We start from the raw sequence: 95,596 nt of genomic DNA on the forward strand, positions 1-95,596 counted from the left end.
GCATCACTTTGAGCCAAAAGTTGATGATAATTTCAAAACCGAAGATTAAACGGGTCTATTTGACCCGTATCCGGACTTTCAGTCCTTAATACTAACCCACCAGCTTTAGCTGGTGGTTGTTAAGTTTCGCTCTATTCATTCTCGCCACTCCCTGTAGTGCGGAGATATACAAATCAGTCGATGATGAGGGTAATGTCACTTACGGTGACCGGCCCACAGCCAACCAGGAGAGCCAGATTGTAAAGCCGCTACCCATTAGTACCTACTCCAGCACTTATCGTCCGCCAAATAAACAAACAGTTTCTAATCAAGAAAATAACAACAAAAAAACAAAAACCATAAACTACACTCAGCTGCTGATTACACAACCGCAAGATGACACCGCCCTCCGCAGCAACAGTGGCCAGGTAACGATTATAACCAAAACAACCCCGCCACTTGATACCAAGGCAGGGCATAAAATAGAGATCACTCTCGACGGAGAGCGCACGGCAACCAGCGATAATGGCATGGTAATACTTGAGGGCCTCAGTCGGGGCACCCACTCCTTAAGCGCAACCATCATTGATGAAAATGGCAAAGTGCTCGCCACCAGTGCCAACCAGACCTTCCACCTACTGCGCAGCTCAGCCCAGTAAGGCTCTGCACCACAAAGGTGCGTTAAACAGCTTGATGCGCTATCCTTAGCTGGCGTTACGGTATCACTGCAATAGAAATTTTCGTTGTCGTAACAAGTTAACCCATTGATTTGAAATAATATGCCACCACTTGAGAGGTCATGACCAGCATTTGGTTTGGATATTGCTGTAAGTAATATTATGAATGCCCTGCCCACACTCAATACCGAGCAACCACAGTTGATTTTAGAGAATCTCTCGGCGGCGGTGCTGCTGCTCAATCAAAAATATGAGCTGCTCTATATGAACCCAGCTTGTGAGGAGCTGCTTGCCCTGAGTGCCAGTAGACACTATGGGGAGTGCCTGAATCAATTTTTGCCCAATGCAAAGCATCTGATTGAGCTGACCCAAAACACGCGACTTAGTGGTCGCTCCTGCACAGAGCGGGAGATGCCACTCATTACCTCTGACTTGAATAATATTACCGTCGATTGCACGCTGACGCTTTTTAGTGACCCCGCAGCAAGCTCGTTAATCATCATTGAAATGCTCCCCATGGATCGTCACTTGCGTATTGCGCGGGATGAGCAGCTCAGCACTCAGTTCCAAGCCACTCGTGAGCTTTTGCGCGGCCTTGCACACGAGATAAAGAACCCACTGGGCGGTTTAAGGGGCGCAGCACAACTGCTTGAGCGCGAGCTGCCAAGCGATGAGCTAAAAGAGTATACCCAGGTTATTATTGATGAGGCGGATCGTTTGCGGAGCTTGGTTGATCGAATGCTTATCTCTAACCACCCCCCCCGAATGGAGATGGTCAATATTCATCAATTGGTTGAGCGTGTTTGCAGCTTGGTCACTATTGAAGCGAGTGGTATTAATATTATCCGCGACTATGACCCGAGCCTGCCTGAATTCCCAGCCGATGGTGATCTGCTGATTCAAGCCATACTGAATATTACGCGCAATGCAGCGCAAGCGCTGAGTGGCAAAGGCAATATCACCTTGCGTACCCGCCCTCTTCGACAGTTCACCATAAATCAGCAGCGCCACAAGCTGGTCATCTGCCTACAAATTATTGATGATGGTCCCGGCATCCCCCCCGAGATGCAAGAGGCGATTTTCTACCCTATGGTCAGTGGTCGCCCAGAGGGAACCGGGCTTGGCCTGACCATAGCGCAAACGATGGCAAGCCAGCACCACGGCCTGATCGAGTGCAGCAGCACACCAGGCAATACCGTATTCACGCTATTACTGCCGCTTAAAAGGCACAATAAGGAGCACTCATGACAGAGGGGCATATTTGGATTGTCGATGATGACCGGTCAATACGCTGGGTGCTTGAAAAAGCCCTCAAGCAGGCGGGCCACCAAACCACCAGCTTTGAAAAGGCCACCGGTGTCATGGCGAGCCTCGAACAGAGCCAGCCTGACGTGCTGATTACTGATATCCGTATGCCTGGCATGGATGGTTTGAGCCTGCTGGACAAGATTAATAGCCACTACCCCGAGCTACCGGTGATTGTCATCACAGCCCATTCCGATCTCGACAGTGCGGTATCTGCTTATAAGGGGGGGGCTTTCGAATATTTACCCAAACCCTTTGACATAGACGAAGCGACGGAGCTGGTTGAACGTGCCCTGCGCCACCGCCAGCCCCGTGTATCGGCAAGCACTGAAATAGTGGGTAATAGCCCCGAAATTATCGGTGAAGCCCCCTCTATGCAGGAGGTTTTCCGTGCTATTGGCCGCCTCTCTAACTCTAAAATGACGGTAATGATTAACGGTGAGTCGGGTACTGGAAAGGAGCTGGTTGCCCAGGCACTGCACCGGCACAGCCCGCGTACAAAGATGCCATTTATTGCGCTCAATACCGCCGCAATACCCAAAGATTTACTGGAGTCAGAGTTGTTTGGCCACGAGCGCGGGGCATTCACCGGCGCACAAAGCCAACGTAAAGGCCGCTTCGAACAAGCCGATGGCGGCACACTTTTTCTCGATGAGATTGGTGACATGCCGGCAGAGTTACAGACACGCCTACTCAGGGTGCTTGCAGATGGTGAGTTTTATCGCGTAGGTGGCCATACCCCCATCAAGGTCGATGTGCGAATTATTGCTGCAACCCATCAGCACCTTGAAAACCATGTGGCAAAAGGGCTGTTTCGTGAAGATCTTTTTCACCGCCTGAATGTCATCCGCATTCATATTCCATCGTTACGCGACCGCCGCGAAGATATTCCACTGCTGGCACAGCACTTTCTGCAAAGTGCTGCCAACGAGCTGGAAGTTGAACCTAAAATACTCGACAAAGCGGCCGCTAGCTTTATTACCCGGCTCGATTGGCCGGGCAATGTGCGGCAGATAGAGAACGCCTGTCGCTGGTTAACTGTGATGTCTCCCGGGCAGGTAATCACTGTTGAAGACCTACCGCCCGAACTGCGCGAAGAGAGCCTCTCAAAAAACAGCCATAATGAAGATTGGGAAAACGTACTGCGCCGTTGGGCTACTCATCAACTACAAGAAGGAAACAGTGCATTGCTGGACGAGGCAACACCCCGTTTTGAAAAGATAATGATTGAAACAGCGCTGACACACAGCGGTGGGCACCGACAAGATGCCGCCAAGTTACTCGGCTGGGGCCGCAATACGCTTACTCGAAAGATCAAAGAGTTGGGGCTGGAGTCATCCTAATTGGGTGGTTTTATATGGCCTCACGTCTCACGTCTCACGCCTCAGCTCAGCCCGCTAATTGAGACTCCCTAATCCCCCGATAGAAACCGTATGCTGCACAAGCTCTTGATTCCACAGCAAAACAAAAAATAGCCGCTGAACCTGCAGGTGCGACTAATATTTTTAGTTTCACTGTGAAGCCAATATCTTACACATCATCTCGCGTTTCTATCGGGGGGTTAGGGAGGTTACAATGCTATTGCCAAGCTGAAAAAACCTGCTATATTAGAATATTATTATATTGTAATATTCGGGAGTAAACTCATGATTACACATATCACACGCACCATGGCAGGTACATTTATTCTACTATCCCTGCTGTTAGGGGTAGAGAGTAGCCCAGTTTTTCAGCACCAGAACTGGTTGTGGCTGACGCTGTTTGTCGGTATAAACCTGTTTCAAAGTGGCCTCACTCACTGGTGTCTGATGGACAAAATTTTAGCAAAGATGGGTTTTTCTAAGTAATAAATGAAGATACTGAGAGCCATCCCAGCATCTCTTCTACTCATTCGAGCACTGCACCATTAGTCACTTCGAGGGTGCTGCCACCATTCGCAATGAAGCTGCCGATCTGGCCCTGCATTTCGCTAAAGACTTGTGCGGAGAGCGGGTCTTCGCTGCCAAGAGCATCATTGGGGGTGAGTAAGGAACTATGGTGGCCTGCATTGAAGCGGGTTATGGTTTGCAGGCTGACCGCACTGGATGTGGACGTGGTGACGGTAAGTCCCATGGCGCGCCATAGTGGGTCGGTGCCAGCGGTCGGTGAGGGTACGGTACCCGCTACATTCAGAACATCATTGGGAATTACCTGATCTGGTGGTGAGCTGTTCCCCCCGACCACCTCAATCATATGAATTCCATACCCTGTCAGCTGTGTATAATTTAGCGGGTCAGCTGAGTCGAGAACCATCTGGGTTGCCGCCATAAAACCTTCGTACTCACTACTGCCTTTGATTAAACCATTGGCGGCCAACCCGGCCGCGATGGTCGGCCCAAAGGTTGCGGAGCCATCAAGCAGCTTGGCGGTGCCGCCACCGGGCATGCCCAGCACTGCGGAGGTGATGCCTTCACCGACCATCAGGAAGGGGATGCCCACCATAGCCCCCAGTGAGTGGCCAATAAAAGCGACCTGTGAGGTGTCGATATCGCTTACTCCATCCTCATCATAATCCAGTTCAGCGAGTGAGCGCTGTAGGCTAAGAAGATCAGCCACCGCCTGGCGCATATTATCTCGGCTGGTAAGTGGGCTGCTCAGGTTTATAAAGTGGCTTCCAGAGCGGTCGATAAGGCCATCCGGCCCTGGTGCACGGGTTGTATTATTAACCAGGTCGAGGTTGAAGGTGCGCTCCAAGTTCTCATTATAAAATGCCGCTGTACCGTCCGTTTCACTATGGATTAAACCGTGCAGTGGCAGATCAATCGCTACTGCTGCATAACCTATTGAGGCTAGCGTATCAGCCACGCCAAGCAGCGAGGTTCGATTGGCAGTAATACCGTGTTGGAAAATGACCACCGGCCAACCAGCAGCCGGTTTATCACCATTGGGAATAGTCACCAGCAGCGGTACCGTTTGATCGCCCGTTGCAACTGGGGTTGGGTTGTATTGCGTTAGATGGCTGCCACCAACCCCTTGCCAATAACGTGTATTAGAGGCCAGCGGGTCGCCGGTTGACGGTGCTGTCAGATAATAAGGTAGGATCATGGTGCCCGCATAAATTGAGGCCGCGGCTAAGGGTGTATCTTGAGTGGTATCCGCGAGAAGTGTTGTGGGTATTTCTGCGAGATCAACGAGCTCTTTAACGCGCATGAGCACGTCAGATATTGACTGGGTGGTAAAGCACCAGCTAAGGATGATCTCATTTCGCAGTAGGTCACCTTCAAACTCCACGGCGGCCACCTCTGCCGCAGCTGTCAGCTGGCGCAGTGGCTCCAACGCCTGCGCTTTTTCGTCGTCCAGCGCACTAAACAGGCTGGTGCCGCTACTGTCTATCAGGGGCGTTGTGGCTTTGGCAAAACTGTAGACCATATCCGCTTTTAGCGGCTGGCCATTTTCATCCGAAATTTGGTTGGTTAGCACCACCAGATAACTTGTTTTTTCAGAGAGTGCCGCTAACGGGGTAATCATCAGCTGGGTTTTGTTGCTATCAACACTCACCATAAATTCGCTGTTAGATAATTTACGAGTGATTGAGGTGACCGCCCCCGCAGTACCTGAAAGTGTCACCTCAAACAGTCTCACGGTATTGGCAGCAATCAGTGTTGTCTCATCAACGGCATGACTAAAGCGAGTGGTAAGGGGGCTCATTGTAGAGAAACCGTCTAAGGTATTCAGTGCCTCTTTGACCACAGCATCACTGTTGCTGCTGTCAAAAGGGATATTCAAAGTGCCATCCAGCGTACCTTTGAAGAGCAGATTATTGGGATAGGGGATGATGCTTTCAGCGGGATTGAAGAGTGCATAACTCGATAGCGAAGCGGAAGAGGTATCAATGTTATCTTGCAGGGTGGTATCACCCTCGTTACAACCACTGAGTAGTAGGCTACCAAAAATTAGTGTCGCCAGATTTAGTTTTTTCATCTTGATGCCTCCGCCTAAAATGACCAGTTGAGTTGCGCACTTAAGATATTTACCGTGGCCTCATACTCACCGCTCAGGGTGTGGTTGATGGTTGATACACTGCTTTCGAAGCTGTGGTCTGAGCCACTATCGTCTACAAACAGGTGGGCGTAACCCACATCAACACTCAAATGGTTATCAATCTGGTAACCGAAACCAAAAGCCAGCCAGAGGCGGTCACTGCCCGGTATGCGAGGGGTGCGGTGTATATCGTCGGGTATCGGGGTTTCATCGTATGCGATGCCACTGCGCAACAGCAACCCACTGTTAAGCTGGTAGTTAAGCCCTACGGCATAGCGGCTGCTGTCTTGCCAGTTTTCGGTGGTGACTGAGTCAGCTTGAGCGGAATCGTATTTAATACGCAGCTCTTGAAAGCGGCTCCAGCGAGTATAGCTCCAGTCAAAAAGAAGGGTGAATCGGTCTATTTGATGGGTAAAACTAAGTGAGGTACTTTCGGGTAGTGTGACGGTACTGCTTAAACCTGTATCGACAAAGCTCCCCCCTGCGGTAAGAAATGCCATATTACTGGGCACAGTAAAATCGGCATCACCCCTAACATTATGTGTGATTTTGGAGCGGTAGGAGAAGCCCACACGTGTTTTAGGCTGGAGTTTGTAGAGCAGGCCAAAGTTATAACCCCAGTTAAAACCATCCGCTTCCAGCTCAGCAAAGCCATCTCGCTGCTGGGGGTGGTCGGCATCTTGCGCGGCACACGTAGCTGCCGGCAGGGTGCCTGAGCAAATTGAGCCAAAATCAATCGCATTGCTCAGTTCGATATGAATATATTGACCATTGATGCCAGCGCCAAGAGAGAGTCTATCATCTATTTTCCACGCTAGGCTTGGGTTGAAATTAACACTCATTACCTTTGATTTCACTGCGTGGTAACGGCCTACCCAGTCATCATTGTAGGAGGTCTCCATGCCGTATGGCACGTTAATGCCAAAGCCAAACATCACCTTGTCATCCAACCTTTTGCTGTAGTAAAGGTTGGGGATGATGCCGTCGACTCCCTGCCCACGGCTGTCACTCCCCAGCAGAGGGTCGCCACTCGCGGTGGTGGAGCCACTGTTGGTGAAATCGCCCCGGGGGCGCACCCAATGAATAGCGCCACTTATCTGCTCATCCCCCAGCTCTGTCATGCCCGCAGGGTTAAAGTAGATGGTGGAACCATCTTCAGCAATCGCCGCTGCACCCGCGTAGGCGTTGCCCATACCGCTGGCAGAGTGCTCTATTAGGGCAAAGCCAGCACTGTGGGCGGCCATACTGGAAAGCAGCAACCCGCTGTAGAGTGGCAGTGTAAGTAGTAACGATCGGCTCATATTTTCTCCTTGCGATAGCCGGGGTGGCTTCTGGTGGTCTGGGGTATCAACGGCAACATAAGTCAGCTTAATGCCCTTGATAGAGCTGTTCAATCTGCTCAGTAAATTTCGTTATCACTTTTTCTCGCTTTATCTTAAGTGTGGGTGTGAGTAGATCATTTTCGATACTCCACGGCTCCAGGCTTATATGTATCCGCCGAATTTGTGCGTAACCCGGGAAGTTAGATAATCTCTGGTTGAGGCGGGCTAAACAGTGGCGGTGTAACTGCTTATCCATCAGCACCTCTGGGGCTTTGGGGTCAAGACCCAGCTGCCCCGCGAGGTATTGCCAGGCATCATGTTCTAATACCAATAGCGCGCTGAGGTAGGGCTTTCCTTCGCCAATCACAACCGTTTGAGAGAAGAGTGGTTCAAGCGTTATTGCACCTTCCATATTGCCCGGTGGCACCTTTTCACCATTTGCCAATACCAGAATCTCTTTAATACGCCCGGTAAGGTAGAGGTGGCCATTATCATCAATAGTGGCTTTGTCGCCGGTGCGTAACCAGCCATCTTCGGTAAAGGTCTCTTTATTGGCTTGCTCATCTCTCCAGTAGCCCGCCATAACGCTGGGGCTGCGGGTTTGCAGCTCATCATTTTCACCGATGCGCACCTCCACGCCCGCAAGGGCCAGGCCAATGCTGTCGGGAATGTTGTCGTCAGGCCGGTTAACCGAAATGACCGGACTTGACTCTGTTAAACCATAACCTTGGTAGAGCGGTGTGCCTAGGCTGATAAAAAGCTGCGCAACATCCCTGTTTAAAGGTGCGCCACCACAAATGGCATAACGAAGTCGACCGCCCAGCTTGGCAAGAATCTTACTGGCTACCAGCGACTGCAATAGTGGCCAAAGCAGTAGTTTGGGTGACCACTTTTTTCGCCCCTGGCGATGCTCAAAATAGTCCCAGCCAACCTGTTTAGTGAGTTTGAAGAGAGTGCGCATCAAACGGCTTTTCTTCTCAACGCCACTGTTTATTTTTTGGTAAACGCGCTCATAAATGCGCGGCACAGATATGATGACCGTTGGCTTAATCATCAAAAAATCATCTGCTAGTTGCTGATTAGAACGGGAATAGACCACTTCAGCACCGGCCATCATCGGCATTAGATAGCCATCTGTGCGCTCAAGCATATGTGAAAGTGGCAAAAAGGAGAGAAACCGGTCGCTGGAGCTAATATCACCGCACGAGAGTGCAGCCCATGCATTGTGAATAATATTTTGATGGCTGAGCATCACCCCTTTAGGCCGCCCCGTGGTACCGGAAGTGTAGACAATGGTGGCCAGTGTATCGGCGGCGACAGGTGTGGTAATCAGCTCGCCGCTACGGCCAAACAACCAACTGACCAGTGACTTCAGGCGCGTATCATCGGGGTTATCCTCCTCATTGATTCGTTGCACACTGATAATGCGTTGCAGCGAGGGGAGTGGTTGCTTGATGATCTGAAAGGGTGCCCAGTGGCGGCGGTCTTGTACCAGTAGCAGCTTCGCCTCTGTCTGCTCCAGTATGTAGGCAACATTGTCGGGGCGATCATCTGCAAAAATAGGTACGGTGATGAGTCCAAGCCCCAGTGCGGCCTGGTCAAATACGATCCAGTTACGGCAATTTTTCAACATAATGGCCACCCGGTCGCCCGGTTGCAACCCTTCTGATTGAAGCGCCTCCTGCCAGTGACCCACCTCAATGGCCATCTGCTGCCAGCTGCTTTTTTGCCACGATTGGCTCGCTACATCGTATTGCTGATAGGCTATTTTTTCCGGATTCATCTCCACCCGCAGACGAAAAAGCTCTGAGATGGTGGGTGCGTGGTCGGGAGGGATAGTCACCGTTTCCATAAGAAAACTCCAACAGTTAAGCGGGGGTGTTATCAATACACCGAGGGTTAATTTTCATTACCTGACAGGTTTAACCATGTTGCTGAACACGAGCCACATAGCTCATGATGAACTCCATAATCTCCAGGCGATTGTAAGCTTGTTGCAGTGAATCCCCCCACACGGTCAAGCCATGCTGGCGAATCATCAACGCAGAAATATCAGGTGATTGTTGCATAAAACTCTGCTCGATTTCAGTAGCAATCCGGGTAACCTCTAACCGGTTATCAAACAGCGGCAATCTTACCTCAGGTGATTGCAACCAGACCCCCATGCCTTTAATCATCTCCAGTGGGGGTAGTTGCAGTGATGGCTCATGACACCCCTGTGTTGCAATGCAAGCATCTACGGTATGTACATGCAGGCAGCAGCACGCCTCTGGAAACAGCCGGTAAATTACCTGGTGAATAGCCACTTCGGCGGAAGGCTTGTCGTCGCTCGATGTAGATTCGATCACTTGGCCATTGGTCATCGCAAGCCGCAAAAAATCATCTTCCGCCAGCGCACCTTTGGGTTTTCCACTTGCCGTTATCCAAAAACTATCGGCTTGCTTATTGTCACGGGCGCTCAAGTTGCCCGCTGTGCCCGCCATCCAGCCACGGCTGTGAAATATTTTACCCATTTTCGCCAACGCATCACGCGTTTCAAATTGATCAAATAGGGTCGCCATGCGCCGGTTATGACCTTGAGCTGTTTCTGTGGCGAGAGTGTTCTGGCTTACCACCCACCGGTTTACGTGGCGGCCTGCGCTCTATTTTTATCGCCGGTTTTGGTGTGATCAAAAGTTCTGAATCGATCGCAGTGTAGGGGATCTTGTGGCCAATAAAGGCTTCAATGTCTGGCTGATAAAAAGAGTAATTTTCGCACGCCATACTGATGGCAACACCCGAAGCACCCGCACGGGCGGTTCGGCCAATACGGTGTACATAGTCTTCGCAATCTTGTGGCAGATCAAAATTTATAACATGGGTTATATTGGGAATGTGCAGCCCCCGTGCAGCCACATCCGTTGCCACTAGAAAAGGCAACTCTCCAGTGGTGAATTGCGCGAGTAGCTGTTGGCGTTTTTTCTGTGGAACATCCCCCGAAAGGATCGCCGCCTTATACCCATTGCCCAGCAAATAGGCATAAATTTTCTCTGTGACACGCTTGGTATTGCTGAAAATAATGCACTGCGTAGGTTGGTAGCGTTTTAAAACCCCTAGCAACAGAGGTATTTTTTCATCATTGGCAGGGAAAAATATCATCTCCTCGACCTGCTTTGCGGTTACCTGCTCTGCCTCGATGGCAACATGCTGTGGGTTATTCATATGCTCGTAAGCAAGCTCAGTAACACGCAGTGGCATCGTCGCTGAAAAGAGCATGCTGAGTCGCTTTTCGGGTCGTGGGCAGCGGCGCAATAGAAAGCGTATATCTTTAATAAAGCCGAGATCAAACATTCGGTCAGCCTCATCCAACACTACCGCCTGTATCATGCGCAGATCAAATACATGCTGTTTGAAGTAATCAATGGTGCGCCCGGGTGTACCAATGAGAATATCGACTCCACTCTGTACCTGTTCCCGCTGGCTCTGATAGCCAGTGCCGCCGTAAATGGCGTGACAAGTTATGTCGGCATGTCTGGCTAACGCAACAGCATCTTTATGAATCTGGATGACCAGCTCACGGGTGGGTGCAAGAATCAAAACCCCGGGTTGATTCTTGCGGCGCTCGCCACACACCGGCGCTGTTAACAGTCGGTTCATCACCGACAGCAGAAAGGCTGCCGTTTTCCCGGTGCCTGTTTGCGCCTGCCCCATTACATCTTGGCCAGCCAAGGTGAGCGGCAAGGTGGTCGCCTGGATTGGTGTACAATAATCAAAGCCCTCTTCTGCGGCTGCTTGCATTAACGGCACAGCTAAAGGCAATGAATTCAACGGGGTATCGCTTAAGTGATTCTCGCTCATCAGATAAGAATAACAGAGTTCGATGAAATTGGGCTTGAAATAATGGCGATAATGGGCTTAGATGTTTACCTAAGTGGCGCGATTTAAAATGCGCCATACAAGACCAAATTAAAAATAACGGGAGATCGCTAAGTGAGTGAACATATCGTTCATGTGACTGATGATAATTTTGACGCTGAAGTAATTAACAGTGAAGGCCCTGTGCTGGTTGACTACTGGGCTGAGTGGTGCGGTCCCTGCAAAATGATTGCGCCGATTCTCGATGAAATTGCAGGCAGTTACACGGGTAAAATCAAAATTACCAAACTCAATATTGATGACAACCCAAATACTCCACCTAAATATGGTATCCGTGGCATTCCCACCTTAATGATATTCAAAGGTGGCAATGTTGAGGCAACAAAGGTTGGCGCACTTTCCAAGTCACAACTGACCGCCTTTATCGACAGCAATATTTGAATGTAACTCTATTACCTGCGCGTCCTGTATTAGTTTTTCTGGACGTGCGGGTTTTATCGTGCTAGCTTAACCAAAGTTTATCAATCTAGAAAGTTACCTCCCGCTTCTCCCATTTGGTCATGCCGACCATCCCACATACAAGCATACTCCGCAGACATATATGAATCTAACTGAACTCAAAAACACACCGGTCACAGAGCTGGTTAAACTGGCCCAATCCATGGGTATCGATGGCACAGGACGTGCTCGAAAACAGGAGCTGGTCTTTTCAATCCTCAAAGCTCACGCTAAAAGCGGTGAAGATATCCACGGCGATGGGGCGCTAGAAATTTTACAGGATGGTTTTGGCTTCCTGCGTTCTGCCAATGGTTCTTACTTAGCAGGCCCGGATGATATATACGTTTCACCCAGTCAGATTCGGCGCTTCAATTTGCGTACAGGGGATACGGTTTCGGGCAAGATTCGCCCACCGAAAGATGGGGAGCGTTACTTCGCACTACTCAAGGTCAACCAAATCAACTTTGAGTCGCCCGATGTCGCTAAAAATAAAGTAGTCTTTGAGAACTTGACTCCACTGCATGCAGAAGAGCGCCTCAAGTTGGAAGCGGGTAACGGCAGCACAGAAGACATTACTGCCCGGGTAATTGACCTTGCATCACCGATCGGCAAAGGACAGCGTGGACTCATTGTCTCACCACCTAAGTCGGGTAAAACCATGATGTTGCAAAACATCGCCCAATCCATTGCCCACAACCACCCAGAGTGTTACCTGATCGTCCTACTGATCGATGAGCGCCCTGAGGAGGTGACCGAGATGGAACGCTCTGTTCGTGGAGAGGTTATCTCATCCACTTTTGATGAGCCTGCCACACGTCATGTGCAAGTCGCTGAAATGGTCATCGAAAAAGCCAAGCGCTTGGTTGAACATAAAAAAGATGTTGTGATTCTTCTCGACTCAATTACGCGTCTGGCTCGCGCTTATAATACCGTGATCCCTTCATCAGGCAAGGTGCTCACCGGGGGTGTCGATGCCAATGCCCTGCACCGTCCCAAGCGCTTCTTTGGTGCTGCACGTAATATTGAAGAGGGTGGCTCACTCACCATCATCGCTACCGCACTGGTTGAGACCGGCTCCCGCATGGATGATGTGATCTACGAAGAGTTTAAAGGCACCGGTAACATGGAAGTGCACTTGAGCCGCAACATTGCTGAAAAACGCATCTATCCAGCGATTAATATTAATCGCTCAGGCACGCGCCGTGAAGAGAAGCTTACCGATCCTGAAGAGTTACAGAAGATGTGGATACTGCGTAAATTGCTCCACTCGATGGATGAAATTGTAGCCATGGAATTTCTTATCGACAAGATGAAAGAGACCAAAAACAACGATGCTTTTTTCGACTCCATGAAGCGCCCATAACGGCCACTCTTTTAAGCTTGCAACGCCTGGCCCGGTGAGATGAAGTGGTAAAAGCCTTCAGCTTTTAATCACTAGTTTACTGGGCAGTGTTGTGGCACTTTTCACACACAAACAGAGAAAAAGCGACTCTGTCGTGACAGCGTCCGCAATACTCACCTCTTAGTATCTTCCCCATTGTAATAGGGTTACCATTTTTAACCGGTTCAAAAATTTTGCTATGACAGTTATCACACGATAGCCACTTGGTGTGCGTCAGGTGAGGAAATGTCACAAAGGGCATACCTGCCGTTTGCTCCATCAACACATCCAGGTCCAGCAGCTCCATCACTTCACTGCCATCAACATTTGCTCGCGGGGCAATCAGCCCGGCTTCCAGAGTCTTTACCCAGTCGATCTCGTGGCGGCGGTTGGTTGGAAAGTTGGACAGCGCCTCGGTTGGGTTTTGTAATATTCCAATGGCGTCATTCTCTGCCGCGTAGATGCCACTATCTACCAGTGCTTTTATCTTTTCGGGGGTAACAATCCGCAGCGATTTGTTGAGCTGATTGATGCTGCTCGGTTTATCGAGTGCTTTTTTTTCGGGCGCAGCATCGACAGTCACCTCAATCACAGTGCCCGCTGTTGAATTGGCCAACACGAGCCCCCCACTGCTGGTATAACCCAACAGACAGAGCAGGGCGCTCATTGTCATAGCCCGAGTTAAAACGTTGCTTCTAATCATACCGCCTCCCTATTTCTGTCAATTATCGGCAATGCCCCTTGATTATCAAGTATTTGCACTATTATCCCAACGAATGGCCGCTTCTGGGTGATATAATCGCGGTAAAATACAGATGATAGTGAAGCTATGGCCCATATTCTAGGGGTAGGTATTGCCACCCTCGATATTATTAACTATGTTGACGGATATCCAGCAGAAGATAGCGAAGTTAGAGCGAGCGCGCAAAAAATATCCCGAGGCGGCAATGTTAGCAATAGTCTTGCGATACTCCGCCAGCTAGGGGCGCAGTGTGACTGGTGCGGCGTCTTGGCTGATGACTCCGGCAGCCAGATTATTCGCCAAGCGCTGGCGCGTGATGACATAGCGCTCTGCCACTGTCAGGTAGAGAGGGGTGGCACCACACCAACCTCATACATTATACTGAATAGGCTAAATGGCAGCCGCACTATTGTTCACTACCGTGACTTACCAGAACTCAGCTTTAACCACTTCGTTCGATGCGATTTAAGCCGCTACCAGTGGGTACACTTTGAAGGGCGCGCAATTGATCAAACCAATCAGATGCTTCGACATCTAAAACAGCAGCAACCGCAACTCCCCTGTTCACTGGAGATAGAAAAGCCGAGAGAGGGTATCGAAGCACTCTTTCCTTACGCTGACCTACTGCTCTTTTCACGTCATTATGCTGAAGAGAGTGGCCACAAAAGTGCTGAGTCTTTATTGAAAGCAGTGCAGCCGCTGGCACCTTGCGCGCAGCTGGTTTGTGCTTGGGGTGATGATGGCGCTTATGCCGTTGAGCCAAAGGGAGAGGTGCTTCATGCCCCCGCCTTTGTGCAGAGCCGCATTGTCGATAGCCTGGGGGCGGGCGATACCTTTAATGCCGGCATGATTCACAACGGCTTGGCAGGCCATTCGCTCGCCGTGGCTCTGCACCACAGCAACCGCTTAGCCGGGCTAAAATGCAGTCAACAGGGTTACGCTGGTCTGGCAGCGCGGTACCAAAAATTGGATGGGCAACCTTAGATGAATATGAACGCTTCAAATAATAAATTTGACTGCATTGTCATTGGTGGTGGCCTTATTGGGTTACTAAGTGCTTACTTTATTGCCAGGCAAGGCCGCCGGGTTGCACTACTTGAGCAAGCATCACTGGGTCGTGAATCCTCTTGGGCTGGTGGTGGCATACTTTCACCACTCTACCCTTGGCGTTACCCCGATGCGGTCACTGAGCTGGTTAACTGGAGCCGCCAACATTGGGGCGAGCTCATTACTCAATTACAACGCGAAAGTGACACAGACCCTCAATTAATCAACAGTGGCTTGTTGATTCTTGATCAAGAGGAGCAGATAGAGGCGGTCGAGTGGGCTAAGCGCTTTAATGTTGCACTGCAACCGGTCAGTGCAGAGCAACTTAAAGTACTGGAGCCAAACCTTGGCCCATCACCCAGTCAGTCACTGTGGATGCCCGATGTTGGGCAGGTTCGCAACCCTCGATTAATCAGTAGCCTCTACCAGGCGGCACTGAAAGTGGGTGTTACGGTACTCGAAAACCATCCAGTCAAGCAGTTTTTAATCGAGCAAGGCCAGGTAATGGGTGTCTCCAGCCAGCAAAACTTTTACGCTCCCCAAGTAGTTGTTGCAGCGGGCGCATGGTCTAGTGAGCTGCTTAAAACTATTGATTACCACCTTGAAGTAGCGCCGGTACGGGGGCAGATGATTCAATTTCAAACACCCCCAGGCCTTATTAAACGTATCACCCTCTATCGTGGAAGGTATATTATTCCACGCCGTGATGGGCGAGTGCTGGCGGGCAGTACCCTGGAGCATGCCGGTTTTGACAAAAGCACCAACCAACAGACGAAAGATGAGCTAGCAGCCGCTGCAATTGAGATCTCCCCCGCACTCGCCGAGCATGAGGTGGTTCACCATTGGGCCGGGCTACGCCCAGGAAGCCCGGAGGGGATTCCCACCATTGGCGAATTAAAAACCATTAAGGGCCTCTACATCAATAGTGGCCACTTTCGTAATGGTGTGGCCATTAGTCTTGCATCCTGCCGACTATTATCTGATTTGATTACGGGGGTCCCCCCGATCATTAACCCGCGCTGTTACGCGCCCTAATCGTTTTCGGACAGAGCTTGCCACAGCACAACACCCTGTCTATGATGGTTACTCTTGTTTTATTGTGTTTTTAAATAAGGTTATTGCCATGGAAATGCTGAAATCTATTAATGAAATCTGCGAATTACTGGTGAAATATAACATTGGCCCCACTCAGCAGCGTATTTGCATCGCACAGGTGCTCTGTAGCCAGCCGCGCCATCTATCAGCCGAACAGGTATTGGAAGAGGTGAACCGCAAGAGGATCCAGGTTTCCAAGGCAACTATCTACAACACACTTAACCTGTTTGTGAGTACGGGCTTGATACGCGAAGTGATCGTTGATCCCAGCAAGGTTTTCTACGACTCTACCACCACGCCCCATTTCCATTTTTATAATGAAGAGAGTGGTGAAATATCGGATATTAAGAGAGGTGATCTGGTACTAAAAGCTAGCCCAATAATGCCCGAGGGCATGGAGTTGGCCGGTATCGATATCGTGGTTCGCATTCGTGACGCTACTTAAGGAGCTGCTGAATAAGTCATGACCCTCATGCAGAGTGATATGCTTATCGCTTGATCAGCCAGCTTTTCGGCGTTCATCAGAGCGACGCTCAGCCCCGCTCCAACTCTGCTCTCTCCAGTCAATGGCACGACGTTCATTCATGTAGCTACGACTGCGATACTCCCTTACATCCAGTGGATTCCCTCCGAAAAACTGCTGATCGAGCAGTTCAATGCTCTCACTTGCAATCGCTGACGGCTCTATATGTGCAATAGCATAACGATAAATATCACCATCAACGGTCTTGTCGATAACGTTGAAACTCAGGTAATCCGGTGATCTCATCCAGAACTTAAAAGCTGATCTACGTTTTTTGAATATCTCTTTTATAAATTGATGCAATTCATAACTGCTCCGTGTTTTAGGAATGTTACCAATAAAAATTTGCATAATATAATCCCAATCCCTCGCCGTGGTTTAGCTGCCGTTTCTGTAACTACTCAGCGTATTCTTCTGTTACCCCAACGCTTGGTTATTTTCGCACTCAACCGGTCACATACGCCCTATATGCTCTCTCTTTGTGTGCGAAAGTACGCTGAATAGTCACCTGCTTCCTTTGTATTGAGCTGACAATAGAGCATATTTTTTGCTTGATTGACAAAAAAACTGCATCTCCTTCTCTGACAAAGGGCGTACTTTTTTAGCCGGACTTCCCATCCACAAGTAGCCCCCTTCCAGCTCTTTTCCGGGGGGTACTAAACTCCCTGCTGCCAGCAGGGTATTTTTTCTGAGTATAGCACCATCCAGAATGGTTGCCCCCATACCGACCAAACAAGCATCCTCAATGGTGCAAGCGTGCAAAATCGCCCCGTGTCCCACGGTAACATCATTACCAATGATCAGTGGAAAACCCTTGGGATGATCGTCACTGGTTGCGGTGACATGCAGTACCGAACCATCCTGAATATTTGTACAACTACCGATGCGGATGTAGTTGACATCCCCTCGAATCACCGTACCTGGCCAGACAGAACTCTGTTCGCCGATATGCAGATCACCAATCACCACCGCAGCTTCATCCACATAGGCGCTGTCAGCAACGGTCGGGGTAATATTTTTAAAGGAGCGAATTGTCATTACAGTGTTACCTCATGGTTACCAACTCTTCTGCACTACTGGGGTGAATCGCTACGGTATTGTCAAAATCAGCTTTTGTGGCACCCATTTTTAGTGCTACTGCAAAGCCTTGCAACATCTCATCACAGCCCGGCCCAATCATATGAATGCCCACTATTTTCTCTTGTGGACCAACGCAGATTAACTTCATTGCGGTCGCGACCTTATGCTGGGTAAATGCGTGGGACATTGGGGTAAAACGCGTTTGATAAACTTTCATCGCCTCGCCATGCTCCAGACGCGCCTGCTCTTCGGTTAAACCAACGGTACCAATGGGCGGGTGGCTGAACATCACGGTGGGGATATTTTCATAATCAAGGCGGCACTCTGTTTGATTGTCAAACAATCGATTCGCCAGACGACGACCCGCCGCTACTGCCACTGGCGTTAACTGCGCACGACCCGTAATATCACCAATAGCGTAGAGTCCCTCCACATTGGTATTTTGATAAGCGTCGGTGTTGATTACGCCGCTGCTCTGCTGTTCAATGCCGGTTACCTCAAGGTTAATGTGGTCAGTGTTGGGTGTCCGGCCAACAGCCCAGATCAGGCAATCAATACCCGCCAGGCTGATGCCATCCGTGCTGTGTAGTGTCAGCGTGCCATCCGCCTGCTGACAGACCTCTTCAGTTGAAAAGCGAGGGATGATATTTACACCATCATTCACCATCTGCTCCATCAGGGTTTCACGCAACATCGCATCAAAGTTACCGAGGAAATGTTCGCGACGTAAAATTAGTGATACTTCACTCCCCAGGGCATTAATCAACCCCGCCAGCTCGACAGCAATATAACCGGCCCCCACTATGGCGACCCGCTTAGGCTGTTCGGTCAGGGCAAAAAAGCCATCTGAGGTAATGCCATGCTCCGCACCTGGAACGGTGGGCACAGTAGGTCGTCCACCGGTTGAAATCACGATATGATCAGCCGTATAGTGCTCGCCAGCAATTTCCAGCGTACTCTTATCCACAAAGCGGGCATGGCCAGAGATATGCTGCACATTAGAGTCTTTTAAATAGCCATCATACCAATCGGTAATGCCCTTGACATAGCCTTCACGCGCTTTGATCAGCGCTCCCCAGTTGAAACCTTTTTGTTCAATAGAGAAGCCATAATCAGCCGCATTGCTCAAGCTGTGTGCCATATCAGCCGCATACCACATCACTTTTTTGGGTACGCATCCGACATTGACGCAAGTGCCCCCCAGCATGTCCGACTCTACAATGGCGCACTGAGCTCCATAGCTGGCCGCACGTTCAGCAACGGAGAGCCCTCCACTACCCCCGCCAATAGCGATCAAATCAAAATGCTTGCTCATGGTGACTCCTTATCGAGATACATCCTCCCACCCTTTTTGTTATGATTAGCAAAAAACCGAGATGTAGAATGACTATGGAAAACCCGATTTTAGCACTAAAAGGGCTGCCACCCTTCTCGCAAATTAAACCACAGCACATTAAACCCGCGATTGAGCAGTTGCTGAGTGAGGCGCGTCAACAAATTCAGCAGCTCCTTGATAAGAATAGCCGCTATACCTGGGAAAACTTGGCACAACCCTTGGAGGATCTGGATGACCAAATTAGCCGCGCCTGGTCACCGATTGCCCATATGCACTCGGTGGTTAACAGCGAAGCGTTACATGAGGTCTACAGCGACTGCCTGCCGCTATTCAGTGAATACAATACCGAAGTAGCACAAAATCCACGTCTCTGCGAAGCCTTCAAACAGCTGCAAGCGATGGGCGACCAACATAATGAAGCGCAGCGTAAAATTATCAGCAATACGCTGCGTGACTTTCGCCTCTCAGGCATCGACCTGGCGCCTGAAAAGCGTGAGCGCTACAAGCTAATTGTTCAAGCGCTGTCACAGCTCAGCAACGAATTCAGTCAGAATCTACTGGATGCTACCGATGGCTGGAGTCTGAAAATCAGTGATGAGAGCAGGCTTGCCGGTCTACCCGAAAGTGCCCGCAACCTCGCCAAACAGGCGGCAGAGCAAGCCGGTTTTGATGGCTGGTTAATCAAATTGGAGTTCCCCTACTACTTTCCGGTGATAACCTATGCCGACGACCGGGCACTGCGTCGGGAAGTATACAGCGCTTATGTCACACGTGCTTCCGACCAGGGCCCTCATGCCGGGGAGTGGGATAATGGCCCGATTATGGAGCAGATTCTCTCACTGCGTCATGAAATGGCACAGCTGTTGGGCTTCGACAACTACGCTGAATACTCACTGGCCACCAAAATGGCTGCAGATACCGACCAGGTGATCGGCTTTCTGCACGACCTTGCCGAGCGCTCACTACCGATGGCCCAAAAAGAGCTGAAAACAGTGCGTGATTTTGCCATTCAGCTCGATGGCAGCGATCATTTAGAGGCGTGGGATATCAGCTACTACAGTGAAAAACTGCGCCAGCACCAGTACGCTATTTCGCAGGAAGATCTAAAACCCTATTTTCCGGCAAATCGTGTTACTTCAGGAATGTTTGAGACCGTTAATCGCTTGTTTGGCATCAAAGTCCGCCAAATAGAAGGTGTCGATTGCTGGCACCCCGATGTACTGTTTTTTGAAATCCGTGATGCCAGTGACAAGCTGCGTGGCCAGTTCTATCTGGACCTTTATGCCCGTCCGCATAAGCGGGGAGGTGCATGGATGGATGACTGTATCTGCCGCCGTAGCGATCGCCATGGTATACAGCACCCCGTCGCCTATCTGGTGTGTAACTTTACGCCCCCCATTGGTGACAACCCGGCGTTGCTTGCTCATGATGAAGTGCTGACGCTGTTTCATGAGTTCGGGCATGGCTTACACCACATGTTAACCCAGGTCGACTACCCTTCGATCTCTGGTATCTCGGGGGTTGCCTGGGATGCGGTAGAGCTGCCCAGCCAGTTCCTGGAAAATTGGTGTTGGCAGCGTGAAGCGCTTGATCTGTTTGCGGCTCACTACCAGACCGGTGAAAAAATTCCCGATGAACTGTATAACAAGATGGTTGCGGCCAGAAACTTTCAATCCGGCATGCAGATGGTCAGGCAACTGGAGTTTTCGCTATTTGATTTTCGCATGTATCGCGAATATGACCCACAAGGTGAAGCCAATATTTATGAGCTGTTGGATGAGGTGCGCCAACAGGTCGCTGTTATCAAGCCACCCAGCTTTAACCGCTTTCCCCACAGTTTTGGGCATATCTTTGCAGGTGGCTACGCCGCAGGTTATTACAGCTATAAATGGGCAGAAGTGCTCTCTTCCGATGCTTTTTCACTGTTTGAAGAGAATGGCATTTTTGATCCGGAAACAGGCCAGCGCTTTCTCTGTGCCATTCTCGAGCAAGGCGGCTCTAAAGAGCCCATGGCGCTGTTTATAGAGTTTCGAGGCCGAGAGCCAAGCATTGATGCACTCTTAAGGCACAGTGGCATCAGCGCTTAAGTCTAATGGCCACGCTGTTAAAATCAATACGAGACCTTTGCACGAAAGGTCTCAATACCAAGGCACTACTCATGAAACCGTTACACGCCCGTACTTATCAAATTCTCACGCTTATTTTATCGTTCATCCTGTTGGCACTGATCGGTAAATTCCTCATCGGCAGCAGCACCACTACCGCAGCAGATGGCCGCCAAGCGATCAGCTTAACCGCAGGCGAAGTCTCGCTCATTCGTAGTGATATGCGGCTCTTTTTAACCACCATTCAACGTATTACTCAGGGTGTTGCTGAAGATGATATGGCAAGGGTAGCGGAGACGGCCAAAGCGATGGGTAGTGACCAAAACCGTGCAGTCCCGATCACCTTAATGGCTAAGCTACCTTCTGATTTTCGCAAACTGGATTTTGCTTTACACGGTGAGCTTGAAGCGATAGCTGCTCTGGCTGAGGCGGGTGAAAAAGCCGCGCTGCTAGGCCGGCTAAGTAGCCTGTTGCAGCGCTGCAACACATGCCATGAAGGCTTTACCCTTAAGGTGCTGTGAGCGCCTGAACTCGGCAGCTCTACTGCTGTTGCTTGGGTGGCTGGATTTTCACCTCAGTAGCAAACAGCTCTTCCGCATCGACTTTATCGAAGCTGTACTTTTGGTGACAAAACTCACAATCGACTTCAATGTGTGGCTCCTCTTCGAGAATGGAGCGAACTTGGTCGATGCCGAGTCTTTTGAGCATTTCGGCCACCCGTTCGTGTGAGCAGCTGCAACGGAAACAGAGTGGCTCCACATCAAACAGCCGCAACTCCTCTTCATGAAAAAGACGATGTAGCAGCTCTCTTACCGGTAGTGTTAACAGCTCATGCATACTCAATGTGGAGGCGAGCGCCACCGCACGCTCCCAATCTTGCTGATTTTCATCACGCATGTCACCCGGCATACGCTGTAACAACATGCCACTGGCCTGCTGGTCATCTGCTGTGAGCCAGATATGGGTATCCAGCTGTTCTGAGTGGGTGAGGTAGTGCTCCAGCGACTCTGCCAGGGTATCACCGCAAATTTCAACAATACCCTGGTAGCGCTCCCCCTGATTTTTCGGATCGATGGTGATGGCGAGGGTGCCGTTACCCAGCAACGCCTTAAGGCTCCCCTCGGCAATCTCCCCTTGCCATTTTGCGACACCCCGTATGGCGCGCTCATTAGTAGCTTCCATGACCATTAGGCTAATCGGGCCGCTTCCTTGAAACTGGATGGTCAAGGTGCCTTCAAATTTCAGTGTTGACACCAGCAGCGCAGCTGCGGCCATCATCTCGCCCAATAGCTTGCGCACCGGCACAGGGTAATCGTGGTGGGAGGCTATTTTTTGCCAGCTGCTATCGAGGTGTACTAATTCACCACGGATCGGGGCATTTTCGAAGATGAAACGCTGCAAGCTGTCGCGTTCGGAGGGTGGAATTTGTGTCATTACGCAAAAATCTTCTTTTTCAGCAGTTGATTAACTTGGGCCGGGTTGGCTTTTCCCTGGGTTGCTTTCATCACTTGGCCGACAAAGAAGCCCATCATTTTATCTTTGCCGCCCCGTAGCTCTTCTGCTTGTTGTGGGTGATTGGCAATAATCTCATCAATCACCGCCTCAATTGCGCCGGAGTCGGTATTCTGTTTGAGATCTTTTGCCTCGATAATGGCATCCGCATCACCCTCGCCCGCCCACATGGCAGCAAACACCTGTTTGGCGATTTTACCGGAGATGGTGTTATCCGCAATGCGCTTCACCAAACCGCCTAGTTGCTCAGCTGTGACGGGGCTGGAGGTGATCTCTAGTCCATTTTTGTTCAAGGCTCCCACCAGCTCGACAATCACCCAGTTAGCACATATTTTTGCCTGTGCCGCCGAAGCTTTTACAACCGTTTCGAAGTAGTCGGCCAGCTCTCGGCTGCTGACCAGCACTTCTGCCGCATCTGCTTTAAGGCCAATTTCATCGATGAAGCGAGCCTTTTTAACATCGGGAAGCTCTGGCAAGGTTTTGGCAATTTCATCCAGATAGCTCTGCTCAATGACCACCGGTAGCAGGTCTGGGCAGGGGAAGTAGCGGTAGTCGTTCGCCTCCTCTTTGGAGCGCATTGAGCGGGTCTCATCTTTATCAGAGTCATAGAGGCGAGTCTCTTGCACAATAGTGCCACCGCCTTCGATGATCTCAATCTGACGCTCAATTTCATGGTTAATGGCACGTTCGATAAAGCGGAACGAGTTGAGGTTTTTGACCTCGGCACGGGTCCCCAGCGCCTCTTGCCCCACTGGGCGCACGGAGACATTGGCATCACAGCGGAAAGAGCCCTCCTGCATGTTGCCATCACAGATCTCCAAATAGCGCACCAGGGTGTGCAATTTTTTCATGTAGGCGACCGCCTCATAGGCGGAGCTTAGCTCAGGCTCGGAGACAATCTCCAGTAGCGGCGTACCGGCACGATTAAGGTCAATGCCGGTCATGCCGTGAAAATCCTCATGCAGTGATTTGCCAGCATCCTCTTCCAGGTGTGCGCGGGTCACGCCGATGTGTTTGATGGTGCCATCTTTCAGGGTGATATCCAGTTTGCCCTTGCCCACGGTGGGTAGGTCAAATTGACTGGTCTGGTAGCCTTTTGGCAGGTCAGGATAAAAGTAGTTTTTACGGGCAAATACTGAGCGCGGTGCAATCTCGGCTTTAATCGCCAGGCCAAACTTTGCCGCCATACGCACGACCTCTTCATTCAGCACCGGCAGCACACCGGGAAAACCCAGGTCAACCGCACACGCCTGGGTATTCGGTTCAGCGCCATAGGCGGTGCTTGCACCCGAAAAAATTTTACTCTTGGTTGCCAGTTGGGCGTGGATTTCTAACCCGATAACAGCTTCCCATTGCATACTTAGATAACCTCATTAGGTTTTACCGGACGGTCTCGTCCGCTTTTTAATTTAGTTCGGCCAACACTATATTGTGCTGTGTGTTACAAATATTTTTCAGGCCCTTGTCGGTGCCACTCTGTCACTTGCTGATACTGGTGTGCCACATTCAGCAGACGTGCTTCATCAAAATAGTTGCCGATGATCTGCAAGCCAACGGGGCGATTATTCACCCTCCCGGCTGGAACCGACATGCCGGGCAAACCTGCCAAATTGACCGCAATAGTGTAGATATCAGAGAGATACATGCTGACGGGGTCACTCCCCTTTTCACCCAAGTTGAATGCAGGCTCCGGTGTGGTTGGGCCCATAATGACATCAACCTCGGTAAAGGCCTTTTTGAAGTCATCTGAAATCAGCTGGCGAATCTGTTGTGCTTTGAGGTAGTAGGCATCGTAATAGCCAGCAGACAAGGCGTAGGCACCGATCATGATGCGACGTTTCACCTCTTCACCAAAACCTTCGCCACGGGAGCGTTTATAGAGATCTTCCAAATCGAGCGGATTTTCACAGCGATAACCAAAACGCACGCCATCCATCCGTGAAAGATTGGATGAGCACTCAGCGGGGGCGATTACATAGTAGGTCGGCACCGCAAGAGGGGTATTGGGCAAGCTGATCTCTTTGATCGTTGCCCCCAGCTTTTGGTACTCCTTGATAGCCGCGTCAATGGCTGTGGCCATTGCGCTATCCAAGCCTTCAGCAAAATACTCTTTGGGCAGACCGATTTTAAGCCCTTGCAGGCTATTGTTCAGATTGGCAGTATAGTCGGGTACCGGCTTATCCAGGCAGGTGGAGTCCCGCGCATCAAAGCCCGCCATGGTATTCAACATGATGGCGGCATCTTGTGCGCTGCGGGTCATGGGGCCTGCTTGATCCAGGCTTGAGGCAAAGGCGATCATGCCGTAGCGGGAGATACGTCCATAGGTTGGCTTAAGGCCGGTAATGCCACACAGGGCGGCGGGCTGGCGGATTGAGCCACCGGTGTCAGTGCCCGTTGAGGCGGGTGCGATGCGCGCCGCCACACACGCGGCTGAGCCGCCCGAGGAGCCGCCGGGCACCGCCTGTAAATCCCACGGATTTTTTACCGCTCCGTAAAAGCTGGTCTCATTCGATGAGCCCATGGCAAACTCATCCATGTTGGTTTTGCCCAGCATCACACTACCGGCACGATTAAACTTTTCAATCACCGTGGCATTATATGGCGCAATGAAGTTGTCCAGCATTTTGGAGCCACAGCTGGTACGCACGCCATCGGTACAAAAAATATCCTTCTGCGCCAGTGGAATACCCGTGAGCGCCTCTCCTTTGCCAGCAGCCAATAGCGCATCTGCCGATGCGGCTTGTGCCAACGCCCGCTCAGGGGTAACGGTTATGAAACTATTTAAATCACCATCATGTTGTTGAATGCGATCCAGATAATACTGTGTCAATTCAACGCTGGAGAATGCTTTATCACGCAGGCCCTGCGCCAGTTCAGAGAGAGTTTTATTGTGCATAGTCGCTTCGATTCTATTGTGTACGGGTTTTGATGAGGAGGCCATAAACAAGTGTTAGCCCGGATATTCCATGAGCTATCCGGGTGGGTATGTTCAGGGGCTCAATTGATGCTGTGGTGTTACTCAATAACCTTGGGCACTAAAAACAGGCTATTTTCAGTGGCCGGGGCAATCGCCAGGAATTTTTCGCGCTGGTTGCCCTCGGTGACCACATCAGCACGCAGGCGCTGAGCAACGTCCAGCGGATGAGCCATGGGCGTAATGCCGGTGGTATCGACGCAGCTCATCTGCTCCACCAGCGATAAGATTGCACTGAGGTTGCGGGCGTATTCAGGAATCTCCTGCGCTTCAATTTGCAGTCGCGCCAAGTGGGCAATTTTTTCAACGTCCGCTTTTTCTAATGACATTGTCCAGCTCCAGGGGGAATTATTGTTCTAAAGTGCTAAAGTTATCACAGTTGGCAGCTTGCCCAAAGCCCTGAGCACAGATACACTAGGCCAGATTTTTACCTATTAATAAGAAGTGGCGATAAATAAAGCTTATGTTTGGTTCTCTGCGCGGCATGTTTTCCAATGACCTCTCCATCGACCTGGGGACGGCAAATACTCTGATCTATGTAAAAGGACAGGGCATTATTCTCGACGAACCGTCGGTTGTGGCGATACGTCAGGACCGTGGTGCTGGCGGCCCTAAATCGATTGAAGCGGTCGGTCTCGAGGCGAAGCAGATGTTGGGGCGCACCCCCGCAAACATTGTGGCCATCCGCCCACTGAAAGACGGGGTGATCGCCGATTTTACCGTCACCGAAAAAATGCTCCAGCACTTTATCCATAAAGCCCATGACGAAAAATTTAAATTTTTCCGCCCCAGCCCTCGGGTGTTGATTTGTGTGCCTTGCGGCTCTACTCAGGTTGAGCGCCGTGCAATCAAGGAGTCTGCCATGGGTGCCGGTGCTCGTGAGGTTTACCTGATCGAAGAGCCTATGGCTGCCGCCATTGGCGCGGGTATGCCGGTGAACGAGGCTCGCGGCTGCATGGTGGTTGATATTGGCGGTGGCACCACTGAGGTGGCCGTTATTTCGTTGTCGGGCATTGTCTACTCCTCTTCCATTCGAATAGGGGGTGACCGTTTTGATGATGCGATTGTCAACTATGTACGCCGCAATTACGGCACATTAATTGGCGAAGCGACCGCCGAGCGTATCAAGCATGAGGTGGGTTCCGGTTTCCCGGGTGAAGAGGTTCAGGAGATTGAAGTGCGGGGACGTAACCTGGCAGAGGGTATTCCTCGCAGCTTCACCCTCAACAGTAACGAAATCCTCGAAGCGCTACAGGAGCCACTTTCTGCCATTGTCAGTGGGGTAAAGGCAGCGTTAGAACAGACGCCTCCCGAGTTAGGCTCCGATGTGGCTGAGCGTGGCATGGTATTGACCGGTGGTGGCGCGCTCTTGCGTGATATTGACCGTCTGCTCTCCGAGGAGACCGGCCTGCCGGTGATTATTGCAGATGACCCTCTCACCTGTGTGGCGCGCGGTGGCGGTAAAGCACTGGAGATGATCGACGAACGAGGCTGGAATGTATTTTCTTACGAATAGGAAGATTGCAGAGGAGGGCATATCAATGCCCTTTTTTCTTTTAGAAATACTTGAGCAAACCTGAACGTGCAGAGCCAAACCCAATGTTTTCGTTGAGAGCGTTTTTTCTGGGGTAGCCACATAAAAACCATATTTACAGAAGGGCCATCTTCAACACTGCGTGCAGCCTTCTTTGTGCTGCTCTCACTGCTGTTTATGATTTTGGATCACCGCTATAACCACCTTGATGATATCCGTGCGGGTATCGCCACCGCACTCTATCCCGTCCAATATATCGTTAACATCCCCTTTGCAACCACCCAGTGGGCCTCTGATACTTTTGTAAGCAGAGAGCGCCTAATCAAAGAGAACAACAACTTTAAAACTGAACACCTGCTGCTCAAAGCGCAACTACAAAAGCTCTACGCCCTCGAGAGAGAGAACATTCGCTTACGGGTACTGATGGAGTCGACCCAAAATATTGCTGAGCGGGTGATGATCAGTGAGCTCATCGCGGTCGACCTGGACCCTTTCAGTCGCCAGATTGTGATCAATAAAGGGGGCGGTGACAACCTGTTTGCCGGACAGCCACTGCTCGACTCCGATGGTGTGGTGGGTCAGGTGGTTGAAGTAGGGCAGTTTTCCAGTCGTGCCATGATGATCACCGACCCCTCCCATGCGATTCCAGTACAGGTTAATCGCACCGGTATGCGCGCCATAGCCATGGGCACCGGTGAGATCAGCAATGGCCTGGAGCTTACCCATATCCCCAACAACGCCGACATCCAAATGGGTGACCTGCTCGTCACCTCCGGGCTGGGTGGCCGCTTTCCGTCGGGCTACCCAGTGGCTCATATCACCGAGATCAGCATTGATCCAAGCCAGCCTTATGCGGTAGTTAAAGCTCACCCGGCAGCGGCACTTGAACGGATTAGAGAGGTGCTGATTGTCTGGAAGAGCGAGGCTGATTATACCGCTGGGGAGCAGCCATGAACGCATTTTCACCCCATAACGGCTGGGTGATCATCGCCACCTTTCTGTTTGCATTAATTCTAACGCTGTTGCCACTTCCTAGCTGGCTTGAGTTACTGCGTCCGGAGTGGGTAATGATTGTGCTGGTCTACTGGTGCTTGGCAATCCCTGAGCGCGTGGGGGTTATTGTTGGCTGGGTCGCCGGTATCACCCTGGATGTCGCCACCGGGTCATTGCTGGGTCAGCATGCGCTGGAGCTGGCGCTGGTTGCCTTTATCGTTGTAAAATTACACAAACGTATCCGCCTCTTTCCGGTGTGGCAACAAGCCGTTACCGTGCTGCTGCTGGCGCTACTCTGCCAGCTGATCGGCGTTTGGATCAATGGTGTTATCGACCGGCCAACGGGTGGGGTTGTCGGGTGGCTGCCCAGCATTACCACGCTACTGTTGTGGCCACCACTGTTCATATTGCTGCGTCGAATACGACGCTTTTACCGCGTTCGATAAGCCCCCGCCATATGCATAACGCTATTAAAGACCACAAGAAAGAGGCGAGGCTTTTTACCCTTCGCGTTGTGCTGGGTCTGCTCTGTGTGCTTATTTTGTTGTCACTATTGATTAGCCGCATGGCTTACCTGCAACTAGAGAGTCACCAGCACTTCACTACGCTCTCAGAAAAAAACCGCCTGCGCTTACTGCCAGAACCCCCTATTCGTGGGCTGATCTATGATCGTCAAGGGCGTGTTCTGGCTGAAAATATACCCAGTTACACCTTGGTGATCACCCCCGAGCGGGTCGATGATATAGAGCGAACGGTGGCTCGTCTTGCCGCAATTGTGGAGATCAGCGAGTTCGATATCCAGCGCTTTGAAAAGCAGCGAAAACGGAGTCGACGCTTTCACTCTATTCCACTGCGCTTTCGGCTCAGTGATGAAGAGGTTGCTCGTTTAGCGGTTGATCGACACCAATTCCCGGGGGTAGATGTTGAGGCTCGCTTGATGCGCCATTACCCGTTTAATGAGCTATCCGTACATGCCCTTGGCTATGTGGGGCGCATTAGTGAGCGTGAGCTGGCGCAACTTGATCATGCACAATATGCCGGCACCGATTACATCGGTAAAGCCGGGATTGAGAAATCCTATGAAAAGCTACTGCATGGTACCGTTGGCTACAAACGGGTAGAGAGCAACTCCCGTGGTCGCACCCTGCGGACGCTGGAGAACGTTCCACCGGTGCCTGGGGATAATATCTACCTCAGTCTCGATATCGACATGCAGCGCGCCGCCAAAAACGCGATGAATGGAGAGAATGGTGCGGTGGTTGCTCTTGATCCACGCAATGGCCAGGTGCTGGCGATGATCAGCACCCCGGAATATGATCCCAACTGGTTTGTGAATGGCATTAACAGTACACGTTACAAAAGCCTGTCGCAGTCAAAAGAGCAGCCACTTTTTAACCGTTTTCTACAGGGAAGGTACCCACCTGGCTCTACTCTGAAGCCGTTTACCGGCCTAGGGGCAATGGAGCTGGGGCTGCTTGATGAACGTGACCACACTAATTGTCACGGCTGGATGACGCTACCAGGGAATGAGCGGCGCTACCGTGACTGGAAAAAACAGGGCCATGGCCGCACGGATATGCAAAAAGCGATTGTAGAGTCCTGCGATGTCTATTTTTATGAACTGGCGATGAAAATGTCAATTGACCAGATGTATGACTTCCTAGTTCAGTTTGGTTTCAACCAGCGCACCGGCATCGACTTAGGCGGCGAATCCAGCGGTTTAGTCCCCTCATCCGAGTGGAAAAAGCGCATCAAAGGTGAGCGTTGGTACTTGGGTGAAACCCTGATATCGAGTATTGGCCAAGGCTTTAATTTGACGACACCACTGCAATTAGCGGTAGCCACAGGCACTTTAGCTATGGGGGGTAAACGCATGTACCCACAGCTTTTATTACAGATAGAAGATGTACTTAGCGGCACACTACAAGCACAAACTATAAAACAGGCTCACCAGGTCACGGTACACAATTCGGAAAACTGGGCCTATATGATTGATGCAATGAAAAAGGTGGTTAACTCGCCACGGGGTACCGCACGCGGCATTCACAGTGAAACATTCGTCATTGCCGGTAAAACAGGCACTGCACAGGTATTCGGCATCGCTCAAGATGAGGAGTATGATGTGGAGAAGATTAGCAAAAAATTACATGACCATGCACTGTTTATTGGCTTTGCTCCCATCGATAAGCCAGAAATTGCCGTTGCGGTTATTGTTGAAAATGGTGGTAGTGGTGGGGCCGTTGCCGCCCCCGTGGCGCGTGCTGTGATGGATGTCTACTTTGGAAAGCAGCCATGAAGTTATCAGACCTCAGTCATACACAGGAGAGCAGCACCCGCGGTGGGCAGTTTATCCACCTTGATATCCCGATGCTGCTGGGCTTGCTCGTGCTCTCCCTTGCCGGATTGATGATCCTCTACAGTGCCAGTGGTGAGGATATGGGCATGTTGCAGCGGCAGGCTACTCGTCTGGGGCTAGGGTTTGCTGTGATGGTTGCCTTAGCACAGGTTTCCCCCATCAACTTACTGCGCTGGACACCTTGGCTATTTGGCATTGGCTTACTACTGCTTATCGGTGTGCTGCTGTTTGGCCATACCGGTAAAGGGGCACAGCGCTGGCTTGATTTGGGGTTTTTCAAGTTCCAACCCTCTGAGATGATGAAGTTGGTGGTGCCAATGATGGTGGCCTGGTATCTACATCAAAAACCGCTGCCATGTGGTAAACGCCAACTGGGGGTAGCACTGCTGTTTATAGTGATTCCCGTTATTTTGATTATTCAACAGCCAGATCTTGGTACATCACTGCTCATCGCAAGTGCGGGTGTTTTTGTACTGTTACTCAGTGGCATATCAAGCAAGCATATTTTCATCTCCATCGGCACGCTGTCACTGTTCGCCCCCATCATGTGGTTTTTTGTGATGCATGACTATCAGCGCCAGCGCGTACTGACGCTCTTTAATCCGGAGAGTGATCCGTTGGGTGCGGGCTACCATATTATCCAGTCAAAAATTGCTATTGGTTCCGGTGGGCTCTATGGCAAGGGGTGGTTTAATGGTACCCAGTCACAGCTCGATTTCCTGCCCGAACGCCATACCGATTTTATTTTTGCAGTTTTTGCCGAAGAGTTTGGCTTTGTCGGCATCATCGCACTACTGGCAATCTACATGTTTATTATCCTGCGCGGCCTGCAAATTGCCGCCCAGGCGCAAGATACCTACGGCCAATTGGTTGTTGGTAGCTTGATTTTTACCTTTTTTATCTACATTTTCGTTAACATTGGCATGGTTTCAGGGTTACTGCCAGTGGTGGGTATTCCGCTGCCATTAGTCAGTTATGGCGGCACCTCAATGGTGACGATTATGGCTGGATTTGGTATTTTAATGTCCATTCACACCCATAGAAAGCTGCTTCCGGCTTAGGTAATAATATGCAACAGAAACTTATTCTCCTGATCTTTGTCACACTGCTCAGTGGTTGTGCGGGATCCCCCCTCATTGAGGAGCAGGATGCCGCACCAGAAGGTGATGTGGATGTCTCAAAAATCCCCGATGCACTGCCCAAATATGAACCCTATAGCAAATATGGCAATCCCGCCTCTTATGAGGTGTTTGGAAAGAGCTACTCGGTACTGGAGAGTGCAAAAGGCCACGTGGAACGGGGTATCGCCTCTTGGTACGGCACCAAATTCCACGGCAGGCGCACCTCCAGCGGTGAAACCTACGATATGTATAAAATGACCGCAGCCCACAAGCACCTGCCGCTGCCCACCTACGCTGAAGTGACCAATCTCGATAATGGCCATAAAATCATTGTCAAAATCAATGATCGTGGTCCTTTTAAAGAGGGCCGCATAATTGATCTTTCCTATGCAGCGGCCATCAAGCTGGGTATTGACCAAACAGGCACCGGCAATGTAGAGGTGCGTACCATTGTGCCTACCGCTGATGAGCACAATGTGACCATCAAGGCGGTACCGCTAGCGGCACCCTTCGCGGTGAGTAAAATGGAAAAAATAGCGCCGTCGCCAGGCAGCAATGCCACACCACAGATCTACCTACAGTTGGGCTCTTTTGGCGAACGCGACAATATGCAGCGTATGTTGGAGCGCCTGCTTGATTCAGAGATCAACAATGTGGTCATTCACCAACCCAATGAAGGCAGGCCCTTCTATCGTCTCAGAGTTGGCCCGCTGGCAGCCCGGAGTGATGCCGAGCAGTTGGCCACACAACTTAAGCAGATGGGCTTTGAAAAACCCTATATCGTTGTTGATTGATCTTAAAATGGTTATGCTATGGCTCTAATTTTAGCTTTATTGACTAAATAAAACGCCGCTTTGGCGGTACAATTGCACTCATTCATTTTTCTGATCTTGACACCACAGAAGATAAAACGGCTAACGCCCCACTATAGAATCCTGCCATGCACATTTTATTGACCCTCACCTTACTTCTGTTTGCCAGCCAGCTCGCTGCTGCGCCGGCAATGATCCCCAGTGCTCCCAAAGTAAATGCCAGCTCCTACTATCTGATGGACTTCAATAGTGGCCACGTCATTGCCGAGTACAACTCCGATGAGAGGGTAGAGCCTGCCAGTCTCACAAAAATGATGAGCGCCTACATTATTGAGCAGGAGCTTTTGCAAGGGCGCATGAATTTGAGTGACCCGGTTCGAATAAGTGAAAAAGCGTGGCGCATGGAAGGCTCGCGTATGTTTGTAGAGGTGGGCAAGTTTGTTACGGTCGAAAAGCTTTTAAGGGGGGTCATCATCCAATCGGGAAATGATGCCACCGTGGCGTTGGCAGAGCATATTGCTGGCAGCGAAGCCGCTTTCGCCGAGCTGATGAATGCCCACGCACAGCGCCTTGGCATGCAGAGCACCCATTTCGTCAACAGCACGGGTATGCCTGATCCTAACCACTACACCACTGCCCATGATATGGCTCTGCTGGGTCAGGCACTGATTCGTGATGGTGCTGAGTTCTACAGCTGGTACGCCGAAAAATCATATGAATACAATGGTATTTCACAATATAACCGCAACAAACTGCTGTGGCGCAACAAGTCTGTTGATGGCATTAAAACCGGCCATACTGAAGCAGCGGGCTACTGTCTCGTTGCCTCCGGTGAGCAGAATGGCATGCGTTTAATCTCGGTGGTCATGGGCACCAAGAGCGACAACTCGCGCACCGATGAAAGCCAGAAGTTGCTCACCTACGGCTTCCGCTTTTTTGAAACGCATAAGCTGTATAGTGCCGAACAATCCCTGCAAAATATACGCATCTGGAAAGGTGAGAGTGACCAGCTCTCGGTGGGCGTAACCGACGACCTCTACGTGACTATTCCACGGGGCCAATATGACAAACTGCAAGCATCAATGCAGATTAATAGCAAAATCATGGCACCGCAACAGCAAGGCAATCGTGTGGGCACGGTTGTCGTTAAACTACAAGATACTATCGTCGCCGAAAGGCCGTTGCAGGCATTAAGCTCAGTGGCCGAAGGGGGCGTGGTGAAATCACTGATAGACCAAGTTAAGTTGATGTTTGAATAGATGGGTATCGTCCACCTGAATGGGCAGCTACTGCCTGAAGAGCAAGCTAAAATACCGGTCACTGACCGAGGCTTTCTGTTTGGTGATGGTGTTTATGAGGTGATCCCAGCCTATGCGGGTAACTTTTTCCACCTTGACGAACACCTTGCGCGGCTGCAAAACAGCCTAAAGGGTGTCCGCATCGGCAACCCTCACAGTAGCGCCCAGTGGCGACAGCTGCTTAAACAGCTGCTGGATGCCAATCACGCCAACGAAACAGACTACTCCATCTACCTGCAAATCACCCGTGGCAGCGCACCGCGTCGTGAGCACGCCTTTCCGCAAGAGTCTCATCCTACGGTTTTTGTCGCCGCGACACCCATCACCAAACCCAGTGATGAAACCTACGCCCAGGGTATCTCAGCCATCACCCTTGAAGATACCCGCTGGAAACAGTGCCATATTAAAGCCATCAGCCTGCTACCCAATATTCTGCTACGCCAACAAGCGGTTGAAGCGGGTGCTGCGGAAGCGATTCTGCTGAAAGAGGGCTATCTTACCGAAGGGGCTGCCAGTAACGTGTTTATTGTCTTGAAAGATGAGATTTTGACCCCACCTAAGAGTGCAGAGCTGCTTCCTGGCATTACTCGCGATGTGGTGCTGGAGCTGACGCAACAGCACGGTCTGAATAGCCGCGAGGCTCAAATCAGCGATCAGCAACTACGCGAAGCCAGTGAAATCTGGGTGACCAGCTCTACCCGGGAAATCCTGGCGGTGACGCAGCTGGACGGTCACCCCGTCGGAAAGGGCAGGCCTGGCCCACTCTGGTCACGTATTTATAGTGACTATCAAACCTTTAAAAAACAGCTGCGCCAGCCAGCATCACGGTAAAATATAATGTCTGATCAAGAAACTCTGTTTGAATTTCCCTGTGAATTTCCCATTAAAGTGATGGGTGAAGCGGCGGATGATTTTGATAGCCACGTTGTCACTATTATTCGCAAGCATGTATCAGACTTGCCAGAAGGCGCGGTTAGCAACCGCACCAGCAGTGGTGGAAAGTTTCAATCAGTTACCGTCACCTTTACCGCCACCAGCAAAGTACAGCTGGATGCCATCTACATGGAACTCACGGCCTGTAGCCGCATCAAGATGGTGCTTTAAACTCTTCTGATGAGCCAACTGATTATCCGCCACCTGGCACAACAACCCTACCCGCTCGTTTGGCAGGCGATGCAGCGCTACACTGATCAACGCACCGCCACAAGTTGCGATGAGCTGTGGGTTGTTGAGCACCCGGCAGTCTATACACTGGGACTAAATGGCAAAAAAGAGCACATCCTCAACGCCACCCATATTCCGGTGGTCGCGAGTGACCGTGGCGGACAAGTGACCTACCACGGCCCGGGCCAACTGATCATCTACCTACTCTTCGATCTAAAACGTCACGACTGGGGAGTACGCCACCTGGTCACCGCCATCGAAGAGTCAATTATCGCGCTGCTTGCAGAGTACAACATTGCAGCCCACGCCCGAGCAGATGCCCCCGGAGTTTATGTAAAGCAGGCAAAAATTGCGGCTCTTGGATTGCGCATACGCCGCCACTGTAGCTATCACGGCTTGAGCCTGAATGTTAATATGGACCTCACCCCTTTCGCCAATATCAACCCCTGTGGTCATGCCGGAATGGCGGTAACGCAATTGACGACTTTAGGGGTCGATGAGACCTTGGCGGTGGTGGCCGATAAATTGTGTCACAAGCTCTGCCAGACGCTGCAACTGGCTGGCGAAATTCAGATTGAAACAGCGTTGCCCGTATTGGAAAAGAAGCCATGAAGTCGATTGATGAACAGGAAAAAGCGCGCCGCTCACTGCGTGAACTGAAAGGTGAATCGAAGGTATCACGGATCCCGATTAAGGTAGTGCCGGCTAAAATTCCACTGAAAAAGCCCCGCTGGATTAAGGCCATTGCCCCCACCTCACCAGAGGTGAAGCGCATCAAAGGCATCCTGCGAGAGCAGAAATTATTCTCCGTTTGTGAAGAGGCCGCCTGCCCCAATCTGGGTGAGTGTTTTCACCATGGTACGGCTACTTTTATGGTTATGGGGGGTATCTGCACTCGCCGCTGCCCATTTTGTGATGTGGCACATGGTAAACCCGAGCCACTGGATCTGGATGAGCCATCACACCTAGCTGAAGCGGTTGCCGCCATGGGACTCAACTACGTTGTGGTCACTTCAGTTGATCGTGATGACCTGCGTGATGGTGGCGCCGAACATTTTTCAAAATGTATCGGTGCGATTCGCAAAGCGTCGCCCACCACCCGTATTGAAACGCTGGTCCCCGACTTCCGTGGCCGAATGGAGGTCGCCCTAGAGCAGCTAAAAGCCACCCCACCGGATGTTTTTAACCACAATCTGGAGACGGTACCCAGGCTCTACAAAAAAGCCCGCCCCGGTGCCGATTACGCATGGTCACTCAAGCTGTTGGAGCGTTACAAAACAGCTTGCCCCGAGGTTGCCACTAAATCGGGTATCATGCTGGGGCTGGGCGAGGAGATTGCAGAGGTCAAGCGGCTGCTACAGGCGCTGCGTAGCCATAAGGTGGAGATGCTCACCCTCGGACAGTATCTGCAGCCAAGCCAGCACCATCTGCCCGTCGAGCGCTATGTCACACCGGAAGAGTTTGAGCAGCTCGCAGAGTATGCGCGAGCCATCGGTTTCAGCAGCGTTGCCAGCGGGCCCATGGTGAGATCCTCCTACCATGCTGACCTACAGGCATTGGGGGAAACGGTTAAATAATATCATTGAGGCGACAACCGTGGCACAATCCCTCAGTAGTCAATAATGATTTTTTAACAAAATTATTCAACTCTCGAATCGCGGGTAGAAAGGCGCATACTGCATAAGTTTTAATTTGACAGTAAAACCAATTCTTACGCACCATATAGCGCGCCTATCGGGGTTCGGGCAAAGGTCTCACACGAGGAGTACCGCATGTTTAAATCAGCACTCATCACCCTGGTCAGCACCTTTTTTGTGCTGAGCCTTAGCGGCTGCACCGGCACCCATGTGATTGAAGATAGCCCGATACTGCAACCCAACCTGGATCAGGAGTACTCAACCATCTATATCCTTCGGGAGAGGCCGCGATATCCCACCGGTTTTCCTGACCAACCGATCAAGATCGATATTAACGGTTACGACTTGGGAAAGCTTTCATATAGTGAATACATCATGCTGCGCATAAAGCCCACAGAGGGTACGATCCGCTTTTTATCACTTGATCTTTATGGGCCGATCAAGGAGCCTCGGCAGCTAGCCGGTGAAGAGACCTTCAACTTTGCAGCGGGCCAGACCAACTTTATCCTTGCCAAGTTTATTGATGGTGAGTTCCGTGGTGCCTACTTTGTACCAGAGCGTATCGAGTTCAACCGGGCACGAAAACTGGCCGAAAAAATGAAGCCCTATAAAATTAAAAAGGGCCAGCGGATTACCGATCTTTGATCAATAGCAGCGCTCTGCAACCGTAAAACCTGCCTACATGAGATACCACATGCGCCTCTTTATGACCTTGTCACTCCTGCTGCTGGCAGGCTGCAACGCCTTGCCACAAATTCAGAGTATCGAACCTCAGCAACTCGACCCCAGCAAACCCGCCACCTTGGTATTGCAGTTAGATAGAGCCCATGCTGACGGTGAGGTGGCCATTCGCCCCAGCCCTATTACTGTTGAATACCAACAAACTCTCTCATCCCAAGCCAATGCGCTGATGATGCTAGCCAACGGCCAGCTATTGATTGCAGAGGGAAATGTACTCAAACTGCAACATCAACAGCAACTGATCAGCCAGCTGGCGCTGCCTAACGTGATCCAGCACCTTGCCCAGAGCGGCGCTACCCTATTACTTGCTGATGCAGCTCAACAGCTCTATCGCATCGAGACGGCTCAAGGCCAGTTAAAGTTAAGCCAGCAGTGGGCGCTCACTCACACCATCGACCACCTTGGCGCTCACTTTGCAGCCGCCTCTAGTGGAAAACTCTCTCTGCTCCATGAATCCGGCGTACAACACTACACCTTCGACACCCCATTTAAAGCAATCGACTGCACTGCTGACCTCTGCTACCTTGCCACCGCCAGTGGCGTAGCCATTATCGGGCTACAGCCATCAGGGGAGCATAACCTGCTCGGACAGCTAAGTATTGCCGGTGCGGTGGAAGATCTTCAAATTATTGGCCAACAACTGTTCTTGGCTGGAGAGATGGGTTTTACCCTGCTCGACATTCAAGAGCCGCACCGCCCCCGCTGGCTTGCCAGCAATAATAAGTTTGGCAGCGCCACGACACTGGTGGCGGGTGAGTTTTTCACACTGCTGCGCAATCAACAGGGTGTTTTTCATATTGTTGATACCCGCACCCCAAGACGACCGATCTGGCGCAGCAGCTTTACTGTGCCCCACAGCGGCCCGTTTACACTGTATAAAAACAGCGCCTGGCTGATCAGCGGACTTGAGTTGCAGCAGCTTGATATGGCTCAGGCAACCCTGCCGATCCTTAATCACTCCGGTATTAACCTGGGGGGCAGTCGGCGTGTGCAACTGCATGATAACACCCTCTATGTGGCGGATTGGTTCTCTGGCCTGCACCTCTATGACATCAGCAACCCTGAAGCCCCCCGACACAGTGGCAATTTGCACACCCCCGGTTCGGCCAAGGGGGTGTGGTTGGATGGTCACTACCTCTATCTGGGTGATGACGACCATGGCCTGCAGGTGATCGACCTCAACACATTAAAGGTCGTGCATGAAGTGCCCACTCACGGTCTGGCCTATACCATGGATCGCATGGGTAACCTGCTCTATCTGGCTGACCATCGGGGGGGGTTTCATCTATTAGATATTAGCGAGCCGGAACAGGCCTACATCGTCGGCAGCCACGACACACCGCAAAAAGTGTGGTCAATTCAGGCCTACAAAAATGCCGCACTGGTAACAGATGACCAGAGTGGTGTATTGATTTTTGATGTCAGCAACCCCAGCCAACCCCAGCAGATTGCCCAATATCAACCCGGTGGTTTCGCAGAAGATATTGTTGTGCGGGGTGATATCGCCTACGTCGCCTTCTTCGATGATGGCCTGCATATCCTCGATATCAGTGACCCGCACCAACCCCGCGTGCTAGGCCAACTGGCGACCCCTGGAAATGCACGCGGCATCTTCCTGGAAGGCAATCTACTCTATCTTGCTGACTGGTACGCCGGGCTACAGATCATCGATATTCAAGACCCGCAGCAGCCGCAATGGCTGGGGGGAGTCGATACACCCGGAGCGGCGTGGGGTGTCGTGATCCGCGATCAACACGCCTATATCATGGATTGGTGGGGTGGTATTCAAACGGCTGATATCAGTGACCCCCGCCACCCCAGGCTGCGACATAACAGCCATGCACAAGAGAAGAGCCATGATATCGCCCTTAATAGCAATTATGCCTACCTAGCCGCTGGCCGGGGTGGATTACAGGTGTTTGATATTAATAACAGCCAGGGCCCGATCTGGACAACGGCACTCACACTGAGTGGTCATAGCAACCAGGTGGTGGTAGAGAACGATACCGCCTACATCAGCCACTACCCCGGGGGGATTAGTGTGGTTGATATTCGGGATCCATTCTATGCTCGACTGATTGAACATTATCCGCTGGAAGAGTCGATACAGCAGCTCACCCTACAACAGCAGCAACTACTGGCCCTGGGTGCGAGTGGCGAGCTATATGCCTGGCAGATAGAGGCTGACAATAGCCTTTATCCGATTGATGCCCCCCACTCACCTGGCCGGCTATACGCGCTGGGTGACTCTGATCACTGGCCTGTGGTGATTAATCAGCAAGGGGCGATTGAGTTGCTTGATCCGCAAAGCCTCAACAGCCTCAGCTCACTGCCCGGTAACTTCAAGCAGGCGCTGTTAGCCGACAACACGCTCTACGCCCTCAGTGATAAGCAGCTTTTTATCGCACTACTGCATGAAACGCATATACAGCCCGTTAGTCGCTTTGTGCTGGGCCAAAAGATTTATGATTTAAAACTATCCGGCTCAACCCTCTATCTCAGTGGTGAGCGTGAAGTGCTGGCACTGGCCGTAGACCAGCCTGAACGCCCGGTGCTGCGCTACCTCTACCCCCGGAGCAACCAAGCGGGCGCTATTGCGATTGGTAAAGGGGCTATTTTCGCAGCGGGTGATCAGCTGCTGGCCACTGCGCCACTCCTTCCACCCTTCGAGTCGCAGCGCCGAAAAGCGGGGCTAAAACTGATCCTCCCAGCAGGATACCCAGAGGGGCGTTATGACCTTGTTATGCGACAAACTGAGGGAAAGGAACACGCATACAACAACGCATTCAGCTTGCAAAAACCACGTGGTAAACGGGTTAAGTTCACCCTGGATGACCTGAAAAAGGCCATGAAGGGGTCTCTGAATAAGCCTGATTGAGTATAGGCTGGCCTAGACCCCTTAAGGAGCTGCAACAGATGCCGACAAAGCCCTAAATCACACGCATTGTGTGGTAAAAATCAAGAGCCTAGGGGTAAGCGCTTTGTCACTGAACCATAGCAACGAAGAGGAGCTATACAGCCAAAATCAGGCCCTGCGCCGCCAGCTCAAAGCCTTTATATCCCAAGCGCGTAACAATGAAGAGAAGATGCACCGCTTTCAAGCACAGGAGTTGCGCTTAATCAGCTTAAAATCATTAGCTGAACTGATCGAAACCATCCTCTACGAATACCGCGCCTCTTTTGAGCTGGATGCGGTCACACTCACGCTGGTTGACCCCTCCTACGAAATTCGTCACATGCTGGAAGATGAAGGTAGCCTGCAACAGCATCCACAACTGCTCTTTTGTGAATCGACAGACCAACTTGACACTCTCTTCGGCTGTAGCGATGCCCCTCTTCTTGACTACTTCCGCGAGCAGCATAGCCCCTTTTTTCCTGACTACCATCACCGCTTCGCCAGTATTGCAATACTTCCGCTGATTCGTTATGGCGAGATAATTGGCAGCATCAACTTGGGTAGCCAGCGCGAAGAGCGTTTCATCAAAGGATCAGGTACAGACTTTTTACAGCGCCTCGCGGCAGTGTTTGCCATCTGCCTTGAAAATGCCTGCAATCACGAACGACTCAAACGGGTCGGCCTGACCGACTTTCTCACCTCGGTGAATAACCGCCGCTATTTTGATCAACGGCTACTGGAGGAGATCACACGCTGTAAACGCCAAAATAGCACTCTTTCGTGTCTGCTGCTGGATATCGACTTTTTCAAAAAAATAAATGATAACTATGGACACCGTGCGGGTGACCAAGTGCTGAAAGAGTTTGCCGCCCTGATCCGCAAGCAGTTGCGCGTCAGTGACCTGCTGGCACGTTATGGTGGAGAGGAGTTTGTGGTGCTGCTGGTGGATACCCCACTGTCACGTTCGGTAGAGATTGCTGAACGAATTCGCAGTGAGCTGGAGCAACACCGTGTGACGATTGAGAGCGGAGATCAATTAAAAATAACGGTCTCGATTGGTATTGAACTTATTGAAGGGGATAACGACCAGCAGAGTGCAGAAGAGATGGGGGCACTGCTGGTAGAGAAAGCCGATCAGGCGCTTTATCGGGCAAAAAATGAAGGGAGAAATCGCGTGATCTTCAACGGATTTTGCCCCCTTCCCAATTAGTGTACTCGCTTAAAAAATGGGCTACTTAACGGTCACCATAGCCAACTTTACGGGTACGTGTATGGCGGGTTTTCTTGATGGCTGCCGGAATATCCACACTTGAGGCTCCCAGCGGCTGAGCCGCTTCATCCTGGTAGACCCACTCATTGATATCGGCCCGGTAATGCCACCCTTTTTTATCTGTGGCACTGCTTTCTTCAGGGAGCGCTTCAGTCTGCTCGGTAGCGGCGGCTGATACTTTATTGTGTGGTTGGCGCAGCTTGCCACCGCGCAAAATCAGCATGTGGTGGCACGAGAGATCATCTAACAGCTGTTTCGTCTGCTGCTGATCCCACTTCACAGATGCCAGGCCTTGGCGCAGCACTTTCACTAAGGTGGGCAACAGCCCGATCATCTTGGTGCGCTCGGCTAGATTCTGCTTGGGCTGAAGTGTCCAGACCAGCTCATCGGTGATCTCCATCGCCAAAATCCAGCGTAGGCTACCGAACCCCTCTTCGATGTAGATTGCCGCCAATACCTCTTTCCAGGCATCGTTCAGCAGTGAAACTACCTCTTCAGGCAGAACCGATTCATCAAAACGAATCGATAGCTCCTGATCAACAATAGCGCGAGCGCACTCAAGTTCTGATTGGTCAAAGCTCACCTCTGTTCCGGCCCTGCTTGGGTCATAGGCAAACAACTCTTCAACGGGCATTAATTCTGGTAATGACATATCCCCACCTTGCAACCTGACGGTTGTCCAACAGTTTACTATCCACTGCTTAGGGTTTCGTCCGCTTTGGTATTTGTTGTAGTCGTTGATGGTGAAGATGTGACCGCCATCACACAGATGGCGAGTTACTTATCATGCTTGGGCAGCTCTATTTCAGAGCGTACTCGCCGGTGCAGAGCGGCTTTGGCGAGAAGGTGGGCGCTAACGGGGGCAGTCATAAACAGGAACATGGTTACTAGCAGCTCATGCAGGCTCACTTCACCCCGGCTCGTAAAGTAGATCATTGATGCGATCAACAAACCACCCAGGCCCAGGGTGGTGGCTTTGGTGGGGCCATGGAGGCGGGTATAAAAATCGGGTAGGCGCACCAGGCCAATAGAGCCAACCAGCGCAAAGCCTGCACCGAAGATCAAGAAAATTGAAATAATAGCATCGATCATTTTATCTCCCCTCCTATTCGATAATATCGCCGCGCAATAGATATTTGCACAGCGCGGTGGTGCCGATAAAGCCGATCATGGCAATCAGCAGTGCCGCCTCAAAATAGGCAGTGCTGGCCATGTGAATACCCAGCAGCACCAATAGGCCAATAGAATTAATATAGAGAGTATCCAGCGCCAAAATACGATCGGTGATATCCGGGCCGACCACCACACGCCAGATATTAAGGATCAGCGCCAGAATCATCAGCACCATAGCAATCAATATGACAGTGGCTAACATCCGAAAATCTCCTTGATGGGGGCTTCGTAGCGGCTCTTAATCTCTGCAATCAAAGCGGCCTCGTCGTCCACATCCAGACCGTGTAGCAGCAACATACTGTGATCATCATTCACATCAATTGATACGGTGCCAGGTGTCAATGATATGGTAGCCGCCAGCACGGTGATCGCAAACTCATTATCCATATCGAGCGGGTAGTGGACAAATGCCGGACGCAGTTTGCGGCGAGGACTCAGAATCAGCTTCGCCACTTGTATATTGGCCACTGTAATGTCCCACAACACCAGCAGTAGAAATTTGATTGCAAGCCCTGGTTTATGCAAGTGAAGCTGCTCCGCCCAGAAGCCCGCTGTGGCCCAGGGCAACACCAGTGCGATCACCGAACCCAACAGAATATGCCCCGCTGATAGCGTGTTGTTGAGTAGTAGCCATACCACCAGTAAAACCAAGCTGAAAATGGGGTGGGGTAGCAGGCGTTTCAGGAGTTTCATTGCACCACCTCCGCAGCCGCAGCGGGGAGTTGCTGTGAACCTAAAACTCCCTCTATGTAGTACATCGGCTGCATTAACTGCTCTGCCGCATCGGTGGTAAAGCTGCTCACGGCATCGCCATACAATGCTAACAATGGGCTGGCGAGCAGCAGTGCCACTACCGCAATCAGCGAGACTGACTCAACCCGCACCCCCGTGATTGCTTGGTCATCCGTTTTCAAAAACAGCGCACTGCCGGTGCGGCTTAAAGCGATCAAGGCAAAAAAGCTGGCAATTAATATAACGGACCAGAACCACGCCATACCAGGCTCATTCACCGCAGCTTGCAGCAACAGCAGCTTACCAATAAAGCCACTTAAAGGGGGCAAACCCACCACCGCTAGCGCACCGATGAAAAATAGAGTCGATAACAGCAGTGGCTGCGTTACGGTTGGCCCAAGGCGCAGCTGACTACCCACATCGCCCCGTTGTCGGGCAATAACATCGGCCAATAAAAACATTCCGCCAGTGATCAGGGTGGAGTGCAACAGATAATAGAGTGAGGCGGCCAGCGACTCTACCGTGAGCAGTCCCACACCCGCCATCAGGGTTCCCACCGACACCACCACCAGATAAGCGACCTGTCGACGCAGACAACTCGAAGCTAGCACCCCGAAAGCACCCAGTGCCAGTGTAACCAGCCCCAATGGTAATAACCACGGTTGAGCCAGGTGGCTGAGTACTCCCGCCTCGATACCAAACACCAGCATGAACATACGGATAATGGAGTAGATACCCACCTTGGTCATAATCGCAAACAGTGCTGCAACCGCAGGGGATGCCGCACTGTAGGCGCTCGGCAGCCAAAAATAGAGTGGCAACAGGGCCGCCTTCAGCCCAAACACCACCATTAATAACAGCGCAGATATGTGGATCAATCGTAACTGCTCAGGTTCTGCTTGAGCGACCTTAACCGCCAAGTCGGCCATATTGAGTGTCCCCAGCATGCCATAAAGCACGCCAATCGCCACCAAAAAAAGCGCTGACCCGGCAAGGTTAAGAATGACATAATGAAGCCCGGCGCGACTGCGTAATGGACCACCGCCATGCAGTAACAAGCCGTATGAGGCAATGAGCAATATTTCGAAGAAGACGAACAGGTTAAACAGGTCTCCGGTCAGGAAGGCTCCGTTTAATCCCATCAGCTGCATGTGAAACAGAACGTGGAAGTGACGACCCTCTCGATCCTGACCGTTACAGGCATAGAGTAGGCTGAACAGCGCCAACACCGAGGTCAGTAACACCATTAAGGCGCTCAGCCGGTCTAATACCAGCACAATACCAAACGGCGCAACCCAGTTGCCTACTGCATATACTTGATAGTCACCCTCTAGCGTGGTGTTGAGCAGGGCCGCTGAAATCAGCACCAGGCCCAGCATTGAGAGCAGGCTGATGGTCCGCTCCACCGTCCGTCCCAAACGTGTGGTCAGTAACATCAGAATGGCTGCCACCATTGGCAACAGCACGGGCATAATTAACCAGTGACTCATTTTTTACTGGCCTCCCCATCCACATGATCATTACCCAGGTCACCAAAAGCACGAATCGCCAGCACCACCAGAAAAGCGGTCATACCAAAACCGATTACAATGGCCGTTAATACCAAGGCTTGTGGTAGTGGATCACCGTAGCGGGTCGCCTCAGGCGAAATCAATGCAGCGGCGTTGCTGACCAGTCGACCGGAGGAGAAAAGAAACAGGTTTACCGCGTAGGAGAGCAGTGTCAGGCCAATAACCACATCCATGGTGCGCGCACGCAACATAAGGTAGATGCCACAGGCGGCCAGAAAGCCGATGGCGATTGAAATCAATATCTCCATCAACGGCGCTCCTTACTATTCGATACTGGCACTGCCGCCATTGGGCCACTTAACTTGCCCAGCTCCGCCAGAATCACCATGGTAATACCCACCACTGTTAAAAATACTCCCAGATCAAAAACCATGGCACTCGCCACTTCAAACTTGCCCACAATCGGCCAGTAGAGATAGGTGAAAGTGGTGGTCATAAACGGATAACCCAACAGCCAGCTGGCAACGCCGGTAAGCAGCGAGAGAATCAGGCCCACCGCAATCACCTTAAAGTAATCAACTCGCAGGCGTGCTTGTGTCCACTCGACACCACTGGCCAAATACTGCATCACTAGTGCAATCCCGACCACTAGCCCGGCGATAAAGCCACCACCTGGCTGATTATGTCCCCGCAGCATCAGGTAGATCGCCACCATCAGTGCCAACGGCAGTAGTGGCCGCGAGATAACCTCTAGTAGCAGTGGTGGTTTCGCGGCCGCCCAGCCATAAGGGCCTGGCTCGTTGGGCTTAATGATCAGGTTTTGCAACACTGCATGAATACCAATGGCGGCAATGGCCAAAACAGTGATCTCACCAAAGGTGTCAAAGCCACGGAAATCGACCAGAATCACGTTCACCACGTTGGTACCACCACCACCGGGCACACTCTGCTCCAGATAATAGTCCGATAGCGTCTCAAACGGTGAGGTTAACACCGCCCAAGTAAGACCCGCCACACCCGCACCGGCCAGCCCGGCCAGCGTCATATCACGCCAGCGTCGAGTGGGGCTGGAGTCGGCCGCTGCCTCTTGAGGCATAAAATGCAGTGCCAGTAGCAGCAAGATGATGGTGACCACTTCAACAGAAAGTTGAGTCAGTGCCAGATCGGGCGCCGAAAAATAGACAAACAGTAACGAGACACACAGGCCCACCACGCCGAGCATTACCAATGCGGGTAGGCGATGGCGGTGAAGTATTACCGTTCCAAGTCCGGCGATCATCAAGCCGACCAAGATCGCAATGGCCACACCGTTAACGGGAATAGAGGGGCCGGATACCGACAGGTTAATGGTGCCATGCTGTAGCGCCGCATAGAGGCCCACCGTGATGGCGGCCCCCACCAAAAGTGCCAAATAACGCTGCAATGAGCCATTTTCCAACCAGCGGGTAATCCAACGAGAAGAGTCAATTAAGCCACGCATCATCCCATCAAAAATCTGCTTGGCACCAAACTCTCTTGGTAACAGGCGATCATGCAGTGCAAACATGCGATGGCGAAGTAGATAGAATAGTGTTCCACCCACCAGGGCGATAATACTCATCACAATCGCTTCATTAAAGCCATGCCAAATGGCCAGGCTATATTCCGGTACGGAGGTTTGCAGTACGCCCTCGGCAGCGGTTGCCAGCAACGGGCCCACTGTAAAGGCGGGAAATATCCCCACCAGCAGACAGAGTGTCACCAGCACTTCAATGGGTATTTTCATTAAGCGGGGCGGCTCATGAGGCTCCTTGGGTAGATTTTTGGGCTTGCCGCCAAAAAACACATCGTGGATAAAGCGCAACGAATAGGCCACCGCAAATATGCCGGCCAAGGTCGCCAGCGCCGGAATCAGCCACGCCCAGTCACCGAAGCGTTGTAGCGCCAGGGTCTCAACAAAAAACATCTCTTTACTGAGGAAACCATTAAGCAGCGGTACCCCGGCCATGGCAGCTGCCGCCACCATTGCCAGCACCGCCGTATAAGGCATATATTTAAACAATCCACTGAGAATACGCATATCTCGCGTACCCGCTTCGTGGTCAATAACGCCCGCAGCCATAAACAGAGATGCCTTGAAGGTGGCGTGATTAATAATATGAAATACGCCAGCAACCGCCGCCAGTGGTGTGCCAAAACCAAACAGCAGCGTGATTAAGCCCAGGTGACTGATGGTCGAATAGGCCAGCAAGCCTTTAAGATCATGCCTGAACAGTGCCACATACGCGGCAAATACTAAGGTGATCAGCCCGGCGGTAGTGACCAGGTAGAACCATAAATCACCACCGGAGAGGGCCGGGTGCATCCTCGCCAGCAGAAAAACCCCCGCCTTAACCATCGTTGCCGAATGCAGATAAGCACTGACCGGTGTGGGGGCCGCCATGGCGTGGGGTAGCCAGAAGTGGAACGGGAATTGTGCCGACTTGGTAAAGGCACCCAGCAGGATCAAAATCAGCGCAGGGGCATATAAATCATGGTTCTGGATCAAATCGGCAGAAGCCAGTACCACGGATAACTCATAACTGCCCACAATTTCGCCCAGCAGCAGTATGCCGGCGAGCAGGCAGAGACCGCCACCACCCGTTACCGCCAGCGCCATCCGTGCACCCTGACGGGCATCGGCACGATGTCGCCAAAAGCTCACTAGCAGGAATGAGGTTAGACTGGTCAGCTCCCAGAAAATCAGCAGCAGAATCAGGTTTTCGGACAACACCACCCCTAGCATCGCTCCCATGAACAGCATCATGTAAGCAAAGAACTTAGGCATGGAGTCTTTCGGCGAGAGATAGTAGGTTGCGTAGATAATGACCAGCAACCCGATGCCAAGAATCAGTAAGGAAAACAGCAGACCCAGCCCATCAAGCCGGAAAGAGAAGTAGAGACCCAGCTCTGCCATCCAGTCCCAACTGCTTATCAGAACCTCGCCAGCAAAAACCTGCGGCGCAAGTGACAGTAGCAGGCCGAGTGCCGCTGCCGTAAGTGTCCCCGCCATAAACGCGGCACCCATGCGGCCACGGGCAGCGGCCACAGGCACCAGCAAGGCACCTAACAAAGGGATCAGGACAATCAGTAAAAGGGTCATGTGGTAATAAATCTATAGTTACTGTTAAAAAGAGAGTGATTAAATGCACTAAGCCGAGCTCAGTTTAGAGGTGTGAATAGACCCCTATCCAGAAAATTCAAGCAAATAATTCCCGAGTAAAATACATTTTTGCGTAATATACGCATTTACAGCGACAAATGTAAGTCTTATCGCCCCTCATCGCGGGTAGGTTAATTGATAGCGAGGCACTATGCATATTGGTATCGACTTAGGCGGCACAAAGACCGAAGGTGTGGTGCTGGATGGCCAGGGCAACCAACGACACCGTCTGCGCGTGGCAACACCCACCGCAGCGGGTTATCAGGCCATCATTAAAACGATTGTGCGGCTGGTGGCCGAACTGGAAAATAGAACAGGGCAGCGTTGCACCGTCGGCATGGGTACCCCAGGCGCCATTTCGAGTCGCACCGGCAGGATGAAAAACTGCAACACCACCTGTTTGAATAATCAGCCACTACTCGAAGATTTGCAACAACAGCTCAAGCGCCCGTTGCGTATCGCCAACGATGCAAATTGCTTCACCTTGAGTGAAACGCTGGATGGTGCGGCAAAGGGCTATAACGTAGTTTTTGGTGTCATTATGGGGACGGGTGTCGGCGGTGGTATCACCTTCAATGGCCAGCTACATCAGGGGCACCAGCAGATTGCGGGTGAGTGGGGGCATAACACCCTAGAGCCAGATGGGCCCGACTGCTATTGTGGCGGAAAAGGGTGTGTCGAAACACTGATATCAGGCCCAGGATTAGCCGCCGACTACAGGCGCCACGGGGGCACCGATGCATCAAATCCCCAGCAAATTGTCACACTCGCCAGACAGGGTGACCAATTAGCCAAAGCGGCAATGCAGCGTTTTTTTGATCGTTTTGGACGCGCCATGGCCACCGTAGTTAACATTCTTGACCCGGATGTCATTGTACTCGGCGGCGGCCTCTCCAATATTGAGCCACTCTACAGCGAGGGGCACCAGCAGATTGCCGCTGCAGTATTCAATGATGAGTTCAACACACCGCTTTTGAAAAACGGCCACGGCGACAGCTCAGGGGTACGCGGTGCGGCGCAGTTATGGATGAGCAACCAGGTCTCCTGAGTAGAATGAGAGATAAAACCAATATGTAAATGGAGCTCTCTGCTTCCATTTTCATTATCCGTAAAGGAGATATCTTTAACTTCCTAAGGAGCTTGCAGGCCCAGGGCTATGCTGAATAAATGTACGCTGTTCATGGTTGTAGATTATGACCGCTACCCACTACAAATCACATAGAGCCAAAAATATTCGGGCTAAGTGGTGGGCAGGCTAGCCAATGGTGGTGGGTGCGATGATCGCCCTGTTAGGCGATCATTTAACGCGCTGAAGGGTTACGTTTACTCAACCGTTACTGATTTCGCAAGATTGCGCGGCTGATCCACATCGGTGCCTTTCAATATCGCAACATGGTATGAGAGGAGTTGCAGTGGAATTGAGTAGATGATGGGTGCAATCACTTCGTCGGTGGGTGAGACCGAAATTACTTCTACTCCTTCACCTGCCACCATGTCAGCATGTTGATCGGCAAATACGTAGAGCTTTCCCCCTCGGGCTTTGACCTCTTGCAGGTTCGACTTTAATTTGCCGAGCAGCTCGTCATTAGGTGCAACGGCGACGATGGGCATTTCGTCGTCCACCAGTGCCAGTGGGCCATGTTTCAGCTCGCCGGCCGGGTAGGCCTCTGCGTGGATATAGGAGATCTCTTTCAGCTTGAGCGCCCCCTCCATGGCAATAGGGTAGTGAGTGCCGCGCCCCAGGAACAGTGCGTGGTGTTTGTCGGAGAAGTTTTCAGCCATCGCTTTAATCTCATCATCAAGCTTTAAAACATCTTCTACCTTTCGTGGCAACGATTTTAACTCTTCAACCAGCTCTGCTTCGCGTTGTTTACTCAGGCCATTACGCCGCCCCAGTGACATGACTAACATCAGCAGTGCGGTGAGTTGGGTGGTAAACGCTTTGGTTGATGCCACGCCAATTTCAGGGCCGGCCCGGGTCATCATTACCAAGTCGGATTCACGCACCAGCGAGCTTTCAGGGGCATTGCAGATGACCAATGTGTGTTTATAACCCATCTTTTTTGCTTCGTGCAGTGCCGCGAGGGTGTCGGCGGTCTCTCCAGATTGGGAGATGGTGACAAATAGCGAGTTCTTGTGAGCCAGTGGACGGCGATAGCGGAACTCACTGGCCACTTCAACGTTACAGGGGACTTTGGCGATCGCTTCCATCCAGTAGCGAGCAACCACACCGGCGTGAAAACTGGTGCCGCAGGCGATGATGTCGACACCTTTGATTTTATCAAATATCTTGGCAGCACCCGGGCCGAATGATTCATCAATAACATGGTGGTCGCTGATACGACCTTCAAGGGTGTCGTTAATCGCCCTGGGCTGCTCAAATATCTCTTTAAGCATGTAGTGACGGTATTCACCCCGCTCTACGGAATCTGCGCTTAACTCGCTCTCTTTAATCGGGCGTTCGACGACACTGCCCCGCTGATCATAGATGGTCAGCTTATCTTTTGTGATATCCGCAATGTCGCCCTCTTGCAAGAAGATAAAGCGCTGTGTGACAGGCAGTAGCGCGGCAACATCTGAGGCGATAAAGTATTCACCAATACCGACACCAATTACCAACGGGCTGCCGCTGCGCGCAGCGATCAGCCGTCCCGGTTCGTTAATGCTGACCACGCCGAGAGCATAGGCTCCCTCTAGCTCCACTGTCGCTGATCGGACCGAATCCAACAGTGACTGCTTTTCTGTTATATGGTGTTGAAAAATTTGATGAACAATCACTTCCGTGTCGGTTTCAGAGGTGAACTCATAACCGGCCTGATGCTGATTTTCCCGAAGTGCTTCAAAATTTTCAATGATGCCGTTATGGACAACGGCTACTTGATTTCGACAGATGTGTGGGTGAGCATTTTTCACGCTCGGCTCACCGTGGGTTGCCCAGCGGGTGTGTGCGATACCAACGTGTCCGTGGAAGCTATCCGAAATCTCATTTTCCAGGCCGATAACTTTACCTTTAACCCGGATACGTTTGATGCTGTTATCATCCGCCAGCAGTGCAACACCTGCTGAGTCATAACCGCGATATTCGAGTCGACGTAATCCTTCGATCAGTATTTGAGTTACATCTCGCTCTGCAACGGCCCCAACGATTCCACACATATGCTATCTCCTTCCTATGACTGCTTCTTTTTTGGGCGGCACCAGCCCGGTATATTTTTTTGGCGCGTACGGCTTAAGGTGAGTGAATCTTTTGGTGCAGTATGGCTCAGCGTAGTGCCGGCGCCAATCGTGGCTCCCTCTTCGATGGTGACGGGTGCGACCAGCTGACTGTCTGAGCCGACAAAAACATCGTCACCAATTGTCGTCTGATGTTTGTTTATGCCATCGTAATTACAGGTGATGGTGCCGGCGCCAATATTGACATTTTTACCCATTGTGGTGTCACCAATGTAGCTTAGGTGGCTTACCTTGGAGCCTGCGCCAATTGTCGACTTTTTCACCTCAACAAAGTTACCAATTTTTGCATTTTGGTGTAGTACCGTATCCGGGCGAAGGCGTGCAAAAGGACCAACAAGTGCATGATCACCAACGCTGCTTTTCTCAATAATAGTGTTAGGCTCTATGGTCACATTATCGCCAATAGTGCTGTCACGAATAATGCAATTAGCCCCTACGCTAACACCGCTACCCAGCACATTAATGCCTTCAAACAGGCAGTTAATATCGATGGTGACATCTTGGCCGGTGTGCAGCTCCCCTCGGATATCAATACGTGCCGGATCTCGCAAGGTCACACCGTCGATCATTAGCTGAGTGGCTTTTCTCTGCTGTAAATAACGCTCAAGTTCGGCCAGTTGTACACGATTATTGGCTCCTAGCGTCTCATCGATAGAGCTTGGGTTGACCGTGTTAATGGTCACGTCCTCCTTAGCTGCCATGGCAATAACATCCGTGAGGTAGAACTCACCTTGTGCGTTATCACTGTCCAGAGTGTTGATCCAGCGGCGTAGCTTGTGGGAGTTGACCGCCAACATCCCGGTATTGACTTCATTCACGATAAGCTGCTCTGCTGACCCATCTTTCTGCTCTACGATGCGCTCAACAGCTCCGTTGGCACCACGGATAATACGGCCATAGCCGGTTGGGTTAGCAAGATGAGCTGTGAGTAGGCCAAAGCCGCTTTTCGTTGCACTGCTTACTAGGCTTTTGAGTGTTTCGACTCGCACCAGGGGTACATCACCGTAGAGTATCAGCACCATTGAGTCATCATCAATTGAAGGCATAGCGACTTCGACGGCATGGCCGGTGCCATTCTGCTGCTCTTGTAAAATCCAGTTAGCTTCAAGATGTGAGAGCGCCGCTTTAACCTGCTCACCGCCATGCCCATAAACAATGTGTATGGCATCTGCTTGTAGTGCCTTAGCACGGTCGTAACTATGCTCTAGCATCGATCGATCGCCGACGGTATGCAGAACCTTCGGCATTGTCGACTTCATTCGCGTTCCTTGGCCAGCAGCCAGGATTATCACCACAAGTTTTTGCATGGACTCCACCTTTTTATAAGCCTGTCGTAGTTTAACAAAAAATATCGCAACGGCTCAGTGTATTCATCTTTTACTTCAACGCTGGGCTGTCTTCGTATTCAATCGGGCACATACGCTCTATATGCGCCCTCTTTGTGTGAAAATGCCTCGATTTTAGGACAAACATGAACACGCTGAATAGTTAAAAAATATCTTTGTTTTTCACACAAAAAAAGGGCAGTGTTTCCACTGCCCTTTCAGGGAATCGAAAAATCTTTCGATTAATGGCCGATTTTATCGCGAATCTTCTGAATCGCTTTAAGTTGTGCCATCGCTTCAGCCAGTTGAGTCTGGGCTCTTGTATAGTCGATACCCGTTTTACGATCACTCATCGACTCTTCGGCAAGTTGCTTCGCTTCAAGAGCCGCTGCTTCATCGATATCCTTGGCGCGCAGTGCAGTGTCTGCAAGTATCGTCACACAGTGTGGCTGTATCTCCAGAATACCGCTGGATACGTAAAAAACCTCTTCACCTTCGCTTGTCTGAATGCGAACTTCACCAGGACGCATTTGAGTCAGTAAGGGTGCGTGGCGCGGAAGAACACCCACATCTCCGTTGACTGAAGGTGCGAACACCATTTCAGCGGTACCGGAAAAGATCTGTTGCTCCGCACTCACGATATCTACGTGCATTGTCATGGCCATATTATCCTCCTAAGAGTCGTTTACTGAATTACTTCAGTTTGGCGGCCTTTTCAACGGCTTCATCGATACCGCCTACCATGTAGAAAGCTTGTTCTGGCAGGTGATCATATTCACCATCAATAATGCCTTTGAATCCAGCAAGGGTATCTTTCAATGAAACATACTTGCCTGGGGCACCCGTGAACACCTCTGCAACGAAGAATGGCTGTGAGAGAAAGCGCTGAATCTTACGAGCACGCTGTACTGACTGCTTATCTTCTTCTGAAAGCTCATCCATACCGAGGATTGCGATGATATCCTTCAACTCTTTATAGCGCTGAAGTGTACCCTGCACACCACGGGCGATATCGTAGTGGTCCTGGCCAACAACCAGTGGATCCAGCTGACGTGAAGTTGAATCGAGTGGATCGATTGCCGGGTAGATACCCAGCTCAGCGATGGAACGAGACAGTACAACGGTGGCATCCAAGTGAGCAAAGGTCGTTGCAGGTGATGGATCGGTCAAATCATCCGCAGGTACATATACCGCCTGAATCGAAGTGATCGAACCGGTCTTGGTAGAGGTGATACGCTCCTGAAGAACACCCATCTCTTCCGCCAGTGTTGGCTGGTAACCTACCGCTGAAGGCATACGGCCTAACAGTGCAGAAACTTCTGTTCCAGCCAGTGTGTAACGGTAGATGTTATCAACAAAGAACAGTACATCACGACCTTCGTCACGGAAGTACTCAGCCATTGTCAGGCCTGTCAATGCCACACGTAGGCGGTTTCCAGGAGGCTCATTCATCTGGCCATAAACCAGCGATACTTTATCCAGTACGTTCGAATCTTTCATCTCGTGGTAGAAGTCATTACCTTCACGGGTACGCTCACCAACACCGGCAAATACAGAGTAACCGCTGTGCTCGATGGCGATGTTACGGATCAACTCCATCATGTTGACGGTTTTACCTACACCGGCACCACCGAACAGACCCACTTTACCACCCTTGGCGAATGGGCAAACCAAGTCAATTACCTTGATGCCGGTTTCAAGCAGCTCAGAAGCTGGAGAGAGTTCATCGTAAGCAGGTGCTTTACGGTGAATACCCCAGCGAACTTCTTCACCAATGTCGCCCGCATCATCAATGGGTGAACCCAGTACATCCATGATACGACCGAGGGTTTTAGTGCCTACTGGCACCTGAATCGCAGCCCCTGTATTAACAACGTCCAAGCCGCGCTTTGCGCCATCGCTCGAACCCAGTGCAATACCACGAACAACACCGTCACCTAACTGCTGCTGTACTTCAATGGTCAAACCAATTGAGTCTACTGTCAGAGCGTCATAGATCTTTGGCAGTGCGTCGCGTGGGAATTCCACATCGATTACAGCACCAATGATTTGTACAATTTTTCCCGAACTCATGTTTAAGTCCCCTTAAATTATTTACGTAATCGTTGCTCAGCCACGGTTAAACTGCTGCGGCACCTGCCACAATCTCAGAAATTTCCTGGGTGATTGCAGCCTGACGGGCTTTGTTGTAAACGAGTTTCAAATCATCAATCATCTCGCCTGCGTTATCTGTCGCAGACTTCATTGAAACCATGCGCGCTGCCTGCTCACAGGCGGCATTTTCTACAACGCCCTGGTAGACCAGTGACTCAACATAGCGAACCAGAAGGTCATCCAAAACAATTTTGGCCTCTGGCTCGTACATGTAATCCCATTGATGCGTCATCTCTTGATTAACCTCTTCTGAAGAGACCGGCAACAGTTGTAAAACCTGTGGATCCTGAGTCATGGTATTAACAAAGTTGTTATGTACCACAAACAGGCGATCAAGCTCTCCATTGTCATAAGCATCGAGCATTACCTTCACCGCGCCGACAATGTCGGTAATGTGCGGCGTATCACCTAAGTGTGATACCTGAGAGGTAATGTTTGCACCAATACCTTGGAAGAATGAAGAAGCTTTTTGACCAATAATGCCGAGACGAATTTCAGCGCCTTTCTCTTCCCACGCCTGCATATCCTTAAGTACTTTACGAAACAGGTTACTGTTCAAGCCGCCGCAGAGACCACGGTCACTTGATACAATGATGAAACCCACTCGTTTCACCTGCCCACGATCCTCAAGATAAGGATGTTTGTACTCAGGGTGTGCATGCGCCAAGTGTGAAATCACTTGGCGCATTTTATCGGCGTAGGGACGAGATGCCGTCATACGATCTTGAGCTTTACGCATTTTACTCGCAGCAACCATTTCCATGGCACGAGTAATTTTCTTGGTATTTTCAATACTCTTGATCTGTGTGCGTATCTCTTTTCCGACTGCCATCGTTATCTACTCCCGATTACCAGGTGCCGTTAGCTTTAAACTGAGTCAACGCATCTTTCATCTTTCCTGCAATCTCATCATTGAAATTCGCAGTATCGTTGATTTCAGAAACCAGATCAGCAGCGTTAGACTTAACGTATGCATGCATCGCCTCTTCAAAATCTACAACCTTGGCGGCATCGACATCATCGATAAAGCCTTCATTAGCTGCAAACAGTGAAAATGCCATCTCTGCGGTTGATAGTGGAGCGTACTGCTTCTGCTTCATCAACTCAGTGACGCGACGACCCCGTTCGATCTGCCCACGCGTGGTATCATCCAAATCAGATGCAAATTGTGCGAAAGCCGCCAATTCACGATACTGAGCCAGATCAAGACGCACACCACCACCCAGTTTCTTGATGATCTTGGTCTGTGCTGCACCACCCACTCGGGATACCGACAGGCCTGCGTTAATTGCAGGGCGGATACCGGAGTTGAACAGGTCAGTTTCGAGGAAAATCTGACCATCAGTAATCGAAATAACGTTAGTGGGTACGAATGCAGAAACATCACCACCCTGTGTTTCGATGATGGGCAGTGCGGTTAAAGAACCGGTTTTCCCCTTAACCCGACCATTGGTCCGTTTTTCAACTTCAGCTGTGTTGATACGTGATGCTCGCTCAAGTAGACGAGAGTGGAGATAGAAAACGTCACCAGGATAGGCCTCACGTCCAGGTGGACGGCGCAGCAGCAATGATATTTGACGATATGCCCAAGCCTGCTTGGTGAGATCATCATATACAATCAGTGCATTTTCACCGTTATCACGGAAGAACTCACCCATTGAACAGCCGGCATAAGGTGCAACAAACTGCATGGCAGCAGAGTCAGACGCGGTAGCGGCAACAATAATGGTATTGCTCAGTGCGCCGTGCTCTTCCAGCTTACGTACAACGGCTGCAATAGAAGATGCCTTCTGGCCAATAGCAACGTAGACACATCGAATGCCCGAGTCTTTTTGGTTAATGATGGCATCGATCGCAACAGCGGTTTTACCTGTTTGACGATCACCGATGATCAGCTCTCGCTGACCACGGCCAACCGGTACCATTGAGTCAATCGCCTTCAAGCCTGTTTGCACTGGCTCATCAACTGATTGCCGTGCAATAACACCTGGTGCGATCTTTTCAACAGGCGATGAGGTTATTGTCTCAATGGGGCCTTTGCCATCAATGGGGTTGCCAAGTGCATCAACAACACGACCTAACAGAGCTTCGCCTGTGGGTACTTCCAAAATTCGGCCCGTACACTTGACGGTGTCACCTTCCGAAATTCCTTCGAAGGAGCCTAGGATGACTGCACCAACGGAGTCGCGCTCCAAGTTCAGTGCCATACCATAGATGTTACCTGGGAACTCAATCATCTCACCCGACATAACGTCAGAGAGACCGTGGATTGATGCAACGCCATCTGCGATGCTGACAACCGTTCCTTCGTTAGAGGCGTTAGTGCTTACCTCAAAGTTTTTGATGCGGTTCTTAATTTGTTCACTGATTTCCGATGGAGTCAGTTGCATTTGCTAATCCTCTTCATGGAAATTATCGAGACATTGCAGAAGCGAGGCCGTTCAATTGGCCCACAACACTTCCGTCGATTACCAGATCGCCTGCACGAACGATTGCGCCACCTAATAGGCTCTCGTCAATCTTACATGTCAGGGTCACTTCACGTCCCAAACGATTCTTTAACGCTGCTTTGATTTTTTCCTGCTCTGCCTTGCCCACCTCGAATGCAGAAATAACTTCTGCTTCGATGGTTTTTTCGGCTTCAGCACGCAGCTCATCAAACATCCCAGCAATTTCCGGTAAAACGACAATGCGCTTATTAGCGACCAGTAATTTCACCAGACCCTCACCACCTGCCACTAGCTTATCGCCAGCAACAGATGTCATCAGTTCGATGATTTTATCATCGGCAACTGATGGGTTTGCTGCCAATACTGAAAAATCAGCATCATCAGCAATTGCAGAGAGTAACTGCAGCGTTTCAGACCATTCACCCAATTTACCCTCATCCGTTGCCTGCTCAAAAACAGCTTTGGCATACGGGCGGGCGATAGTGATTTTTTCAGCCATAACGTTTGCCTTAAATCTTTGCAGCCAGCTCGTTTAGCATGTCGCTGTGGGTATTTGCATTGATTTCCTTTTTCAGGATTTTCTCTGCACCCGCAACCGCTACAGAAGCTAGTTGACTACGCAGTTGCTCTTTTGCCTGAGCAACCTCGCGCTCGATTTCAGCCTGGGCAGCGTTAACAATACGCTCGCCTTCAGCTCGTGCGTTCTCTTTAGACTCTTCTACAATCTCAGAAGAACGTTTTTGTGCTTGTGCGATGATTTCCGCTGACTGCTTCTTGGCATCATGCAGCACCTCTTTGGCGCGCTTTTCAGCCAGTTCCTGCTCGTGCTTTCCTTTCTCAGCTGCTGCAAGTCCGTCAGCAATACGCTTTTGACGATCTTCCATCATTTCTGAAAGAGGGCCCCACAGGACCTTGTTTATGAACCAGATCAGCAGGATGAATGCAATCATCTGCGGGATCAATGTTGCTGTAATATTCACGTTTCTTTCTCCTCGGTTTGCTTACCCCTGGGAGCGAGCAATCTGCCCTAAATTTAGATAGCAGCGATAGCTGCAGACAGAGCACCTACGAAAGGATTGGCGAATAGGAACCACATTGCAAATGCTAAGATGATGAAAGGGAATGACTCCATCAAACCTGCAAAGATGAACATGTTGGTCATCAGAGCCGGACGCATTTCTGGTTGACGTGCAATACCTTCCAGTGTCTTCGCACAGATCAGGCCCCATCCGATAGCAGAACCCATACCTGCTGCCGCCAAAATCACACCAACGCCTACTGCAGTATATGCATAGATCATCGCAATCATATCAGGTGTCATTGTTACATCTCCTTCGAGGATAGTTAATTTATAAATTTAAAAAGTAAAACCAAAAACCAAAATTGCCACAATCTGAAATCTTAGTGATCTTCAGTGTGTGCCATACCCAGGTATACGATTGTCAGTACCATGAAGATAAACGCTTGCAGCGTAATTACCAACAGATGGAAGATCAACCATGCCAGATCCAGAATAACTTGCAGCGGCCCAAAGATCAGCAGCATCGCACTAAAGCCAACACCACCAGCCAATAGCGCAATAAGCAAGAAAACCAACTCACCGGCAAACAAGTTACCGAACAGACGTAGTGCCAATGAAAGCGGCTTAGCCAGCTCTTCAATCGCCGTCATGATGATGTTAACCGGTATAAAGAATTTGCCGAACGGGTGGAAGATAAACATTTTCAGGTATCCGCCCACACCTTTGACTTTAAGGTTGTAATAGATGATCAGTGCGAACACAACCAGTGACATTGCCAAGGTTGTACTCAAATCAGTGGTCGGAACGATCTTCAGGTAGCCGATGCCAAACCAGCTGGCAATCAGCGGGAAAAGATCGATTGGGATCAAATCCATAAAGTTCATTAGCCAGACCCAGACGAAAATGGTCAGTGCCATGGGCGCAATGAGGGCGTTTTTGCCGGGGAAGGTGTCTTTTACTTGTCCTTGGACAAACTCGAGAATCATCTCGACAAAGTTCTGAAAGCCCCCTGGGACATCTGTCGCCATGTTCTTGGTTACTTTCATGCCGGTAAAAATCATCAGTAGACCCAATGCCACACTAACAAATATAGTGTCGAGGTTAAAAGTCATAAACCCTTCACCCACATGCAGATTGGTCAAATGATGTTGAATATATTCAACGGAGGTCATCTCCCCTTCACTTGCAGCCACTTTTTTATCCTCTTTATATCACTTGGCCTTAGCCACGCACATTTGTCAGATTACTGAGTTGCGCCAAGAAAAATCCCACGAACATCGCGAGGGGGTCAAGACCTGCAACCCCTAATCCCAGTGCAAACAGAACCAATATTAAAATAAACCTTTGTGCCGCCCCAAGGTAGAGTATCAACATACTTCTCTTCTGGTCATGCTGTGCGGCTTCTGCCGCTCGCTTGACACCGTACCTCAGTACCAGCAGCAGCGTAATGCTGACGGCGACTCCCGCAAGTGCTGAAATACCGTGCCAGCCACCTGCGTAGAGCATAAATCCTATTGACGAAACCACACCCACGATAAGCTGGGCTTGCAGCGCCTTTCGCGCCTTGGCTTCTACTGCTTGAACGGCCGGATTCAAAACATTTCCGGATGCGTTAGCATTTTGTAAACCTTTAACATTCCACCGACGAAGCCAAGCAACAGGAACAACATCATAAATATGGGCGTCGTCTCCAGCCACCAGTCGACAATAAAGCCAAGGATTAACCCCGATACCACCATCGATGTCAGAATTGTACCCACGCCCAGCATCAGTAGATTTATCTTTTTTTCTTTTTCTTTTACCATACTGGGCGCTCTCGGCATGCGCTGTGCGTGCGTTTTTAAGCACTATTTTCCTACACACGCGGCGCGCAGTATATGACAGTGGGAATAGCAGGTCAAATGACATTAAGCCCTTTTTATGAGGTTTTTAATGGCTACTTAATGTGAGCGATAATCCCATCTAATTCATCAAGATTATTATAGTGAATAATAACCTTCCCCTTTCCCTTCGCACCGTGTTGGAACTTTACCTTGGCCCCCAGCCGCTCTGCCAGCTCGTTTTGCAATCGCTCTACATCCGGGTCAGCTGGCTTCTGTTGCGTGGGGAGGTCGTCTGCGCTCGCATGGCGGCGCACCAGCCGCTCAGTTTCGCGTACAGAGAGCTCTTTTGCAGCCACTTCGCGTGCCGCGATGCCTTGTTTTTCTCCCTGCAAGCCCAGTAGTGCGCGAGCGTGGCCCATCTCAAGGTCGCCTCGCTCTAATAATTTCCGCACATCATCATTGAGGGTTAAAAGCCGCAACAGGTTGCTCACAGTGACCCGCGACCGGCCTACGGCATCGGCTGCTTGCTGGTGTGTCATTTCAAACTCTTCAATCAGACGTTGAAGTGCCCGTGCTTCTTCTATTGGATTGAGGTCTTCCCGCTGAATGTTTTCGATCAGCGCCATCGCAATGGCTGCTTCATCGGGTATATCGCGTATCAATGCGGGTATGACATTTAATCCGGCAATTTGGGCGGCTCGCCAGCGACGCTCGCCGGCAACAATTTCATAGTGGCCCTGCTTTGCAATTGGGCGCACCACAATAGGCTGCACAATCCCCTGTGAGCGAATCGACTCGGCCAAGTCGTCCAGCGAATCGGCATGCATATCGACTCTGGGCTGGTATTTTCCTGGCTGAATTAATTCAATAGAGAGTTTTCTCAGCTCACCATCTTTTGTTGCGCTAGACTCAGTGCTGCCGCCGAGTAGCGCGCCAAGGTTTCGCCCCAGTGCTTTTTTAGCCATTGTCTTCCTCTAACATCCTAAGGTTAATCTGCCACTATGTTGTTGGCTCAGAAGTGCGACGTGCCAACTCGCTTGCGAGTGCTAAATAAGCCTGCGCTCCTCGCGAAGTGCGGTCATATTGTAATGCAGGCAACCCGTGACTAGGGGCCTCTGCTAATTTTATATTACGAGGAATAGCCGTTCGAAACACCTTATCGGCGAAGTGCTCTCGCAGCTGCTTGACCACTTCACTGGAGAGCCTGTTGCGCGGGTCAAACATGGTGCGCAGTAACCCTTCTACCGCTAGATCGGGGTTGACTGACTGCTTTACCTGCTCAATGGTATCTAGCAATGCGGCCAAACCCTCCAGCGCGTAATATTCACACTGCATTGGAATAATCACGCTTTTTGCTGCGGTGAGTGCGTTGAGGGTTAGCATGTTCAATGAGGGAGGACAGTCGATCAGTATATAGTCGTAACGCTCTGTGACGCGACTGAGTGCCTGCTGTAATCTTGCCTCGCGACTCAACTCATGCAGCAGGTTGACCTCGGCTGCGGTTAAGTCACTGTTAGCTGGCAAAACATCAAACCCTGACTGCTGGCTGGGCTGAATCGCCTGCTCGATGTCGATTTCATTCATCAACACCTCATTTGCCGTATATTTTAAGTTATATTTATCAATGCCAGCGCCCATAGAGGCGTTGCCTTGCGGGTCAAGGTCAACCATCAAAACGCGACGTTTGGTTGCGGCCAGAGAGGCGGAGAGATTAACGCACGTGGTGGTTTTGCCCACGCCACCTTTTTGGTTGGTCACTGCGATAATTTTGGCCATCAAATTTACCCGTTCTGATTCTGTGAATCAATTAACACGATATGACGCTCGGCATCCAGTCCCGGCACCACTAGCTGATGTTGCTTGATGAGGTGGAAATTATCCGCAAGCTGTTGCAGCTCTTCAAGCGGGCTTACGCCTTTCATCGCGAGAAATATACCATCTTTCGCTTTCAGGTGTGCACACCAGCGCAACATGTCTGCCAGTGAAGCAAAGGCACGGGACAGCACCATATCAAATGGCTGTTCAGGTTGATACTGCTCTACCCGGCTATGCTGCACCTTAACATTTTTCAGTTTCAACTCAATCACTGCTTGCTTAACAAAGCGTGTTTTTTTGCTATTGCTGTCAAGCAAAACGAACTGTTTTTCAGGCGACATAATAGCCAGTACGATGCCGGGTAAGCCGCCGCCACACCCCACGTCAACGATGCGATTTCCCTGTAGGTAGGGCAGTACTGCGAGGCTGTCCAGCAAATGGTGGGTAACCATCTGCCGAGGCTCGGTAATGGCTGTCAGGTTATAGACTCTGTTCCACTTCAGTAGCGTCGCCTGGTAGTGTAATAGTGCCTCGAGTTGCGCCTCGTTAACGGCTAAGTTGAGCTGTTGACAGCCTGTGGCAAGTTGCTCACGCAGGCTCATTTCTGAGTTCTCTTTTTTAGAAAGACCAATAGCAACGAAATAGCCGCAGGCGTTACACCTGGAATACGTGAAGCTTGGCCAATGGTTTGGGGTCGATGGGTTATCAATTTTTGGGATACTTCTGCGGAGAGTCCTGAGACGCTGTCATAATCGAAGTCAGTAGGGATTTTACTCTCTTCATTGCGACTGGCCCGTGCAATTTCATCGCGTTGCCGCTCAATGTAGCCTGCATATTTCACCTGCACTTCAACTTGCTCAGCAACGATTGGCTCATCCACTCCCGGCCCGGCAGCATCGAGGCTCATCAACGCAGTGTAATTAACTTCGGGGCGGCGCAGTAAATCTTCCAGATTATATTCACGACTCAATGTCTGGCCGATGGCTGCTTTAAGCAGTGCCGGATCAACTTTTTTTGGTGATAGCCAAGTAACCCGCATGCGCTGGCGCTCTTGCTCTATGGCATTTCGTTTTACCTCAAAGGCGTGCCAGCGATCATCACTTATCAGGCCTAGCTCTCGCCCTTTTGGTGTTAAGCGCAAGTCAGCATTATCTTCGCGTAACATGAGGCGATACTCTGCCCGCGAGGTAAACATACGATAAGGTTCCTGGGTGCCTTTAGTGATGAGATCGTCAACCATCACACCGATATAGGCTTCATCTCGGCGCGGGCACCACGGCTCTTTTCCTTGAATCTGTAGCGCCGCATTGACGCCAGCGAGTAACCCCTGAGCGGCAGCCTCCTCATAGCCTGTAGTGCCATTAATCTGCCCAGCAAAAAACAGGCCTGGCATCGGCTTGGTCTCCAGCGTATTTTTGAGGCCCCGCGGATCGAAAAAATCATACTCAATGGCATAGCCAGGCCGCACGATATGCGCTTTCTCAAAGCCTTTCATTGAGCGTACCAGCGCTATTTGTACATCAAACGGCAGCGAGGTGGAGATACCATTGGGGTAGATTTCGTGCGTGGTTAACCCCTCCGGCTCGACAAAGATCTGATGAGCGTTTTTATCGGAAAAACGGGTTACTTTATCTTCGATGGAAGGACAATAGCGTGGCCCAACGCCATCAATCACCCCCGTGTACATCGGTGAGCGGTCCATACCACCACGAATGATTTCGTGGGTCTGCTCATTGGTGTGGGTGATATAGCAAGGGATCTGTCGCGGGTGTTGCGCTGCATTACCGATAAAAGAGAACGTCGGTAGCGGGTTATCTCCCGGCTGCGCCTCTAACAGTTCAAAATTGACAGTGCGGCCATCAACTCGTGGTGGGGTGCCTGTTTTCAGGCGATCCACCGTAAAGGGTAGCTCACGCAGGCGTTGGCAGAGGGCATTGGCAGGTGGATCACCCGCACGGCCACCTTCAAAGCTCTCCAGCCCGATGTGAATGCGTCCACCTAAGAATGTGCCCACTGTAAGCACGACAGTAGGCGCTGCGAATTTCAAACCCATCTTGGTGACCACCCCAGTCACGCGACCACCCTCAACAATTAAATCATCCACCGATTGTTGAAACAGCGTCAAGTTAGCTTGATTTTCAACAGTCTCTCGCACGGCAGCCTTATAAAGCAGGCGATCAGCTTGTGCGCGTGTCGCACGTACCGCCGGGCCTTTGCTGGCATTAAGGGTACGAAACTGAATGCCCGATACATCCGCTGCATGAGCCATCAGCCCGCCGAGCGCATCCACCTCCTTCACCAAATGCCCTTTACCAATACCACCAATGGCCGGATTACAAGACATTTGCCCAAGGGTATCGATATTATGGGTTATCAGTAGTGTATTAACCCCCATGCGCGCAGCAGCCAGCGCAGCCTCGGTTCCCGCGTGGCCGCCACCCACCACAATCACATCAAACTTATCTTGATAAAACATCGCTACACACTTTTAAATTAAGCCAGAAAACCGAGCATTCTACTCCACCACTGCCGTGGGTGCCAACCGCGTGTGCAGTGTGTGGGCTCTATTCGGGGGTTAGAGGTAGCACGCTGCAATCGAGAAGATTGTGGTTGTATGCATCATAAAACATTCACACCACTGTCATGAGAGTAAAACAATTCCACCATAAGCTGGCTTTGGTAGCAGGAGATCTCAGCGAGAAAAATTTCTGAAACAGACAGTGGAGGCAGTAGGAGTGCATGATTTGAATTTTAATGATGAGAGTAATGGCGGGGCAAAAGAGCGCAGCTGGAGCTCGGCCTCGACAGCCGTTCACATGAAAACAGCCCGCTCAAAAATAAAGCCCATCAGTCGCTGGCGTGATATAGAGTGGATAAATGAGCAGCGACGCTTGAGAGAGCAGCTACGAGAAGTGTATAGCGCGTAAAAAGATCTAACGAGACGGTGGAAAACCCCACACAGAGTCGCTTGCTTACCTACCCAGCGTCTCTTTTTTGGTTACCCCAACCACCACTCAACGCCACATCACCTTCCAACCCGGAAATTACCTGTGAATAGCAGTATTTGCGACTATTGACGGCCTTGTTTGGCCTCTCCTTCACCCTCAGTGGGTTAAAGGGCTAGCCATATAGAAAACGATAGGCTACTCAATACATTATGTGCAGATTTGACCCCTTCAAAAATGAGTTATCCAAAAGAACGAAAAGAGACCGCACTGAAGAAAGTGCTACCACCGCACAATAAAACCATCGCGGATATTTCGCACGAAGAAGGTATCTGTGAAGGCACCTTGTACAACGGGAGGAAAATGGCACGCGCAGAAGGGCGCTTGATGCCGAACGGTGACAGCCACCCCAACGGCTGGTGTGCGGCAGACAAATTTGCATCCGTTGTAGAGACGGCCTCAATGAATGAGGCCGCCCTCTCGGCTTACTGTCGTGAGCGCGTGCTGTATGCCGAACAGCCCCGTGAGTGGTGAGAAGCTGTTAAAGTGATTAATGTAAAGACTTGACCCCTTCCTGATCCCTTCCCAAGCAACCTGTCCATTGTTGAAAAGAATTTATCGATGTTAGATTCCCACAAACTCCTAGCCGAGCGCATAAGGTTAAAGTACATTTAGCCAATGAGCCTGCCAGCCCTTCACTCCCGTTATAGTCGCCTGCAATCTGAGCATGCCACCTGGCGCCTGTTGCGTGCCGCTAATGCCCCTTTGATTATGGCGTTTATCACGGAGCTGTTTCGGGAGGAGAGTGAAATTCCCTTCGCGCGCGCGCGGGTTGTGTTGCAATCCGAGTTGGATCGCCTAGCGGATGATGGGCGGGAGGTGGAAAAAGGGGCGGGTGCTTATCTGCGTGAATGGATACAGGCGGGTTGGTTGCGCGAGCTGGATGATCAACTGACCGGCACCGATGCCTGTGATGTGGCTTTGCGTTTTTGCCAAAATCTGGAACAGCGCGAGGTGAATGCCTCTGCCTCCCATCTGCGTATTGTGCAAGATGCGGTGACTCAGCTTGCCGTCGACTTAAGCCCTAATCCACAAGAACGCATTACGCTGCTGGAGCATAAAAAAGCAGCTTTGCAGCGTGAAATCGATCAGCTATTGAGTGGCGTGGTGCATGAGCTTTCCGCTGCCGAGCAACGGGAGCGTATTCGAGAGGTGTATCAATTGGCATCGGTTTTGACCGGTGATTTCCGCCGTGTTGAGGATGATATTCGTGGTCTGGATCAGAGCCTCAGGGTGCAGATGATCGAGTCCGGTGGTAGCCGGGGCGATGTGATTCTGGCGCTGATTGAGCAAGAGCAGATGTTGGCGGATTCGGACGCTGGGCGGGCATTTGATAGCTTCTTTCAGTTACTGTGCGATCAAAATCGCAGTGTGGAGTTTCGCGAGCAGCTACGTTCGGTGTTGAGCCGCTCGGCGGCGGAGCATCTTTCGGCGGAGGAGTCGCGTTTTCTTGGCCACTTGGTGCGTGAGTTAACACGGGAGAGTCAGCGTGTTTTTCAGGTGCGTCGTCGCACGGAAGAGAGCCTAAGGTCTTACATTGAAAGCGGTGCCCATAAGGAAAATCTTGCGGTGGAGAATCTGTTGCGCCAGCTAGAGCAGGTCGCGGTTCGATTCAATGAAAGTGATATCTCACTCGATAGAGCGATTCCTTTGGCGCTGACCAGTGGCAGTGTGAAAGTGGGCTCTATTGATAGTATGGGTTTGCGGGTACCTGAAGAGCAGTTGGATATTGAGAATATTCAGGCACAGGAGAACAGCTCAGACCCGAGTAGTGCGATGCTGGATTGTTTGGAGAGTGTTCAAATAGTTGAAATTGCGGCACGAATGCGCGACGCCTTGCGTAACAGTGGCCCGATGACGGTGGGCTGTATGATTCAACAGCACGCTGTTGAGGCGGGGTTGGAAGAGTTGGTGGCCTATTTGCGGGTGGCAAAAAATGTCGGGGCTGCACTACTGGAAGAGAAGGAGCAAGTGACGGTGAAGGATCGAAGTGGAATCCGTATTCAGGCGGCTATTCCCTGCTATCAGTTAAGTGCTGAGATGTTTCCAGAGGATATTAGTGAGGTGGCGGTATGAGCGATCCCCCAGACACTGAGCCGAATTTTTTTGATCGACTGGCTGCGACAACTGGAGAGCAACAGGGTGAATTAATGTCTGATGCTGTTGATGTGGAAGAGGTCGCTGTAGATGAGGCTTTGTTGCCAGATGGTGTCGACGATGACGCCACAACTACTGCTCCAAGCAAGGGCCGTTTTTCCCCAGAGCTTCGCCGTGCCCTGGTTGAACTCATGCGCAGCGGCGTGGTGTTGGCTCACGTCAAACCACAGGTATATGAACTGTTATGTCGACACCAGGCCTTGGTCGAAGATCACCTGGCCGATATGTATCTGCGCCTGCTGATAGATCCACTCGCCGGTGTGGCACTTCTGCTCCAACGGCAGGAGCAAGCGGATTTTGAGGACGAAGAGGAGCGCTCGGCGCTGATCAGTCGCCGAACACTCTCCCTCTACGATACCCTGCTGTTGCTGGTGTTAAGAAAGCACTATCAAGAGCGTCAAAGTGTTGGTGAGCAGCAGGTGATTATCGATATGGATCGCATTGAATCCCAACTTGCCCCTTTTTTACCGCTGACCAATAGCAGTCGCAGTGACCGCCGTAAATTGAGCGGTGCGATCACTAAGATGAAAGAGAAAAAATTGTTAAGTCCGGTAAGGGGTGATGATGAACGCTTGGAGATTACGCCGGTGATTCGCTATGTGGTGAGTGCTGAGTTTTTGGAGCGGATGTTGGTAGAGTATCAATCGTTAGCAGGGAGCGTCAATGGTGAAGGCGAAGTGTCATGAATCATAGGGTCTCTGAACTCTTCAGTTGTGGCCAGATTCGTTTGGCGGAGTTGTCTGTCTGTAATTGGGGTTCGTTTCACGGACTGCATACGGCACGGATCGACCCTGAGGGTACCCTTATTACCGGCGATAACGGCGCAGGGAAATCGACACTGATTGATGGCCTGATGGCACTGTTATTGAGCAGCAAGGCATCCTTTAATATGGCGGCGGCTCAAGGTGATCGCAGTGATCGTTCCCTTGTCTCTTATATTCGCGGCAGTCACGGCTTAAGCCATGATGGTGCCCAGACAAAAACTAACTACAAACGTGAAGGTGCTGTGGTTTCAGGGCTGCGCGCCATGTATCGAGCCGATGACGGCTCTGTGATTACCTTGGTCGTCATGTTCTGGAACACCAAACCCACCAGTGTGGCGGCTGATTTTAAGCGCATCTATCTTGTGGCGAAACGCAACCTGAGCCTAGAGGAGCTACTGAAGGTGTTTGGTGAGGGCGAGGCGCGGCAACTAAAAAAGGTGTTGCGCGATGACCCATTAGTCAAGTCGTTTGACGCCTTCAATGACTATCAGGCCTATTATCGGGATTGCCTGCACATGGATAATCGCAATGCGCCCAACTTGCTTTCGCGTGCCCTGGGATTAAAGAAGATTGATGACCTGACCACGCTGATTCGTGATCTTGTGCTGGAACCCAATAATATTCGTGACGATGCTCGAAATACTGTGGCTGAGTTTGATGATTTGGTGGCAACACATCAACAGCTACTGGATGCTCGCAGTCAGCATGAGAAGCTCTGTGGCCTGCCTGAAATTGAGAATACGCTGCATGAGTGTCAACAACAGATTGAGTTGTTGAGTACGGAGCGTGATGGGCTTTCGATCTATTTTGGTGAGATTTGCGCCGACTTGTGGCGGCAGCGGATTGCGAAAATCGAGCATGAGTTGGCGGCTGTTCGTCAAAAGTTGGCTGAGCTGCGTCGCCAGGAGGAGGATGCAACAGGGCAGGTGGAGCAGCGTCATGTTGATTATGTTCAGGCCGGTGGCGACCGGGTTGAAGCGGCCAAGGATAAATTGACGCAGACGAAGCGCCGTTTGTCTGAGGTGAGTACCGCTGCCGGAAAATACCAGAAAGATGCAAGGGAAGCCAGTCTCGATGATGTTCTGATTGAAGACGCATATGTGGAAAATCAAAAGCAAATACAGAGTATGCAGCTCTCTTTCAAAGACCAAGCAGATACCTTCATCGATGCGTTGACAGAGGCAGGGCGCAAGTTGTATGAGGTGAAAGAGAAGCTTGATGCTTTACAGAAACAGATTTTAGGAATAGAGGCGCACCCAGGTTCCAATATAGATTTTGCCTACCAAAAATTAAGGGACGATATTGTTGATAGCCTGACTCTCGATAAAGAGAGCTTGATGTTTGTTGGTGAGCTAATCGATGTAAAGCCGGATCAAATCTCATGGCATGGTGCAATCGAAAGGGTGATTGGAGGACGTCGAACCGCTTTAATTGTGCCTGAAGATTGTTACCGACTGGTGACTCGCTGGTTGAATGATCGGCATACCGGGTTGAATGTGACCGTTCAGGTTGCATGGCAAGTATCGGGGCAGACGCAATTTAAAGCCGATGGTTATCTTAGAAAATTGGCGTGGCTGGATCACCCCTACCGAGAGTGGTTAAAGCACTATCTCGCACGTACAGATCTTCACTGCGTTGACTCGGCAAAAGAGCTGAATGAAACACCTTTTTCAATGACGCGAGAAGGTTTGTTTCAATATGAAAAAGGTCGGTTTAATAAGAATGACAGGACTCCGGTTGATAATCGGCGTAGTTGGCAGTTGGGCTTTTCGAATAAGTCTAGGTTATCGATTCTTAAACAAGATGAACGGGCCTTAAAAACACACATAGAGCTGCTTGATAAAGCGGTAAGCGTTGCCCGAAAAAAACATGATAACTGCCAGTCTAGCGTTCGTTTATGGCAGAAACTTGCTGAGGTTCAGTGGGATGAAATCGATGTGCCCCGTTGGCAGCATCAAACCGAACAGGCTCAGGCGGCGCTTGATAATTTGACGCGCTCCGGTAGTGATTTAGAAAAGGCACAGCAAGCGTGGGATGAAGCAAAGGAGAGGCTTAAGGCGATCCAAAGTGATAAAGACAGCGCACAAAAAACGGAGGGGATGATTGAAAGCCGGCTGGTAGGTGCGCAGTCGCAACTGGACAATGCCAACCGTGCCGCCGCACCTGGGTTAGCGGAGGGTGTTCGCGAAGCATTGCAGAAAAGAGTGGCTGAACAGGATGCGCTGGATATTGATCGCGTGACCTCAATTGAGGCGCAACAGCGGCGCGATATTGAGAGTGAATTAGACCGGATGCACAACAAGCGCCAATCTGCACAAAACCGAGCGATAGGCATTATCTCTTCGTTCCGCAGCGGATGGGAGGTGCTTGCCGCAGAGTGGGGGGCCGATATGAGAAGTCTGCCCCAGTATCTTGAACATCTGTCGCAGCTTGAAGAGGAAGGACTGCCCGCGTTGGTGGAGCAGTTTCAGGTGCGCCTGACCAAGTGCGCTCTGCAATCTTTAGCAGGCATACGCTCCAGCATGGATTCAGAGCGGGAAGAGATCAACGACCGTATCGACACGATTAACCGGGTGCTGAAACGCACCGAGTTTCGTCAGGGAAGTCATTTGAAGCTTCGTACTCAGCGGGATAGTTATCCCCATGTGGATGAGTTTAACCGCCAATTAACCCGTGTGCTGGGTGATCATAGCGACGATGATGAGGCGCGCTTTCAGCAGCTTAAATCGGTGATTGAAATACTGGATAAAGCCAGTAATCCAGCGACCGCAAATACACTGGAGAGCCAACGATTGCTCGATCCGCGCTTTCAGCTCTCCTTTTTTGCCGAGGAGCTGGACTCTCAAAATGGTGATGTACGGGATGTGTTGCACTCTTCCAGTGGCAAGTCTGGTGGCGAGAAAGAGTCGTTTGCTGGCACCATCGTCGCGGCGAGTTTGGCTTATGTGCTGACGCCGGATGGTTATGACCACCCTGTCTATAGCACGGTGTTTTTGGATGAGGCTTTTTCCAATACGGCGGAGACGGTGAGCCGCCGGGTGTTGCGGGTATTCCAGGAGCTAAAGATTCATGTCAATCTGATTACGCCTTACAAAAACCTTAACTTAGCTCGCGAGTCTGCCCGTTCATTATTGATTGCCGAGCGCAATAGCAGTACCCATGAGAGCCACCTCTGTGAAGTCACTTGGGAAGAGGTTGACCGCCGCTTATCACAGCATCGGCAGAATAAAATTAAGAGAGATGCCCAAGCGATGGGTGTGGAGCTGTGAGAGATTGGGGTCTATTGCCTGATGAGGTAAGAGATAAGCTGAGGGCCAAAGAGTGGGACCATACCCAGCATCTGAAAAAACGGCTTTTGGGCGAACGCCCGTTCCCCATTACCATTAATCTTCGTCCCCCTTCAGGCCGACAGGCGCTGGAGGATCTGGCCGGATTCCACGCATTTATCGATGCTTGGCAGCTATGGCCAAAACAAAGTCAACTGAGCTGGCAGAAGATTCAATACGCCCAACTGGGTGAGAAACGTGTGCCATCACAGTTAACCCTTGGCGCTATTCAGGCGTTGATCGAATTTATTGGTGGTGATGCTGAAAAGCGCAGCCAGCAGTGGCAACAACGTATCTCCCCTATTTTGGGTGTAAGCGATAAACTCTACCCTGCGCTGATTAAACAGCTCAAAAAGATAGGCTCTTTGAGCCTAGAAGAGGCACAGATGATCGCTCAAATCTTGCCCCAATTATCTCAAGGGGTGGGACGAGGTGGTTACCTGCGTGCCTTGCCACTTATCGGCGTGGACACCAAGTTTATGGAGACCCATCAATCACTTATCACGCCGTTGCTGGATGTTTTGCATGATGGTGCAATCAGTGAGTATGGCGGTTTAATGGCATGGCTGGATTGTATTGAGGTTCCGGGTGACTGGCTCTTGGTTAGGCCGCTTTGTTCTGCTACAACACAAGCGATGGGGGGGCTCTCCATTTTGCGGGTTCCTAGCGAGACCTTGCTTTCAACTCCGTTACCGGGAGAGCGCCTGATCGTCGTGGAAAATGATCAATCGGGTTATGCTTTGCCAGCGTTGCCTAACACGATTGCCGTTATTGGCGGTGGCCGAAATTTGGCTTGGATGGCGGCACGCTGGTTACGCCAAAAAAAAATTGGTTATTGGGGAGATCTGGATAGTTGGGGTTTTCTATTTCTGTCGGAAGCGAGGCAGCACCAGCCCCACGTTGAAAGCTTGCTAATGGACCGGGAGACGCTCCTGAGTCATCACAAGCGTATGGTGAAAGAGCCTGACTCTTATACAGGTTTGCCGGGGTCTCTGACCGAGGCTGAGCGAACGGTATTTCAGGAGATTAGAGATGGGATTCATGGCAATACCCGCTTGGAGCAAGAGCGACTATCGGCTGATCATGTATTTAACCGGCTCTTGTCTTGGCAAGGTAATCCCCTGCTAATCCCAATAGATTGAGTGTTGGCCTTTCCTCGCTACGATCACTTAAGTCCGACAGCCTCCTACCAGGTCGCTTAGCGGGTTGACGGCCCGCTCATCTTTATTTCTCCGAGCAATGATCGGTGCACTGCTATCGCCTTCGAATAATTTGATATAGCGATTGTGATTGGCGGGCATAAAAAAGGCCACGAAGTTGGTGGCCTTTTCAGAAGAGCTTTATTACGGTGCTCTGTCTTGGGGTTCAGACGGTGTTATTTGCTTGAGAAGGTAAAGGCATCTGATAGATAATTTTCTGGCTTGACCCCTTTCTTGGTCAATAACTCAAACCCCTCTTGAACCATGGCCGGGTTGCCACAGGCGTAGACTTCATAGCCTGCCAGAGAGTTAAAGTCTTCCAATACGGCGCTCTGTATATGACCGGTGCGGCCCTGCCAGTTTTCACTGGGCTGGGAGGCCACCGGGATGTAGTTTAGGTTTGGGTATTGATCGGCCCACGCTTTAACCTGCTCATCCATATAAAAATCGCGTTCATGGCGGCCGCCCCAGTAGAAGTAGATTGGGCGTTTAACGCCTTCGGAGAAGGCGTGTTCAAGTATCGATTTTATCGGGGCAAAGCCGGTGCCGGTTGCTAGCATAATCATCGGCCTCATGGACTCTTCACGCAGGGTGAATGTCCCGAGTGGGCCTTCAAAGCGCAGCAGGTCACGTACTTTCATCTCATTGAAGACGTACTCTGTGAAGTCGCCACCGGGGATGTATTTGATGTGCAGTTCCAGATATTTGTCATCAAAGGGTGCATTGGCAATGGAGAAGGCGCGGCGACGATCATCTTTCATGATGATTTCGATGTACTGACCCGAAAGGAACTGCAGCCGCTCGGTGGGTGGAATCAGTAGTTTAACTTTCATGACATCGTCGGAGAGTTTCTCCATCTCATGTACCCGCGTTGGCAGGTTCTTGATCTCAATATCTTTAACCCCTGAAATCTCATTCATCTCGATTGTGAGGTCGCTGATGGCGGTTGAGACACAAAACAGTGCGCTTTTTTTGGCGATCTCCTCTTCCGAGAAGCGGGGTGTGAAGTCACCATAATCGATTTCACCTTCGAGGATGGTTCCACGACAAGCCCAACAGCCACCGCTACGGCAGCCGTAGGGGAAGCTGATGCCCGCTTTGAGTGCGGCATCCAGAATGCGTTCATTTTCTTCTACGGTGAAGCTGTGTCCGCTTGGCTGTATTTTTACGGTAAAGCTCATTGGGTGCCTTTACTTGTTGGGTCTATTTGGCGAACATTATCCTAGATTTTTAGTAGGAGATAAACCCTTGCAGGTGACAATTGTTGGTTGTGGTGATATTGGCGAGCGAATGGTTAATATTTTGTTGGCGAAAAAATGTGTGGTGAATCTGCTGGTGCGTCAGGCGGTTAGGTGCGAATTTTTTGAAAAACAGGGTGTAGATGTTAGTCAAATTGACCTTGATCGAGATGATGTAAGTCAATTGCAAACAGCCGCAAAAAGAGTCATCTGGTTGGCACCACCGCCACAATCTGGCTGTAGTGAGCCGCGTATTCGGCGTTGGCTGCAAAGCCTTTGTCATGATGGGCTACCCGATAAAATTGTCTATATCAGCACCAGCGGCGTTTATGGTGACTGTGGCGGGGCGTGGGTGGATGAGTCGAGGCCGCCAAGTCCGCAGGCCGATCGTTCAAAGCGGCGTTTTGATGCGGAACAACAGATTGAGGGGTGGTGCCAGCAACACCAGGTGCCTTACGTTATTTTACGGGTGGCGGGTATTTATGGCGAAGGCCGCTGGCCGCTGGCGCGCATAAAACGGGGTGATCCGGTTGTTATCCCGGCAGAGGCTGCCTTTAGCAATCGAATTCATCAGGATGATCTGGCCCAGATTTGTGTTGCGGCACTGTTGCGTGATGGGGCGCAGGGTATTATTAATGTGAGTGATGGTCAGCCGAGCACTATGAGCGACTATTTTCAGCAGGTTGCCAGGGCATTTTCGTTGCCTGAGTTGCGCGAAATAACTTTGTCGGAGGCCGCGCAGCAGCTCTCGCCTGCGATGCTCTCTTATTTAATGGAGTCGCGGCGTATTGATAACCGAAAAATGGTTAAGATGCTCGCTCTTGAGTTGAAATATCCAACAGTGCAAGGTGCGTTAGGCGTTACCTCAGCGGATTAGGGCGCGCCTCTATTTGTCGAAGATTCCCAGTGCATCCCAGCGCTCATCAACTCGGGTTTTTATCGCTTGATCCATCTCAATCGGCACTCCCCACTCACGGGTAGTCTCTCCTTGCCACTTGTTAGTTGCATCAAAACCCATTTTGGAGCCAAGCCCAGAGACGGGTGAGGCAAAATCCAGATAGTCGATGGGGGTGTTTTCGATGGTGGTGGTATCACGAGCTGGATCCATGCGGGTGGTCATGGCCCAGATGACATCATTCCAATCACGAACATTAATATCGTCATCGGTTACGATCACAAATTTGGTATACATGAATTGACGTAAGAATGACCAGACACCCAGCATGACGCGCTTGGCGTGCCCCGGATACTGCTTGCGAATGCTGACCACCGCCATGCGGTAAGAGCAGCCTTCGGGCGGCAGATAAAAGTCGACAATTTCAGGAAACTGCTTCTGTAAAATAGGCACAAATACTTCATTGAGTGCCACGCCAAGAATGGCCGGTTCATCTGGGGGGCGGCCAGTATAGGTGCTGTGGTAGATGGGTTGTTTACGTTGGGTGATGCGCTCAATGGTGAAGACTGGAAATTCATCCACTTCGTTATAGTAACCGGTGTGATCACCAAAGGGGCCTTCGGGGGCCATCTCACCAGGGTAGAGATATCCCTCCAGCACAATCTCTGCGCGGGCAGGCACCTGCAGGTTGTTGCCAATGCAGGGCGTGACTTCTGTTTTGCTGCCGCGCAATAGTCCGGCGAAAGCATACTCTGAAAGGCTATCGGGCACCGGTGTCACTGCACCAAGAATTGTGGCGGGGTCGCAACCCAGCACGACGGATATCGGAAAAGGTTCATCGGGGTTTTTGAGCTGCCAATCACGAAAGTCCAGCGCCCCGCCACGGTGCGATAACCAGCGCATGATGACTTTGTTTTTGCCAATAACTTGCTGGCGGTAAATACCAAGATTCTGGCGCTCTTTATGGGGGCCGCGTGTCACTACCAGACCCCAGGTGATCAGGGGGCCAGCATCACCCGGCCAGCAGGTTTGTACCGGCAACTTGCCAAGGTCTACTGCGTCACCCTCTATAATCTGCTCTTGGCAGGGTGCTTTGCTAACCACTTTAGCTGACATGTTGAGCACCTGTTTAAAGATCGGCAGCTTGCTCCAGGCATCTTTAAGGCCTTTTGGTGGTTCAGGCTCTTTCAGGTAGGCGAGTAACTTGCCTACTTCACGCAACGCTTCAACCGAATCTTCACCCATACCCATGGCCACACGTTTTGGTGTGCCAAACAGGTTGGCTAATACCGGAACGTCAGATCCTTTGGGGTTTTCAAACAACAGAGCAGGACCTTCAGCACGCAGCGTGCGGTCGCAGATTTCGGTCATCTCAAGGTAGGGGTCAACCTCGTCGGGGATGCGCTTTAGCTCCCCAAGTTTTTCCAGTTGAATAATAAAGTCACGCAGATCTCTGTATTTCATGGCGAGATAGTACCAGCCCTGTGGTGAGTGGTCTATCGGGAAGATGGGGCCATGCAGGGTGAGCTACGCGACAAGCTGAGTCTCTATGCGGTGTAATAAACCAGTGGCATCATCACGCTTGTTGGACTCTGAAATGGCAATTTGGTATTCCGCTGTGGTCACGTCAGCTTCGTGACACGCTTGCTTCAAGCGTTGTTGCAGTTTTTCTTGTAACAGGTCGGCGGCGTGTTGATCTGTTTCAGGTAATACGACAATGAAACTGTTGTCACCGTTGCGTCCCACCAGGTCAGCCCAGCGCAGTTCGTCTTTTAAGCATTGGCTCACCGCCTGAAGTGTTTGGTCGCGGGGGAGTTGGTCAAGATTGTTGATTCGTACCATGCCAACAGAGAGTGGCTTTTCATAACGTCGCGCCACTGAAAGTAATGTACCCAGTGCAATTGAGATGCTGAGTTGTGAGGCCAGCCCGGTGAGCGGATCAGTCAAACGCTCTGTTGCCTGACGACGCTCTAGTAAAAAAGCATGGCCTCCATCGTCCAGCTCGATACAGGTTTTTTTAAGTGCACAGCCCTCGCTAGTCTCTATCTCTATGGATGAGAGCCACTCCTCCAGTTGTGCACGCTGTGTACTGGATAAATCATCCAGTTGGCTTGCATCCGCTCCCAATAGGGCCAGCAACGTCTGGTTAGCCCATTGACACACCCCTTGCGAGTCGACCACCACCACGCCTTGTGGCAGCTTTTCCACGATCTGTTGGTTTATTGCAGAAAAAACGGACTCATTCATTGAATAGTTACCTCACACAGCAAAAAACATAAATTACCCAGCACTCAAAATCCGGATAATTTTCCCTTTGAAAATCAACCAATATGAACAATATAACGGCCAGACGGCTCGCAGTACAAATATTTTATTTACTTGAGCCGAAAAGCCACCATTGTTGGGTTGAATATCCAAGGCTTGGGGTTAGCCTGGTTATTTTTTGAAATATTCAACCAGCGCCTCTGAATCACCAATCAGCTCACCATTGATAAAGATTTGCGGCACGCTCTCTTTGCCGGTCATGGCGCGCAGAGTTCGCAGTCGTACATCTGTGCCTAATGTTATCTCTTCATAGGCGTGGCCATGCTCTTCCAGCAGTGCTTTTGCTTTGGCGCAAAATGGGCAGCCCGGCTTGCTGAACAGGGCGACATCTTGTGGTTTGATGGCGTTTGGGTTGATGTATTCAAGCAGGGTATCTGCATCTGATACTTCAAAGGGGTCGCCCGGTACCTCTGGCTCTATGAACTGCTTTTCGATAATGCCATCTTTAACCAGCATGGAGTAGCGCCAAGAGCGCTGACCAAAGCCAAGGTCAGATTTATCCACTAGCATGCCCATTTTTTCGGTGAACTCACCGTTGCCATCAGGAATTAGGGTGATATTTTCCGCCTCTTGGTGTTCTTTCCAGGCATCCATAACAAAAGCGTCGTTCACTGAGATGCAGGCAATTTCATCCACTCCATTGGCTTTTAAGGTTTCTGCAAGTTCATTGAAGCGTGGCAGATGAGTTGCGGAGCAGGTGGGGGTGTATGCACCGGGCAGTGAAAAGAGTGCCACGGTTTTACCGGCAAACAGTTGTTGGCTGCTGAGATCAACAAACTCATTGTTTTGACGTGTTTTGAAGATAACGCGGGGTATTTTTTGGCCTTCTTTATTGGCTAACATGGGTTGCTCCTGTGGGTTGTTGATTGACTACGAGGGTAAGCATAGTCGATGAATTAATATTGTTGAAATTGTTTATTTCTACTACATTGATAGGTAATAGCTATTAATGGGGGGGTTATGAATCTTCGCGAACTGGAGTATTTGGTGGCGCTGGATGAGGAGCGCCACTTTAATCGTGCTGCCGAGCGCTGCTTTGTCAGCCAGCCGACATTGAGTGGACAGTTGAAGAAGCTGGAGCAATCACTGGGTGTGCAACTGGTGGAGCGGAGTACCCGCCAGGTTTTAATGACCGACGTGGGTTTGGCGGTGGTCGCACAGGCTCGAAAGGTATTGATGGCCAGCAAAGCGATTGGTGAAATTGCCGAGAGTTTTCACGATGTGATGGCGGGTGACTTGCAAATGGGCTTGATTCCGACCATTGCACCCTATCTATTACCACAGATTATGCCGGCGCTGGGGCAGCAGTTTCCGGATTTGAAGTTGTGGTTGCATGAGTATCAAACCCCGCAGTTATTGGCGATGCTTAAGGGGGGTGAGCTGGATGTGGTGATTCAGGCTTTACCTGTTGGGGGGCATGATTTTTGTGAGATAACGCTCTTTAGTGAGCCATTTTTCTTGGCTCTGCATCACAGCCACCCTCTGGCACAGCAACCTCAAGTGACCTTGGATCAACTGCGTGATCAGGATCTGCTGCTGCTGCAAGCAGGGCACTGTCTTCGGGAGCATGCGCTGGATATCTGTTTGCAGGCGGGCGCGCATGAGAGCTCGCGTTTCCACGCCACCAGTTTGGAGACTTTGCGATATATGGTGGGGGAGGGCGTGGGGATGACGCTGATGCCTGAGATGGCTATCTCCCTGCACCCGCAGCAGCGTGCTATCTGCTATCTGCCCTTTGCTGAACCCGTGCCCATGCGACGCATTGGCCTGTTATATCGTAAAGAGAGTTATCGGCGGCCACTATTTGAACAGTTAGCGGAGGTTATTCACCAGAAAATGGCGGAGACTAATGAAAGGGTGAGTAATGAGTGATGCAAGTGAAGCACCACACGGTCTGTTTTCATTAATTGCAACGCAATTGGCAGCTCAAGGTTACTCCGTTATTGAGAGGGCGCTGCCGGATGAATTGACCCAGGCACTTTATCAACGGGTCACTACGCTGGCGGTGGGCAGGCTGAGGCGTGCGGGTATTGGCCGTCAGCGTGATCATCACCTGGATGATGAATACCGCACGGATAAGATTCTCTGGCTTGATTCAGGTGATTCAGTGGAGGGTGATTATTTAGCCTGGATGGAGCAACTGCGCCACGGTATCAATCAACAGCTTTTTATGGGCTTGTTTGATTATGAGTCACACTTTGCCCATTACGCACCGGGTACGTTCTACAAACGCCATCTTGATGCATTTAAAGGCGAAGCAAACCGCGTGGTCACCACTGTTTTTTACCTCAACCCCGAGTGGGATGAGGCGGATGGCGGTGAGATTGCACTTTACGCAGATGAGGCCAGTGAGTGGCCATTTAAATCTGTTCACCCACATGCCGGTACACTGGTGGCCTTTTTGAGCGATCAGTTCCCCCACGAGGTGATGCGTGCGCGGTGTCATCGGTACAGTATTGCGGGCTGGTTTCGGATTAAATCGTTGAACATGATGGTCGACCCGCCACACTAAAAAATAGAACAGGTGTACAGTGTGTGCGGGCGACTGAATCAGGCGTGGCGCTGCTGATGGATCGGCTCTACTTTATCAGCTGCCGTTTGGTAGTAAGCGGTGAAGTCATTAAAAGCACGCAGCGCATCTTGTGCATCCTGGCCTGAGTGCAACACAAAGCTGTTAATGCCACACCGCTCCATGTAGGCCAGCTGGTCATGCAACACATCACCGACTGCGCGCAACTCCCCGCTGTAGTGGTAGCGCTCACGCAGTAGGCGGGCATAGCTGTAACCACGGCCATCAGAGAATTTCTCAAAATCCAGGGCAATTATATCGAACTGTTCAAGGTCTTTGACCAGTTCGGAGAGCGCTTGCCCTCCACTCATTTTGACACCCAACGAGCCACTGTGTGCCAGCAGCTGCTCCCGTTCAGAGAGCCACCGTTCAAAGGGTACGATGATATTACCTTCAACCAGTGGCTCATCCATCTCCAGCAGTTGCCAGCTATCTTCAACAATCGCACGATTTTTAATGATTTGCATAGAGCTTCTCCTTGAACAGTTGTTTGCCGATGCGACCATAGGTTTCGAGGAAAGACTCGCCTTCAAGGCGTTGTGAAACATAGACGGTTAAAATTTTCTCTAGCGCATCCGCAACCTCATCAATCGGCACCGCACGACCCAGCACCTGGCCAAGAGAGGCGTTGTTTTCGGCTGATCCACCTAAGGTGATTTGGTACCACTGCGCCCCTTTTTTGTCCACACCCAGCAGGCCAATGTGCCCCACATGGTGGTGGCCACAGGCGTTGATGCAGCCCGATAGTTTAAGGCGCAGCTCACCCAGGTCGTAGAGATAGTCCATTTTATCGAAACGGTCATTGATCTGTTTTGCAACACTCAGTGATTGTGCGCTGGCTAGGCTGCAAAAATCGAGCCCCGGACAGCAGATCATATCGGTTAGGGTGCCAATATTCGCGGTGGCAAGGTCGTGCTGATCCAGTGCCTGCCATAAGGCGAACAGGTCAGCCTGTTTGACGTCTGCCAAGACCAAGTTCTGGTCATGGGTGCTGCGCAGCTCACCCAGGCTATAAGTATCGGCAAGGTCGGCTACCTGATCCATCTGTTGTGCGGTGATGTCTCCCGGTGCGTTGTCGGGGGCTTTTAGTGAAACAAAAACAGCACGGTAACCCGCTTGCTTGTGGGGTGCTGTGTTCTGCTTTACCCAGTGGTTGAAGGCTTGATTGCCCTGGCACTGCTCAGTCAAATCAAATGCTGCGGCATCTGTATCGTATTGTTTGTTGTCAAAAAAGGATTTTACCCGCGCCATTTCGGCTTCGCTCAGAGTTAAATCAGCTGATGCCGATTGCTTGATGGCAAGCCATTCGGTTTCGACCTTCTCCCGGAAGGCCTCTATCCCTAAGCTTTGCACAAGAATTTTAATTCGTGCTTTGTACATATTGTCGCGGCGACCTTCCATATTGTAGACGCGTAAAATGGCCTCTAAATAGGAGAGAAGCTGTGGCTTTGGCAGGAACTCATTGAGCACTTTGGCTAATATGGGCGTGCGGCCCAAGCCACCACCCACCAATATTTTAAAGCCAACCTCACTGGCTTCGTTGCGTACCAGCTGAATGCCAATGTCGTGGATTTGCGTTGCTGCGCGGTCATGCTGGGCGCCACTTACCGCAAATTTGAATTTTCGCGGTAGATAGGCAAACTCGGGGTGCAAGCTTGACCACTGGCGGATGATTTCGCAGTAGGGGCGTGGATCCTCGATCTCATCGGGTGAAATACCTGCCAGGTGGTCAGCGGTAACATTTCTCATGCAGTTGCCGCTGGTTTGAATGGCGTGCATCTGTACCGTGGCAAGTTCCGCAAGAATATCGGGGACGCTCTCCAGTGTCGGCCAGTTAAACTGTATATTTTGGCGGGTAGTGAAGTGGCCATAGTCCTTGTCGTAGGTGCGGGCAATGTGGGCCAGCATACGCAGCTGCGGGGATGAGATTAACCCGTAGGGGATGGCCACGCGCAACATCGGGGCGTGGATCTGTACATAAACACCATTTTGCAGGCGCAGAATGCGGTACTCATCTTCTCCAATCTTGCCGGCTAGATAGCGCTTGGTCTGATCGCGAAATTGATCTACCCGCTCGTCAATGATCTTCTGGTCGTACTGATCGTAAATATACATATTGCTCGCCTGTTATTTTCATTAGCGGGTAAATCATCCCGAATAATTCATAAATTATGTACAATTTCACTCGCCTATTGATTCTACAGGAAACAGCTCCGCTATCGTCTGTCATCACTGAATACAGTGCTGCTTTGGGGGTTTTCCTGTGAAATCAATGTCCTAGGAGGCTGTCGGACTTAGGGTGAATCTACTGCGGAAAAGTCATCTCGGCCCATTTATCCGATCATTTTCGTTGAATATGCCCAATATTCGCCTCAAACGATCAAAAAAATGGACTCAAAATGGCTTTCCCTCGCTACGATCACCTAAGCCCGACAGCCTCCTAGGTAATTATTGCGCAAATTCGGGAGATATCCGAGTTATCAATAGAGTCGATTCTAGCAAGCCAATTTTTTAGGGTAAAACCAAGCTTTTATATGCCGCTATACAATTTATCTATCCAATCGAATTAAAAATTAATCGTAACTCACCTACAACACAAGATTTTTTATAGAATAACGTATAATCTGCCGCCAAGATGTTATTTATCAGGGACAAATTGACTTATCAAGGGGTTAACTGCTTTGTTTTTTATGACCACTACCGGAAAGAGTGATGAGTAAGCGACTGCGGATGCTTGTGGCGATCAGCCTGGTGGCTATCTCTGGGGGTGCTTACGCGCTAACGCCCCCGGTTATCGATACGGAGGCGCTGGCGATGGGTGGCGCGGGTGTTTCGAGTGCAACCGATAATCTGGGTAATGTCAACCCGGCACTGGTAGGCTCTGCGAGCCGTAGTGATAGCGAATTTTTCATGACACCGACACTCTATTATACCGACTACAAGATTAACGACTTTTCCAGTCGACTCGATAGCTTCAAAAATAACCCAAGTGCACAATCACTGAGCTCTCTGGAAGATAGCGGAGCTTATTATAGCTGGGGGGCCGCTTTTGGGGTGATATTGCATAGCTATATGGCGACCTCTACCGTCTATCTCAACTCATACAGCCAAAGCTACACAAAATTACGCTTGGTTGAGAGTGATTTAAGCCTTCCCTCTGGCGGCAGTGGCTATGACTCAATCATCGAAACAGTCGGCATCTCTATTGTCGAGGCCGGTGTGAGTTACACGAGCTCAACCTCGTTTCGATTTGCGGGCTTGGGTGATGTAAAGTGGGGTGTTACCGGTAAAATGTTGACTGGCGTTACGCATCAAATTGAACAACCCGTAGAGACCGCATCGGTTAACGGCTTTAACTCTGAGGGGGTGACATCCCAGGGTGTTACATTCGATGTGGGGTTTCTGAAAGAGTGGGGGCGCGACTGGGCAGCCGGTATTGCGTTAAAAAATATCTATCCGGTGTCGCTTTCACTGGCCGATGGCGGCTCCTATCGCTATGGTCCCCACGCCAGGGTGGGTGTCACCCGAGTGGGTTATCGACACCGAATAGCGGTTGATGTCGATCTACTAAAAAGCAAAGCGCTGGGTATTTATGGCTCAACACAGATGATAGCGTTAGGCGTCGATTATGATGTCGGTGGCTATCTGAAGTTGCGGGCAGGTGTTAATTATGACCTTCAGGGCACGCTGTCTGAGACCTTCTCTGCGGGTGTGAGTGTCAATAGCCAATACTTTCAGATTACACTGGCCTTCATTGGCCATAGTGGCGCGCTTAATGGGCTTGGGATACAGACCACCATCGGGTTTTAATCAGGATAGTTTCAGGGTTTAGCAGTGGATTTTATAATTAAAGTGGTCGACAGTATTGACCGAGCCAGCGAGTGGAGTGGTCGGGCAATTGCCTGGCTGGTTTTGGTGTTAGTGCTTTTAGTCTGTTATGACGTGGCGATGCGCTACCTGTTACAGAGTGGCTCGATCGCTCTACAGGAGTTAGAGTGGCACCTGTTTGCGCTTATTTTTTTGCTGAGTGCGGCGTACACACTAAAGCGTGATGAGCACGTGCGGGTTGATCTGCTCTACGGAAGTCGTTATTTCAGCGATAAACAGCGGGCAATGGTGAATCTGAGCGGCAGTTTATTTTTGTTAATCCCCTTCTGCATTTTAATTATTTACGCCTCATGGCCTTTTGTAGCAAACTCCTACGTGATGAATGAGGTCTCACCTGATCCGGGTGGTCTCCCTTATCGCTTTCTGATTAAAGCCACTATTCCCCTTGGTTTTAGCCTGTTATTGATTCAGGGCATTGCGGAAATTGGTCGCAATATCATCATCTTAAAACAACTTTCAGACGTTAAGGAATAGCCGTGGAGTTTTGGGCCCTTGTGATGCTTGGGGTGGTAATACTCTTACTGCTATTCGGCTATCCTGTTGCATTTACCCTGGGCGCTGTTTCGGCTGCTTTTGGTTTGATCTGGTTAGGCTTGGACTTTTTCTCACTATTACCCATGCGTATTTGGGGGATAATGACCAATTTCACCTTGCTGGCAGTGCCGTTGTTTGTCTTTATGGGCGTTATGCTGGAAAAGTCGGGTATCGCAGAAGAGCTGCTGGAGACCATGGCGATGCTCTTTGGCCGTATTCGTGGTGGACTTGCCATCTCGATTGTTTTGGTGGGCGCACTACTGGCGGCTACCACCGGTGTGGTGGGTGCCACGGTAGTCACTATGGCCATTATTGCGCTACCCGCCATGCTCAAGCACGGCTACAACCCGGCGCTAGCCAGCGGCACCATTGCCGCTTCTGGTACCTTGGGGCAAATTATCCCACCCAGTATTGTTTTAATTTTGCTGGGCGATGTCATGGGGGTGCCGGTCGGAGAGCTATTTATGGGCGCTGTGCTGCCGGGCCTGCTGTTGATCTCGATGTTTATCGCCTATATCGCTTACGTCGCCTGGCGCAGGCCAAATGATGCCCCTGCGATTGACCGGGAGGCTCTTTCGGTGGCGGACGGCAAGGCGCTCACTATAAAAGTATTTAAAAGTCTCATTCCACCACTGGTACTGGTATTTGCGGTATTGGGATCCATTTTTTTTGGGATCGCAACACCCACGGAATCAGCGGCGGTGGGTGCTTTTGGTGCCATGCTGCTCGCCCTGATCAACCGCCGGCTTAACCGCGAAAACGTGCAGAATGCAGTACGACAAACCACCAAGCTGACCAGCATGGTGTTTTTGATTCTCATTGGTGCAACAACCTTTGGCCTGGTCTTTAAAGGGATGGGCGGAGATGATTTGGTGCATGACATAATGACGGGGTTACCCGGCGGTGTCTGGGGTTTTATTATTGTCAGTATGGTGCTGTTATTTGTATTAGGGTTCTTTTTAGACTTTCTTGAAATCTGCTTTATTGCGGTGCCTATTCTGACACCGATTGCGCTCTATTATGGTATCGACCCATTGTGGTTTGCTATTTTGATTGCAGTTAATCTTCAGACTTCGTTTTTAACCCCACCCTTTGGCTTTTCACTGTTTTATCTTAAAGCGGCGGCCCCTCCCTCTATTAAAATGGCGCAAATATATCGAGGCATTATTCCGTTTGTCTGTATTCAGGTGATGGTGCTGGGTTTGTTGATGGCCTTTCCGTCAATTACAACATGGTTGCCTAGCGTGATGGATTAGGGGTTATCATTGTTTTCAGTTTGTGGTAAATTAATTAACCTGAGTTAAAAGCTCAAGAATTACACTTTTTTATCTCAACTCGACAGAAGGTATATTATAATGAATGTTGATCAACACTTGAAAGTTGCCCAGTGGCACATCGAACAAGCGCGTATGCATGCCACTAAAGAGGGTTATAGCTGTGGCTGCCCTGCTAACGAGCATGACCAAAAAGCAATTGACTCGGTAGAGGCCGGTCTAATTGTTGAAGAGACTGCTTGCGCTGTTAAGTAAGCATTCATCTTTTTGATGAACGAACAACCCGCTGTCTGGCGGGTTTTTTGTTTCTGTAGGAAGCAGATAAAGCGATGGACAACCCGACCCCACTCAGCGATCCCCAGTTGATGTTAAAACTGGCCCGTTATCGTATGCCCTTTGGTAAATACCGTAACAGGCGACTCATCGATCTACCCGAGCCTTATGTGGTATGGTTTGCCAACAGAGGCTTTCCTAAAGGCGAGCTGGGTGAGCTGCTTGGAATTGTCCATGAGATAAAAATAAATGGACTTGAATATCTCTTTGAGCCACTGAAAAAATAATAGTTTGTTATAAAATGGTAACCCTTAATGTTTTTAGATGATTTTTTTGTTGAAGATGCGTCCGGCATTCACTTTACTCGCCTGCAAGGTAGCAACTTTGCCAAGCAGGTTGCTGACGATTTCAATCCCCTTCATGATGAAGATGCGAAACGTTTTTGTGTGCCGGGAGATTTGCTCTTCTCGTTGGTGCTGCACAAATATGGTATCAGCCAGCAGATGAGCTTCACCTTTTCTGGCATGGTGGATGAGAGTAAACGCCTCTGTTTTCCTGATCAGTCTGAGCACATCGTTATTAAAGATACTACTGAAAAAGAGTACCTGACCATTCAGTGCTCAGGTGAGCTTAGTAATGATAGCCAACTGATCGAGCGCCTGATTAAGCGCTATGTTAAGTTTTCTGGTCAGGCGTTCCCGCATATTTTAGTACCACTGATGAAAGAACAGCGCGTCATGATCAACCCGGCTCGACCCATGGTGATCTACGAAAGTATGTCGATCAATATGCACACGTTGAATATTAACGACCCTACATTGGTGTTGAGTAAGACCACACTGACAGTAAAGGGTAAGCGCGGGCAGGTCATATTGGCCTTTAACGTACTGGAAAATGATAAAATTGTGGGTAGCGGCACCAAATATATGGTTTTGAGCGGCCTTCGTGATTATGATCAGGCCGCTATTGATCATCTGATAGAGAAATATAATAGTAAAAAATCAGCCGGCTTAGCCGGGTAGCTCACCTAATAATCTGTTCCGATTGATCCACCAAAATCTCTTTTATCTGCCCTAAATCGTCAATTGTGACGGTGGGGCTAATGCTATTTCCAGCGGGTATTTTTTGATTCAGGCTGATGCGGTATGTTTTATCTGTTTTGAGTAGCACTGTTTTCAGCACCACAGGGAGAGGGCTTAAATTGGTAATAAAGAGCCGGATGCCACCCTCGTGGGTTCTCTCATATTTGATATGCAGGTAGCGGTTAGGGTTTTCGTCAAAATCGAGCCGTTTTGCCTGATGATCGGCCTCTCTTCCCAGCGCGCTATCTGAAAGCGCGGCACGTTGATAATACGCCTTTACCCCCGCTAACTGGCCTTGCTGCTCGGCTAGTTGTGCCAATAAAAAATAGCCCTTGGCGGTGGGCAGTCGTTGAATGCTTTCTAGAAGGGCTTGCCGAGCTGCTGCGGTGGCTTGTTGTCGGGCGTACAGCTCTGCCAGGCGAAGGTGATAAACAAAATAGTAGCGGTCAGCCGCGAGTGCTTGATGATAGGCATTGATTGCGTCGGCGGTTTTCCCTGCTTTCTGTAGTGCATCCCCTTTTAAGGCGTAGAAGCGCCCCTCACGAGGTGCGATTAAAATCAGCCTTTGTGCCAGCTCAATAGCTGCTTCGGCGCTGTTCTCATCGATGAGCTGTTGTAGCAGCGGCTGTTGCTGGTATGCCTTTTCATACTGAAAAAGTGTTTTGAGTGCATCCTGATAGGAGTTTTTAGCGAGTGATAGTTCAGTGGGGTGGCTGTGGGCTTGTTGTCGGGTTGCCGCCAGGCGCTCTTGGTTGGCAGCATGATGGATTAGCCATGGCGTAATCCGTCCCTCCATTTTACCTAACATTTTCAGTTGTAGATCAACGGCGGCTTGTGGATCATAGCCCGCTTTTATCATCATAGTGATCGCCGCTCGGTCAGCAGACTGCTCAGAGACAGAGTTGTAGCGAATGGCGTGCTCACCCAACACTGTCCGCCCTGCGCCGACAACATAGCTGGCAGAGTGGTGCTCTGCTCTCTGTTGCACCAGGGCGGTGGTGGCTTGGGTGTCACGGGCTAACGCCACGGCACCGTGCTGCTTTTCCGCATGGGTTAATAGGTGCCCCAGCAGAGCTGCCAGCTCCGCCTCATTGCTGAGGAGTGTTAACATTCCCCGACTAACCGCAACGCGCCCTTCAGGGCTTACCCAGGCATCTATTTTGTTGCTGTTGACCACGGCAAATTGGTTTGGTACGAGCTTATAACCCGCCAGGCGGGCTAAGCGGCCTCCGATGGCACTGATATATTCATTAGCAGCGGGGTCGGCGGCATAACGGCCACCACTGTATTGCAGCAGGTATTCAAATCGTACCTCATCGGTAAGGTTTTGTTGTTCAATTAATACCGGTAGTGTCGTTGTGGATGGGGTGTTGTGGCTGAGGCAGCCGCTTAACAGGGTGATACAAAAAACAGCCAGTAGAGCGATTTTCGCAAAAATTTCCTGTTGCGCACACGTTTGTAAGGTTTTGTTGTGAGTAATATAGGTCATGATATTGGCTCCCTGCCGATTTTGAAGGCGTGTAAGCCCCTCTCTGTTGCAATGGCGTTCAACGGTACATCCCAGGGCTCGGTTGGCAGGTTATCACAGTGTTGAAGCGCGTAGGCCACTCCAAGTAAGCGCGGCTTTTTAATGCCAAAAGAGCGATTAAGAAAGGCGAAGCTGCGGTCGTAATAGCCTCCCCCCATACCGAGACGGTTGCCATTACTATCAAATCCCACCAGTGGCATTAACACCAGGTCGAGCTGCTGCGGTGCTATCCACTGGTGGGGGTTATTTTGAGGCTCAAGAATTCCGTAACCATTTGGTTTTAAAGTGGTATTGGCCGTATAGGGAGCAAACCACATGCGTTTGTCTTTGCCTTCACTGAGTAGTGGCAGGTAGCACTGTTTTCCCATGCTCCACATACGTTGTATGACGGGCATCAGGTTGACTTCGCCATCATTGGCCAGGTAACAGGCGATCTGCTGCGCGGAGCGGAATAGGTGGCTATGGCTAATTTGGCAGGCAATTTTATCTGAGTGGTGGTGCTGCTGTGCGGTGGTCAGGGCGCGGCGTTGCTGACGAATCTTTTTTCGCAGGGTATTACGGGAGTTCATGGTGAATAGCCCATGGTAATCTTAAGCCGGATATTGCATGAGATTGTGCACGATTTATGACGTGTTCGGAATAAAAGGCGTTCCCACCGTTGCCGTAGCAGTCGTCGACCTTGAACCAAAGGTTCAAGTGGGGAAAATTACTGGCAAATTAGGCTTTCCGGCACGCGGACATGCACACATCACCAGAGCAGATCCCGCGGATGGTATATTAGGCTCAAGAGTATCCAGAGCGCATACAAACACAGCAGGAACGCCAAAACTTAAAATCGGGCTACAACTCCATCTGTTTCAGGCTATTCAGAGCATTTTGAATGCGCTCTTGCATCGCCCTTACTTTTAGAATCGATCCATCATTGTACTCTGATTCTTTTGATTGTTGTATTAATTCGTGAGCAATGTTGAGTGCTGCCATTACCGCGATACGGTCATTGCCAATCACTTTGCCTGCTGAGCGCACTTCCTGCATTTTTTGGTCGACATAGCGTGCCGTTGAGATCAATGCCTCCTCTTCACCTTTAGGGCAGCCAATACGATACTCTTTATCTTGAATTTTGACAGTAACGGGTACGGATTTTCCGCTCATTTAAGCGTGCTCCTGTGCTTTTAAACGCACAATCATTGACTCTATCCGGGTGCAGGCGAGTTCATTTTTTTCAATGAGTTTAGTGCGCTCCTGGAACAGCACTTCCTGGCGTTCACGCAGCAGACTATTCTCCTGTTTGAGGTGTTCGCAGGCTTTTAGTAGATCATCTACCAGATATTCGAGTTTTCTGACCTCTTGCTCAGACATTAGTTTAGCATTCTCCTGTAAGCCCCTAATATTAGATCGGCTAATGGGTCGGGTCAATGAGCATATTTCGCTACTACGCGCTACTCCCCGCGCCTTTCGCCTCAATCAGTCAAATTTCATCTCTTTTTTCTCGTGCGCTCTTCTCGTGCAAAGGTCTCATGATAGACTGGTACTTTTATTGTTTGAAGTAAGTGAAACCATGACACAAGAGACAACTGATTTTGAGCGTGTAAACAAGGCGTTGCTACGTTTGAATGCGGATATTGAGGCGGCAGAGCTGCACGGCACCCTGAGTGGCCTGCTGTGTGTGATGGGCAATAACGCCAGCAAACATCTTGAGCAGTTGATCCCCAAGGGGGCAAAAGGAGATGTTTTGGATTCAGAGGCTTACCAGATGGTCATTCAGTGTCCGGTACAGATCTTGGCGGCATTAAATGACCCTGAATTTAGCTATGACCTGCTGTTGCCCAATGATGACCAAGGGCTTGAGGTGCGAACCGAGGCGATGGCGGAGTGGAGTCACGGTTTCTTAACAGGGCTGGCGATTGCAGGCATTAAGGATTTCGCCAAGCTACCCAAAGAGGCGAGTGAATTCTGTCAGGATCTGCTTGATATATCGCGTGCTGGCCTGAGCGAAATAGCGCGAGGAGAAGAGGATGAAGTGGCCTACCAGGAGCTGGTTGAGTACCTGCGTGTCGGCACACTACTGATGTATGAGATGTTGAACCCGAGTAGCTCAATATCGCCATCTGGTCAGGTGCATTAAGATGATTGGCCGCCGCGAGTTTCAGAAACGTCGCAAAGAGTTAATGCGCATGATGGGTGAAAAGACCATTGCGATCTTGCCCACAGCAAAAGAGAAAGTGCGTAACCGTGATGCAGAGTACCCTTTTCGCGCCGATAGCGATTTTCACTATTTAACCGGTTTTCCGGAGCCACAAGCGTTGATGGTGCTGTTGCCGGGGCGAGAAAAAGGTGAATTTATTCTCTTTTGTCGGGAGAGAGATATCGAGAAAGAGACTTGGCATGGCCGGCGTGCAGGCATTGAAGGTGCCTGTGAACGCTACGGTGCTGATGATGCGTTTCCTATCGAAGATCTAGCTGATATTTTGCCCGGCTTGATTGAGCCGTGTGACCGGGTTTTTTATACCTTCGGTAATGACAGTGAGTCGGATCAAAAGATCACCGGCATCGTGCATACCTTGCGTGCCCAGTCCCGGTCAGGCAAACACACACCCCATGAGTTCGTTGCACTGGAGCATCTACTGCACGATATGCGCCTTTATAAAAGCCGTAGTGAATTAAAGGTGATGCGCGAAGCGGCGCACCTTTCGGCAGAGGCGCATGTAACGGCCATGAAGGTGTGCCGCCCTGGCATCATGGAATATCAGCTGGAGGCAGAGTTCCTCTATGCTTTTCGTCGCTCAAATGGTCATCCGGCCTATAGCACCATTGTGGGCGGTGGAGAGAATGGCTGTATCTTGCACTACACAGAAAATAACCGGAAATTAAAGAGTGGAGAGCTGGTTCTAATTGATGCGGGTGTAGAGCTCGAGTGTTATGCCGCCGATATTACTCGCACTTTTCCGGTTAATGGTCGCTCCTCTGATGCACAGCGCGCCGTTTATCAGCTGGTGCTGGATGCTCAATATGCTGCCATCGAGCAGGTAAAGCCGGGCAATCACTGGAATGACCCGCATGAGGCGGTAGTCAAAGTGCTGACGGCGGGGCTGGTAACGTTAGGCTTGCTAAAAGGCAAGCTGGCCACTCTAATAGAGAAGCAGGCCTATCGCCGTTTTTATATGCACCGCACCGGCCACTGGCTGGGACTTGATGTGCATGATGTGGGCGACTATAAAGTGGCGGATGTGTGGCGCGTTCTGGAGCCGGGCATGGTCCTTACCATTGAACCAGGCCTCTATATTGGTGCTGAAAAAGATATTCCGCTTGAATTTCACCATATCGGTATTCGTATTGAAGACGATGTTGTGGTCACAAAAGAGGGGCACGAGGTGATGACGGACGGTGTGCCAAAAGAGATTATAGCAATCGAGCAACTGATGGCAGAGTGATATGAGCACCCTAAAAAGCGCTGATCTACTGATTATTGGCGGCGGCATGGTCGGCGCAAGCCTTGCGTGTGCGCTGAAAGATAAACCGATCAAGATCGTGATTGTTGAGGCGGTGCCACTGCATTCACAAAATCAACCCAGTTATGATGACCGTGCAATTGCGCTGGCGTATGGAAGCCAGCGTATCTTTCAGGGGATGGGCCTTTGGCCCCACATGGCCTCCAGGGCAACCCCCATCAAAAAAATTCACATCTCTGATAAAGGCCACTTCGGCATCACTCGGCTTGACTCTGAAAAAGAGGGTGTCGAAGCGCTGGGTCAGGTGATCGCTGGGCGTGATATTGGCAATGTACTTGCCGAACAGCTGGCATCCCAAGCTAATGTTGAGCTGCTGGCGCCGGCAAAGCTCAGTGATATTCGTTATGTGGCGGGGGCTGTTCAGGCCGATGTTTTCCAAGGCGAGCAGGCGGTTACGATAAAGGCAAAGCTGATGGTAGCCGCCGATGGTGGCCACTCAAGTGTGCGCCAGTTGCTGGGTATCGAAAGCGACCGACAAGCGTATGGGCAGACTGCCATTATCGCTAACATTACTCCCGGTCGACCCCACAACAATATCGCCTACGAGCGTTTTACCGACTCTGGGCCACTGGCGCTGCTGCCGATGAGTGATCACCGCTGCTCACTGGTTTGGACGCAGTGGCAGCAGGATGTGGATGAGGTGATGGGGCTAGATGATGTGGCATTTTTAGCCCGCCTTCAGGCCAGATTTGGCTATCGTTTAGGTGCACTGAAACAGGTGGGGAAACGGGCTGCTTACCCACTCAGCCTGATGCGAAGCCGAGAGCAGATTCGCCCCCGGCTGGCCATAATCGGCAACGCAGCGCACGCCATTCATCCCATTGCCGGGCAAGGTTTTAACCTGGGTATCCGCGATGTGTCGGCGCTGGCCGAGTGTGTGAGTGATGCACTGGCGAGTGGTCAAGATATTGGCGATCTTGCCGTACTGCAGCGCTATGCCGAGTGGCGCACCCAGGATCATAGCGAGGTGATTCGCTTTACTGATGGCTTAGTACACCTGTTCAGCAATACGGACCCACTCGCTGTCCTTGGCCGAAATGTGGGGTTGACGTTAATGGAGAAACTGCCGCCGTTAAAGCGCCTGCTGGGTCGCCAAGCGATGGGTTTGCGAGGCCGACAGCCACGCTTGAACCGAGGGTTATCTCTGTGAGCCGAGCCGAGCATTTTGATTTGATTATTGTGGGTGGCGGCATGGTGGGTGCTGCTATGGCATGTGCCATGGGCGATCAAGCGCTTAAAGTGGCATTAATTGAGGGGCGGGTTCCCGACCTTGGCTGGCCAAAAGATCGCTATGAAAACCGTGTCAGTGCCATCACCCGCGCCTCGCAATATGTGTTTGAAAACCTCAACGCCTGGCCGCAGATGGTCAGTCGTCGCGTTTCACCCTATCGTAAAATGGAGGTGTGGGACAGTACTGGTGGCGGTCATATCCATTTTGATAGTGCCGATATTGCCGAGCCGGATCTCGGGCATATTATTGAAAACAGTGTGATTCAGGCGGCGCTGTGGGAGCAGTTGAAACAGCTGCCAAATGTGCAATGTTTCGCGCCTGCAACGCCAAAACAGCTACAGGTTACTCAGCAGCAGGTGTGTTTAACGCTGGATGATGGCCGCTTTCTGGAAGCCGATTTAATTATCGGAGCTGACGGTGGTCGTTCGTGGGTGCGACAGCAAGCGGGCTTTGAGAGTAAAGGTTGGTCCTATCAGCAGGATGCGGTGGTGGCCACTGTTAGCCATGAGCTCAGCCACCAGGCGTGTTGCTGGCAGCGCTTTGCTGCCGATGGGCCCTTGGCATTTTTACCGCTGGATGAAAAAACCTGCTCAATTGTCTGGTCCACTTCCCCGGAACATGCCGAGCAGCTGTTAGCACTGGATGATGCGATGTTTCTTAAAGCGCTGCAGCTGAGTTTTGGTGACTCCCTAGGGAGAATGTGTACGGTTGGTGAGCGGGCGGCTTTTCCACTACGGCTGGCTCACACAACCCGCTATACCGGTTTGCGTTTGGCACTGATTGGCGATGCCGCACACTCCATTCACCCACTTGCCGGTCAAGGGGTCAACCTGGGGCTGGGGGATATGGGTTCACTGGCTGATACCCTCTCAGCGGCAAAAAAGCGCGGTGAAAACATCGGTGATATTGCTGTATTGCGGCGTTATGAGCGGGCACGTAAGGCCGATAATATGCTGATGATGGGGGCGATGGATGGCTTTAAGCGACTCTTCAGCAATGATCAGCCGGTACTGCGCTTTGCACGCAACCTTGGGTTAAACGTATCGGATCGAATCTCACCCATAAAACAGCTCTTTATGCAGCAAGCACTGGGGCTGGCAAGTAACCAAAGTTCGCTCGCCAAGAAGCCCTGATTACCTCCCCAAAGTGCGGTGTTGTTGGCAGGGAGCATACAAAAACTTACTCAATCACCTCCACCGGCATACCCACCGCAATATCCCCCGGTTTGTCGGCAATTACATTTTGACCAAAAAATATTTTGTTACCTCTGCGGCGATACTGACTCAGTGTTGAGATAGGCTCTTTTTCTCGTCTGCCCGTTGCCGGGTCGACATTGGGAATAGAGCAGCGGCTACACGGCTTAACGACCCGCAATTTGATATCACCTATTTGTAATACCTTCCAGTTGTCTTCAGCAAAAGGGGCACAGCCGTCAACTACCAGGTTGGGTCGAAAGCGTACCATGCTAACGGGTGATTCAAGGCGGTTATTGAGATCATCCAGCGATGCTTGTGATACAAGCAGCAAGGGGAATCCATCACTAAAGGCAGTTTTATCGCCACGCTGTGCATATGCAAGATCAACTTGCCGCACTTCGTGTTGCGGGAAGTAGACCAGGCGACAGTGGGTGGCTAGCCGCTCACTTAACCAGCTGGCGGCGGCTTCTCCCGCGTCCCATGCTTGGCAGTGGTCTTCCCAAACAGTGACTTCGCGCAGCGCTTCACCACGGGGTTGGGTAACGTGCAGCATCGAGCCGTCTAGGTGATGAAGTTGAATGCCTTGGGGGCTTGGCGAGGCTTGAATCAAGCACATCTCAGGAAAATTACGTTGGCTGATAAAGTGGTTGCTGTTTGCATCCACAACCATCCAACGCCGATCACCTGCTAGTCCGAACAGGGATAAGTGGCTTTTTTGTAGTGTAAAACCGGCGCATGACTTCACCGGGAAGAGCCAGAGTTGTGATAGCTCTAATCTACTCACCACCTCCCTCCTTTGGCCGCTTGCAGTTTTCCAGGGTCGATTGTAGTGCGGCTAACCCCATCTCCCGTGCAAGTGCGATATTGCGTGCGGGAATAGCCTCCGGGTCTGGGTAGCTCTCAAGCGCCTGCTCCAGGTCAGCTTCACGAATAATGTGTAACATCGGATAGGGTGAACGATTGGTGTAGTTGGCCGGGTCTGAAGGTAACTCGCCTTCAAAGCAGTAGTCAGGGTGGAAGTTGGCCAGTTGATAAATACCCTCATAACCCTGTGTTTCAAGTAACGGGTTCGCAAGATCAACCAGATCGAGGAACTCATCAAAAGAGTCAAAACCATGGGCATAAATCACCAGTCCGGTCTTTATTTCAGGCTGTTCATCAAGATATTTGCACTGTTCAATCAGCACTTGTAGCGCCTCATGCAGGTCGTCAGCTTCAGTGAGGTGGTAATGAATGCCACCACTCTCGACCACTGGCCGGGCAAAAGGGCAAAAGTTTAATTTTACAATCACCTGACTCACCCAGTTTCGAGTCTGTTGAATAATTTCGTTCTGTTGATTCATCTTCGCAATACCGACTTATTGAGACCTTCATGAAACCACAAAGTATAGCTGATTAATATCTCGATCACTTTTTGCTTGAGTCTATTCCACACGGCTTAACCCTATCGAGAAATTAAAGTGAAGAGGCCATGAAGATGGTCGATAACTCTCTGTGGTGGTGATCTCCATTATTCTTTTCAATTTATTCCATACTTTTAAAGCGGCATGTCTGCGTTAATCCTATGAATTATGTTTTTGGTTATTTTCGTTTAATTTCAACGGAATATGCTGATGTTTTGGCTGTTATTTTGACATGTTATATTTTTTAAATATGGTTTATATGTTAATTAATATTAACGAAGTGTCGATGAACAAAAACAGATAATCGATTCATTAATTCTGTAGTAGCCGTTCGTAGCTTGGGTGTTGAAAGGGTGGTTTTAAACGGTGGGCTATCTGTTATTAGGTGCTGACAATGAAAAGTACAAAGGGCTTCACACTCATCGAATTGATGGTCACGCTTGCCGTGGCGGCGATTCTGATTGCGGTGGCGGTGCCCAACTTTGGTCAGCTGATTGCCGACAACCGA

The 95,596-nt window shown here is 50.7% G+C and carries 93 protein-coding genes, 1 other RNA gene and 1 pseudogene; 46 read left to right on the forward strand and 49 right to left on the reverse strand.

Annotated elements, in window-relative coordinates; translation table 11 throughout:
- The first annotated feature begins 116 nt into the window (after positions 1-116).
- The 4 genes from L3J94_01870 to L3J94_01885 all read left to right on the forward strand — a co-directional run bounded on the left by L3J94_01870 (position 117) and on the right by L3J94_01885 (position 3,808).
- Positions 117-638, forward strand: a complete 522-nt coding sequence (locus L3J94_01870; protein ID MCF6217504.1) for a DUF4124 domain-containing protein — start codon at positions 117-119, stop codon at positions 636-638.
- Between the two features lie 180 nt (positions 639-818).
- Positions 819-1,904, forward strand: coding sequence for a nitrogen regulation protein NR(II) (gene glnL, locus L3J94_01875; protein ID MCF6217505.1), 1,086 nt, complete (start codon positions 819-821; stop codon positions 1,902-1,904).
- Positions 1,901-3,304, forward strand: a complete 1,404-nt coding sequence (ntrC, locus tag L3J94_01880) for a nitrogen regulation protein NR(I) (protein ID MCF6217506.1) — start codon at positions 1,901-1,903, stop codon at positions 3,302-3,304. The genes glnL and ntrC overlap by 4 nt, the downstream gene beginning before the upstream one ends.
- Positions 3,305-3,607: 303 nt before the next feature.
- Positions 3,608-3,808 carry a DUF2892 domain-containing protein gene (locus tag L3J94_01885; protein MCF6217507.1) on the forward strand — a complete coding sequence of 67 codons (201 nt, stop codon included), beginning with the start codon at positions 3,608-3,610 and terminating at the stop codon, positions 3,806-3,808.
- 40 nt (positions 3,809-3,848) lie between these two features.
- Here L3J94_01885 and L3J94_01890 read toward each other — a convergent pair whose 3' ends face one another.
- The 5 genes from L3J94_01890 to L3J94_01910 all read right to left on the reverse strand — a co-directional run bounded on the left by L3J94_01890 (position 3,849) and on the right by L3J94_01910 (position 11,080).
- Positions 3,849-5,921, reverse strand: coding sequence for an Ig-like domain-containing protein (locus L3J94_01890; protein ID MCF6217508.1), 2,073 nt, complete (start codon positions 5,919-5,921; stop codon positions 3,849-3,851).
- Between the two features lie 14 nt (positions 5,922-5,935).
- The gene (locus tag L3J94_01895) at positions 5,936-7,282 is read right to left on the reverse strand and encodes an outer membrane protein transport protein (protein ID MCF6217509.1); all 1,347 of its coding nucleotides are present in this window, start codon (positions 7,280-7,282) and stop codon (positions 5,936-5,938) included.
- Positions 7,283-7,349: 67 nt separating this feature from the next.
- Positions 7,350-9,155, reverse strand: a complete 1,806-nt coding sequence (locus tag L3J94_01900; protein ID MCF6217510.1) for a long-chain fatty acid--CoA ligase — start codon at positions 9,153-9,155, stop codon at positions 7,350-7,352.
- Positions 9,156-9,225: 70 nt separating this feature from the next.
- A complete protein-coding gene (gene mtnB / locus L3J94_01905; protein MCF6217511.1) occupies positions 9,226-9,864 on the reverse strand; it encodes a methylthioribulose 1-phosphate dehydratase in 639 nt (212 codons plus the stop codon).
- A 7-nt stretch (positions 9,865-9,871) separates the two neighbouring features.
- Positions 9,872-11,080, reverse strand: a complete 1,209-nt coding sequence (locus L3J94_01910) for a DEAD/DEAH box helicase (GenBank protein MCF6217512.1) — start codon at positions 11,078-11,080, stop codon at positions 9,872-9,874.
- A 192-nt stretch (positions 11,081-11,272) separates the two neighbouring features.
- On the opposite strand from L3J94_01910, the gene trxA reads away from it, so the two are divergent.
- On the forward strand, positions 11,273-11,599 hold the full coding sequence (gene trxA / locus L3J94_01915) for a thioredoxin TrxA (GenBank protein ID MCF6217513.1): 327 nt from the start codon (positions 11,273-11,275) through the stop codon (positions 11,597-11,599).
- A gap of 160 nt (positions 11,600-11,759) precedes the next feature.
- On the forward strand, positions 11,760-13,019 hold the full coding sequence (rho, locus tag L3J94_01920; GenBank protein ID MCF6217514.1) for a transcription termination factor Rho: 1,260 nt from the start codon (positions 11,760-11,762) through the stop codon (positions 13,017-13,019).
- A 76-nt stretch (positions 13,020-13,095) separates the two neighbouring features.
- Here the strand turns inward: rho and L3J94_01925 are convergent, their stop codons facing one another.
- Complete coding sequence (locus L3J94_01925) at positions 13,096-13,740, reverse strand: hypothetical protein (protein ID MCF6217515.1); 645 nt, start codon at positions 13,738-13,740, stop codon at positions 13,096-13,098.
- Between the two features lie 126 nt (positions 13,741-13,866).
- Between L3J94_01925 and L3J94_01930 the strand changes: the two genes are divergently transcribed.
- The 3 genes from L3J94_01930 (at position 13,867) to L3J94_01940 (ending at position 16,366) form a co-directional block, all read left to right on the forward strand.
- Positions 13,867-14,763 (forward strand): PfkB family carbohydrate kinase, encoded by an 897-nt coding sequence (locus tag L3J94_01930; protein MCF6217516.1) that lies wholly within the window; start codon positions 13,867-13,869, stop codon positions 14,761-14,763.
- Positions 14,764-15,861 (forward strand): glycine oxidase ThiO, encoded by a 1,098-nt coding sequence (gene thiO, locus L3J94_01935; protein MCF6217517.1) that lies wholly within the window; start codon positions 14,764-14,766, stop codon positions 15,859-15,861.
- A gap of 88 nt (positions 15,862-15,949) precedes the next feature.
- A complete protein-coding gene (locus L3J94_01940; GenBank protein MCF6217518.1) occupies positions 15,950-16,366 on the forward strand; it encodes a transcriptional repressor in 417 nt (138 codons plus the stop codon).
- A 54-nt stretch (positions 16,367-16,420) separates the two neighbouring features.
- Here the strand turns inward: L3J94_01940 and L3J94_01945 are convergent, their stop codons facing one another.
- The 3 genes from L3J94_01945 to gorA all read right to left on the reverse strand — a co-directional run bounded on the left by L3J94_01945 (position 16,421) and on the right by gorA (position 18,839).
- Positions 16,421-16,795 (reverse strand): hypothetical protein, encoded by a 375-nt coding sequence (locus L3J94_01945; GenBank protein ID MCF6217519.1) that lies wholly within the window; start codon positions 16,793-16,795, stop codon positions 16,421-16,423.
- Positions 16,796-16,948: 153 nt separating this feature from the next.
- The gene (locus L3J94_01950) at positions 16,949-17,482 is read right to left on the reverse strand and encodes a gamma carbonic anhydrase family protein (GenBank protein ID MCF6217520.1); all 534 of its coding nucleotides are present in this window, start codon (positions 17,480-17,482) and stop codon (positions 16,949-16,951) included.
- A 7-nt stretch (positions 17,483-17,489) separates the two neighbouring features.
- Positions 17,490-18,839 (reverse strand): glutathione-disulfide reductase, encoded by a 1,350-nt coding sequence (gene gorA, locus L3J94_01955; protein MCF6217521.1) that lies wholly within the window; start codon positions 18,837-18,839, stop codon positions 17,490-17,492.
- 74 nt (positions 18,840-18,913) lie between these two features.
- On the opposite strand from gorA, the gene prlC reads away from it, so the two are divergent.
- On the forward strand, positions 18,914-20,947 hold the full coding sequence (gene prlC / locus L3J94_01960) for an oligopeptidase A (GenBank protein ID MCF6217522.1): 2,034 nt from the start codon (positions 18,914-18,916) through the stop codon (positions 20,945-20,947).
- Between the two features lie 71 nt (positions 20,948-21,018).
- Positions 21,019-21,486 (forward strand): hypothetical protein, encoded by a 468-nt coding sequence (locus L3J94_01965; protein ID MCF6217523.1) that lies wholly within the window; start codon positions 21,019-21,021, stop codon positions 21,484-21,486.
- Between the two features lie 19 nt (positions 21,487-21,505).
- On the opposite strand, the gene hslO is transcribed toward L3J94_01965, so the two are convergent.
- The 4 genes from hslO to gatC form a co-directional block, all read right to left on the reverse strand.
- Positions 21,506-22,399, reverse strand: coding sequence for an Hsp33 family molecular chaperone HslO (gene hslO, locus L3J94_01970; GenBank protein MCF6217524.1), 894 nt, complete (start codon positions 22,397-22,399; stop codon positions 21,506-21,508).
- Positions 22,399-23,835 (reverse strand): Asp-tRNA(Asn)/Glu-tRNA(Gln) amidotransferase subunit GatB, encoded by a 1,437-nt coding sequence (gene gatB, locus L3J94_01975; GenBank protein ID MCF6217525.1) that lies wholly within the window; start codon positions 23,833-23,835, stop codon positions 22,399-22,401. Before gatB ends, hslO begins: the two co-directional genes overlap by 1 nt.
- A gap of 83 nt (positions 23,836-23,918) precedes the next feature.
- Positions 23,919-25,373, reverse strand: a complete 1,455-nt coding sequence (gene gatA, locus L3J94_01980) for an Asp-tRNA(Asn)/Glu-tRNA(Gln) amidotransferase subunit GatA (protein ID MCF6217526.1) — start codon at positions 25,371-25,373, stop codon at positions 23,919-23,921.
- 119 nt (positions 25,374-25,492) lie between these two features.
- Complete coding sequence (gatC, locus tag L3J94_01985; GenBank protein MCF6217527.1) at positions 25,493-25,780, reverse strand: Asp-tRNA(Asn)/Glu-tRNA(Gln) amidotransferase subunit GatC; 288 nt, start codon at positions 25,778-25,780, stop codon at positions 25,493-25,495.
- A 134-nt stretch (positions 25,781-25,914) separates the two neighbouring features.
- Here gatC and L3J94_01990 point away from each other — a divergent pair, with 134 nt between their 5' ends.
- The 14 genes and pseudogenes from L3J94_01990 to L3J94_02055 all read left to right on the forward strand — a co-directional run bounded on the left by L3J94_01990 (position 25,915) and on the right by L3J94_02055 (position 41,213).
- On the forward strand, positions 25,915-26,967 hold the full coding sequence (locus L3J94_01990) for a rod shape-determining protein (protein ID MCF6217528.1): 1,053 nt from the start codon (positions 25,915-25,917) through the stop codon (positions 26,965-26,967).
- A 174-nt stretch (positions 26,968-27,141) separates the two neighbouring features.
- On the forward strand, positions 27,142-27,939 hold the full coding sequence (mreC, locus tag L3J94_01995; protein MCF6217529.1) for a rod shape-determining protein MreC: 798 nt from the start codon (positions 27,142-27,144) through the stop codon (positions 27,937-27,939).
- Positions 27,936-28,424, forward strand: a complete 489-nt coding sequence (gene mreD / locus L3J94_02000) for a rod shape-determining protein MreD (GenBank protein MCF6217530.1) — start codon at positions 27,936-27,938, stop codon at positions 28,422-28,424. The genes mreC and mreD overlap by 4 nt, the downstream gene beginning before the upstream one ends.
- Positions 28,425-28,435: 11 nt before the next feature.
- Positions 28,436-30,274 (forward strand): penicillin-binding protein 2, encoded by a 1,839-nt coding sequence (gene mrdA, locus L3J94_02005; GenBank protein MCF6217531.1) that lies wholly within the window; start codon positions 28,436-28,438, stop codon positions 30,272-30,274.
- The gene (rodA, locus tag L3J94_02010) at positions 30,271-31,395 is read left to right on the forward strand and encodes a rod shape-determining protein RodA (protein MCF6217532.1); all 1,125 of its coding nucleotides are present in this window, start codon (positions 30,271-30,273) and stop codon (positions 31,393-31,395) included. The genes mrdA and rodA overlap by 4 nt, the downstream gene beginning before the upstream one ends.
- A gap of 8 nt (positions 31,396-31,403) precedes the next feature.
- Complete coding sequence (locus tag L3J94_02015; protein ID MCF6217533.1) at positions 31,404-32,249, forward strand: septal ring lytic transglycosylase RlpA family protein; 846 nt, start codon at positions 31,404-31,406, stop codon at positions 32,247-32,249.
- 146 nt (positions 32,250-32,395) lie between these two features.
- Positions 32,396-33,526 (forward strand): D-alanyl-D-alanine carboxypeptidase, encoded by a 1,131-nt coding sequence (locus tag L3J94_02020; protein ID MCF6217534.1) that lies wholly within the window; start codon positions 32,396-32,398, stop codon positions 33,524-33,526.
- Positions 33,527-34,396, forward strand: coding sequence for a D-amino acid aminotransferase (locus tag L3J94_02025; protein MCF6217535.1), 870 nt, complete (start codon positions 33,527-33,529; stop codon positions 34,394-34,396).
- 6 nt (positions 34,397-34,402) lie between these two features.
- Positions 34,403-34,669, forward strand: a complete 267-nt coding sequence (locus L3J94_02030; protein MCF6217536.1) for a DUF493 domain-containing protein — start codon at positions 34,403-34,405, stop codon at positions 34,667-34,669.
- Positions 34,670-34,678: 9 nt separating this feature from the next.
- A pseudogene (gene lipB, locus L3J94_02035) lies at positions 34,679-35,236 on the forward strand (lipoyl(octanoyl) transferase LipB).
- A gap of 101 nt (positions 35,237-35,337) precedes the next feature.
- Entirely contained in the window at positions 35,338-36,306 is a 969-nt protein-coding gene (gene lipA / locus L3J94_02040; protein MCF6217537.1) for a lipoyl synthase, read from the forward strand.
- 195 nt (positions 36,307-36,501) lie between these two features.
- Complete coding sequence (locus L3J94_02045; protein MCF6217538.1) at positions 36,502-37,011, forward strand: hypothetical protein; 510 nt, start codon at positions 36,502-36,504, stop codon at positions 37,009-37,011.
- Positions 37,012-37,072: 61 nt separating this feature from the next.
- Entirely contained in the window at positions 37,073-39,985 is a 2,913-nt protein-coding gene (locus tag L3J94_02050) for a hypothetical protein (GenBank protein ID MCF6217539.1), read from the forward strand.
- A 103-nt stretch (positions 39,986-40,088) separates the two neighbouring features.
- Complete coding sequence (locus L3J94_02055) at positions 40,089-41,213, forward strand: sensor domain-containing diguanylate cyclase (protein ID MCF6217540.1); 1,125 nt, start codon at positions 40,089-40,091, stop codon at positions 41,211-41,213.
- Positions 41,214-41,238: 25 nt separating this feature from the next.
- Here L3J94_02055 and L3J94_02060 read toward each other — a convergent pair whose 3' ends face one another.
- The 7 genes from L3J94_02060 to L3J94_02090 all read right to left on the reverse strand — a co-directional run bounded on the left by L3J94_02060 (position 41,239) and on the right by L3J94_02090 (position 47,810).
- On the reverse strand, positions 41,239-41,925 hold the full coding sequence (locus tag L3J94_02060; protein ID MCF6217541.1) for a DUF1631 domain-containing protein: 687 nt from the start codon (positions 41,923-41,925) through the stop codon (positions 41,239-41,241).
- A gap of 125 nt (positions 41,926-42,050) precedes the next feature.
- Complete coding sequence (locus tag L3J94_02065; GenBank protein MCF6217542.1) at positions 42,051-42,365, reverse strand: Na+/H+ antiporter subunit G; 315 nt, start codon at positions 42,363-42,365, stop codon at positions 42,051-42,053.
- A gap of 13 nt (positions 42,366-42,378) precedes the next feature.
- Positions 42,379-42,648, reverse strand: coding sequence for a K+/H+ antiporter subunit F (locus tag L3J94_02070; protein ID MCF6217543.1), 270 nt, complete (start codon positions 42,646-42,648; stop codon positions 42,379-42,381).
- Positions 42,642-43,139 carry a Na+/H+ antiporter subunit E gene (locus tag L3J94_02075; protein MCF6217544.1) on the reverse strand — a complete coding sequence of 166 codons (498 nt, stop codon included), beginning with the start codon at positions 43,137-43,139 and terminating at the stop codon, positions 42,642-42,644. Before L3J94_02075 ends, L3J94_02070 begins: the two co-directional genes overlap by 7 nt.
- A complete protein-coding gene (locus L3J94_02080) occupies positions 43,136-44,668 on the reverse strand; it encodes a monovalent cation/H+ antiporter subunit D (GenBank protein MCF6217545.1) in 1,533 nt (510 codons plus the stop codon). The genes L3J94_02075 and L3J94_02080 overlap by 4 nt, the downstream gene beginning before the upstream one ends.
- Positions 44,665-44,997: a Na+/H+ antiporter subunit C gene (locus L3J94_02085; GenBank protein ID MCF6217546.1), complete on the reverse strand. Its 333-nt coding sequence runs from the start codon at positions 44,995-44,997 to the stop codon at positions 44,665-44,667. The genes L3J94_02080 and L3J94_02085 overlap by 4 nt, the downstream gene beginning before the upstream one ends.
- Positions 44,997-47,810 carry a monovalent cation/H+ antiporter subunit A gene (locus L3J94_02090; GenBank protein ID MCF6217547.1) on the reverse strand — a complete coding sequence of 938 codons (2,814 nt, stop codon included), beginning with the start codon at positions 47,808-47,810 and terminating at the stop codon, positions 44,997-44,999. Before L3J94_02090 ends, L3J94_02085 begins: the two co-directional genes overlap by 1 nt.
- Before the next feature lie 211 nt (positions 47,811-48,021).
- On the opposite strand from L3J94_02090, the gene L3J94_02095 reads away from it, so the two are divergent.
- Positions 48,022-48,918, forward strand: a complete 897-nt coding sequence (locus tag L3J94_02095) for an ROK family protein (GenBank protein ID MCF6217548.1) — start codon at positions 48,022-48,024, stop codon at positions 48,916-48,918.
- 275 nt (positions 48,919-49,193) lie between these two features.
- Here L3J94_02095 and glmS read toward each other — a convergent pair whose 3' ends face one another.
- From glmS to mnmG, 16 genes are all read right to left on the reverse strand, one after another.
- A complete protein-coding gene (gene glmS / locus L3J94_02100; GenBank protein ID MCF6217549.1) occupies positions 49,194-51,026 on the reverse strand; it encodes a glutamine--fructose-6-phosphate transaminase (isomerizing) in 1,833 nt (610 codons plus the stop codon).
- Positions 51,027-51,040: 14 nt separating this feature from the next.
- Positions 51,041-52,411: a bifunctional UDP-N-acetylglucosamine diphosphorylase/glucosamine-1-phosphate N-acetyltransferase GlmU gene (gene glmU / locus L3J94_02105; GenBank protein MCF6217550.1), complete on the reverse strand. Its 1,371-nt coding sequence runs from the start codon at positions 52,409-52,411 to the stop codon at positions 51,041-51,043.
- A gap of 260 nt (positions 52,412-52,671) precedes the next feature.
- Complete coding sequence (locus L3J94_02110) at positions 52,672-53,094, reverse strand: F0F1 ATP synthase subunit epsilon (protein ID MCF6217551.1); 423 nt, start codon at positions 53,092-53,094, stop codon at positions 52,672-52,674.
- A gap of 28 nt (positions 53,095-53,122) precedes the next feature.
- A complete protein-coding gene (gene atpD, locus L3J94_02115) occupies positions 53,123-54,502 on the reverse strand; it encodes a F0F1 ATP synthase subunit beta (protein MCF6217552.1) in 1,380 nt (459 codons plus the stop codon).
- A gap of 46 nt (positions 54,503-54,548) precedes the next feature.
- Positions 54,549-55,415, reverse strand: a complete 867-nt coding sequence (gene atpG, locus L3J94_02120; GenBank protein MCF6217553.1) for a F0F1 ATP synthase subunit gamma — start codon at positions 55,413-55,415, stop codon at positions 54,549-54,551.
- A gap of 16 nt (positions 55,416-55,431) precedes the next feature.
- Positions 55,432-56,973, reverse strand: a complete 1,542-nt coding sequence (gene atpA / locus L3J94_02125; protein ID MCF6217554.1) for a F0F1 ATP synthase subunit alpha — start codon at positions 56,971-56,973, stop codon at positions 55,432-55,434.
- A gap of 22 nt (positions 56,974-56,995) precedes the next feature.
- Positions 56,996-57,532 carry a F0F1 ATP synthase subunit delta gene (locus L3J94_02130; protein ID MCF6217555.1) on the reverse strand — a complete coding sequence of 179 codons (537 nt, stop codon included), beginning with the start codon at positions 57,530-57,532 and terminating at the stop codon, positions 56,996-56,998.
- 10 nt (positions 57,533-57,542) lie between these two features.
- Entirely contained in the window at positions 57,543-58,013 is a 471-nt protein-coding gene (locus L3J94_02135) for a F0F1 ATP synthase subunit B (GenBank protein MCF6217556.1), read from the reverse strand.
- Positions 58,014-58,066: 53 nt separating this feature from the next.
- Positions 58,067-58,354, reverse strand: a complete 288-nt coding sequence (gene atpE, locus L3J94_02140; GenBank protein ID MCF6217557.1) for a F0F1 ATP synthase subunit C — start codon at positions 58,352-58,354, stop codon at positions 58,067-58,069.
- Between the two features lie 80 nt (positions 58,355-58,434).
- Positions 58,435-59,226, reverse strand: a complete 792-nt coding sequence (gene atpB, locus L3J94_02145) for a F0F1 ATP synthase subunit A (protein ID MCF6217558.1) — start codon at positions 59,224-59,226, stop codon at positions 58,435-58,437.
- A gap of 49 nt (positions 59,227-59,275) precedes the next feature.
- Positions 59,276-59,650, reverse strand: a complete 375-nt coding sequence (locus L3J94_02150) for an ATP synthase subunit I (GenBank protein MCF6217559.1) — start codon at positions 59,648-59,650, stop codon at positions 59,276-59,278.
- The gene (locus tag L3J94_02155) at positions 59,647-59,859 is read right to left on the reverse strand and encodes an AtpZ/AtpI family protein (GenBank protein ID MCF6217560.1); all 213 of its coding nucleotides are present in this window, start codon (positions 59,857-59,859) and stop codon (positions 59,647-59,649) included. The genes L3J94_02150 and L3J94_02155 overlap by 4 nt, the downstream gene beginning before the upstream one ends.
- Positions 59,860-59,990: 131 nt before the next feature.
- Positions 59,991-60,842 (reverse strand): ParB/RepB/Spo0J family partition protein, encoded by an 852-nt coding sequence (locus tag L3J94_02160; protein MCF6217561.1) that lies wholly within the window; start codon positions 60,840-60,842, stop codon positions 59,991-59,993.
- A 34-nt stretch (positions 60,843-60,876) separates the two neighbouring features.
- Positions 60,877-61,653 carry an AAA family ATPase gene (locus tag L3J94_02165; protein MCF6217562.1) on the reverse strand — a complete coding sequence of 259 codons (777 nt, stop codon included), beginning with the start codon at positions 61,651-61,653 and terminating at the stop codon, positions 60,877-60,879.
- Between the two features lie 5 nt (positions 61,654-61,658).
- Positions 61,659-62,294 (reverse strand): 16S rRNA (guanine(527)-N(7))-methyltransferase RsmG, encoded by a 636-nt coding sequence (gene rsmG / locus L3J94_02170; protein ID MCF6217563.1) that lies wholly within the window; start codon positions 62,292-62,294, stop codon positions 61,659-61,661.
- The gene (gene mnmG / locus L3J94_02175) at positions 62,291-64,168 is read right to left on the reverse strand and encodes a tRNA uridine-5-carboxymethylaminomethyl(34) synthesis enzyme MnmG (GenBank protein MCF6217564.1); all 1,878 of its coding nucleotides are present in this window, start codon (positions 64,166-64,168) and stop codon (positions 62,291-62,293) included. The genes rsmG and mnmG overlap by 4 nt, the downstream gene beginning before the upstream one ends.
- A 268-nt stretch (positions 64,169-64,436) precedes the next feature.
- Here mnmG and L3J94_02180 point away from each other — a divergent pair, with 268 nt between their 5' ends.
- The 6 genes from L3J94_02180 (at position 64,437) to L3J94_02205 (ending at position 72,086) form a co-directional block, all read left to right on the forward strand.
- On the forward strand, positions 64,437-64,619 hold the full coding sequence (locus L3J94_02180; protein ID MCF6217565.1) for a hypothetical protein: 183 nt from the start codon (positions 64,437-64,439) through the stop codon (positions 64,617-64,619).
- A gap of 255 nt (positions 64,620-64,874) precedes the next feature.
- Complete coding sequence (locus tag L3J94_02185; protein ID MCF6217566.1) at positions 64,875-65,171, forward strand: hypothetical protein; 297 nt, start codon at positions 64,875-64,877, stop codon at positions 65,169-65,171.
- Positions 65,172-65,315: 144 nt separating this feature from the next.
- Positions 65,316-66,773 carry a DUF3375 domain-containing protein gene (locus L3J94_02190; GenBank protein MCF6217567.1) on the forward strand — a complete coding sequence of 486 codons (1,458 nt, stop codon included), beginning with the start codon at positions 65,316-65,318 and terminating at the stop codon, positions 66,771-66,773.
- Positions 66,770-67,540 (forward strand): DUF4194 domain-containing protein, encoded by a 771-nt coding sequence (locus L3J94_02195; protein MCF6217568.1) that lies wholly within the window; start codon positions 66,770-66,772, stop codon positions 67,538-67,540. The genes L3J94_02190 and L3J94_02195 overlap by 4 nt, the downstream gene beginning before the upstream one ends.
- Positions 67,537-70,887 (forward strand): AAA family ATPase, encoded by a 3,351-nt coding sequence (locus L3J94_02200; GenBank protein ID MCF6217569.1) that lies wholly within the window; start codon positions 67,537-67,539, stop codon positions 70,885-70,887. Before L3J94_02195 ends, L3J94_02200 begins: the two co-directional genes overlap by 4 nt.
- Positions 70,884-72,086 carry a DUF3322 domain-containing protein gene (locus tag L3J94_02205; protein MCF6217570.1) on the forward strand — a complete coding sequence of 401 codons (1,203 nt, stop codon included), beginning with the start codon at positions 70,884-70,886 and terminating at the stop codon, positions 72,084-72,086. The genes L3J94_02200 and L3J94_02205 overlap by 4 nt, the downstream gene beginning before the upstream one ends.
- Positions 72,087-72,319: 233 nt before the next feature.
- Here the strand turns inward: L3J94_02205 and L3J94_02210 are convergent, their stop codons facing one another.
- Positions 72,320-73,324: a CDP-6-deoxy-delta-3,4-glucoseen reductase gene (locus L3J94_02210; GenBank protein MCF6217571.1), complete on the reverse strand. Its 1,005-nt coding sequence runs from the start codon at positions 73,322-73,324 to the stop codon at positions 72,320-72,322.
- Between the two features lie 73 nt (positions 73,325-73,397).
- Between L3J94_02210 and L3J94_02215 the strand changes: the two genes are divergently transcribed.
- The gene (locus tag L3J94_02215) at positions 73,398-74,258 is read left to right on the forward strand and encodes an NAD(P)H-binding protein (protein MCF6217572.1); all 861 of its coding nucleotides are present in this window, start codon (positions 73,398-73,400) and stop codon (positions 74,256-74,258) included.
- Between the two features lie 9 nt (positions 74,259-74,267).
- Here the strand turns inward: L3J94_02215 and ubiD are convergent, their stop codons facing one another.
- The 3 genes from ubiD to L3J94_02230 all read right to left on the reverse strand — a co-directional run bounded on the left by ubiD (position 74,268) and on the right by L3J94_02230 (position 77,444).
- Positions 74,268-75,740, reverse strand: coding sequence for a 4-hydroxy-3-polyprenylbenzoate decarboxylase (gene ubiD, locus L3J94_02220; GenBank protein ID MCF6217573.1), 1,473 nt, complete (start codon positions 75,738-75,740; stop codon positions 74,268-74,270).
- A 63-nt stretch (positions 75,741-75,803) separates the two neighbouring features.
- Entirely contained in the window at positions 75,804-76,523 is a 720-nt protein-coding gene (locus L3J94_02225; GenBank protein MCF6217574.1) for a diguanylate cyclase, read from the reverse strand.
- A 189-nt stretch (positions 76,524-76,712) separates the two neighbouring features.
- Positions 76,713-77,444, reverse strand: a complete 732-nt coding sequence (locus L3J94_02230) for a glutathione peroxidase (protein ID MCF6217575.1) — start codon at positions 77,442-77,444, stop codon at positions 76,713-76,715.
- A 117-nt stretch (positions 77,445-77,561) separates the two neighbouring features.
- Between L3J94_02230 and oxyR the strand changes: the two genes are divergently transcribed.
- A complete protein-coding gene (oxyR, locus tag L3J94_02235; protein ID MCF6217576.1) occupies positions 77,562-78,473 on the forward strand; it encodes a DNA-binding transcriptional regulator OxyR in 912 nt (303 codons plus the stop codon).
- Positions 78,466-79,113 (forward strand): 2OG-Fe(II) oxygenase, encoded by a 648-nt coding sequence (locus tag L3J94_02240; GenBank protein ID MCF6217577.1) that lies wholly within the window; start codon positions 78,466-78,468, stop codon positions 79,111-79,113. Before oxyR ends, L3J94_02240 begins: the two co-directional genes overlap by 8 nt.
- 38 nt (positions 79,114-79,151) lie before the next feature.
- Here the strand turns inward: L3J94_02240 and L3J94_02245 are convergent, their stop codons facing one another.
- Positions 79,152-79,637, reverse strand: coding sequence for a DUF934 domain-containing protein (locus L3J94_02245; GenBank protein ID MCF6217578.1), 486 nt, complete (start codon positions 79,635-79,637; stop codon positions 79,152-79,154).
- A complete protein-coding gene (locus L3J94_02250; GenBank protein MCF6217579.1) occupies positions 79,624-81,285 on the reverse strand; it encodes a nitrite/sulfite reductase in 1,662 nt (553 codons plus the stop codon). The genes L3J94_02245 and L3J94_02250 overlap by 14 nt, the downstream gene beginning before the upstream one ends.
- A 597-nt stretch (positions 81,286-81,882) precedes the next feature.
- Here L3J94_02250 and L3J94_02255 point away from each other — a divergent pair.
- From L3J94_02255 to L3J94_02280, 6 genes are all read left to right on the forward strand, one after another.
- Positions 81,883-82,980 (forward strand): conjugal transfer protein TraF, encoded by a 1,098-nt coding sequence (locus tag L3J94_02255; protein ID MCF6217580.1) that lies wholly within the window; start codon positions 81,883-81,885, stop codon positions 82,978-82,980.
- A gap of 33 nt (positions 82,981-83,013) precedes the next feature.
- Positions 83,014-83,532, forward strand: a complete 519-nt coding sequence (locus L3J94_02260; protein ID MCF6217581.1) for a TRAP transporter small permease subunit — start codon at positions 83,014-83,016, stop codon at positions 83,530-83,532.
- Positions 83,533-83,534: 2 nt separating this feature from the next.
- A complete protein-coding gene (locus L3J94_02265; protein MCF6217582.1) occupies positions 83,535-84,848 on the forward strand; it encodes a TRAP transporter large permease subunit in 1,314 nt (437 codons plus the stop codon).
- 99 nt (positions 84,849-84,947) lie between these two features.
- A complete protein-coding gene (locus L3J94_02270; protein MCF6217583.1) occupies positions 84,948-85,121 on the forward strand; it encodes a hypothetical protein in 174 nt (57 codons plus the stop codon).
- Positions 85,122-85,195: 74 nt separating this feature from the next.
- Positions 85,196-85,426, forward strand: a complete 231-nt coding sequence (locus L3J94_02275; GenBank protein MCF6217584.1) for a DUF3820 family protein — start codon at positions 85,196-85,198, stop codon at positions 85,424-85,426.
- A gap of 27 nt (positions 85,427-85,453) precedes the next feature.
- Positions 85,454-86,161, forward strand: coding sequence for a DUF3581 domain-containing protein (locus tag L3J94_02280; protein ID MCF6217585.1), 708 nt, complete (start codon positions 85,454-85,456; stop codon positions 86,159-86,161).
- A 1-nt stretch (position 86,162) separates the two neighbouring features.
- Here L3J94_02280 and L3J94_02285 read toward each other — a convergent pair whose 3' ends face one another.
- The 5 genes from L3J94_02285 to L3J94_02305 all read right to left on the reverse strand — a co-directional run bounded on the left by L3J94_02285 (position 86,163) and on the right by L3J94_02305 (position 89,108).
- The gene (locus L3J94_02285) at positions 86,163-87,710 is read right to left on the reverse strand and encodes a M48 family metalloprotease (GenBank protein MCF6217586.1); all 1,548 of its coding nucleotides are present in this window, start codon (positions 87,708-87,710) and stop codon (positions 86,163-86,165) included.
- Positions 87,707-88,318, reverse strand: coding sequence for a 5-formyltetrahydrofolate cyclo-ligase (locus L3J94_02290; protein ID MCF6217587.1), 612 nt, complete (start codon positions 88,316-88,318; stop codon positions 87,707-87,709). The genes L3J94_02285 and L3J94_02290 overlap by 4 nt, the downstream gene beginning before the upstream one ends.
- A gap of 76 nt (positions 88,319-88,394) precedes the next feature.
- Positions 88,395-88,572: non-coding RNA, 6S RNA (gene ssrS, locus L3J94_02295), on the reverse strand.
- 17 nt (positions 88,573-88,589) lie between these two features.
- On the reverse strand, positions 88,590-88,901 hold the full coding sequence (locus tag L3J94_02300) for a cell division protein ZapA (GenBank protein MCF6217588.1): 312 nt from the start codon (positions 88,899-88,901) through the stop codon (positions 88,590-88,592).
- Positions 88,902-89,108: a TIGR02449 family protein gene (locus tag L3J94_02305; protein ID MCF6217589.1), complete on the reverse strand. Its 207-nt coding sequence runs from the start codon at positions 89,106-89,108 to the stop codon at positions 88,902-88,904.
- Positions 89,109-89,307: 199 nt separating this feature from the next.
- Between L3J94_02305 and L3J94_02310 the strand changes: the two genes are divergently transcribed.
- Genes L3J94_02310 through L3J94_02325 form a run of 4 tightly spaced genes read left to right on the forward strand, consistent with a single transcriptional unit; the run spans position 89,308 to position 93,622 of the window.
- Positions 89,308-89,874, forward strand: a complete 567-nt coding sequence (locus tag L3J94_02310) for a UPF0149 family protein (protein MCF6217590.1) — start codon at positions 89,308-89,310, stop codon at positions 89,872-89,874.
- A gap of 1 nt (position 89,875) precedes the next feature.
- On the forward strand, positions 89,876-91,180 hold the full coding sequence (gene pepP, locus L3J94_02315; GenBank protein ID MCF6217591.1) for a Xaa-Pro aminopeptidase: 1,305 nt from the start codon (positions 89,876-89,878) through the stop codon (positions 91,178-91,180).
- 1 nt (position 91,181) lies between these two features.
- Entirely contained in the window at positions 91,182-92,408 is a 1,227-nt protein-coding gene (gene ubiH, locus L3J94_02320; protein MCF6217592.1) for a 2-octaprenyl-6-methoxyphenyl hydroxylase, read from the forward strand.
- Entirely contained in the window at positions 92,405-93,622 is a 1,218-nt protein-coding gene (locus tag L3J94_02325) for a UbiH/UbiF/VisC/COQ6 family ubiquinone biosynthesis hydroxylase (protein MCF6217593.1), read from the forward strand. The genes ubiH and L3J94_02325 overlap by 4 nt, the downstream gene beginning before the upstream one ends.
- Positions 93,623-93,668: 46 nt before the next feature.
- Here the strand turns inward: L3J94_02325 and L3J94_02330 are convergent, their stop codons facing one another.
- Both L3J94_02330 and L3J94_02335 read right to left on the reverse strand, forming a co-directional pair.
- A complete protein-coding gene (locus L3J94_02330) occupies positions 93,669-94,469 on the reverse strand; it encodes an MOSC domain-containing protein (protein MCF6217594.1) in 801 nt (266 codons plus the stop codon).
- Entirely contained in the window at positions 94,462-95,028 is a 567-nt protein-coding gene (locus L3J94_02335) for a DUF1415 domain-containing protein (protein MCF6217595.1), read from the reverse strand. The genes L3J94_02330 and L3J94_02335 overlap by 8 nt, the downstream gene beginning before the upstream one ends.
- 454 nt (positions 95,029-95,482) lie before the next feature.
- Here L3J94_02335 and L3J94_02340 point away from each other — a divergent pair.
- Positions 95,483-95,596, forward strand: a 114-nt coding sequence (locus tag L3J94_02340; protein ID MCF6217596.1) for a prepilin-type N-terminal cleavage/methylation domain-containing protein, incomplete at its 3' end; no start/stop codon positions are given.

The sequence above is a fragment of the Gammaproteobacteria bacterium genome, assembly GCA_021647245.1.
Taxonomy (GTDB): Bacteria; Pseudomonadota; Gammaproteobacteria; order RBG-16-57-12; family RBG-16-57-12; genus JAFLJP01.

What these genes read in the sequence shown, in the direction of transcription:
- L3J94_02285 (MCF6217586.1), bottom strand. Translation starts at nt 87,710, where the DNA reads ATGACCTATATTACTCACAACAAAACCTTACAAACGTGTGCGCAACAG.
- L3J94_01940 (MCF6217518.1), top strand. Translation starts at nt 15,950, where the DNA reads ATGGAAATGCTGAAATCTATTAATGAAATCTGCGAATTACTGGTGAAA.
- ntrC (MCF6217506.1), top strand. Translation starts at nt 1,901, where the DNA reads ATGACAGAGGGGCATATTTGGATTGTCGATGATGACCGGTCAATACGC.
- L3J94_02050 (MCF6217539.1), top strand. Translation starts at nt 37,073, where the DNA reads ATGACCTTGTCACTCCTGCTGCTGGCAGGCTGCAACGCCTTGCCACAA.
- L3J94_02070 (MCF6217543.1), bottom strand. Translation starts at nt 42,648, where the DNA reads ATGTTAGCCACTGTCATATTGATTGCTATGGTGCTGATGATTCTGGCG.
- rsmG (MCF6217563.1), bottom strand. Translation starts at nt 62,294, where the DNA reads ATGAGCCTGCGTGAGCAACTTGCCACAGGCTGTCAACAGCTCAACTTA.
- L3J94_02305 (MCF6217589.1), bottom strand. Translation starts at nt 89,108, where the DNA reads ATGTCTGAGCAAGAGGTCAGAAAACTCGAATATCTGGTAGATGATCTA.
- L3J94_01965 (MCF6217523.1), top strand. Translation starts at nt 21,019, where the DNA reads ATGAAACCGTTACACGCCCGTACTTATCAAATTCTCACGCTTATTTTA.
- L3J94_02090 (MCF6217547.1), bottom strand. Translation starts at nt 47,810, where the DNA reads ATGACCCTTTTACTGATTGTCCTGATCCCTTTGTTAGGTGCCTTGCTG.
- L3J94_02290 (MCF6217587.1), bottom strand. Translation starts at nt 88,318, where the DNA reads ATGAACTCCCGTAATACCCTGCGAAAAAAGATTCGTCAGCAACGCCGC.
- mrdA (MCF6217531.1), top strand. Translation starts at nt 28,436, where the DNA reads ATGCATAACGCTATTAAAGACCACAAGAAAGAGGCGAGGCTTTTTACC.
- L3J94_02270 (MCF6217583.1), top strand. Translation starts at nt 84,948, where the DNA reads ATGAATGTTGATCAACACTTGAAAGTTGCCCAGTGGCACATCGAACAA.
- L3J94_02045 (MCF6217538.1), top strand. Translation starts at nt 36,502, where the DNA reads ATGTTTAAATCAGCACTCATCACCCTGGTCAGCACCTTTTTTGTGCTG.
- gatC (MCF6217527.1), bottom strand. Translation starts at nt 25,780, where the DNA reads ATGTCATTAGAAAAAGCGGACGTTGAAAAAATTGCCCACTTGGCGCGA.
- L3J94_01900 (MCF6217510.1), bottom strand. Translation starts at nt 9,155, where the DNA reads ATGGAAACGGTGACTATCCCTCCCGACCACGCACCCACCATCTCAGAG.
- L3J94_02255 (MCF6217580.1), top strand. Translation starts at nt 81,883, where the DNA reads ATGAGTAAGCGACTGCGGATGCTTGTGGCGATCAGCCTGGTGGCTATC.
- L3J94_02030 (MCF6217536.1), top strand. Translation starts at nt 34,403, where the DNA reads ATGTCTGATCAAGAAACTCTGTTTGAATTTCCCTGTGAATTTCCCATT.
- L3J94_02185 (MCF6217566.1), top strand. Translation starts at nt 64,875, where the DNA reads ATGAGTTATCCAAAAGAACGAAAAGAGACCGCACTGAAGAAAGTGCTA.
- L3J94_02085 (MCF6217546.1), bottom strand. Translation starts at nt 44,997, where the DNA reads ATGGAGATATTGATTTCAATCGCCATCGGCTTTCTGGCCGCCTGTGGC.
- L3J94_02280 (MCF6217585.1), top strand. Translation starts at nt 85,454, where the DNA reads ATGTTTTTAGATGATTTTTTTGTTGAAGATGCGTCCGGCATTCACTTT.
- mtnB (MCF6217511.1), bottom strand. Translation starts at nt 9,864, where the DNA reads ATGGCGACCCTATTTGATCAATTTGAAACGCGTGATGCGTTGGCGAAA.
- L3J94_02155 (MCF6217560.1), bottom strand. Translation starts at nt 59,859, where the DNA reads ATGGTAAAAGAAAAAGAAAAAAAGATAAATCTACTGATGCTGGGCGTG.
- ubiH (MCF6217592.1), top strand. Translation starts at nt 91,182, where the DNA reads ATGAGCACCCTAAAAAGCGCTGATCTACTGATTATTGGCGGCGGCATG.
- gatA (MCF6217526.1), bottom strand. Translation starts at nt 25,373, where the DNA reads ATGCACAATAAAACTCTCTCTGAACTGGCGCAGGGCCTGCGTGATAAA.
- L3J94_02060 (MCF6217541.1), bottom strand. Translation starts at nt 41,925, where the DNA reads ATGTCATTACCAGAATTAATGCCCGTTGAAGAGTTGTTTGCCTATGAC.
- gatB (MCF6217525.1), bottom strand. Translation starts at nt 23,835, where the DNA reads ATGCAATGGGAAGCTGTTATCGGGTTAGAAATCCACGCCCAACTGGCA.
- L3J94_02160 (MCF6217561.1), bottom strand. Translation starts at nt 60,842, where the DNA reads ATGGCTAAAAAAGCACTGGGGCGAAACCTTGGCGCGCTACTCGGCGGC.
- L3J94_01890 (MCF6217508.1), bottom strand. Translation starts at nt 5,921, where the DNA reads ATGAAAAAACTAAATCTGGCGACACTAATTTTTGGTAGCCTACTACTC.
- atpB (MCF6217558.1), bottom strand. Translation starts at nt 59,226, where the DNA reads ATGACCTCCGTTGAATATATTCAACATCATTTGACCAATCTGCATGTG.
- L3J94_02015 (MCF6217533.1), top strand. Translation starts at nt 31,404, where the DNA reads ATGCAACAGAAACTTATTCTCCTGATCTTTGTCACACTGCTCAGTGGT.
- L3J94_02130 (MCF6217555.1), bottom strand. Translation starts at nt 57,532, where the DNA reads ATGGCTGAAAAAATCACTATCGCCCGCCCGTATGCCAAAGCTGTTTTT.
- atpD (MCF6217552.1), bottom strand. Translation starts at nt 54,502, where the DNA reads ATGAGTTCGGGAAAAATTGTACAAATCATTGGTGCTGTAATCGATGTG.
- L3J94_01910 (MCF6217512.1), bottom strand. Translation starts at nt 11,080, where the DNA reads ATGCAAGCAGCCGCAGAAGAGGGCTTTGATTATTGTACACCAATCCAG.
- prlC (MCF6217522.1), top strand. Translation starts at nt 18,914, where the DNA reads ATGGAAAACCCGATTTTAGCACTAAAAGGGCTGCCACCCTTCTCGCAA.
- L3J94_02335 (MCF6217595.1), bottom strand. Translation starts at nt 95,028, where the DNA reads ATGAATCAACAGAACGAAATTATTCAACAGACTCGAAACTGGGTGAGT.
- gorA (MCF6217521.1), bottom strand. Translation starts at nt 18,839, where the DNA reads ATGAGCAAGCATTTTGATTTGATCGCTATTGGCGGGGGTAGTGGAGGG.
- L3J94_02245 (MCF6217578.1), bottom strand. Translation starts at nt 79,637, where the DNA reads ATGCAAATCATTAAAAATCGTGCGATTGTTGAAGATAGCTGGCAACTG.
- L3J94_02095 (MCF6217548.1), top strand. Translation starts at nt 48,022, where the DNA reads ATGCATATTGGTATCGACTTAGGCGGCACAAAGACCGAAGGTGTGGTG.
- L3J94_01950 (MCF6217520.1), bottom strand. Translation starts at nt 17,482, where the DNA reads ATGACAATTCGCTCCTTTAAAAATATTACCCCGACCGTTGCTGACAGC.
- pepP (MCF6217591.1), top strand. Translation starts at nt 89,876, where the DNA reads ATGATTGGCCGCCGCGAGTTTCAGAAACGTCGCAAAGAGTTAATGCGC.
- L3J94_02300 (MCF6217588.1), bottom strand. Translation starts at nt 88,901, where the DNA reads ATGAGCGGAAAATCCGTACCCGTTACTGTCAAAATTCAAGATAAAGAG.
- L3J94_01930 (MCF6217516.1), top strand. Translation starts at nt 13,867, where the DNA reads ATGGCCCATATTCTAGGGGTAGGTATTGCCACCCTCGATATTATTAAC.
- L3J94_01895 (MCF6217509.1), bottom strand. Translation starts at nt 7,282, where the DNA reads ATGAGCCGATCGTTACTACTTACACTGCCACTCTACAGCGGGTTGCTG.
- rho (MCF6217514.1), top strand. Translation starts at nt 11,760, where the DNA reads ATGAATCTAACTGAACTCAAAAACACACCGGTCACAGAGCTGGTTAAA.
- glnL (MCF6217505.1), top strand. Translation starts at nt 819, where the DNA reads ATGAATGCCCTGCCCACACTCAATACCGAGCAACCACAGTTGATTTTA.
- L3J94_01990 (MCF6217528.1), top strand. Translation starts at nt 25,915, where the DNA reads ATGTTTGGTTCTCTGCGCGGCATGTTTTCCAATGACCTCTCCATCGAC.
- atpA (MCF6217554.1), bottom strand. Translation starts at nt 56,973, where the DNA reads ATGCAACTGACTCCATCGGAAATCAGTGAACAAATTAAGAACCGCATC.
- L3J94_02165 (MCF6217562.1), bottom strand. Translation starts at nt 61,653, where the DNA reads ATGGCCAAAATTATCGCAGTGACCAACCAAAAAGGTGGCGTGGGCAAA.
- atpE (MCF6217557.1), bottom strand. Translation starts at nt 58,354, where the DNA reads ATGACACCTGATATGATTGCGATGATCTATGCATATACTGCAGTAGGC.
- oxyR (MCF6217576.1), top strand. Translation starts at nt 77,562, where the DNA reads ATGAATCTTCGCGAACTGGAGTATTTGGTGGCGCTGGATGAGGAGCGC.
- L3J94_02065 (MCF6217542.1), bottom strand. Translation starts at nt 42,365, where the DNA reads ATGATCGATGCTATTATTTCAATTTTCTTGATCTTCGGTGCAGGCTTT.
- L3J94_02195 (MCF6217568.1), top strand. Translation starts at nt 66,770, where the DNA reads ATGAGCGATCCCCCAGACACTGAGCCGAATTTTTTTGATCGACTGGCT.
- L3J94_02190 (MCF6217567.1), top strand. Translation starts at nt 65,316, where the DNA reads ATGAGCCTGCCAGCCCTTCACTCCCGTTATAGTCGCCTGCAATCTGAG.
- L3J94_02075 (MCF6217544.1), bottom strand. Translation starts at nt 43,139, where the DNA reads ATGAAACTCCTGAAACGCCTGCTACCCCACCCCATTTTCAGCTTGGTT.
- L3J94_02230 (MCF6217575.1), bottom strand. Translation starts at nt 77,444, where the DNA reads ATGTTAGCCAATAAAGAAGGCCAAAAAATACCCCGCGTTATCTTCAAA.
- mnmG (MCF6217564.1), bottom strand. Translation starts at nt 64,168, where the DNA reads ATGTTTTATCAAGATAAGTTTGATGTGATTGTGGTGGGTGGCGGCCAC.
- L3J94_01925 (MCF6217515.1), bottom strand. Translation starts at nt 13,740, where the DNA reads ATGATTAGAAGCAACGTTTTAACTCGGGCTATGACAATGAGCGCCCTG.
- mreD (MCF6217530.1), top strand. Translation starts at nt 27,936, where the DNA reads ATGAACGCATTTTCACCCCATAACGGCTGGGTGATCATCGCCACCTTT.
- ubiD (MCF6217573.1), bottom strand. Translation starts at nt 75,740, where the DNA reads ATGAAATACAGAGATCTGCGTGACTTTATTATTCAACTGGAAAAACTT.
- L3J94_02080 (MCF6217545.1), bottom strand. Translation starts at nt 44,668, where the DNA reads ATGAGTCACTGGTTAATTATGCCCGTGCTGTTGCCAATGGTGGCAGCC.
- L3J94_02210 (MCF6217571.1), bottom strand. Translation starts at nt 73,324, where the DNA reads ATGAGCTTTACCGTAAAAATACAGCCAAGCGGACACAGCTTCACCGTA.
- L3J94_02250 (MCF6217579.1), bottom strand. Translation starts at nt 81,285, where the DNA reads ATGTATATTTACGATCAGTACGACCAGAAGATCATTGACGAGCGGGTA.
- L3J94_02275 (MCF6217584.1), top strand. Translation starts at nt 85,196, where the DNA reads ATGGACAACCCGACCCCACTCAGCGATCCCCAGTTGATGTTAAAACTG.
- lipA (MCF6217537.1), top strand. Translation starts at nt 35,338, where the DNA reads ATGAAGTCGATTGATGAACAGGAAAAAGCGCGCCGCTCACTGCGTGAA.
- L3J94_02200 (MCF6217569.1), top strand. Translation starts at nt 67,537, where the DNA reads ATGAATCATAGGGTCTCTGAACTCTTCAGTTGTGGCCAGATTCGTTTG.
- L3J94_01885 (MCF6217507.1), top strand. Translation starts at nt 3,608, where the DNA reads ATGATTACACATATCACACGCACCATGGCAGGTACATTTATTCTACTA.
- L3J94_01945 (MCF6217519.1), bottom strand. Translation starts at nt 16,795, where the DNA reads ATGCAAATTTTTATTGGTAACATTCCTAAAACACGGAGCAGTTATGAA.
- thiO (MCF6217517.1), top strand. Translation starts at nt 14,764, where the DNA reads ATGAATATGAACGCTTCAAATAATAAATTTGACTGCATTGTCATTGGT.
- glmS (MCF6217549.1), bottom strand. Translation starts at nt 51,026, where the DNA reads ATGTGTGGAATCGTTGGGGCCGTTGCAGAGCGAGATGTAACTCAAATA.
- hslO (MCF6217524.1), bottom strand. Translation starts at nt 22,399, where the DNA reads ATGACACAAATTCCACCCTCCGAACGCGACAGCTTGCAGCGTTTCATC.
- L3J94_02240 (MCF6217577.1), top strand. Translation starts at nt 78,466, where the DNA reads ATGAGTGATGCAAGTGAAGCACCACACGGTCTGTTTTCATTAATTGCA.
- L3J94_02110 (MCF6217551.1), bottom strand. Translation starts at nt 53,094, where the DNA reads ATGGCCATGACAATGCACGTAGATATCGTGAGTGCGGAGCAACAGATC.
- L3J94_02310 (MCF6217590.1), top strand. Translation starts at nt 89,308, where the DNA reads ATGACACAAGAGACAACTGATTTTGAGCGTGTAAACAAGGCGTTGCTA.
- rodA (MCF6217532.1), top strand. Translation starts at nt 30,271, where the DNA reads ATGAAGTTATCAGACCTCAGTCATACACAGGAGAGCAGCACCCGCGGT.
- glmU (MCF6217550.1), bottom strand. Translation starts at nt 52,411, where the DNA reads ATGCAAAAACTTGTGGTGATAATCCTGGCTGCTGGCCAAGGAACGCGA.
- atpG (MCF6217553.1), bottom strand. Translation starts at nt 55,415, where the DNA reads ATGGCAGTCGGAAAAGAGATACGCACACAGATCAAGAGTATTGAAAAT.
- L3J94_02225 (MCF6217574.1), bottom strand. Translation starts at nt 76,523, where the DNA reads ATGAATGAGTCCGTTTTTTCTGCAATAAACCAACAGATCGTGGAAAAG.
- L3J94_02025 (MCF6217535.1), top strand. Translation starts at nt 33,527, where the DNA reads ATGGGTATCGTCCACCTGAATGGGCAGCTACTGCCTGAAGAGCAAGCT.
- L3J94_02020 (MCF6217534.1), top strand. Translation starts at nt 32,396, where the DNA reads ATGCACATTTTATTGACCCTCACCTTACTTCTGTTTGCCAGCCAGCTC.